Here is a 115,343-nt window from a genome sequence, read left to right as displayed (position 1 = left end):
GTTGATATTGCTGCTCGAATAAATATTAAAGAGCGATCGCCTTTTGTTTCTAGAGGCGGTGAAAAACTCTCCAAAGCTTTGTCAGTATTTGCCATTCCCGTAGCAGACCGCATTTGTTTAGATGGTGGGATTTCTACTGGTGGTTTTACTGATTGTCTTTTACAAGCTGGAGCAAAACAAGTTTACGGCATTGATGTTGGTTACGGACAAGTTGACTGGCGGTTGCGAAACGATTCGCGGCTGATTTTACGGGAACGCACCAATTTACGGCAACTATGCCCAGATGAGTTATATAGTGAAAGCGACCCGATTCCTGATTTGGCGGTGGTCGATGTATCGTTTATTTCTTTAACAAAAATTCTGCCTGCTTTGTGGCAACTAACTCAAGCTAACCGAGAAGCTGTATTGTTAGTCAAGCCACAGTTTGAAGTCGGCAGATCCCGTGTGGGTAAAAAAGGTGTTGTGCGCGATCCAAACGACCAAGCTGATGCCATTTTTCAGGTGTTGCAAACAGCCCACGAATTAGGATGGAAATACAAAGGCTTAACTTGGTCGCCGATCACTGGCCCTGCTGGGAATATTGAATATCTTTTGTGGTTGGGAATGGAAAGTGAAACGCCACCACCTGATTTAGAAGCAATTAAGCAAATAACGCAATCAGCAACAACTGATTTACGGAAGAATTAAACGTCGTAGATTAGACATTCTACGGATTCAGGATGGCGATCGCAGTAATTTTCCAAAGAGGTTTTCTTTGATTTTGCTTGCTGTTGATCGGATTTTTCAGCTTGTAATTCTTCCACAATGTCCCAGGCTACTGCACAACCAGCAGAATCACTGCCATCTAGCTCACAAGTTGTGCGGGCTTCAGTAATGGCTTGAATAATCGCTTCTTCAAGATTTGTTGCCTCAGCATTAAATGAGTTTAGGGTAGTTGTCATGTTACTTTTACCTTTAATTTACAGAGATAGATATTAACTGTGAGCTTTCAATGACCCAAAAAGCTCACACTCCGGGTGACGCTCCTGCGGACGCTCGTTCCGACGTTCGTTCCTCACTAACGCTGCGCTATCGCTACCGCTTCGCTAACGCCAGTCTCTCTTTGTTGGAGTAGTAAGACCAGCCTGGCTCATATTTCCAGTTTAGATAGGCTTCCCACAATAGGTAGTGGTAAACACCGCCATCTTTTTAGCAAATTTGAGTGGGAATTACCCTCTTGTCATCTTTGATTCAAAAAGCTAGGGGAATTCTGCTAATTGAAGTCACTGTTAGAGATAGTCATGTTCTCAGTCTTGCATCCCAAATTCGGAATGTCAGTCAATTGTCAGAAGAGTTTGATAGAAGTTGATAAACACTTATAAACGGCAACAAAAGGGAAACAATTTTTATCTATTCTCAATACTTTATGCCTAATTCTTGTCGCAAGCGATACAGAATTGTATTTTGGTCAACTTGAGAGAGAATTTCTTGAATGACGCTGCTAGCGCCCAACTGCCCCCAGGTGCAGCCTTTTTCGAGATACACCTGAGCAGCTTTACCAACGGAGTATGCACCATAACCAGCGATACTAGCTTGAGCGATCGCACTGCCAGCAAAGGCAGTAATATTGCTGGGATTGTCACCACTGGTTATTGCAGCAGTAGTTTTACCCAAACCCAAAAGGAAGCTGCTACCTAATTCTCCCAGTAGCAAGCCACCGGAACTAAATAAAATCGTTTTTAAAATTTTCCCGGCTTCGTAGCTAGTCATTGGCAAACCATACAATCTAGCTAGGGCGCGAATTAAAGCCAAATCCGCAATAGTTCCGCCAAGGATATCCAAAAAGGCGATGGGATTGAGCATTACTGCCAAAGCTTTGTATTTGGTAAATTGCCAAATGATATCTTCAGCTTCTTGTTCGCGTAAGTCGATGGTTTTTTGAGCGATCGCAGTTTCTGCATCCCGTGCTTGGATAAGTGCATTTAAAGCTAAAAGCGATCGCCCTTCCCGATTGAGGATATTTAGAATTGTTTCTTTGAGTTCGTCTACTTCCGGTAGTGGTGTCTCCCATTCATAACTGATACGCCCATCAGGCCATTCAACCCGTACTTCCATTGGCGCTGGTTCCGCCGCCACCATGACAATTTCATCTGGTAGTAAAGGTTTCGCCTGGGGATGTCCGGCACCCAGTTGTTGCAAATTTTGGTAAATTGTTCCCTGGTCTGTATCTGGGTAAAGGTCTATTTTGTTAAATACTAAAATCAGAGGTTTTTGCGCTTTACGCAATTCCAGCAGTGCTTGATACTCAGTACGTGTGATATCACCAGACACGACAAACAAAACCAAATCAGCCTGATGCACGACTTCTCGCGCCATATCTGCCCGTGACTCACCTTCAATTTCATCTAATCCGGGGGTATCAATTAACTCTACTAATACCTTACCACTGGGCTGCCAACGGACGGAACGGGGCCATTGAGTGACACCGTTCAGGGGCCCAGTTTGCAGAATCTTCTCTCCCAGTAAGGCATTTAAAACTGCCGATTTACCACGACTCACCAAACCAAAAGCAGCAATTCTAATGACGTTAGAATCCAACTTGTTGAGTGTGGAGTTCAAAGCTTCTAATTCTGGTTTCAACAAACCTGCCAATTCTGGGTTGGATGAAAGCTGTCCTGACTTACGAAGATATCCATACCAAGCCAGCGCTTGTCTGAGACTGGCGCGGGCACGATTTAAGTGAGTTTCTTGCAGATTTCGCACGAAGTTAGGTTGATTCAAGGTTAGACAAACAACAGGCTACATATCCATTTTGATCTAATTCCAAGACTGTTAGCCTGTTTTGTCTTTCTTAAGCAATTATTTTGATGATTTGCATACCTTTTAATGCAATGCCGATTTAGAACATAGGATCGTGTTCATTATCCCAACACTTGCGATCGCGCCAGCTTCTCCCAGTCTGTTCACATTCAGATGCATTATCTATCCAAGGAATCGATGTAGAGTAGTGCGAGGTTCCAATGGAAGCGGATAAGCTAGCAGTGAATAAAGGTAATAATAAGGATAAAGTTATCAATGTACAAATCGGTAGAACTATTAAATATCCACTGAGCAGTACAATGTTAGTAGGTGTCCAAAAATTTATGCATATTTTATTATTTCTTTTGCAATTTTTTAAACTGGTTTTTGAATCCGAAAAAAGCATGATGCAGCCCTATTAATGTCAAGTTATATAGCAATTCCATTTGATTTTTCACAGCAAAGCTGACTGAGAACTAGCCGAATTAGGTTTTGGCTATCAGTATATTTAGCAAAAATCAAATAGGAATCCTATATGAATACGAATTTTTACGTAAGAATATTATTGAAGCTATACACTTGAATGTCAAAGGTGAAAGTTACGACTTTTTATAAGTTTTAATTTATGGACACTAAAAAGTATTTTTAATGAAAATATGTTGAAGTTTTAGCAATCGTCCTTGCGTGAATCCCAGCGAATTTAACTCATAGCCTTCCACGGCTGATGCTAGATTATTGTATTATTGCGATCGCCTTCTGGGTAAACAGGAAATTTTACTTACCGTCCCAGGCTTTCAGCCTCAAAAGTCTGATTTTGGATTCGCTGCTGAGTGTATACCTAATTTAGTTAGCAAAATTTTGCGTGATGCTGGCAGTATAAAAGTAGCGTTAATTTTTTTATGCCTAGAGACGATAAATCCGAAACCTCAAGCAGGGGTGCATCTGCGAGCGTTGGCTAGGAAGATTTTTTAAGTGAATTAAAAAGTCGAATTTCTAAGGCTCAATTATAGACGGTAGTTGCAATTAATAAAGAATTAATATTGCTCTACTGGCAAATTGGGCGAGATATTCTTAATCGCCAACAGCAGCAAAGTTGGGAAGCAAAAGTTATCAATCATCTGGCGGCTGACTTGCAAAAAGCTTTTCCACGAAACGCTTTTCACGTACTAATCTTATGTACATGAGAGCATTCGCTGAGGCTTACCCAGACGAGCAAATTGTCCAAGAACTTGTTGGACAAATTCCTTGGGGTCATAATGTCCGTATATTGGATACTGTTAAAGATCAAACAGAACGCTTATGGTACATATAACACACTATCCAACATGGCTGGAATTGCAATGTTTTAGTTCACCAGATTGAAAGTAAGCTTTTAATCTATAGCCTTCTGTCGCTGATGGTGTAAAAACCACTTATACAACTCTGGATTATTATATGTCTGCGTCCAAGAGTCGTGCTGGGCTTCTGGGTAAACTGTAAATTTTACATAACCGTCGCAGGCTTTGAGTGCAGAAACCATGATTTCAGACTCGCTTAAGGGAACTACATTATCTTTGGCTCCGTGAAATGCCCACACAGGAAGATTTTTTAGATTACGTGCTGCTTGTGGATTACCACCGCCACAAATAGGCGCGATCGCAGCAAATCGTTCTGGCTGTGCTGCTGCTAAATGCCATGTTCCATAACCACCCATGCTTAAGCCAGTCAGGTAAACTCGATCTGGATCAACAGGATAGGATGCAATAACTTGATCCAAAAAGGTGCTTAATCGCTCTACATTCCAATATTCACCGCGCGGACATTGGGGTGAAATGACAATAAAAGGAAAATCCGCCTGTTGTTCTACAATCTTGGGAACGCCGTACTTTTTCACATCATCTAAGTTAGAACCTCTCTGACCCGCACCATGTAAAAATAGGATTGTTGGCAAAAGTAGCTGTTGTGTTTCGTTGCGTAGGCGCAGCCCGTCGTAGACATCGTCTGCGTCTGCATGTACCCCATTGGGCAAGAATAGCAAATAGTTGTAGCTGTCGGTAGAACTAACTTGTCGTTGTAGTGGCGGCATAGCGTTAAAAATTCTGTTAGTTCAACTTTTGCGAACAGCAATAGTATAACTTGGGCGCTGTGTTGCTTCTCGTTGAGTTTTAACTAACCGAAAGTCATTATCTATATATAGATGCTCTAAAAAAGAAGTAGCTAGGTAAACTTTTTCAAATTTTTTAACAGTATTTCTGTCTATATTTTTTAATTTGACTTCTTGCTGTAACTCTATATTTGGCGCTGCTTTCTGAAATTTAGATTCAACTGTTGTTGTAAACCACTCCTCTGCATCGTCAATTGTCAATGGAATTTCTCTATTCTTCAACGCTTGGAATATTCCAACATTTTTAATATCCCATTGCTCATGTCGAACGGAATACTTTTGCAACACCATTAAGTCACAAGCTGGCAGCTTTGACGCAAATTTTTGCCAAAAACCAGACTGATGTCCTGGTGCATAACGGGCAATATTTGCATAGTAACCATCATTATGAAAAATTTGGTAAGACTGCTCGTGTATCCTACCAGGTAAAATATCTTGAAAAGGTATAGTAGACCATATCGGCATCCATACTCCTGGGACGATCGCCACTTGCTCTGCAACTTTGCTAAAAGGGTTACGTCGGCTCAACTCTGCAAAATATGGTGCTAATTCATTTTTATAAAATTCTACTTTAGTCTTTAACGGCTCTAGATCGCGTCCCTTAACAAGTTCTAAAATTTGATTTTTAATTTCTGGCGTACTCCAATATGCCAACTCTTTGGTAGTTGTGACATTTGCCATTACCGTCTATTGTGGGAAAATTCCCAGATTTTGATTGCGTTATTAATACACTAGCTTGCTCAAAGAAGACAGATACGGGGACGCAAAGAAATAACTCTCCCTATCCCTGTGTCCCCGTGTCTCTTTAGTGAAGGGCTACTACCAAATCCGATTTCCATTTTCGTCAACTCGTGCTGCCCGAATTACGTCAGAAATTTCTTCAGCATCTTTGACGTGGTGTAGTGCTTTTTTCTCACCATCGGGTTCATCTACAACAAAATAAGTCGGGACTGTAATTTTGTCGCCTGTAATATCTGGTACATCATCTACAGCTACCTGTTTAGCCTTTTCTTCAACAGATTGAGACTCATCAGCAATTTTATCTCCTGGATTTGCTGTTAAGTTTCTTTCATTGACGTTGGGTTCTTGGCGCAAATGTGTATCCTCAGCCACTGGTTGATTAATTTGGTTTTCTTGATTTTTATCAGTCATGATTTTTCTAGGTATTGAAAATACTAGCTTTACTAAATTACATTTTAAAAAATCGAGGATACAAAGAGTTCTTTCTCTGGAGAGACTTTGAGAAGAACACGTCTTAGGTTAGATATTTACTTTGATGAATTTACTTCTTTAGTTGAAATGGGGTATATTTCCCTCCCAATGCTTCTACAATTGTACGAGTATTGGCTTCCATCATTTTAATGTATGAATCTCCTGGACTTCCCTTAGCGCCAATTGAATCAGAATATAGTTGATTTGGTGCTAATTTAACTCCTGCTTCTTGGGCAACAGTTTTAATTAAAGCCGGGTTAATTGTAGTCTCAGCAAAAATTGCCGAAATTCCTATTTTTTTTATTGACTCTACCAATCGCTGAACTGTTTGAGCGCTTGGTTGTTCTTCGGTACTAATACCAATTAAAGTACCTGCGATCGCAATCCCATAGGCATGTCCATAATATTGGAATGCATCATGGGTTGTTACCAGTTTGCGCTTGTCTGTGGGGATAGTTTCAATCTGTTGATTAATCCAACTATGCAACTGTTTTAATTCATTAGTAAGTTGCAACGCCTTTTGAGTAAATTTTTCTCTATCTTCAGGTGATTGCTTAATCAAACCATCCCGTATTGCATTCGTCATGGCGATCGCATTTTCTGCACTACCCCAAACGTGCGGATCTGGTACAACTTCTCCTTTGCCTTTATCGAGCTGCAAAGATTTCACAACTTCCCCTACAGCTAACTTTTGCGCCTTATCACCAGAAGCATTCATCAATTTAATCAGCCCCGGTTCCAGGTTATAGCCGTTATACAAAATCAAGTCAGCTTCTTCCAAAACCCTGCTGTCTGCTGGTACTGGTTCGTAAACATGGGGATCAGTACCCGGTTTTAGGATTCCACTTAGTTGAATCTCGTCTCCTGCAACCTCTTGTGCTAAATCAGCAATGATAGTACTTGTTGCAACCACTCGCGGCTTGTCTCCCTTAACAGTGTTGGAGTTAGAGTCTTTCTGGGTACAACTGAATAAAGCTAAAGACGCAAGCATTCCCAAACAAAGTCGAAAAAGAATTTTTCCCTTCATTCTGCTGATTATTCCCTCGCCGTCAGGATTACTGGCGTCTATCTCTAGTATTAGTTTCATTTATCTTGGATATTACATCTAATTATAGATTTTTTCATATTTCTCTCATTTTTATAGTAAGCTCAAGAAATAAATATTTAAACCTGATTATGAAAAATGCCTTTTTTCCTGCAAAATTGAGCCTATCCCAGACAAAAATAGAGGAAATGCCTGTAAAAACTCTCAATGCTTTTGACACGAGTTCTAAAGCAGCAATTAGCATTGCCCATTTAGGGGTATACTACCGGACACAAGAAGCCTTAAGGGACGTTAACTGCATCGTCAAACCGGGAAGACTAACGGGTATTTTTGGCCCCAACGGTGCTGGCAAAAGTACGCTGATGAAAGCAATGTTAGGCTTGGTTCCTGTTAGTAGTGGTACGGTGCTATGCGAAGGCAAACTCTTGATGCAACAACTAGAGAAAGTTGCCTATGTACCACAACGTAGCCAAATTGACTGGACTTACCCTGCCACAGTCTGGGATGTAGTAATGATGGGACGGGTAAAGAAAACAGGCTGGTTGCGTAGCTTCTCGACAGTTAGCCGCCAAGTAGCGAAAAATGCCATAGAAAGAGTTGGCATGAGCGAATATTGCGATCGCCCCATTGGACAATTATCAGGAGGACAACAACAACGGGTATTTTTAGCCCGTGCTTTAACACAGCAAGCAGAAATCTTCTGCTTTGATGAACCTCTAGTAGGCATTGATCAAAAAACCCAGGCAGTGATTTTTGAAGTGTTCCATGAACTCGCCGCCGATCACAAAATCGTGCTAGTAGTCAACCACGACTTAGGGGAATCAATCACTCACTTTGATGATTTAATATTACTAAATCGTGAATTAATTGCCACAGGTTCACGCCAACAAGTACTTACACAAGAAAATTTAAATCTTGCTTACGGTGGTAAAGTAATGTACTTTTCAGATGCTGCATAAAATGTCATTGGTAGCGAATAACAAATGAGAAATGACAAAATATGTTACAAGCATTAATTGAACCGTTGCAATACGGTTTTATGCAGCGATCGCTAGTGATTGCGATTTTAGTTGGGATGTTGTGTGCAGTTGTAGGCAGCTACTTAATGGTACAGCGACTCGCCTTGCTGGGTGATGCCATCAGTCACTCAGTTTTACCAGGACTAGCGATCGCTTTTATGGTAGGAGCAAATATATATATTGGGGCATTTATTGCCGGAGTTATCAGTACAATGGCGATCGCCTGGATTAGAGTGCGATCGCCAATTAAAGAAGATGCGGCAATGGGCATAGTTTTTTCAGCATTCTTTGCCCTTGGTATCACCCTAATTACTGTTATTCAAAAAGATAACAAAATTGACCTTAACCACTTTCTTTTCGGTAACATTCTCGGTGTTACTATTGATGAAGTGCGGGATACTGCTATTATTGCCACTATTGTTTTAATAGTTGTTCTTTTATTATATAAAGAGCTTTTATTTTACACATTTGATCCTTTAGGCGCTCAAGCCGCAGGTTTGCCCGTCAATCGGCTAAACTTTGGACTGATGGTGCTAATAGCTTTAACAATAGTCGCCAGCATGAAAGCTGTTGGTGTGATTTTAGTATTATCACTTTTAATTACACCAGGAGCTACCGCCTATTTATTAGTTAAACGCCTTAATCAAGTAATGATTTTGGGTGCGGTAATTGGCGTAATTTCTAGTATTAGCGGCATGTACCTCAGCTATTTTTATAATTTACCCTCTGGGCCTGCGATCGTTTTAGTAGTATCAGGATTCTTTATTTTGGCGTTGTTATTCAGTCCTAAATACGGTATTTTTACCTTGAGTAATAGAAAGCTCACATCATAATCTTTGAATTACGGTGATTTCCCAGCGTATATCTATACTGCTTTAGTTCAGGTATGTTGCCACAGATGGGTGGAGAAAAAACTGAGTCCTTGTCGGATGTGTCTGAGCGAAATTATGACGATTGCGAACGCCTTTCACAAGTCTGGGTATCAGACATTTAAGCTACCGTCGAAGGTATAACATCGGTGATTACACCTTTTTTTGAAAGCGGCTTTGCATGAAATCGACATTTAATTTTAAGATTTCTTAGACTGCCAGTTATTTTTATCGCTTCGGCATCATCTATTACTGTGAACCAACTTTTCTTTTCTAGCTTTGTATTTTTCATGAAGATTATCCGTCAGAGAATCCTGAGATAGTACCATTTTTTTTGGAAATTACGCACAAATTCGCTCCGGCTACTGCCACGCCTCATTTAATCTCAGCACCTTGCTATACTACTGATTCGCTTGCGATCGCAAACTTTCTAAAGCCCCCTGCAAAAACTTACCCCATTCTGCTGCCAAAGGGATTTCTGTAAACGGAACCCGCACTGAATCAGTAGATTCTGAAAATAGAAATTCTAACTCTATAGAACGACCTTTTTCTGGTATATTTTCTAAATCTACTTTTTTGTCATCGACTAAAAGAGATACTTCTTTAACATCGAGCAAAGAGAATGTTTCTAGTTTAATAGGCCCTTTAGGCGTAGGTTTTCCCCAAGTTAAATTGTTGCCTTTTTGACCTAATACTGAATAAATATCGTACTTAGCCCGTTCAAATTGTTCTGCCCAAGCGCGATAAGCTTCAACTTTTTGATATTCCTTCGAGCCTTGCCAAGCCAACCAGAAAAACATGACTAATAACGGCAACCACAAAAGACCACGTTCCATCGTTTAAAAAATTCCTGTTCTGAGTGAAACTTGTAACTAAAAGTGCCAAATCCACCACTAAAGGATGGAGATAAGTTATGGTAGTGAGCAAACTGGCAAAAAGCGGTGATGAGTTAATATGAGAAAGCTTATATTATTGTGCTTGTTTGTCATTGGGCTAGGATCTGCCATATTTGGTTTCCTGAATTTCCAGGGATTGGCAGCTAAAGGAGAGTTTGAGACGATTTTGCTTGATTTTCGGGAAGATATTCCATCACTGGTTGTAGAACAGGATCTGCAAGCGATCGCCAAACAATACAACGTTACACCCCAATTAGACAACAAGTTTTCCAAAAAAGATAATGTTTATATTATCAAGGGCGATCGCCAACGGCTCAAAGAACTGAAAAAATCTCAGTTTGCCCAAGCTACAGAATTCATTGAACCAAACTATATCTACAATAAGATTCCTCAACCCGGTAAAGCAGCTTGGTTGGGAGAATTTTTGAGACCCCAAGAAGATGATGATGAGACAACCCCCTCATTAACTGGCCCCAATGACCAATATTACAGCAAGCAGTGGAACTTGCACAAAATCGGCATTGAAGGCGCATGGAGTCAAACTAAAGGCAGTGGTATCACAGTTGCAGTAATTGACACTGGTATTACCAAGGTGCGTGACTTGTATGAGACAAAATTCGTTAAAGGCTATGATTTCGTTAACGACCGAGAAGAAGCCACAGACGATAATGGTCACGGTACCCATGTTGCCGGAACTATAGCCCAAGCTACAAATAACAAATATGGCGTAGCTGGAATTGCTTACGAAGCCAGTCTGATGCCGCTAAAGGTACTTAGTTCTTTTGGTGGCGGTACTGTTGCCGATATTGCCGAAGCGATTAAATTTGCTGCTGATAAAGGTGCAGATGTAATTAATATGAGCTTAGGCGGTAGCGGTGAAAGCAAGTTGATGAAAGAAGCGATCGACTATGCTCATAGAAAAGGCGTAGTTATCATTGCCGCAGCCGGGAATGATAACGCCAATGGGGCAGGCTATCCAGCCCGCTATCCTTACGTCATCGGCGTTTCCGCAACTGGCCCAGATGGTGAAAGAGCGCCCTACTCTAACTTTGGTGCTGGGGTAGATATCTCTGCTCCTGGTGGTAGTGAAGCTGGTAAGATTCTCCAAGAAACTATCGACGAAAAGGGCGAAGGGGTATTTCTGGGCTTCCAGGGTACAAGTATGGCTGCTCCCCACGTTGCTGGTGTTGCGGCATTAATCAAAGCTGCTGGCATCAAAGAACCAGATGAAGTCTTAAAAGTCCTCAAACAGTCAGCGCGAGTTATCCAGGATGATGGTTTAAACTATTATGGCGCTGGACAACTCAATGCAGAAGCAGCAGTCAAACTAGCCTTTAGCGGACAAATCAGTTTTCCAGATTTCTTTCGCTGGTTACGAGATAACGGCTATCTTAACCCCGGCTTCTGGATTGATGGTGGTGCAGTAGCACTCTTACCCAAGGTTTTAATGGTAGTTGGCTCCTATCTACTGGCTTGGTTTTTACGGGTTTACTTCCCCTTCACTTGGAGTTGGTCTTTATTTAGTGGACTAATCGCTGGCAGTTCCGGGTTATTCTTCCTCAAAGGAATCTATATTTTTGATCTTCCCCAATGGCCTTTCCGGGTTTTGGGCAGTTCAATTCCTGAACTAGGCAATACTCTCCAGGGAACCCATGCATTGAATCCTTTATTTGCTAGCGTACTGATTCCCATTGTGTTAATGGCATTGCTGCTGGGACATCCTAGTTGGAGATGGTTTGCCATTGGTTCAACTTTAGGTGTAGCAGCGTGCTTGACAGTAAGTGCGTTTTTCGATCCCGCAGTTATGGGTTTGGGAAGTGGTCACTTAGCACGCCTCTTCCTCATTGCCAATGCCCTAATCTGTTATGGACTTGCTCGTTTAGCATTAAAAAACGAAGAAAAAATAGCATAATACCGCAAGGCGGAAGTCAAAAGTCAAAAGTCAAAAGTTTTGTATATCAAAGCTTTTGCTTGTTTCAAATGGTAGCTTGATTTCCGCCGTGCTGTAATAAATGAGCACAAAGCATGAGGTATTGGGCATTGGGAATTGGTCAATACATTAATAGTTTTATTCTTCCCCTACTTCCCCTGCCTCCCCTGCTCCCTCATACCCAACTCCCCACTACCCACTACCCACTTCTCATGAGCATTACACTTACAGGTACAATCGAACGCCGTGATATTGGTACAGGCGCATGGGCGTTAGTTACAGAAGAGGGCGTTACTTACGAAATCCTCAGAGGGGCTGACAAAGACTTGCTCAAAGCCGGACAAAAAGCAAAAGTTAAAGGACAGGTACGTGAAGATATCATGACAACTGCCATGATTGGCCCTGTCCTAGAGGTTAAATCTTTTGAGGTAATTTAGTTTTGACTAGCTGGGGAATTTAGAACCTCTTGAAGACGACTTCTAAACTCCCCTTTGGGATGACCTCCTTTTACTTCACCCACAATCTGAAATTCCCCTTCTGGAGAATTGCAGATGATGTAAGTAGGCCACCCCATTTCTGATTTATCAGGATACTGAGTTAATAAAATCTTGCGATACTTGCGGTAAGCGGCTGTATCCTGCATTTTTACATCGATAAATTCTAAACCCAGTTCTTCAGCCACCTTTTTGTCATAAAAAGACATTTTGTGGCAGATGCCGCACTCTTCTGAAGAGAACTTAATTACAGCTAAACTCATGGGTTGGGGACTCTTTGATTTTAGACAAAGTTTTTTAGCATAATGCTATGAAATATTACCATATAGCTGGTCATTCTTGGCAAATTAATAGTGAAACCCTGAACCAGTAACTTTTTCTCCTTCCCTGCTTCTAGTAGGGAGAGCAATTTTTTGGGAGTAAGGGTCAAAATGTAGAAAAAGAATTAAGAATATGATTAAATATCATAGCAATCATTTTGATATGGCATCTTTAGCTCATAATAAAAAGAAAGCAATTCAGGAATGGTGCGATCGCAATACTCAAGGTCTACCAACAGTAGCAACAAGTAGAATAATGCACTACAGTTATGTAGGCGGTGTCTAACAACAAGCCGCTACGCATCTAAGCCAAAAAAAACCCCCAGTGGGTGTTAGCCAACCAGGGGAGTTAGTTATCAGGGTGCATCTACCAATTAAATGTTCTCAGGTTGAACACCATACTCCGGATAAATTTGTACAAAGGTTAGTTATTAATTAAAATAAAAAAACCCCAGTTGGTGTTAACCTAACTAGGGAGTGAGTTATCAGGGTGCATCTACCATTAATCTTTTCTAGGGGCAGCCAGTATCTTCCGGAGAAAATAGTCAAAATCGGGGTTGATAGCAATGTCTACGACGGGCTACGCCTACACAACTAGAAAAAACCCCCAGTGGGTGTTAGCCAACTAGGGGAGTGAGTTATCAGGGTGCATCTACCAATAATCTTTTCTACAGTAAATGGGTCGCTACCGGATAAATTAGCAGAGGTTGAATTTGTTACTGTTTGTTTATCAAATAAAAACCTCAGAGGGGTTAGTTATCAGGACTAATTTGCCAATTGAATAATGGGTGTACCAGCCCCTACGGTGAAGTCAAAAGTTAAAAGTCAAAAGTCAAAAATCAAGCATGATTGTTGCTTTAAGGCTTACGCACAAGAAATCGCCCAAACCCCTGACAAAGTTTGCTCTTAGCATAGCGATCGCAACGCAGGAGTGCATAGGATAGGAACTACTCAAAGGGTTCCCCGACTTTTAAAGCTTGCTAGCAAGAATGTCTTGGAACAGGAGAAGCAACTGGCGTAAGCTCATTTAAATATAGGTTTCAGGCTTTTAGTGCGTAAGTTTTGTGCTTACTTCCTTCATAAAAAAACCCCCCAGTGGGCGTTAGCCAACCAGGGGAGCTAGTTATCAGGGTGCATCTACCAATTAAATGTTCTAGGTTTAACCACCATGTTCCGGATAAATTTCTGAGAAAATTGATTTTTCTGTTGTTTCAAAAAAACAAGAGTGGATATTAACTAAATTAAGGGAGTTCTAGATCAAGGGACATCCCATCTACTAATCAAGTATTCTAGGGTTAAGCACTATTTTCTGGTAAAGAATATCTGCGTCGGAAGTTGCTGTTGTTTGCCAAAATAAAAAAAAACCCCCAGTGGGTTTTAGCCAGCTAGGGGAGTTGAAGATCAAGGTGCATCTACCAATTAAATGTTCTAGTCGCAAGTAATCCGATCCGGATAAAGTTGTAAAGGCAGAAAAAGCAAAACAACTAGAATTCAGAAACATTCAGGGGTGGGATGCATCTAAGTTATCAGAGGGAGCGAAAAATCGACTTGAAACTTTCGCGTTTCAAACCAGATTTAGGAGGCAAACAGGAGAAACTGTGACCCAGGAATTCCACATTTCGGTAACTCCTGTAGGGCGAAATGACTACTTGGTGCGGACGGAACAAGTCGCGCCTGGAGTACCATTGGCAGAAGAATTGGTGACTTGGCCTGTAGCTGATTGGTTAACAACTGCTGGGCATTTGATGAATGATCCGTTGAAGTCGGTGTTGCAAGGAGATCCATTCGCCTCTGGTGGTCACGAAAGCGATATCGCCAGAAACTCTGTTAATTTAGTGGTTTTAGGTCAACAATTTTATAACGCCCTATTTCAAGGTACTCTCAGGGATAGTTGGATTACTGCCCAAGGTATTGCCCAGAACCATCAACAAGTACTTCGCTTACGGTTGGGACTAAAAGACACTAGATTAGCTCGTCTGCCTTGGGAAGTGATGCACGCTGGCGATCGCCCTCTGGCTACCGGGCCTTATGTCGCTTTTTCTCGCTTCCAAAGTGGAATTTTGGGAGTTTCGCCTTTGCGATCCCTGCGGGGGGCTACGCCTACGCAAAATATGCCCACACCACTACAACAAGGTGGTGTAAGAGTATTGATGGTAATTGCTTCCCCCTCAGATCAAGTCCGCCTTGACCTACAGACACAGGAAGCTATCAAACTGCAAGCGGAACTTCACCGTATACCACGAATTGCTGAAAATAGCAATCATTTCCCAGAAATTGAACTCACTGTATTAGACCAACCAGGGCGGGAAGAACTGACGCAAGCTCTAGAACAAGGCAGATATCATGTTCTCCACTACTCAGGTCATAGTAACTTAGGTGCCAATGGCGGAGAAATTTATCTTGCTAGTCGCAGAACTGGCTTAACAGAAATATTAACTGGGGACGATTTGGCTGGTTTGCTCGTCAACAATAATATCCAAATGGCAGTGTTTAACTCCTGCTTGGGGGCGTACACAGCTGCATCTGATCCCTCTGGAGATACTGGCGAACGAAATCTGGCAGAAAGTCTGGTGAAGCGCGGAATTAGAAGCGTTTTGGCAATGTCAGAACGGATTCCTGATGAAGTGGCGTTGACGCTCACCCAATTGTTTTACCGCAACTTGAGTCAGGGATATCCAGTAGATTTGTGCGTCAGCCGGGTACGCCAAGGATTAATTTCTGCTTATGGTTCTCACCAGATGTATTGGGCATTACCGATTTTATATCTCCAGCCAGAATTTGACGGTTTTCTGAGCCAGGAAACTGAGTTATCGGATGCAAAACCCAATCAGTATAATTCGCCTTTAGGGGCAACTTCTACGATGTACTCTGCTATGGCAGACGATAGCGAGATGCCTTTAGGGATGGAAGATATGATTCCTTCTGGTTTGGCGCGTGATTCTGGGTTGGACTGGCTAGGTGAAGATACTTGGGGCGATCTTGTTGATGAAATTGAGTATGATGATCCAAGCTATGCAGAAGATTGTGCTATAGTTTCGGATTTATTTCGTCAGCTAGATAACCAAACAGCTCCAACTGAACTGGATCAACAAATTTCAGAAAATAGTCTTCAACAAAGCCACTCAGAAGAAATGACTTCTTCGCAAGAAGAAGCAGATTTGTGGGGTGAAGCCCCAACACCGCCGCCTCCAACTCCTGGAAACTTGGAAGGAAATTGGCAAAATTCTGCTGATTTTTTGCGTAGGCGTAGCCAGCCGCAGGTATCGCAACCAGCCCTACCAGCATCTCGTACCCGTCGCCGCCAGTTGTGGCCGATTGTGGGTATTGTGGGGATCAGTGCGTTAGTAGCTGCGATCGCTTTAAATTGGTGGTGGCATCGATCCCAGCAGCCAATTCTGCCTAGCATACCAGTAATTCCTACCCAGTCTTTACCTATTCAAAAGCAGCAAAATATCGACTTACAGACAGCAGAGACTGGAATTGTCACCGCCACGGCAACAGAAAAGTTGAGCCAAGGCGACTTGCAAAGTGGGTTATTGGCTGTAGAAGAACTACTCAATCGAGGCGCACTGACTGCGGCTGAAACTGCCCTGAAACTGATTTCAAGTAAACAAGCTGACGATCCATCAGTGAACTTTTACAAGGGACGGTTAGCTTGGCAGTCTATCCAAGTCGGAAACAATAACTATAGCGTCGATGATGCCCGCCGTTACTGGGAAATTGCTGCAAAAGCTAACCCAGAATCGCTTTTGTATAATAACGCTTTGGGATTTGCTTACTACACTGAAGGCGATCTAAATCGAGGTAATGATTCTTGGTTTAAAGCTTTGAATTTAGCTCTTAAAGAGCAGAATACAGACTCAACATCTACAAAGACAGCAGTACCTCAAGATGCTTTAACTTCCTATGCTGGTTTAGCTCTTGGACTGTATAAATCTGCACTGAGTCAATCTAATGGTAAGCAGACACAATATCTGAAAGAAGCGATCAAGTTACGACAATTAGTAATCAAGTCTGATCCAGTAAGTTTTCAGGTAGATAAATTAGCTAAAAATTGGCTGTGGACAGAGAAGGCGATCGCAGATTGGCGATCGCTCCTTCAGGAAAAAGGTGAAGAGCAGTAAGATGTAATTCGTCGCAAGCAAGTGAAAAGGGCGGTTAGAAACCGCGTCTACACAGGCAAAACCCACGGAGGTGGGTTTCAAACCCTCAATTTTTCCTTAGTCCGCACAGGCGGACTTCATTTGTATAGGCAGGAATTCCATTCGCCGAGGCTTTTATTTGTTGCCTTGAAACTGCTTAATAATATTGCTAATTAAAGGCAACTGTTCCAGTACCATTTTTGTTAAATCTACAAAAGATTTCTCCGAAAGGCGGTCATCTTGACGGAGTTGGAGAACGCCGATTAAGACAATAAATATTGCTGTACCAATAATTGCTAAAGCTAAATAATGAAATGGTAGGGAACCACCAAAAAATGCAATTAAACAAAATACAACTACAAAAACAAATAAATAGAACATTCCGTTTCTAAACGCAAATGGAAGTGTAATCTGCACTTCTGGTTTAGAATTCTCTTCTTGTTTAGATGGTTCTGTCATAAAATTATTTTCTTGCTTTGATGGCTGAATTACATTAACTGTTCCGACATTCCCCCCAATTGTTACTGAGGGATTAGGGAGAAAATCACCACTCTTCTGCTGTTGTGCTTTCAGTAACTCCCTTCTATCCATCACATCATCAATTAAGCCTAAAACATCAACCATTTGATAGCTTTTTTGACATTGAATGCGTTCTTGCTTATCGGCTACAAACTGTCGCAATATCTCAAAAAAGTAAAAGTGTGGCTCTTGGCTATCTTTGCAAGTGACACAATTACAGGGAATTAACTTGTTGTACTTCAGTCGCTTGTACAAATCATGAATTTTATCGAGTTCATGTGTAACTATGGTCATCAAATCTCTTTTGTGACGACCTGAGACTCGAATCTTAATCTCCCGCTTGCCGTAATATTCAATCACCTCTGCCTTCGTCTGGTCTTTGCTGAGAACAACACCGCTTTTCCAGACACATTTTTGTTCATTTATTAACTCATGGATGGCAACGATGAATTGGGTGATGATCCCCTTGGGCATGAACTCGTAAGTGTAACGCAGAATCAGGTTGTTGGTTTCATCCCAGTTATAGGGGGGTTGATTAGCAGATAATAGTTGTGGGGCAATATACTTTCCTTGGCTTCTAGGAATTTCGTAGCACAGCTTGAAGTTGATCATCAGGCGCAATAGTTCATCATGCATCGTGGCGTATTTGTCTTCACACCAGATGCTTGCCAAGTCAGACTGGGTGAAACTGCCCAGTTTGTGAATCACCTTTTCATTATCCAGCACTTTGTAGACTGCATCAGTTCCCCACTTGGGTTTGAGAATGATAGTCTTGTTTAAAAGTGGGTCTTCCTGGAAGTGCAAGCATACTCCCAAATCATGCAGATAGCCACTCAACTGCAACTTATCATTTCTTTGGGTGAACCCATTTTGTTCGCAGATGCTCAGGTATTCATCCAAGCCGATATAATTACGTGCGTCACTTTCCAAAGCTTCCCGGACTCTCACCCAGGTTTTTGGGAGGGGACTGCCTATATGGGGCAGGTTTTTAACGTGATGCTTTATTTGTTCTAAAACTTTTTCCAAACCTCTGTTGTCAGCAAGATTTGTTGGTAAAGTCTCCTTTAAATTAGTAAACTGCCCCCGTAACTGGAGTTCATTAATCTCCCGGCGGCGGTTTTGCTTCTCGTTTTTAACGATTAGTAGCGGACTGTTATCGCTCAACAGTTCTACAACATTCAGCCAATAATCAAAATCCGTGTCTTCTTTGCGGGTATCTGCCACTAAGAGATAGAGAGAACGTTTGGTGAGGAAAAACTGGTGAGTTGCATGGTAAATCTCTTGTCCCCCAAAGTCCCAAATGTTAACTCGAAATTCTCGTCCATTTTCTATTAGAAAACCCCACTGAATAACCTCAATTCCCTTTGTTGAGTCTTCCTCTCGGAGTTGATAATTTTGATCTTCAATTTTTTTCGCCAGTGTTGTCTTCCCTGCTCCTCCTTCGCCAACAATTAGTAACTTGGCTTCACACAGATAATCTGTGCCTTCTGCTTCCAGTTGCCGGAAATAATTCTTAATCGCCTGAAGACCTTGTGCAACAACTTCTGGTGGTGGTTTTTCGATGGAGTTGCCCCTTAAATTCAGGGAGGTAAGTTGTTGCAGGCGGGTAAACGTTTCTGGCAGTATGGTTAATTGATTATGGCTTAAATCCAGGAAAGTGAGTTGTTGCAGACGGGCGAGTGCTTCTGGGAGCGTCGTTAATTGGTTTTCGTTTAAACCTAGATAAATAAGTTGTGGCAGGTTAGTGATCGCTTTTGGGAGTGTCTTTAGTTGGTTGCCGCTTAAATTTAGGATGGTTAATTGTTGGAGGCAGGTAAGTGCTTCCGGGAGCGTCGTTAATTGGTTGCCACTTAAATTCAGGGAGGTGAGTTGTTGGAGGCAGGCAAGTGCTTCTGGCAGTGTCGTTAATTGGTTGCCGCTTAAATTTAGGAAGATAAGTTGTTGTAGACGGGCAAGTGCTTCTGGCAATGTCGTTAATTGGTTGCCGCTTAAATTCAAAACCTCCAACCATTCTAGTTCAAACACCTCAGCAGGAATATCTATTAATTTTTCTTTATTATCAGTACTCCAAGGATTGCTTAAATCTAATTCTTTAAGCTGTTTCTCTTTCGCTTCTCGGATTTTTTTAAGAAAACGTTGAGGCGTATTTGTCATACTGAGGTTCATCTGTCAACGAAAGTTATATCTAATGCCCCTGATTTGCTGGACAATTTCGCAAATATTAATATTTTGCCTTAATGCCAACAACCGCCATAGGTTAGAAACATAGGGCTGTATAGCAAAAGTCCTTTTAAGAGAACTAAATTCTTTCCAAACTTAGGTTTTAGTCCACTTGAGTGGCTTTGGCTATTGGTTTCTAGAACTTCAGTTTCAGGCGATCGCGGCTACTAATTAAAAATGCTGCAAGATATCAAAGCAATCGGGTGCATCCCATTTTTTATTTTTCGATGATATAAAAATAAAACTGTCATTGCGAGGAGGAACGACGAAGCAATCGCATGGACTCGTTTTTAGCTCAATACCTTGCGATTGCTTCGCTTCGCTCGCAATGACAGAATCCGTAAAAAAGTGGGATGCTCCCAAAGCAATCTACTATCCTATGTAACACTACATAAGTGCTAAGAATTTTTACTGTATCTAAAAATAATTTATCATCACCAATAGCTTAGATTGGCTTGTAAACGAGTCTTTAATACTCGTGAATGAGTCTTTGATACTCGCCGACGAGTCTTTAATACTCGTGAATGAGTCTTTGATACTCGCCGACGAGTCTTTGATACTCGTGAATGAGTCTTTGATACTCGTGGACGAGTCTTTGATACTCGTGAATGAGTCTTTGATACTCGTGGACGAGTCTTTAATACTCGTGAATGAGTCTTTGATACTCGTGGACGAGTCTTTAATACTCTTTTACTTTTTTAGCCGTTTTTTACGCTACTTCTCCAGCTTGAAAAATCTGTTCAGCAGTTAAATTCAACTCTGGAAACGCTAGCGACTGAATGCGATCGCTTCCCCTAAATTGTCTAACTTGATACTCACCTTCAATTAGTTGGTAAATCGAGATAGTTGGTTGTTTAGGATTACCAATAAACCGCCTACTACCTAAACCTAGATAGTCTACAATCCAATATTCAGGTATTCCGACCTCCTCGTATTTACCTGCTTTGGTAAAATAGTCGTCTCGCCAGTTGGTACTTACCACCTCAATTACTAAAGGAATTGATGCCGCTTGGCTTACAGTAGATTCTTTTTTCCACAGAGGTTCATTTACTAAATTAGAGTTATTCAACAACAGTACATCTGGTGAGTAAGCTGCTTCGCTCTGAGTCGGTTTAATGAATGCTGTTTTTGGGATGAAATAAGGTAGCTTTAAACGTTTGTATTCTGTAACTATTTCCCCAACTAAAAATCCAACAATTTGTTCATGTTCACCTGTAGGAGGAGCCATTTCAACAATTACTCCGTCATGCAGTTCATAACGTCGTTGTGAGTTTTCTGGATACCAAGTAATAAATTCATCAAATGTTACTAGTTTGCGTAAGGTTTGAGTCATGCTTTCCTCTTGCTTTATGTCAAATTTGATCCCTCTCCAAACTTCTCCCCGACACGGGGAGAGGCTTAATCAGCGAACTGAGGTTAAACTTTCGTCGCAGCCGCAGCAGGTAAACTCACTTTCAATCGCTTAAACATCGCTTCTCTTGCTTGTGCAGCGAGGCTATCGTCAAAAGGTTTTAAGCTAATTTCCTGCTGATACTTTAGCCGCAGTGCTGTTTGAATTAACCAGTCGGCGACAAAGGGATTTTTCGGTAATAAAGGGCCGTGAGAATAAGTAGCGATCGCATTCTGATAAAATGCTCCTTCTGTCCCATCTTCTCCATTATTTCCCAAACCGTACACCACGCGCCCCAATGCTTCCACTTTTCCCAGTTTTGTACGTCCGCCGTGATTTTCAAAGCCTACCAAATATGGTGTGCTACCGGTCATCTCTTTTAAATCTTGCGCTAGCCGTGAAGCTGTCACTTCGATTACCAAGTTACCAATACAACGCTTAGTATTTTCACCAGGATGCACGGAAACTAAATCGAGTATTCCCAAACCATCAATCCGTTGTCCTAAGCCTGGTTCATAATAATGTCCCAGTAATTGGGGTGAACCACAAGTAAATACTCCTGGTGTTCCATTTTCGATTTTCTCGCGCATCGCGTCAGCTTTTGCACCTTGCAAATCACGCATGACAATTTCTTGCTGACGATCTTGTGCGCCACCACCAACGATGACATCTACAGTTTTTATATCTGCGGCTGTGGCATTTTGATCTAGGGGTAATACTTTAACATCATATCCCCGCCACTCGGCGCGACGTTCTATAGTAATTACATTACCGCGATCGCCATAGGTACTCATCAGCGTCGGGTACAACCAACCAATTGTTAATTCCAAATTTTGATAACTCACATTCATAATTCGTAATTCGTAATTCGTAATTCGTAATTCGTAATTGGATTAGGTGTTGGGAACTAGGTAATGAGAAAAATTTCTCTCATTCCCCACTCCCTACTCCCCAATTTAAAGAATTTTCCGCCCAGTCAGAACTTCTCGCACTTCTAGCATGGCTGAGTAGGTGGGCAGAATGTGCAGAGTTTCATTCTCTGGTGTATGCTCTAATGCAGTTGCGATCGCTTGTCGCAAATCTTCTTCGACAATTAAATTTAAGTTACTCTCAGGGGACTTTTGGCTGTAACGTAGACGTAGTGCCATATCATAAACGCGATCGCCACTCACTACTAAAGTCCCGCCGCGTTCGACTAATTTCTCGGTATCCACGTCCCAAATCCAGGATACATCAGTGCCATCGGGTGTGCGATCGTTCAAGACTAGCAGTGTGGTTTTATCTGTGCTTTGAGTAACTACGCGAATAGTTTCATTCGTTCCTACAGGATTTTTTGATAACAATATCCGTACCCGTTTACCGTTAATTACTAAATCTTCCGCACGACCAAATGCAGCTTGAAAGGTATTAATAGTATCTCTGATTGTTACTTCATCAACTCCCAACTCAATAGCGGCAGTAACAGCAGCTAAGGTATTATATTTGTTGTACAAACCAACTAGAATTTGCGACCATTCACTACTTTCTAAAGTCGGTTTACTTTTACTAAAACCACACTTGGGACAAGTAAAATCTCCCAAATGAGACAAATAAACACCTTTGTAATCTAGAGAATGTCCACATTTGGGACAATAAATAGAATCAACGGCGTGAGGAATTGCTTCTAAATAATGTTCTGGCTCATTCAAGCCAAAAAATAACACCCGTTGGGGTAACTGCTGACCAAGGTTAGATAATGTTGGGTCATCAGCATTGGGAATTACCACTGTTTCTGCTGGTAGCGTAGAAATAACTTTTGTCCAACGTTTACTAATTGTGTCTACTTCGCCGTACCTATCAAGTTGGTCGCGGAACAAGTTTAAACAGAGAATAATTCGCGGCTGGAGTGGCGTTAATACTCTTGGGACAATATTTTCATCAACTTCCAAAATGGCATAATCAGTATTTAGCGTACCTAGTAAGTTGGTGCTTTCTAACAGCGCCGTCATCAAACCATTTTCCAGATTTGCACCTGTAGAATTATGAGTAACGCGGTAGCCTTTGCGTTCTAGTATTGTGCATAAAAGCAGGGCTGTAGTGGTTTTGCCGTTAGTCCCAGCAATTAAAATCACTCCGTTTTTAACTTGCTGACTCAATAATTGTAAAAGTCGGGGTTCAATGCGACGAGCAATTGAGCCTGGTAATACACTAGCAGCACCTAGACGGAGCGATCGTATTATAAACGTTACACTCTTTGCCACTGACACCGCAAAACCCAATCGCAGCCTATCTATGAATTGTATTTTCTTTCCCACATCGGTATCCTAGTCTTCTGGCAGTTGCTAATTGAAAATATTTAACTGCAAATTTAATATGCGTGAGTTTAACGAATCCTAGCTGAAAAAGCCAGCCTTAAAATCAAGTTGCAAGGAATCAGGCAGGAGGCAGGGGAGAGCTAGAGTCAAGTTCATCCATTTGGGAACTCCGTTCATCCTCCTCGGAACTGGATTCATCCGCCTCAGAACTCCGTTTATCTCCATCATCCACTTACGAGAGATAATCTCAGTAGACGTTATCTTAAAAAAGTAGTGCGCGGGCGTAATTACATATCCAGCCCAGTTTGCCGAATTCAGCACAAACTCACGACAAGTAGTAGCTTGCAAGGTTTCTTTTGATGAATAGCACAAAGTTTCTTTTTTTACATAAACAAATTACTGGCTGGCAAAGGTGGGTATCCAAATGCCTGGTGTTGCTTGCAAGTCTTTTCATTATAAGTATGCAACCTGCACATGCTGGTCTTAATAATGATTTATATGATGGCAACATCTTTGTCGTTTATGCTGGCAATGGTTCATTGGTTCCTCCCAGACAGACACTTGCACAAGCTTTAGCGGAACATAAACCCATATTTTTGGCCTTTTATTTGGATGACAGCAGCGATTCCAAAAGATATGCCATTTCCATTTCACGAGTACAGGAATTCTATGGTCGGGTAGCAGAAATTATGCCGATTAGTGTAGATGCTATCCCGCTTAAACAGACCTACGACCCTACAGAAGCAGGATATTACTATTCTGGGGCTGTTCCTCAAGTTGTGGTGTTTAATAAATCAGGTGAAGTCGTTTTAAATAAAAAAGGTCAAGTACCTTTTGAAGAGATAGACGATGAATTTCGTAAAATCTTTGATTTATTACCACGTACTGAAACAGCACAGCTAAAACGGCGAGCCTTTAATGAGTTTAGTAGTGAGTTAGCTAAGTAACTTATGGGGTAGACCAAATAGGTCTGCCCTAATTTTTAGTGATATCTGTTACTACATTGCCGCCGATGTCAAAGCATAATATTGAAATATCTGTGTTAACAGATTAAAAAGTTCATTCATAGTCTATAGTCCATAACAAATGACTAATGACAAATGACAAATGACTAACTAGAGTGTATTCTAATGTCAAAGGTTTACACGACTCAGGAGCTAATTCAAATTTTGGCAGCCGAACGCCAAGCCTGCCTCAAAGGAAAACGCCTAAAATTAGAAATACCAGTCTCTGGTAATCCTGTAATTGACCAGTTTCTCATGACTGATGGGCTGCAAAAGTTCACTGCTTATCAAGATTTTAAAGCTGCAATTCATGAATATCAAAGAGAAAATCAAGTTTCAGGTATTATTTGGCGGGAGGTAACAGTCAAAGGTAAAAACTTAAACTATCCTGAAGTAGACAGTGAGTTAATAGCCCTCGCAAGTGACTTAGAGATATTAAAAACTGCTAAAAATTCTATTGTAGAATTTTGGTATGAAGTCTCTATAGGAATGGATTTATACTTGAGTTTCAATAATAATAAACAGTACCAAAAAATTGTCACATCTGATGTAGAAAGAATTGTTCAAATAACAGAATGGGCAAGCTTATGCAAGTGGGAAAATTCTAGTTTTTTGGAAATGATTTTACAGCTAGGATGGGGTAAACCAGAAGAAGCTTGTTATAAACGAGGAAGACCGCAATCGGGTAGTGAATATATTCATGCAGTCAATCCTGGTAATCGACCTATTGGTTGAGTGAAGAGGTAGGGGGCAGGGAGCAAGGGGGATAATTCGGCGATTCAACCCCATCTATTATGTTAGCTTACCGTAGGGTACAAGAACCACGCTTATGAAATGGGGGATTCCAACTCATGTTCTCCCCTTCATTCCACAGCAGGGAGCAGGGGGAAATGATCCCTGCTCCCTGCTCCCTTGCCTGTTTCAAGGTTGATTCTGTCCAATGAGATTGACGATCGCACTAGCTAAATCTGCTGGATCGACGGGTTTAGGTAAGTGTTTTTGAAATCCTGCTGCCATTGCTTGGTTGTAATTAATTTCTCCAGCATAAGCTGTCAATGCGATCGCGGGAATTTGCCCGTTTTTATCTGGCGGTAATTTTCTCACCTCGCGCAGTAGCATATAGCCATCCATTACAGGCATTCCAATATCGCTTAACAAAATATCTGGCTTTGATTGGGCTAGTATTTCCAGCGCTTCACTTGCTGATTCAGCTAATGTTACAGTTGCGCCATATTGTTCTAGCGCAAAGCTAAAAAACTCTCGCACATCTGCTTGATCGTCCACAAGCAAGATTTGGACTCCAGCAAGTAATGTGTCGTCAGTACTAAGTTCTGGTTGAGAAGCCTCATCACTGCTGACTCGTAACTCTGAGTTTTTGAGCAAAGGTAGTCTGACTGTAAAGGTAGCTCCTTGTCCTTCTCCTAAACTCTCTGCCTGAACTGTACCACCGTGAAGTTCTACCAAATGACGCACAATTGCTAGTCCCAATCCCAGTCCGCCAAATATCCTGGTTGTCTTGGCATCTGCTTGTCGAAAGTAATCAAATACGTAAGGCAAAAATTCCAGCATGATTCCCTTACCTGTATCAATCACCTGAATTTGAGCTTCTGATCCAACTTGTTCTAGACGTACTTCTACTTGTCCTTCTGTGGGTGTGAATTTAACAGCATTAGAGAGGAGATTCCACATTACTTGTTGCAAGCGATCGCCATCACCCAAAACTTTGCCGATATCAGGACTTAGCACCGTTTTTATTTCAATTGATTTGGCTTCGGCTGCTAAACGCACCGTTTCTAGTGCAGCTGCGATCGCTGCTTTTAAATCCACTGCGTAGAGATTTAACCTGACTTTACCTTGTAATATCCGCGAAACATCAAGTAAATCTCCAATCAGTTGAGTTTGTAACTTGGCATTACGCTCGATTGTTTCCAATGCCCGGATTCTTGTGGCTTCGTCAAACTTGCGGGTTCTAAGTAACTTCGCCCATCCTAAAATCGGATTTAGAGGAGTTCTAAGTTCATGGGAAAGGACGGCAAGAAATTCATCTTTAATTCGGTTGGCTGTCTCGGCTTGGGCCCTTGCAGTTTTTTCGGCTTCGTAAAGTTGAGCGCGGGCGATCGCTTGGCCACACTGCTGTCCCAGTGTCAACATAAATCCCCGGTCTTCTTCATTAAATATTTGTCCAGTGTTAAAGCTAAATCCCAAAGCCCCAATTACTTTACCTTCTGCTACCAAGGGAATAGAAGCCCAGGCATTATTCGGTATAACAGTCACAATATATGCTAGGTCGGGATATCTAGCAATCATGGCTGCTAAATTTTCTAAAAAAACCGGCTGCCCAGTTCTGACTGTTTCTGCTATTTGGTTAGATGCTGTGATGGGAAAAGTCTCCCAAGTATTTATAAGTGTTTGCGGATAGCCAATTGCTTGCACAATTTTTAGGGTAGTACCTCCCTCAGTAAGTAAGACAACGGAACCACCAGTAGCTTCCAAGGCGGCAATGCCTTGGTTCACCACTACATTGGCTACCTGTTGGGGAGTTAAGGCTTCCGAGAAAGCAGCAGTTATTTTTTGCAAAAGTATGGTGCGATTGATAGACCGTTCAGTTTCCTGGTATAGTCTTGCGTTGTCGATCGCTATTGCTGCCCGACGAGCAATATCCTCTGCTAAAGCCAAGTCTGTCTTTTGATAGTGCCGACCTGACTCGGCTGTAAAAAAAGAGATTGCTCCAAATAATTGCCCACGGGAACGAACTGGAATTACCATTAAAGAACGAATACCCAGGCTTCGCAGCAATTGCAGATGTTCCTCATTTTGAGCCATCTGGACAAAATTGTAGTCAGATAATTGGGGATAAAAGATAGAAATTCCTAATGCTAGCTGTTCCACAAGCTGTTTTGTTTTGGTTTTGGGTGGATAACGCCGTCGGATTTCGTCTAAAATGCTTTGCTTTGTCGGATCGGCAATTGCGATCGCAATTTGTTTACTTGACCAATCTTTCTGGAAAACATCTACAATACACCAGTCAGCTAGGGTAGGAACTGCTAAATTCGCCACACTTTCTAAGGCGACTTCATAATCTAATGAGGCAGCGAGTAAGGTGCTGGCTTCGACTAAAAAGTTTTGTGTGGCTTCAACTCGTTGGCGTTCGCGCAGCGCAGCTTGCTGTTCGTGCAGGGCGGCAAGCCGTTCGCTAATATCTTCAATAATGCCTAATGCATACTTTGGTTGTCCGTTAGCATCCCAAACTGCTGATGAAGTTAAATTTACCCAAACAATGGAACCATCTTTGCGGATGTAGCGCTTTTCTAGAGAATAACCACTAATTTCTTTTGCTAAAACTTGCCGAGCATTTTCCCAATCAATTCCTAAATCGTCAGGGTGGGTAATTTCCTGAAAGTTCATTTGAATTAACTCTTCATGGCTGTATCCAGTAATTTCACATAGGGCAGGATTAACTTGAAGAAATCGTCCATCCAACCCTACTAAAGTGATGCCAACAGCTGCCTGGTTGAACATTGCCCGGAACCTTTCTTCGCTTTCTCGTAAGGCAACTTCTGTTTGCTTTGCTGCTGTCACATCTGCCAAAATAATTCCAATCCCTACCGTTTCTCCCATTGCGTTGTTGACCGGGTAATAGTTGCCCAGCCAGTAGCCGTAACGTTCTGGTTGTTCCCTTGTATTACCACTGATTTCTACATTCAGCAGGGGTTCTCCAGTATTCAATACGTGCTGTAACTGTAGCTCCAACTCAGCCGCCATCGCTGGCAATACTTCCCCAAATTTGCGTCCTAGATGTTCTTCGATGGTCAAACCGTTAATGTCAGCGAAAACTTGATTAATTCGGATATATCGCAGTTCCCGATCAAAAAAGCACACGGCAACGGGAGCAGCTGCTAAGAGCGCATCTAGAAGAGATAGAGATTCGGCGTAATGGACTAAAGCCTGGTGCATATCTCGATAAAGTCGGGCATTTTCCATTGCTAAGGCAGCACGATGGGTAATATCTGTTGCTAAAGTGAGGTCAGTGCGATCGTAGCGACGGTCTGATTGGGTACTGACAAAGCTAATAGTCCCAAGAACTTGCCCTTGTGCAATTAACGGCACAATCATTACAGACTTCATCCCCAATTGCCGAACAAGTTCTAAGTGTTCTTCATTCTGAGTACTTGCTACTAATAGCGAGTCAGATATCTCTGAGATTAATTCACTTTGCCCAGTTTGCAGTACTCTAGTAATTGCACTTGCACCCTTATAATCTGTGGCATACTCCTGAAGTTTACGCGCTAACTCCGCTTTGGATGGGTCTGCATGGGCAATGGGTAGGCGGCGAATGGAACCATCTTCATTTAAAATATCAACGCTGCACCAATCAGCTAACTGGGGAACTGAGATTTTGGCAATCTGTTCTAAGGTTTCTTCGTAATCTAGCGAAGTAGAGAGTAAACTACTAATTTGGCCGATATGGCGAAGTCTTTCTTCAGCCTGCTTGCGCTCTGTAATATCAAGAACAAAAAAAGCTCCTCGATCTACAGTCCCTTCAAAGTGGCTACCACCCGCCAAAATTGGGAAGCGCGAACCGTCTTTACGAATATATTCTTTTTCAAAAGGGGTGCAAAAGGAATTGTCTTGAAATTGAGTTAGTGCTTGCTTATCAAGTGGCAGGTATTCTGTAGGAGTTAGGTTTTGCCAACGAACTTCTCCAGCAAGTAATTCTTCACGGGTATAACCCACCATACTTAGCAAGGCATCGTTAGCATCTGTAATCCTGCCGTCTCTGTGCCAGAAGCCAATACCAATCATATTAGACTCAACCACACTGCGAAACTTTGCTTCGCTTTCTTGCAGTGCTTGCTCAGTTTGTTTCAGTTGAGTAATATCAATTGAACTAATGCCTACTCCTAATAACTGCCCATCCGGCACACACACCGGATAATAGCTGACAAGACCATAACGATATATTCCAGCAGGATAAGTTTCACCGCTCACTTCTTGATTGAGTAAGGGCTGTCTGGTTTGCATGACTTGCTCAAAAACAGGCTCAATTTGCGCCGCCCATTCCGGCAGTACTTCCCTAAAGGTGCGACCAATATGTTCACTTTGCGGTACACCGTTGACAGCTGCTAACGCTTCATTAACATGAATATAGCGAAGTTCAGTATCGAGAAAAGCCAGCGCTACTGGTGAACTAGTAACCCAAGCATTGAGTAACGCCAGAGATTCGTCTTTTTGCTGAATCGCTTGCTGAAGTTCTTGGTGTAACGTGGCTTTTTCTAATTCTGCCTGCTTGCGCTCAGTAATATTTACACCTACACAGATAATACCTTGAATGCTATTGTCTACATCCCTTAGCGGTTCAATCAGCAAATCGTAGTAACGGTTTTCTCCACCAATTGTCAGACAAACCTCTTCACGGTTTGAAACACCAGTTTCTAGTACCTTCTGCTTAATTGCCGTCAATTGCTCTGCTACTAAGGTTGGAAATAATTCATAGTCAGACTTACCCAGCGCTTCTTCAGCAGTGTGTAGATCTTGAGGATTATGAATCCACTGATATTGCAAATCGCGATCCTGCTGAAATACCACAATATCTGAACTACTTAACGCTAATCGAAATCGCTCCTCACAAACTCTAAGCTTTTGGAGATTTCCATCAGCCCGGCTTTTAGCAGTTTTTAATCCCTCGCATAAGATACTAAAGAGCAATCCTTGTAATGCAAACAATCCAATTCGCAGAAAGTTGGATAAGTCAAAACTGAGATCATTAGCCAGGGGGAGAAAAAAGTAACTGCTCAGTAACGCAGACAAGGAAGTTGCTAACAGCCCTGATTTCAAACCACCATACCAAGCACTCACCATTACAGCGCTAAAAAACAGCAAGAAAGGAGTTCCACTCATGCTTAACCAGGGGTCTAGCATCAACATCAGCACTAATGTAAGTGCGACAATTAATACAACAATGCCATAACGCAGTAACTGGGAATAACAAATATGGGGCATGAAAATGTTTTGGAATAACCAATACTTATTGCAAAGGCTCTATACACCCTAAGCTAGTTTGCAATTTATAGTAATTTATCTACAGATAGATTTTTATTTATTTAAAAAACTTCTTTTGTAAGAGGTTAATAACCCAGTAATATAGTAGCCAAAGACAATAATAGTGAAATTAAAGAATCTGCTTTTGACCAAAAGTTTATAGTTGTGTTCAATAATTTTATTTAAAAGGCTTACTATTAAACAATGTATTTTAGGTATTGTTGTATTTATAAGTATTATTTTAGGACAAATTTCAATACTGTTCAGTTAAGCTTTTTTCTCTTCCCCTGCCTGCCTTAACAGATAAATTTCCTTAACTGATACCAATTCACTAAAATAATAAAACAGATATAAATCCTGAAAGCTTTGCTATATGTTAAGTTTTTTAATGCGTTAGCGAAGCAGTAGCGTTCGCGCAGCGTCTCGTAGAGAGGAACGAGCGTCCGTAGGAGCGTCATTGCCAATTGGGATGAACTGTATTAGGGCAAATTCAAGAAGATGAGAATAAGGCAAGAAGGCAGGTTTGCCTTTTAACAAGCTGATGACATAAAATTGGGAATAACATTAATATCGTTTAGCAAATGCATATTGTTTACATAATATTTTATAGCAACGGACAAAGAGCTGAGGATGACAATAAAATCACAAATTACGTTGTTGAACGCGCGTTTACTGCCAGCTGTTCTAACAGCTTTTTTGACTGCTATATATAAGATTAATACCTCTGCAACTAGAAGCGATCGCACCTCAAAGTTAAACTAGAAAAATCAGTGTGTAGCTTGGCATCGTAAGCATCGCTCTTATTTTTACATACCCTGATTAAATACAGTATTCCGACACTTAGGATTGGTAGCATCAGGGAATCAAAGCTGAACATAAGCGTTAAAGATAACAGGTTTTAATTTAGCTGAAAGTACAAGCTAGATGCGATTAATGTATCAACTGAGTTGCTATCAAGTGGTCGAGAGAAAATATATCCTTGTGCATGCTTACATTTTTTATTTTGAAGCTGTGTTAATTGCTCTCTTGTTTCTATACCCTCGGCTATTACATCTATGTTAAGACTTTCTGCTAGAGAAATAATCGCTTGAACAATGTCCAACTTTCTTCCATTAGCACCAATGTTGATAACAAATGAACGATCAATCTTTAATGCACTAAAGGGGAAATGGTGCAGATAACTCAAGGATGAATAACCTGTGCCAAAATCATCTAGATGTAACTGAATATCCATCTGTTGTAATTCCAAAAGCATAGCAGTAGCTGAATCAGAATTTTCCATCAGTACGCTTTCAGTAATCTCCAACTTTAAACTGCTGCCTTCTAGGCCAGAGTCTAGCAGAATTTGGCGAATTTCCTCAATCAAATTGGGGTGGCAAAACTGTTTACTGGAAATATTTACACTGATGGTTAAGATTGGGTTAGTAGGAAATTTCAATTGCCAAGCCTGCATCTGACGACAAGCTTCGCGTAACACCCAATAACCAATCGGCACAATCAGCCCAGTTTCTTCTGCTAAGGGAATAAATCTTTCTGGAGAAATAATTCCATGTTCACGATGTTGCCAGCGCACAAGAGCCTCAAAGCCAATAATCTTATAAGTTTCTAACGAGACAATTGGCTGATAGTAAACCTGAAATTCCTGGCGTTCAATTGCCCGTCGTAGATCCATTTCTAACTGTAATAACTGGGCAGCTTGACTGTACATACTAAAATCAAATATTTCATAGCGTGCTTTTCCTTGTGCTTTAGCACGGTACATTGCAATGTCAGCGTCACGGATGAGTTCTTCTGGCAAATTATAAGTGTTAGTGCTTAAAGCGATACCAATACTTACAGTAGTAATTACTTCATTTTCAGCAAGATTGAAAGCTTTTGTCAAAGCTACATTTATTCTAGTCGCTACATTTTTTACATCATTTAAATCTTTGATATCATCTAATAGGATTGTGAACTCATCTCCTCCTAAGCGGGCAACTGTATCTCCTACACGGACACACATTTGTAATCTGCGTGCCAGCGCAGTTAGCAATTGATCCCCAATCATGTGACCAAGACTATCGTTGATAACTTTAAAGCGATCCACATCTAAGAACAGGACAGCGAATCTGTAGTCTGAATGACGCTTTGTTCGCACCAGCGCCTGCTCCAACCTTTCGACAAATAAAGCACGGTTTGGCAGTCCAGTTAGTGAATCGTGAAAAACATCATAAATTAATTGCGCTTCGGTTTGTTTTTGCTCCGTAATATTCAACACCGTACCAATGAAGCGAATCGGTTTTCCGTTTTCATCAAAGTAGGCTTGCCCTTTTGCCCTCAGCCAGCGTTCAACTTTATCCTGAATGCCGATCGTTCGATACTCAGTATCATAAGAGCCACCTGATGCGGGATTAAGCGCCTCTTGAATAATTTGCTGAAGACGATCGCAATCATCCGGATGTAAACCCTCAAAAAATGCCTCTATACTACTCTCGGCATCAGGCGGTAGCCCAAACATGGCTTTGCAGCCGATATCCCATTTCAATTCTCCTGTAACCAGATTCCAATCCCAAGTTCCCAATTGAGCAGAGGCGATCGCCATCCGCAAGCGGTCTTCATTCTCCCGCAGGGCTATCTCAGACTGTTTGCGATCGCTAATATCTTTGAACAGGATGGCCACTTTGCGTCTCTCTGGCTGCTCAATGCGAAATGCATAAACATCAAACCAACGATTGAGCGCCTCAGAGCCATTTTCAAAGCGAATGGGTTCACCCGTTAGAGCCACTTTGCCATAAGTCTTGAACCAAAATTCTTCCATATTGGGAATGAGTTGGCGTAACGTTTTACCCTCTGCCTGTTGGAGTCCGGTTTGTTGCTCAAATGCAGGGTTGATTTCTAAGAAGCGATAATCAATCGGCGTATTGTTTGCATCAAACAACATTTCAATAACGCAAAAGCCGTCTTCCATCGTTTCAAACAGCATGCGATAGCGTTCTTCAGATCGCCGCAGGGCTTCTTCTGCCTGTTTGCGATCGGTAATATCAATAACTGAGCCGATGTAGCCTTTATACTGCCCATCTGCCTCAAACCAGGGACTTGCTGCATCAATTGCCCAACTATATTCCTCATCGTGACGGCGTAAACGGTATTCTGCTCGAAAGGCTTTGTGATGGATATTAGCGCTTATAAATGTTTCTCGAGCAAATGCAAAATCCTCTGGATGCACGGCATTGAGCCAACCAAACCCCAACCCTGTTGCTTCGGTTTGCCCTGTGAATTCATACCAACTTTGGCTGAGATAGGTACAGTATCCGGTGGCATCCGTCACCCGAACCATTACAGGTGCATTGTCTGCCATTGTGCGAAATCGTTCTTCACTCTGGCGCAGGGCTTCATCAACCTGAATCTGCTCGGTAATCTCTTGACAAACGGTATTGATGCCAATTATCTGCTCGCCATCCTTTAACGGCAAAAAGCTCTCCAGCCAGACACGCTCTACTCCCGGTTGTGCCGGAGTTTTTCCCCGAATTTCGACATTTAGTAATGGTTCTCCCGTTTCTAAGATAGGACGCAGTAATTCTTCAGCAGTATCCGCGATGTTAGGCAGTAACTCTCGAATTGTTCGCCCAATGTGTTCCTCTACGGAAAATCCATTGATCTCTGCTAATCGCTGGTTAATCCTCACAAAGCGTAGGTTGGTATCGAGAACACTCAACCCGATTGGAACAGACTGGTAGATGCTTTCAATCTCAGCCAGTTGCCGTTGCAGCGTTGCCCTGCTTTCCTGTAACTCTGCTTCTGCCTGCTTGCGATGCGTCATATTTTGGGTGAGTACCATGCCTGCAAAAATCTCACCCTGCTCACTGCGTACAGGCAAAGTATGTACTTCATAAACCTGATTAGAGTAAAGCACTTCCTGGACTGAAATTTGCCCTATTAAGGCTGCACGATACATCGGTTCAATTTGTTCACAGGTTTCTGGAGGTAGGACTTCCCAAATAGTTTGCCCCACCAGTGCCGCTCCATCTAATCCCAATTGTTTGATTTCGCTACCTTCTATAAGCAAAAAGCGCAATTCATGGTCAAACAGGTGAACTGCGCCATTAGGGATGTGTTGTGTTAGCGTTCGATACAAGGCTTCCCGTTCTGCCAAGACTGCATTTGCCTGTTCTAACTGGGCAGTCCGTTCGGCAACGCGCTGTTCTAGTTCCTGGTTGGCGCGTTGTAGCGCGGCTTCGACCTCTTTTTGCTGGGTCATCTCACGGGCAACGCAGTATATCACTCCCCGGGCAATCTGCGGTGATGCTGTCCATCCCAGCCATCGGTAGCGGCCATCCTTCGTCCGGTAACGGTTCTCGAAATTGAGTGTTGGTATCCCGGTCTTCACCTTCTCCATTTCTGCTAACGTGGCGAAGTGGTCGTCTGGATGCACGAAGTCTAAAAAAGGACTGGCTAATAATTCTGCTTCTGAGTAGCCAAGGGTTTGGGTAAATGCAGGATTAATCCGCTTAAAGTAGCCATCCAGACCAACGACCGACAGCAGATCAAGCGATCGCTCAAAGAAAAAGGCTTCTTCGGATAAAACCAATCCATTCACGGGTGAGGCAACAGGATCTTTAGAGGTCATAACAGAATTACGGAGCAAATAAAACGGAATTATCGCAAAGCAAACGAGATAAGTTGGGGTAAATTAATACTCAAGCGCTAACACTACTTAAGAATTTGCACATCAGGATAGTTAATAATTTTTCTATCCGCAGTTAACAAAGAACAATCAGTTGGTCAGACGGGTGGTTATGGAAATCGCTTAACTGAGTTGCATCAACTACCATTGGCAAAAATAAATTTAACAAAATGTAGGGGTTTAAGTCCCCGGCTTCTATCAAGCCGCAAGTGTTGTGGCGGGGTCTAAATCCCCGTTACAACATATAATTACTCTCTTCGTAGCGGGGCGAAGCCCATTGCGTTAGCGAGTCTTCGAGCGTCATTGCGAATTGCGAATTGGTTTAATAGTTGTACACCAGAATAAGCTAAAGCAAGTTCTAGGCATTTATCAACAGCCCAAAGTATAATTATTCTCTTTTATCTACTTATTCAGTAATAAAGAATCTTAATTTGTGAGATGTGCGTAACTTGCTGTCGTAGGCATCGCTCTTATTTTGACCTACCTATCTGAAATGTGATGAATCTATGCTTTAGAAGGATATCCAGTTAATCATCCCTAGCTAAAATTTGAGAAGAAGAGTACTTTTCTCCAAAGCCAAGCATGACAGAAGGAAAGACGCGGCGTAATTTCCTAATTACTAGTATTGCTGTAACTGGAGGTATTGTGGCAACTAATGCTTTTGGGCAAAATACTACCAACACGGCAATATCGCCAGCAACTATGCCAGAACGGTTGCTGGGACGCACAGAAGTAAAACTCCCGATCTTTGGGTTAGGCGGAGCAGGACAAACGCCGCTATCCTGGGAAGGAAAAGAGGGTGATGCTACAGCAATTATTCAAAGAGCGCTGGAACTTGGCATTCGCTACTTTGATACAGCTGCTAGTTATGGCCCGAGTGAAGATTATTTAGGCAAAGTGCTACCATCCCATCGCTCAAAGGTATTTCTAGCAAGCAAGACCGATCAAAGAGATCGGGATGGTGCATGGCGAGAATTGGAGCGATCGCTTAAACGTCTCAATACAGATTATCTCGATTTGTGGCAGTTGCATCGGGTCTCTTTTTCTGAAGAACTCGACACCATCTTTAGTCTATCAGGCGCAATTAAAGCTTTAGAAGAAGCCATAGAACAAAAATTGGTGCGCTTTGCAGGTATTACCGGGCATCACGACCCTCAAGTGATTGCCGAAGGTTTGCGTCGCTATCCTTTCCACACTACACTGATTCCTGTGAATGCCGCCGACAAACACCACCCACATCCATTTATTCCAGTGGTTCTACCAGTTGCTCAAGAAAAAAATGTTGGTGTGATTGCGATGAAAGTCCCTGCTTATGGTCGGCTATTTAAACCGGGTGGGTTGACAGGTATAGAGCAAGCTTTAGGTTACACAATGTCTCAGCCTGGAGTACATTGTTGTGTAATTGCCGCAGAAACTATTTCACAATTAGAGAATAATGTCAAGATAGCGCAGGCTTTTGTGCCTCTTAAAAAGGAAGAATTAACAGCGATCGCACTGGCGGCTGCTAATATCTGGGAAGATAGTACATTCTTTCGTGCTTGGACTTAGCCCAGCCTTGCCTAAGTTCCTAGCAAATGGGACTCAAACAAACTTTGCGCTCCTCTGCGCGACGGCAGTCGCTACAACAAAGGGAACCCCCGCAACACGCTGCCTCCCATTTGCGTTTAAATTTCAACCCTCAATTCGCCACGATTTTACCTAAAGCTGTACTTAGCCCAACCTTGTACATATTATAGAGGGTATTCTTACTAATCACGCTGGTAATATTGTGCCGCTTGCGACATATTAAACTGTAATAGCTTTTCCTCTTCCAACTTGTATCCAAAACTCGGTTTAAGAGGCGAAATATTCAAATTGCGAATAATTTCTGCCGCCACAGCCTTTGCTAGTAACGGTGGTACAGAGTTTCCAACCTGCCGAAATCCGTGCCATTTGGTTACATGAAATCTAAACCAATCTGGGTAAGAATGCAATCGCGCCGCTTCCCTAACTGTAATACAGCGCGGCGTAATTGGATGAATCGGTCTAGGAGATGTAAAAGAACCTCTATACTTGTCTGTTCCTGCTCTTAAAGTATTACAGACACCAGCAGGATGTAGCTTATAAAAACGACTAATTTTTTCTCTCTCGCCTTGTTGAGTATCCTGAAAACGTTGAATAGTTTCCGCAGAATGTTTTGTCCTTAAACTTGAATAAAGTATTCGCAAATCATATTCTCGTTTATAAGAATAATCATCATCTAAACATTTGATACCGCGAAGTACAAGAGCATAGTTACTAGGCTTTTCGTATTCTGCTAAAACCCAATCTCTTGTTAATAATTCTGAATATTTTTCTATTTCAGGCAAATCTCCAATTGCATCCAATACTGTAGGACTCAATGGAATATCAGATATTTTTTTAGAAGTTAAATTATTTGGTAATGCTTGTTTAGTAATCGGCTGAGGGTATTTTGGTAACTCTACATCTTCTCTTGCACCTATGAGAAATAATCTCTCACGGAACTGTGGTACTCCGTAATGTGCAGCGTTGAGAACTTGATAGTTTTCTTCTACTTTATAGCCGTGAATTCTAAACTCGTTAATTAAGGATTGGAGAATTTGTTTATGTTCGCCAACTGTAATCCCCCGAACATTTTCCATTACAAATAACTTTGGTTTTAGCTCAAAAACCAGCCGATGAAAGTGAAACACTAAAGAGTTTCGAGGATCATCAATAGCCCGTTTCCCAATTAGAGAAAACCCTTGACATGGTGAGCCACAAATTACCACATCAATTTCGCGATCGCCTATCTCAGACCGACTCCTAATTTCGTCCCCGGTTGTATCCACAACACTTTTACATAACACTCTCGCATAAGGGAAGTTAAACTCATGTGTTGCACAGTGGATCGGGTCAATTTCCACAGAGGCTAGCACATCAAAGCCAGCTTGTTCAAAGCCAAGAGTCATACCTCCCGCACCGGCGAATAAGTCAACAGCGATCGCTCTTTGTTTTTTCATCTCATAAGCCATGACACCTCTAAAGAGATTGGGATTGGGTATCACGTATTAAATATACAAAATTTTCCCTACTCCCCACTTTGTACAGACGCGATTAATTGCGTCTCTCCCTACTTCCCAGCCCCCGCCACCATTTGCAAAATTTCTTGAGCAACGCGATCGCAAACCCCAACTTCTCCTAAATTCTGCCGCATTTCTTGATAATCCGCCAAAGTTTGCGCTCTGCGACTAGGATTGAGTAGTAGTTCCATCGCTGCTTGGATAACATTCTCTGGTGTGGCTTGCTCTTGTAAAAATTCTGGCACAATCGGCTTCATTACCACTAAATTAGGTGGTGATGCAAAGGTTACAGAACCTTTGAGGATTTTACGAGCTATCCAAGCAGTCAGGGAACTTAAACGGTAAACTACAACTTGCGGCACATTTAACAGAGCAAGTTCTAGGTTGACAGTACCAGATTTACTAATGGCTAAATCAGCAGCAGCAAAAACTTCCATTTGTTGACCTGATATAATTGTCGCCCGTAAACCGTAACGCTCAATAGCCTGCTCAATTGGCTGTCTATAAACTTCCAGCGACAGAGGAATCCAAAAATGAACTTCAGGTAATTTCGCTTGAATAGTTTGGGCAGCTTGAAAAATTACTGGTAAAAGATATTTTAGTTCTTGGCGGCGAGAGGCGGGGAGAAGTGCGATCGCAATTTGTTCTGGTGCAATTCCCAATGTTGCACGGGCTGCTTCCCTACTAGGAGCGTCTTGGATTCGGTCAACCAAAGGATGCCCTACCCAAGTAACTTCTGCCCCTTTCTCACGAAAGTAACGGGCTTCTTGTGGAAAAATTGCCAACAGCTTATCTGTAAAACCAACAATCCGGTTAGTTCTACGCAAACTTATTGACCAAGCCCACTCTTGGGGAGCAATGTAATATACCACAGGCACATCTGGTAATTGCTGTTTCATATAAGTCCCAATTTCCAGATTGGGAGTCATATAATCGATCAGCACCACCAAGTCTGGTGGATTTTGTTTTAAGAAAGCGATCGCCTGACGCTGCACCTGGAGAGTTGGTAAAAGATAAGGCAAACCTTCTAAAATACCCATTGAGCCAATACTACTGGTATTTCCCAACAGAATTGCCCCAGCCTCCACCATTTTTTCGCCACCCAACGCCACAATCTCTAATTCCAACCCAATCGCCACAGCTTGACGCTTCAGCGCTGTAATTAGTAGTGATCCTTGTAAATCACCAGATACTTCGCCAGTGCTGATAAATATCCGCATTTGATAATTGGTAATTAGTAAAAATTAAGAGTTAGGAACTATAAGTTAGGAGTTACAAATTTGAGTCATCAACTCATAACTCCTAACTCCTAACTTATAATTCACGATTCATCACTCACGCCTTTTCTTCCTCTACCGGGAATTAAACCACGCCTTCCAGGCATCTGAGAAAGTAGCAGAAAACGTCGCAGATGCTGCAAATGTTCGCTATTCCCTAACAATTCCAACTCTTCTAAAGCATCCTTAAAGGGCAAATTAGAGCGGTAGAGAATGCGGAACGCTTTTTTGAGCATTTGTAAATCTGTAGAGTCCATACCAGACCGTTTAAGTCCGACAAGGTTGAGGGTTCGTACCCGCGCCGGATTTCCCTCCACCAGCATATATGGGGCAACATCCCGGTCAATCCGTGCCATGCCTCCCACCATTGCCTGTCTACCAATATGCACAAATTGATGGACACCTAAAACCCCACTCAGCCTAGCGCGTGACTCTATATGGACATGACCTGCCAACGCCACAGAGTTAGCAATCACCACCTGGTCTTCAATCACGCAGTTATGAGCCACATGGGCATAAGCCATCAGTAAGTTACCATCACCAATCACTGTTGCTTCACCAGCACCAGTAGCGCGGTTAATGGTAACGTACTCACGAATCAAGTTGTTATCACCAATTTTGACCCAGGTTGGTTCTCCCACAAACTTAAGATCCTGGGGTTCCATACCGATGGCTGCACCTGTAAAAATCTGATTTTGCGCCCCAATTTCACAAGGCCCCTCTAACACGGCATGAGCACCGATTATTGTTTCAGGGCCCACTTTTACATGCGCTCCAATCACAGCATAGGCACCGACTTGCACTGTATGGTGGAGTTCCGATTTCGGATGAATTACAGCAGTTGGATGAATTAGCGTTTTCAAGGGTGAATCTCCAGAACTGTCTTGATAAGCCAGCGCCGGGTGGGGTTTTTAAAGCAGTGCGTTACCCTGGTTAAGAGAGTTATACTGACTGCCATCCCATTTGAGGCGACTGGCATTGTTGAGCGTTAAGTATTTCAGTGAACGAAAGTGTCGGGCAAAGCAAGTTAAGTGTGTTCGTGAGTGCGTCTCGTAAAGAGGGCGTCGAAAATCAATAAATTATTCAGATGCTGTTGTGGATTTTTTTTAACTGCGATCCTTTTTCAGGATTCAGTAAAGGCATTTCACGGCTATGCCAATACCACGAAAGCAAACTTTTAATTAACTAGAGAAAACATTAATTCCCCTTCACAGGCAAGTTGACCGTCAACTTCGGCACGACCTTGCATCTTACCGAAACGACGTTGTTTTACCCATAACAGTTCCACTGTCATTACTAGTTGATCCCCCGGTACAACCTGGCGGCGAAAACGAACTTTATCGATCCCAGCGAAGACAAACAGTGCGTCTTCTACCGGAGACATTTGAGTAAGAACAATGCCCCCAACTTGTGCCATTGCTTCGACAATTAGCACCCCTGGCATCAGTGGACGTCCTGGGAAATGTCCTGGAAAATGGGGTTCGTTGATAGTAACATTTTTAACTCCAACAGCTTTTTTACCTGGAACGTAGTCAATTATTTTGTCTACAAGTAAAAATGGGTAGCGGTGGGGTAGCAATTTCTGAATTTCTTCAGATGTAAAGGTTGTTTTAATCTCAGATATGATTGTAGTCTCATTTATAGCTTCTGATTCGGTAGATGTAGGTGTAATGGTATTCACTTCAGTAAGGATTGACATTGGCCGTATAGTTGATTTTTCATCTGAAAGTTGAGTAGACAAGCGTATGTCGAAAGCCTTAATAATCTTAAATTTTAAACTTTAGATTAAATCTAAAATCTAAAATCCAAAATCTAAAATTCTCTGAGCCAGTTGAATGTGTAAATTGTGGCTGGCTTTATACGCTAAGAAATGAGCAATAGGAAAAATTCCTAGTAAACTTAAATCTCCTACTAAATCCAAGATTTTATGACGGACTGGCTCATTTGCAAATCTTAATGGTGGATTTAACCACCCTTCTGGCCCACAAACGAGTGCATTATCCAAACTGCCACCTTTAATTAACCCTGTTTTTTGTAAGTGTTCAATTTGATGCAGTAACCCAAAAGTCCGGGCGGGAGCAATTTCTGTAGCAAAGCTAACAGAAGCTTTTTCTAGTTCAGTAGTTAGTGACCAACTGTACCATTGATTACCAATGGCGGGCAGATCAAAATCAATACCGTAACTAAAGCGGGTTTCTGGTGCTGGGATGGCACATACAAAGGCATCGCCTTGATAAACCCATATTGGTTCTGTAATAGCCTTGGGAACTTGGTTGTTGGGCTGTGATACTAAGCCAACTTGGGCAATATTAGCTGTCCATACACTTGCTGAACCATCTAAAAGTGGAACTTCTGGGCCATCAATTTCAATCCGGACATTATCCACACCCATACCCGAAAGCGCAGCCAACAAATGTTCTACCGTGCGGACGGCTACCTCACCCTTGCCCAACTGAGTTGAGAGAACAGTATGACTAACTGCTGCAACTTGGGCTGGAATGATCGGCAAGTCCGGTAAATCTACCCGCACAAAGTAGCGTCCACTTCCCGCCTCAGCTGGTAGTATCCGCACTTGGGTACTAATACCGCTATGCAATCCCACGCCTATTTGGGTAATTTCCCCGCCTAGAGTGTGCTGTTGCATAGCCGAAAAGTCAGTATATTTCTTTTAGTATTGTTCATCGTCTGTTTTGGTAAAATCCCTGATATTTCCCAGAAAATGTGATTAATTCCTTTATCGGAATAGTATTGAGGTAAATGTAAAAATTAGCAAGCTAATCCAAAAAAGTTAATTGTCATTTGTCATTTGTCCTTTGTGATTCACCAACGATCATTGTACAGACGCGATTAATCGCGTCTGTACTGACCAATGACAAATTAAAATCTTTCGCCAATACCAAAATTAATTCGGCTATCACCATCATCGTTGATACCGTAGTCAATCCGAATTGGCCCTAGTGGAGATTGGACGCGAACGCCAAGACCATAACCAAAGCCACTACCATTTTTATTCAAAACTTCAGCCGCCCTAGTACTAGTTCCTAGATCGCTACCGAGATCAAAAAATAGTGCGCCACTGACTACTGAAAAAACTGGAAACCGATACTCTACTGATGCTTGCACATAAGAGCGTCCACTACCTAATGCTCCTTCTTCATAACCCCGAACAGAGTTGCTACCCCCAAGGGTAAAAGCTTCGTAGGGAGGTAAGTCACCAACGATGGTTCCTGCTTGCAGGTTAAATGCTAAAGTTTGTGCGCCTTTGGAGAGATTAATCAGCTTGATGGGTAAATATTGGCTGTAGCTTCCCCGAAATCTGGTGAGTAAGACGTTGCCTAGCCCGATGGGAACTGATTGATCGACTCCGAAGCGGAGATAAGAACCCTTAGTAGGTTGCAATGGGTTATTACGGAGATCGCGCTGTGCCCCCAGTTGCAACAGTAGTAAATCGTCTTGACCGCCGCTAGATAAGGTTAGTGGAATTTCGTCACTGATGCGGTTGCCGTTATTCTCATCAAATACAGCTCCTGTTTTTCTGAGATTGCCATCAGCATCACGCGCAGAAACCCGTTGATACTGTAAACCTGCTGAGGCAGTCCATACAGAACTTTTGTAAGGATTGGCAGAAAGAGGACGGGTAAAGGTAACACCACCACCTAGACGGAGAATCCGGGGGCGATCCTGAGCATCTGTATTAGTAGGATTACCTGGGTCAAACGTCCTAATATCTTGATCTTGACCATCAAATATCAACGAAATGGAACTGCGACGAAAAATATTGGTTGTGTAGGAAGTCCGGTAAGGATCTCCGGCAATCCAGGGGTCTGTAAACCGCAAGTCAAATAGCAGTTCCCGTTCTCCCACCTGTACTTCTGCTCCCAGTTTTTGGTTTCTACCGTTCAGGTTTTGCTGTTGATAGCTAACTGTTCCAAAAAGTCCGCTAGCAGAACTAATACCTGCCCCAGCCGCAATAGAACCACTGCTGCGTTCAGCTACATTCACTACTACATCCACCTTGCTAGGGTCAGTACCAGGGTCAAGGGAGACATTCACATCTTCAAACAGTCCTAGCCCATACACGCGCTGTAGGTCTTTTTGTACTGTGTTGCGATTGAATACTTGTCCTGGCTTCAACTCCAATTCTCGTGTAATGATGTAATCCTGTGTCCGCCCCCGAATTGGTTGCCCTTTCTCGTTTGTCTCTTGACCTTCTTTATTGCGGAACCGGACTCTAATATTTTCTACTACACCTTCTGCTATTTGCAAGGTAACAACTCCGTTTTCAGAGACTTGTGGCGCTCCAATCACGTTAGCTAGTACGTAACCTTGGTCTTGATACCGCTTGTTTAACTGCTTGATTCCTTCTTGCAAGTCACGCAAGTTAAGGATTTTGCCATACTGCTCCCGAAAGACTTCATCCACAGTATTCGCGGGGAGTACAGAAGCAACACCAGTGCCAGGATTGGCTTGCACTTCTACTTTGGTTAGGACGGGGTTAGGCTGTACTACAAAGCTCACCCGCACTCCCAAGGGGGTGTCTTCTGGCGATGCTTGCACGTTGGAGAAAAAACCAGTACCAAAGATGGCGTTAATATCTTCTTGCAATTGGCTGCGGGTTGTCGTTCGTCCTGGTTGGGTACGAATTACTCTATAAACTTGGTCTTCCAGTCCTGCTGGTAGTTGCCCAGTCTGTGCTCTAACTACTACTTCCGACACCAGTACGCGAGGGTCATTAGCTTCTGGAGCTGTGTTAGGTTGAGTATTTCCCGGAGTTATCGGCGGGTTAACATTCTGCGGACTGGGAGTTGCATCTGGGTTTGGGGCAGGTGTATTGGGTTGAATATTTCCCGGAGTTGTCGGCGGGTTAACATTCTGTGGACTAGGAATAGTGCCTGGGTTTGGAGCAGGTGTTCTTTGTTGACTACCTGGGAACGGAAGATCAGGAGTGGCAGATGGTTCTGGAGTTGTGGGTAATAAAGGTTGTGTTGTCGGTGGGTTTACATTTTCTGGGACTGGAGTAGTCTCAGGAGTTGGGGAAGGCGTTGGTTGTTGAATTTCTGGCGGTGGAATGTCCGGAGCAGGAGATGGCTGTTGAGTAGAGTTAGGATCTATTGGAGGGGTTTGTGCAGTTTTTGGCGTTGTGGAGGTTGGCACGATTACCCCTGAAGTTGCGTAGACGTGGCCCACCGCAAGCATCGTTTCTGGATTGACAGGGTAAACTGCGACAATGTGGGATTTATCCGCCTTCATAACCTTGGCGGAGTTAGGTCGAGATTTGAAACTTTTACTATCAACCTGATCTGTATTCTTTTCTGACTGCTGATTTGTTTCTAATGTCAAAACTTTTGTTGTCTGTTTTGAACTGTTGGCGGTTTCTGCATTTGCACTCAATGATGAACCGCCCAAAGGGGCTGCAATTGCTACTGCTGCCAGCAACATGGGAGATAAACGCATTTTACTTATAATTCCTCTTCACGACCACACACACAAAAAGTCATTAGTCATTAGTCATTAGTCATCGGTCATTGGTCAGTAGAGATGCGATTAATCGCGTCTGTACAATGATCGTTGGTGAATAACAAAGGACAACTGACAATTTAGACTTTGGACAATCCACACGAGTTTAATTGATTTTTACCCACTTAATTATTACTCTCTACTGCTTTTAGCACTCTTTGTAAAACCTCCTGGTAGGCATCCTCTACATTTCCTAAGTCCCGGCGAAAGCGGTCTTTGTCCATTACCCGGCGGTTTGTGTCCTGTTCTGCGGTATCCCATAAACGGCAGGTATCAGGGCTAATTTCGTCTGCCAAGAGCAACTGCTGGTGTGAGTCCAAACCGAACTCTAGTTTGAAGTCTACTAGGGTAATGCCGCATCGTTGCCAAAAGTTCTTGAGAAATTCATTGATTTGCAATGCTAGATGTGTAATTGCATCTACTTGTTCCGCAGTAGCTAGTTCTAACAGGTACAGGCGATCGCGTGTCAGCAAAGGATCTCCTAACTGATCGTTTTTGTAATAAAACTCTACCATTGGCTGTTTTAGAATTGTACCCACTGGTAAGCCTGTTTGCTGAGACAAACTGCCAGCAGCAATATTTCTGATAACTACTTCTAAGGGTAAAATTTTTACTGCCTTCACCCGCATCTGATTTGGGGTAGGGTTGTCGATAAAGTGAGTTTTTATACCTTTTGCCTCCAACTGTTTAAAAAGCTGGCTGGAAATGCTACAGTTAATTTTTCCCTTCTCTTGAATACTGCCACGTTTTTGGGCGTTAAACGCCGTGGCGTCGTCCTTAAAATCGGCCAACAAGACTTCCGGATCGTCCGTTGTGTAGAGGATTTTGGCTTTGCCTTCGTATAACTTGGAATTAACAGACATGGTGGCAGATAAAGTTCTAGGCGATGGACAAAAGTTGTCCTTTGAGGCTTCACCATTTTATCTTTAGTTATTAACTATTAGCCATTGGTAATTATTTAAGAGGGTAGGGGCACACGGTTAATTGTGCAGAGGTACATGGCAGGAACCCGTAAGGGACTTTCAATTAAAAAATAATCAATCGCTGTGTAGGAAAGGGAGCAGGCAGGGGGAAAAAATTATCATCATAAATTGGGTAATTTATTCTCTGGAAGTCCGTAACATCAAGAAGAAGACAGATGGCCATAGAGAAAATTTTCCCATTCTGCTCTGCTTAACCTTTATATCAGTTCTCCAAAAGGAGGCAACAAAGATAAATCACGAAAGTCTTACTGCATCTAAGTTTCTTAATTGCGTACAGCCCTGCGGGCATGAAAACAGCAAAGCGGGGCGTTAGTAAGAGTGCGAATTGCGTTAGTAAAGCGGGGCGTTCGCTTTTAGCGTCTCCAAGAGTTGCCCATTGCGAATTGCTATTACCTGTTTTTGATCACGCCCCAGCAGGAAGTTGCTAAAAATTCACAGATGAATCTCTAACTTTTAACAGACGATAATTTGCATTAAGCCATAGTATGTTTGCCTAAGTACTTTTACCCTACGAAAATCTGTCACTATTTTTGCAATAATGATAACTCATATATTATAATACTGGTATTTTTTAATATACTATGACTCAGGGTTTAAACTGAAGTTAATTACAGCTAGAAATTCATAAATTAAGATGAGATAAATTGACAACTGGGAGGTAAGTCAAATATTCTCTTTAGTCACTTTAGTAGAAAATTTTTTTGTAACTTTTACTGTAAAAGTATTTCAAGCTTTGTTTTCTAGTCTCAAAATCTAAATCAACCAATTTCCGCATCGTTAATTGGAAAAGGAGTTCGATGGTTCGATTTACCACAGTCTAACGACAGTAAAGATGGCGGTAGCTAATGATTAAGCTTTAGAGATTCAAACACAAGGGGAGTTAAATAAATTGGAGAACAAAATAGTGAACAAAGATGATTTTCTTTACCCTCGCGGCCGCTACTATGGCCAGGTAAAGCCAGAAAACTTGGTTTTTAATGCAAATCTACAAGAATTTGCCCAACGAGTAAGCTACATTTGCAACTTAGAAACAAATGGAAAACTGCCTCCAGGTCAAGCTTACGAACAAATAAAGGATCTATGGAAACAGTTGAAACGCTCAAAAAAAGAGCTAAGAATTGGCGAAGATCCGTTTCAGAATGACCAGGGGGAGGCTGAAGATTGAAGGGGACAAGGGGACAAAAGTTTAGAACTTCCAACAAGTCTTTCCCTTTGTCCCCAAGTCCTCTTTCCCATGCCCAATGCCCGATGCCCAATGCCCAATGCCCAATGACTATTTAGTAAGCATTGTCCAAATACCATCCCAGGATTCTGGGGGTGGCGTTTGTTGGTAAGTACGCGCACGTTCTAGGTGGATATCAACAGCTTGGTCTTGGGGTTGGATGAATTTGGCGGCTTCAAAACAGGCGATCGCTTGTGAGAAGTTACGCGATAAATAAGCCGAGCGTCCAGTATGATATTGGAATAAAAACTCTTGAGTGTTGGCGTCTAGAGGGATGGTGCGATCGCCAATTAACTCGTAGATATTAACCGCCTGGTGTTTCCCTTTAACTCGAATTTTATCTAACTGGCGTACCCAAATGCGATCGCTGCAAAGCTGATAAGTAAATTCGCTTAAAATTATATCACAACCATAATCCTTAGTTACCGCTTCTAAACGCGAACTCAAATTTACGCCATCTCCAATTACGGTATAATCCATCCGTTTACGGGAACCAATATTACCCGAAACCACATCCCCAGAACTAATCCCAATGCCAATATGGATTTGTGGCTGCGCCTGGATAATTCGTCGCTGGTTAAATTCCTCTAACCGTTGTCGCATATCTAATGCTGACTGCACAGCCCTCCAAGCATGATTTTCTGTAAGTGGTAACGGCGCACCAAATACCGCCATTAAGGCATCACCAATAAATTTATCGAGAGTGCCTTCATGATTGAAAACCGCCTCTACCATTGTTTCAAAATACTGATTGAGCAGCAATACCACTTCAGCTGCACCAAGATTTTCTGTAAGTGTGGTGTAGCCTCGGATATCAGAAAACAAGATAGTTACTTCCTTGCGCTCACCCACCATTAAAGCATCTTCTCCCAAAGCCATAACTTGTTCGGCTACATGGGGTGTTAGGTAGCGGGACATAGTAGTTTTCATCCGTTTTTCCTGGCTGATGTCTTCCAACACTACCAAACCACCCCGGACACCGCCTTCGGGGTTAGTTAAGGGATTAACAGTGAGATTTGTGCTGCGTTCTAATTTTTGTACTTCATCAGCAGTGAGAAACTCAGATTGGGAAGTCAGGGGTAGATTCCAGGGAATAAACACATCGGGGTTAGTGCGATCGCGGACTGCTAAAATTGAATCCTGAGTCCTAAATTTTGATTCTTGAGTCTCACTTTTAACTTCTAACCCTTCGGCAGGCTCAGGGCAACGCTCTTCACTATTAACTTGAAAAATTCCCACTATCAAACTTTGCTCTGGCACATAATGTTTAGCTCCAGTTTTTAAACTATCTTCTAGTCGCATCTGGAGATTTTCAATTGGTACAACTTCCCAAACTAGGCGACCAATCAAACTTTGTTCCCATGAAAGTTTGTTGTTCTTACTATTAGCATCTTTTATAGGACAGCCTAGCAACTCTAGCGCTGCATCATTTATCGTAACGATGCGTCCTGCCATATCGGTAGAAATCACTGCATCTGATAAACTTTGTAAAATATCTTTTTGATACTGTTTTTCTAACAGCACATTTTCAAATAGGCGAGCATTTTCTAAGGCAACTCCTGCCTGAATGTTAAAAGCCCGCATAAATTCTTCATCAGAAGCAGTAAAACTGCTTTGTTGCTTATTAATTAATTGTGTAACTCCAATTAATTCATTTGCCGAATTAAATACTGGCAAACATAGGATATTGCGAGTTACATAGCCAGTTTTTCTATCTGTAGTCGGGTCAAAGCGAGGATCTTTATAAGCATCGGAAATATTTAAGGCTTCCCCAGTAGAGGCCACATAACCAGCAATGCCACGGTTAGCGGGAATGCGGATTTCTATCAAGTTTGTGCCATCTGCTGCTGCAACTTTCGTCCAGAGTTCGCTCAACTCTTTACGATATAAAAACAGTGTGCTGCGGTCTGCTTGCATTAAAATTCGAGCTTGCTCCATGACTATCTGCAAAGTCGCTTCTAAATCCAAACTTTGCCCCAGTGTCTGAGTTGCCCGTAACAAAGCCGTTGCGCCTCTTTGATTACGAGCGGCTACATAAAAAGATTGGCAGCTTTCCAGAATAATACCAATAGAAGCGGCGAAGTCTCGAAACCGTTCTTCATCATCATGATTAAACGGAATATTCCCGGTTTTATTAGCCAGTTGCACTACTGCTACAGTCTGGTTTTTGCTACTGATAACAGGCATACATAAAATATTATGAATTTTGTAGCCCATTTGTTTTTCAAGTTCTGGGCTAAATAAGGGATGAGTAGAAGTTTCAGATATATTTAGATATTCACCTGTACTGGCAACATGACCGGGGATACCCACCGTGATGGGAGTCCGAATTTCTAAGAATTTTTGGGTATTATCTTGAGGAACTTTTGACCACAGTTGACCTTTGTCATAGTCAACTAAAAAAATAGCTGTGTGTTCTGCTTGCAGGATTTGACCAATTTTGAGTGTGATAGCTTCTAGTACCTTCTCCAACATAGTTTCTAGAGCTTCATTATTGATCAGTTCAATAGCTCTCAGAAATTGCTGGAACTCAGCAGTTATGAAGTCGAGTAAGCAAACAAATTCATTAACAGATAAGTCTTTGACACGACGCAATAGGGCGTGAGTACGATTAACTTGAGTCAGTTCAGTTAATGTAGCCAAGACGCTGCCAGAGTTGGGGAGTGTCACGTCGCTTTGCTCCGAATTCAAAAGTCAAAAGTCAAAAGTCAAAAGTCAATAATAGTTCTTCTTCTTCTGCTCCCCCTGCCTCCTCTGTCCCCCTACTCCCTACTCCCTGATTTTGCCAACTTTTCAGAAAATAATACCTTTTGATAGTAATCTAATAGCTGTCTGGTAGCAGATGGCCAACCCCAACTTTCTGCTTCCTGGCGAGCATTTTGACGGATGATATCTCGTTGTTGTTTTTGTTCTAACAGGCGAACAGTAGCAGCGATGGCTCCTTGAACATCTGCTGCTGGCTCAAATAGATATCCATTTACCCCATCTGTGACAATATCAGGAATCCCTCCGGAACGGGCTGCTACCACGGGACAGCCGGCAGCCATCGCTTCTAGTAATACTAAACCTAGTGTTTCTGTACGAGAAGGAAAGATAAAGGCATCAGCACTCGCAAAGGCAGAACCTAATTCTTGCCCCATGAGATACCCAACAAAATAAGTGTTTGTGCCAGCAAAGTGTTTTTGCAATGCTTCACGGTGCGGGCCATCCCCAACCAATGCTAACCGCGCTTCGGGAATTGCTTCTAAAATTGGTTTGATGCGCTCAATTTCTTTTTCAGCAGAAAGCCGCCCCACATAAAGTAGCAATGGACTTTCTGGATGATTTTGTGATAGGCGCGATCGCATCTCTACACTAGCTAAATCGGGATGAAATAGTTCCGTATCCACCCCACGCTGCCATAAATCTACACGTTCAATACCATGTGCCGTCAGTTCCTCCACCATTGCTGTGGAAGTACACAGATTTAAAGCTGCTTGATTATGAGCGCCTTTGAGCAGTTCCCAAAGAAAACCCTCCAGCATCCCTAAGCCGTAATGTTGGAGATATTGGGGTAAATGCGTGTGATAAGACGCTACTAAGGGTATTTTGAGGATTTTGCTATAAAATATCCCAGACAAACCTAAAACTGCTGGATTCACAACATGAATAATATCTGGCTTAAACTCTTCCAAAGCGTACCCAATGGCTGGGCGGGGAAGTGCCATTTTCAATTCTGGATACAATGGCAGAGGAAAGCCAGTAACGCCGTAAACTTTAGCGCCTTTGTGTTCTGTGATGCCTCCATCAGGGGCAATTACCAGCACTTGATTACCACTGCGCTGTAGATGGTCAACAGTATGGCGCAGACGCGTTACAATGCCGTCAACCTTGGGTAAAAAGGTTTCGGTGAATAGGGCAATTCTCATATAAAACTATTCAGTCCAGGCAGATAATCTCAGCTTAGAGTGCATTTTGCTATTAAACCAGAGTAAACTGTCTCGCGTGCTGTAATCAATTCTGCACAGTCAAAATAACTGTGGTAAACGCAAATTTAGTAATAGCTGGACGATACGCCTGATAAATAATAACTAATTGGTCGTCATATTGTGCTAAGACATGACGACCACTGTTAAACCCACGATTTACTGGGATTTATCCTAATTTCTGTGCCAAGAGACTTTGGGCAGAATTTGTTTGTGATCAACTCGCGTCTGATACTTGATGGCAAAGTTTAACAGAGAATCGAGTAAAGAATCAGAAAGCAAGTGAGGCTGTAAACCTAAATCGAGCAATTTAGTGTTTTTAGCGTTGAAGTAATGTTCTTCTTTCTCAACTCTGGGATTATCTAGGTGATTGATTTCTACATTCAATCCCATAGCGTTACCAGCTTTTTTCACCATCACTGCCAAGTCGCCGACGCTGAATTGTTCGGTAAATTGGTTAAATACGCGGAATTCACCAGCCTCGGCAGGGTTAGCGATCGCTAATTCTACACATCTGACTGTATCCCGAATATCCAAAAATCCGCGAGTTTGTCCACCTTTACCGTAGACAGTTAACGGATGTCCAATAGCTGCTTGAATACAAAAGCGGTTTAGTGCAGTACCAAACACACCATCGTAATCCAGCCGATTAATCAATAATTCGTCCATCCCCGTTTCTTCGGTTAAGACGCCATAAACTACACCCTGATTTAAATCAGTTGCCCGCAATCCCCAAATCCGGCAAGCAAAGTGGATGTTATGACTATCATGAACTTTGCTTAAATGGTACATAGAACCGGGCTGCTTGGGATAAGGTAGGGTATCCTTGCGTCCATTGTGTTCAATGGTGATATACCCTTCTTCGATGTCGATGTTGGGTGTACCATATTCGCCCATCGTCCCCAACTTCACCAAATGACAGTCGGGGAAATCTTCCCGCATGGCGTACAACAAGTTCAACGTACCAACTACATTATTGACCTGGGTAACAACTGCATGTTCTCGGTCAATCATGGAAAATGGGGCCGAACGCTGTTCACCAAAATGCACCAGAGCATTTGGCTGAAATTGCTGTAATGTTTTATGGAGAAATTCGTAATTTGTAATATCGCCGATGAACAAATCGATAGATTTACCTGTCAAATCTTGCCAGCGCTGGAGACGTTGTTGAATTAGTGCGATCGGAGTGAGAGTTTCGACACCAAGTTCATTATCCCAATGCCGCCGCACCAAACTATCTAAAATTCCAACTTCATAACCTCGATTGGAAAGGTAAAGAGCAGTTGCCCAACCGCAATATCCATCACCACCAATAACCAGGACTTTCATCTTCACCAGTTTTTACTCGCTGATAGCTAAATCTATCAGGTTTCTGTCCCCTCTCAATCATCATTCTGAGAGAGATGTGGATTTTGGGAGCAAAGAACAGGGAAAAATGGTGGAAAATCAACGGAATTATTCTAACTTTTGTACAGACGCGATTAATCGCGTCTCTACTCCTCACTCAGGACTTCGGAATGCTATACTGCTGGGCAATGTAATAAAATAAACGATAATAATTTTGAAAATCTTGGCTTTTGCTTTGTCCCTGTAAACAGTATTTCACTTGACTCTGAGTTAGTGTCAGTGTCATCGAACCTATTTGTTGAGAAACTTCTACAATCAGCACCCCAGAGACTCCTTGGGCTGTCTGAAAGTTGGATTTTATCTTTTTCACCGACTCTCGATCATTTGGTAACTGCTGACTTGCCCACCCCCGAATTTCCACTGAGTTATCCTGGGGTGAAATAAACGCAATTCCATCATCATTTGCTGGCGCTGTTAAAGAATTCCAGTTACTCGGATATGGAAATTCAAAGCCATAACGAGAGTTTTTATAAGTTTTCCAAGCGATCGCTCCAGCGTTAAAATCATTTGCAGTACAACCCCACAAAATTATTAACAGGGCAATAACTCCGCTAAGGCTGGCGACAAACCGATAAATTCTTCGCCCCAAACTACAGATTTTATTAGCAGTAGCCATTTACATTACACAATTTTGGCAAAGTCACTGATTTTATAAGAAGTGCCAGAAACTCAGATCAATACCTTCGCCAATTTACTAGCTATTATCAAATCCGTAAACTGCTGAAGAAACTGCACCAAAAGAGCGCTGGTTAAAAATTCAATAATATTCAGGATATTTACCATTCTCTTTTGAATTCTCAGTAGAGAAACTTATAAAGAGTGCTTTATCACACAATTTATGTACAGTGCATCTCAGACAGCCGAGCTAACTTTGGAGCTTTTTCACTTCCAAACCAACACATCTTTGCAATTTCCAGCAAATCTTTCTGTAATTTCCATCGGTAAGCCAAACGAGCAAAAATCACCAGATATTGATATTTCTGGCTTACCAGATTCAGATGTGGCATCTCGCATCCACGCGCAAATTTGGATAAATGGGGATGAATACCATATCACCGATTTGGGCAGTTCTAATGGCACATACATTAATGGTGCGAAACTTCAACCTCAAGTTTTTTTCCCACTGCATCCAGGAGATAGAATTTCCCTTGGGCAGGGAGACAAAATAACTTTCATGTTTAGGGTGCAGCAGCACTCTGCATCTGCCACAACAAATCCTTTGCCAAACTCCGCACCTACAAAAATTTCAGCGCCTACCATCGGTAAAGAAGAGGAACAAGTAATCCTTGCCAGTAAGCTCATTGGCTTAGGACTAATCCTCGCAGGCGTTACATTTTTAAGTACAAGTATTTATGTGAGCATCTACTTACGCAGCACACCTGGTATTTTGCTGTGTATGGGAGGTGTAGTAGCTCTAAATTGGACTGGGCGCGATAATCGGAAACTAGGATGGGTGCTGATTGGCATAGGAATTGCTCTATTCATCGCTAGTGGTGTTGTAATGGGTTCTGTGTCCCTTTTCTCTTTGCTGGTGTCATTTGCTGGCATCTCTTGTGGATATCAGTTGTTTGCAACCGGAAAGGTGTTCAACTTTAATCCGCTTACGCTCCAAATAGTTAAAAAATCAACCAATTCAGGCAATCATTAAATTAGCGATCGCTAATTTCCATTCAGCCTTTAGGTTTTGAATGCCTAAGTCCTGATTAATTCTCAGAGGTTTGTAATCAGCTATTTATCACTCAATAAACAGCATCTCAACCTCAAGTGTAAACAAATGTAACAATATTGGCGTCAAAACGTTTTACTGTCTTGACAACCAATAGAAGAACCGATAACTTGATATACATACCCGGGTAAGACCGTTAAAGAGTTATATGCAAACGCAAACTAAGCAAAAGGTTACTTTGTATTTATCGCCAGAGTTGCACAAAAAATTGAAGATTCGTTCAGCAGTCGATTCCGAACCAATGTCAGAGCTTGCAGAACGCGCCCTCGTTTTTTACCTATCTAATTCAGAATTGGTTGACGAGGTAGAAGATTCTTCTTATGGGCGGACTCATAGAGTTTATTCATGCCCAACTTGTGATAGCTCATTAGTATTACGTGATGGGGAACTGGTTGCTTTAGGCAATCAACCAGGAGTAGTTGGTCAATCACATCTTTCCATTGATGAAATGGAAGAAGATGAAACCAATCCCAAGGGTGAGGAAGAGTTAGTTCCTTGCTAGATAAATAGGAATCATGAATAGTAAATAATTCATAATTTCGGTTGTCTTTACCAGAAGCAATGTCTCTACTGTCTCTATAAGGTCTCAAGTAGGTCGATGTATGAAAGAAGAGCTCAATATCCTAATTCAAGCTCAATACCCTTTAATCTACCTTGTGACCTCCGAGGAAGAGCGGGCCGAGCAAGCAGTTTCCACAATCGCCCAGTCGTTAAAGCCTCAACGTCGAGTATTTGTTTGGACAGTAACACACGGCATTGTGGAGTATGGTCAACCTCGGAATGTCACTCAACATAATACGGTGTCTCCAGAGGCGGCGATTGAGTGGATAATTCGCCAGAAAGAACCTAGTATATTTATTCTTAAAGATTTACATCCTTTTATTGATGCGCCTGCAACAAACAGATCGTTACGTGATGCGATCGCTAGCTTTAAAGGTACGCATAAAAACATCATTTTGATGTCACCGATGCAACAAGTACCTATAGAGTTAGAAAAAGAAGTTGTTGTTATAGATTTTACACTGCCAGATATGGCAGAATTGAATAAAGTACTAAGTCAGCACGTAGATCAAAATCGTGGTCGGCGCTTGACAACAGAAGCCAGAGAAAAGCTTCTTAGAGCAGCTTTAGGTCTAACTAAAGATGAAGCTGAGAAAGTCTACCGAAAGGCGCAGGTAACTACAGGGCGTTTGACGGAAGATGAAGTAGACATAGTTTTATCTGAGAAAAAGCAACTAATTCGGCGCAATGGAATCTTAGAATACATTGAAGAAGATGAAACCATTGATGCTGTAGGTGGCTTAGAAGAGTTAAAAAGATGGCTCAAGCAACGTTCTAACGCTTTTACAGAAAGAGCGAGAGAATATGGTTTGCCTCAACCAAAAGGGATGTTAATTCTCGGAGTTCCAGGTTGTGGTAAGTCATTAATTGCCAAAACTACTTCCAGGCTGTGGGGTTTACCACTGTTGCGGTTGGATATGGGGCGAGTCTACGACGGCTCAATGGTGGGACGAAGTGAAGCAAACTTGCGAAACGCCCTGAAAACAGCAGAATCTATTTCCCCAGCGATTTTGTTTATCGATGAATTGGATAAATCCTTTGCTGGTAGTGGAGGTTCCTCCGATTCCGATGGGGGGACTTCAAGTAGAATCTTCGGCTCCTTCCTTACATGGATGCAAGATAAGAAATCACCAGTGTTCGTGATGGCAACCGCCAATAGAGTAGAACGCTTACCTGGCGAGTTTCTGAGGAAAGGACGCTTTGATGAAATTTTCTTTGTGGATCTGCCAACACCAGAAGAACGGCAAGATATTTTCAATATCCACCTAACTAAGCGCCGTGAAGACATCTCTCGATTCGATCTTGAGCAACTAGCTAAGATGTCTGATGGCTTTTCTGGGGCAGAAGTTGAGCAAGCGATCGTTGCGGCAATGTATGAAGCTTTTGCCCAAGATCGGGAGTTCACCCAACTAGATATTATTGCTGCACTGAAGGCAACATTGCCGCTGTCTCGAACGATGCAAGAACAAGTAACGGCTCTGAGAGATTGGGCCAGACAGCGCGCACGCCCCGCAGCGTCCTCCGTAGCTGAATATCAGCGAATGGAGTTTTAAAAGCTTTCCTCTGCCATCCCAGGGGGAAAGGCTAGCTCCCAATGCTAGCAGTTTAAAAAAAAGCCGCATCCTGCTAACGCGGCTTCGCCCAAAACAAACCGTTGTCGTTTTTCTCAATCTTCTCATTGGAGGAAACCCAAATGTCTCACTTTAGCACCCTGCGTACCAAAATCACCGATGCCGAAATCCTCAAGGCTTCCTTGCGCGACCTTGGTATCAGCGTAAAGACTGAAGCTGATGTCCGTGGTTACAATGGTCAGCGTGTACGTTCTGACATCGTTGCCGTATTGGAAGGCGAATATGACCTCGGCTGGTCTCGCAATAGCGATGGTTCTTTTGACCTAATCGCTGACCTGTGGGGCGTTGCTAAGAAGCACAACCAAACCGAGTTGATCAACTCCATCAACCAAAAGTATGCCGTTAACAAAACTTTGGCTGAAGTAAAACAGCGCGGTCTGCAAAACGCCAATGTGAAGTTGGTATTGCAATAACAATTTCTCTGCGCGTTCCCAAAGCTGCACGGGTTAACCATATAAATAGCGGTTAGCCCGCTTTTTTATCGGGACTGAGATTTATTTCTCAGTCCCGATTTTTATCTAAATTTTAAATTCTTAGCTCTAAGATTCAAGGATAGCAAAATGGCGCAACTTCAACTAACACATATTAAAAATAAACTTAATGAAAAATTAATAAGCTTAATTGATATGTCAGATTACATTAAAAAAAATGAAGAGGAAAGAAAAAAAGCTTGTTTATCAAGAAGTTATGCTGCTTACAGCTTAGTAAGTCTTGCCTCTGCTTCTGAAGAAGAAGCTGCACAAGCAATTGTTGATGGTTTCAACGATAATGGAATTGATGCAATTTATTATGAAGAACACAAAAATACTCTTTGGTTGGTTCAATCCAAATGGATTGAGTCAGGGAATGGAGAACCTAAGACAGGTGAAGTGGAGAAGTTTATACGAGGAGTAAAAAATATTATTGAGTTTAAATTTGCTAAATTTAATCAGAAGGTTAAAGACAAGCAAATAGAAATAGAAAAAAATCTCAATAATTATGATGTAAAAATAAAAATATGTCTTGCTTATACTGGTTCAAAACTAGGACAGAATAATTGGGATTTATTATCAGAATTTATAGCTCAAGAGAATCAAGCAGGGGAACTATTTTTCTTAGAAATATTTTCTTTAGTAGAAGCTCACGGTGCTTTATCAAAAAGTCTTAATAAGTTTATTAACCATGAACTAAGATTAACAAATTGGGGTTTGAATGAAGAACCATACAAAACATGGTATGGACAAATTGATGCTGAACAATTAGCAGAATTGTGGATTGAAAACAGGGAAAATTTATTTTCTAAAAATATCCGAAGTTTTGTTGGTTTAACAGATGTAAATGATGGTATTCAAGATACTCTTTTACATTCTCCAGAAACATTTTTATATTTAAACAATGGAGTTACTGTTTTATGTAGTAAAATTCAAAAGACTGTTAAGGGCGGTTATTCTGATAAATCTGTCGGAGATTTTTATTGTGAAGGAATATCTATTATTAATGGCGCTCAAACAGTAGGAACTATGGGAACCGCTTATCAAACAAATTCAGAAGAAGTTAAGAAGGCAAAAGTTTTTATAAAGTTAATTTCGTTAGAAAACTGTCCTCCAGACTTTGCTTTAAAGGTTACTAAATCTACAAATACTCAAAATAAAGTTGAAAATCGCGATTTTATTTCATTAGATACTTTACATATTAATTTACAAAAAGAATTTGCATATGAAGGAATTCATTATCATTATAAAAGAGATGAACACGAGTACGCCTCGGACGATAAAAACTGTACTTTAGATGAAGCTACTATAGCACTAGCCTGCGGTTTAAAAGACATACGTTACGCACATATCGCTAAAGATAAAATTGGTAAGTTATGGGATGACGTTAATAAACCTCCTTATACAGATATTTTTAATTCAAGTATTTCAGTAGATAAAATTTGGAAAATGATTAAAATAAGTCGGCTGGTAGATAATGAACTTTCAGAAAAGAGTTCAATAAACGAGGATTTCAGAGCAACTTGTATTTTTGGAAATCGATTCATTCTTCATATGGTATATCAATATATAGGTGAAAAAAATTTATTTTTATCTCAGGCTAACTTTGAGGAATACTTTAAAGATGAATTACCGTTAATTATAGATAAAGTTATTGAAAAAACCCTAGAAGCAGTTTATGCTGAATATCCAGGTAAAATAATTTACCAAGTATTTAGAAATTTAGATAAACATAGAGTATTAAAAGAGAAAGTTTTAGAAATTTTTCCAGCCAATATTTGAAACAATCTGAGTTCCACCGATTTAATTAGATCCTATTGCAAATACTTCTTAGTATATAAACTTTTTTCGCAGTTCCTCTGATATCGCTTCCCAGTGATCGCGTTTTATCCATCTGCAAGTGAGAATAGAGAGAAGTATTTGCAAGAGCTATGAGTACCCAAATCATTATTACCCTACCAGACGATATTTACCAACGTGCAGAACGCTTCGCACGATTGGCAAATTGTGATGTCGCCAGCATTTTAGTAGATACCATTCAACTTTCAATTCCCCGCCTGTCAGTGGGGACATTAGCGATCTTGAGCCTGTCTTTGTCCTTTCTGATAAACAAATCCTGGTGCTGACAGAACTGCAAATGGAACCAGAACAGGATACCCGGTTAAGCGAAATGCTCGATCGCCAACAATCAGGTACTCTTAATGAAGGCGATCGCTCAGAGTTACAAACCCTGATGCAGGTGTATCAAGAAGGACTTTTAAGAAAAGCCACTGCGTTAAGCGAAGCTGTCAAACGTGGGTTGATTGAACCCTTAAGCTAGTGAGCCAGATTCCTGAACAAGTCCGGGCGCAGATACGCATACAGGCAAATCATCAGGTGGTTTAACCAACAGCGAACTCGGTAAATTGCCGTTTAAAGGGGGAATGAAAAGCCAAAACGATGTCTTTTTCGGGTATACCTTGACTAATAAGTTCATTGGCAATACCTCCTTCTGTACCATCGTGTTGAATCCAAATTTTTTCGTTTTTAATATCTAAATGCAAAACACAGCCATATACGCGGCGCTTATTTGACCACCCTGCATGAACAACTTGGTAGCGATCGCGTTCTTTATCAAAAATAACTTCTGCTTCTACTTCTTCGTTACTGGCTTTGATTTCGCTATAAGCTAACAGCAGTACTTGAATAATTTGACGGTACTGTTCTACTTTTGCCATTTTACGATCGCCTCCTCTTCTGGATCGAAAACAATCAGCCGAACTTGGTAACGTTGGATTAATAAGCCTGGCAGTAAAACTAGCTTACTCCCTACTAAACCTGGCTGAAATCCAAAACCAAACCAGGTAACAACGGTTCACCTCTTGGTGTCTTAGGATTATCTAATACCTCAACCGCAATATTAGGACGATAAATAAAAACTCGGCGTTGTTTTCTATCAATTAACCAACCAAGTTGCGTGCCATTATCAATACATTCTTGCATCTTGTCTTGCAAAATTCGCAAATTATCGCTTTCAGAACGCAATTCAATCACAAACTCAGGACAAATCGGTGCAAATTTTTTTCGCAGTTCCATTGGTATCGCCTCCCAGCGATCGCGTTTTATCCATGCTGCATCTGGCGATCGCACCGCACCATTAGGCAAAGTAAAACTACCACTGGAACCAAACCCTACACCTGTACCATCTTGCTTTGTCCACACCCACAACTGTCCAACTAAATTAAAATTGCGTTCATCAGTTTCGGAACCAGTAGGGGGCATAATCACTAATTCTCCTACAGCATTGCGTTCGATGCGAAAGTCGCGGTTTAGCTGACAAAATTCGTAAAACTGGTCTTCGGTTAGTGCGATCGCAGGTTGCAATTGCAAAACCATTGGTATAATTTCTGTGGCTACAGGTAAGTTGGTGGTCATAATTGCTTTGTGGCTACTTCACCTGCTTTAACTATAATCTTTTCACAATCTACGGTGGAATGAGGGTTAACTCATGAAGATTGGAATTATTGGCAGTGGAAACATGGGGCGCTCTCTAGGTATTCTCTGGGCAGAGCAGGGGCATGAAGTATTTTTTGGCTCTCGTGATGCCGAAAAAGGAAAAGCAACGGCAGAGTTGGCAGAACGCGGAACGCAAGGTGGTACAAACGATGAGGCGGCGGCGTTTGCTGATGTAATTTTGTGGACAGCACGCAACATTATGCCAAAAGAGTTGCTTTCTCATCCTGAAGTTCTCGACAGTAAAATTATGATTGATTGCAATAATCAGGATATTCCGGAAGGATTTGCTTATCCACCAATAGTAGAATCTCTAGCCGAAAAGCTTGCTAAAGATGTACCTCAAGCGCGGGTGGTAAAAGCTTTTAATACGATGGCGCAGGAAGTCTTTGAATTAGCACCCGAACCACTAAAGGATTATGGAGTTTCTGTTTTTGTTGCAGGAGATGATGAGCAAGCCAGAAAAATAGTGATGGGGCTTGCTGAAGAAATAGGATTTTTAGCAGTAGATTCTGGTATTTTACGTAATGCTCGATTGGTAGAAGGCTTGGGAGATTTTATTCGCCTGATCATGATTGGTCAAAAACAGGGCGTTTATGCAACTATCTCTGTCAATGTCTTACCTACAGCATCAGGACAACGCTTAGGTGGACGACAAGCTTCGAGTTTGAATTAAACGTAAGTAATCTCATTGATTGAAGATATCATTGCAATCAACTTGCTTAATTCACCGCATCTCAGTACAGTAAAATCACAAGCAGTTTCAAGGTCATAAAAATGACGACTGAAAAAAGGATTGCTGTGGTAACAGGCAGCAATCGAGGTCTAGGATATGCTATTTCCCGTCAATTATCCAAAATTGGCAACCGCGTAATTCTGACGAGTCGTAATGAAACAGATGGTCTTGCTGCTAAAGGGCAGCTTACCAATGAAGGGTTTGATGTTGACTATCACACCCTGGATGTCACAAATGATGGAAGTGTGCAAGACTTTACCGAGTGGCTGCGTGAAACTTACGGCAAAGTAGATATTCTGGTCAATAATGCAGGCGTAAATCCCACAACTAAGCCGGAGGAGTCCAGCTTACTAACTGTGCAACTGGAAACGATGCGATCTACCTTTGAAACCAATGTTCTAGCGGTACTCAGAATTTCTCAAGCATTAATTCCGTTGATGAAGCTGCAAAATTACGGTCGCATTGTCAATCTGACTTTTCACGGGAAGTCCTCAAGCCTTGAAAAAGCGTGGCTTTTTCCACAGCCTAATTATCAATAGCTCTGAATTAATGAAAATAGCTAACGGAAAAATCAGAGTTTAGGAAACCGCTAAAATAAGCTTTTCCACATGCCGTGAAAAGTCAGCATTGTCAATATCTCAACGGAAATGGCATCTCTAACATCAATTCCCACTGACTATTACCCTTTAGCGCCATCCTATCGACTCTCGAAGGTGGGAGTAAATGGACTAACTGTGCTTCTTGCTAAGGAACTCCAAGGTACTAATATTCTTGTAAATGCCTATTCTCCAGGTTGGATGAAGACAGATATGGGGGGAGATAATGCCCCATTTACGGCAGAAGAAGGAGCCGAAACTGCTGTATATTTAGCAACACTTCCCGATGGGGGAGCGCAAGGACTTTTGTTTGCAGAGATGCGAAAGTTTGGTAGCCCTATTCAATTACAATGGTAGGTTAATATGGGAAATTCCACAGGTTTACCGCTTATTTACGCAGATAAGCCGATTGAATTAGCACCTGCTAAAGTTATTGCCTCGTTCCCAGTTAATACTTTTTTGGAAAATCTAGCGATCGCACCAGATGGCACAATCTTTGTAACCAATCATGAGGTTGGCAAGATTGTTCGCATTACCCCAGATGGCAATCAGCAAATTCATGCCACTGTTGAAGGCAAAGTAAGTGGTCTTGCTTTCACTACCAACGGCAATCTGGTGGCAACAGGCTGGAATGCTAATTCTATACCCGTGGTTTCTCTAGTTCAAAGTGATGGCACGGTGGAAACATTGCTAACACTGCCAGATGCAATATTTCTCAATGGCATCACTCCACTTTCCGACACTCAGTATTTAACAGCAGATTCCTATCGTGGTGCAATCTGGCTAATTGATATTGCTCAACCCAGTGGATCAATTTGGCTAGAACATCCAATGCTGGCTCGTAGTAATTCGGAGAGCGTGTTTCCGGCTGCTAATGGCTTGAAGCGTTTTGGTGATTTCCTCTACGTTTCAAATACGGAAAAAATGTTGCTGTTGCGGATTCCCATTGATAGCACTAATAAACCAGGTGAGCCGGAAATTTTTGTTGAGCAGACCAATATTGATGACTTTGCCTTTGATGTGGAAGGAAACCTTTATGGAGCAACGCACATTTACAACAGTGTGGTACGAATTGCGCCCGATCGCACTACTACTATCATTGCTCAAGCCGAGTCAGGTGTAATTGGTAGCACAGCCGTGGCTTTTGGTCAACATGATGGCGATGTCTACGACGGGCTACGCCTACGCACTGCGATTTACGTTGTAACTAATGGTGGAATGTTTTTACCTCCACCTACTGGTGTCGTTCCTGCTAATGTTGTTCGGCTTGAAGTTGGAAAAACTGGGTATTCCTTAATTTGAGAATGACTCAACCATGCTACGGTTGTAAAAACTTACAACTATTAACTTGATGGTGACATAACTAATGGAGAGGGAACAGGACGAGCAATTTGTAACCGTGGTCATTACACAACTTGTCAAACCAGGATGCGAAAAGGCTTATGAAGTTTGGTTAAAAGATATTACCAGTGTTGCCAGAACCTATCTAGGGCATTTGGGAACAAATGTGATTCGTCCCCAGCTTGGCGTGCGAAATGAATATGTAATCATTTTTCGGTTTGACAATTATGAAAATTTGAAAGTGTGGATGACATCGCGCGATCGCGAATATTGGCTCAATCAAGCCCAATCTTTGGTTGAATCTGACCCTTATGTTCAACAAATCTGTGGATTAGAAGCTTGGTTTTCTATTCCCGGCCAACCACTAAAAACCCCACCGCGCTATAAAACAGCCTTGTTGACTTGGGCTGCTGTATTTATATTGATTAATCTTTTGAGTACATTTCTAGTACCTCTACTTCGCGGTTTACCACATTTGATTATTTCGCTGATCGTTACCATTCTTATGGTTGTACTGTTGACCTACGTTGTCATGCCCAGAGTCAGCCGTTTGTTTCGTTGGTGGTTATATACTAAATAAGAAAATTATCCTTTCAATAAATAATATAAAAAGTTTAGGGGTGGTTTCATAACCACCCCTTTATTCCTTTAATATTTAGAATTTACTTGCAGTCCCCTTAATGGGAAGTTAATTTACTCAGAAATATTAATCGAACTTTCAACTTGAGAAGTAGCTAATGTTGGTGCAGAGAAAATCCGCGAGTACAGACTTGATGGTTGCTGATGAGCAACGACTGGTAGAACTTCACGAGCATGGGCGGCTAATTCCATTGCTTTTACATCATAAGTCTGCGTTGCTAACTTGGGATAGAAACCGATACCGATGATTGGCAGTAACAAACAAGCAGTAATAAATATTTCGCGGGGTTTGACATCAGATATTACAGCATCCAAGTGCAACTCTTGACTTTGCTCACCGTAAAACACTTGACGCAACATCGATAGTAAATAAATTGGTGTCAAAATCACGCCAACTGCTGACAGCAGCACGACTACGATTTTGAAGCTGGAACTGTAAACATCACTGGTGGCAATACCGAGAAATACCATCAACTCACCCACAAAACCACTCATTCCGGGTAAGGCGAGAGAAGCCATTGAACCTATGGTAAACAGAGCGAAGGTTTTGGGCATTACCTTAGCCATACCACCCATTTTATCCATCATCAAGGTGTGGGTGCGATCGTAAGTCACGCCAGACAGGAAGAACAAGCTAGCAGCAATCAAGCCGTGGGAGACCATCTGTAGCACTGCACCACTGATACCTAGTTCTGTGTAAGAGGCAATCCCAATCAACACAAACCCCATGTGGGCAATTGAAGAGTAAGCCAAGCGGCGTTTGAGATTGGTTTGAGCAAAGGCACAGCAAGCACCGTAGACAATGTTCACTACACCCAAAATTGCTAACACTGGGGCAAAAGTAACATGGGCATTGGGCAACATTTCCACATTGAAGCGGATCAGAGCATAACCACCCATTTTTAACAACACACCAGCCAAAATCATTGAACCGGGTGCTGATGCTTCACCGTGGGCATCAGGTAGCCAAGTGTGTAAGGGAAAAATCGGTAACTTTACACCAAAAGCTATTAAGAAACCTGCATAAACCAACAATTCCAAGGTTTTGGGGTATTCTTTCATTCCCAGAATTGCCATGTCGAAGGTGACGGTATCTCCAGAGAAGACAAGTGCAAAACCGGCAATCAAGATAAATATTGATGCGGCGGCGGTGTAAAGAATGAATTTGGTAGCTGCATAACGGCGGTTTTGTCCTCCCCAGATAGAAATCAGCAGGTAAACTGGCACTAACTCGATTTCCCACATTAGGAAGAACAGCAGCAAATCTTGGGCGACAAATACGCCAAGCTGGGCGCTGTACATCGTTAACATTAAACCATAAAATAATCGCGGCTTGGTGGTAACTTTCCAAGCCGCGAATATTGCGAGGGTATTTATTAAGCCTGTTAGAAGCAGCAAGGGCATCGATAAACCATCAACCCCCACAGCCCAATGCAAACCTAACTGCGGTATCCAAGGATAGTTTTCTACAAGTTGTAGTGTTGAACTTTGGAAGTCGTACTTGTACCAAAAGGCATAAATCATCAGTGCAAAGTCGGCGATCGCAACTCCCAGACCATACCACCGCACAGTTCTACCTTCTTTGTCTGGGATTAAGGGGATGGCTAAGGCAGCCACCAAGGGTAAGAGGATTATGGCTGTTAGCCAGGGAAATTCAATAGCATTCATCACTTCTGACAATCAATTTGCCTTATCTCTTTGGTTTTCATTATATTAAGGAATCTATACTTTTGTAAATATTCTTTAAATGTAGAATATTAAATTTTTGGCATAGATAGGAATATATACTCATCAAATGTCAAATTATCAGGATAAATAAGAATAAATACTTATCGTATTTTGACGCTTCCATTGTAAATGTAAACTTTTGCAACGTCAATAAAAAACGGCAGCTAAAGCCACCGTTACAATATCGTCATATTTTCTAGCCCAATTGTCAGGGCTATTTAGTCTACGCTTCTAAGTTGAGTCATAGACTAAACCCCCAGCCCCTTCCCTATAAGTAAGGTCAAAAGTACTTGGGGCTGACCATTAAACAATCCGGTTGACAATTGTCCACACTTCCCCATCAGAGCGGACATAAGGAACGGAGATTGTCTTGAACCCAGTAATGAAGGGCTTGTAATAAATCCGCCAATACATTGGACTTAGTTCATTAGCACAACGTTTAAGGAGACGGACTTCTGTCGCCAATTCACTTGCTAGTTGATTAATGCGTTGAGCATGAAACTGAGCCACTTCTTTGGCTTCTTCTAACTCTTGCTGTTGGATAAGTTCTTTTGATGCAACTTGCGATCGCACTAGCTTACCTTGTTTTTGTTTGATTTGGGCTTCCAAGGCTGCGATCGCTGCATCTATGCCTTGGAGTTCAACTGATAATTGGGCATTTTCCCTGGCTTGACGGCGATACGCTTCCACCATTGCCTGGGGTGAATCATTTTCAGCAGAGATTACATTATTAACAGTGAGTGCAGCGCGTTCTTCTAGGAGAATCTGAATTTGAGATTTAAGCGCCGCCATTTCAGCCTGAATTTGCTCCATAAATCGAGTTTTAAGTGCTGAGTAAAATAGTCATCGGATTTTTTAAAAGCTTTTTGCGCCTTGGGTATCGAGAGAAAGCGATCGCACCTCGGCTGTAATTCCTTCTTCTTGCCAAGCAGCTAACATCGCCGCCTCCACAGCCTCTGAGTGTAATTTATCTGTCAAAGATAACAGTGTCGGCCCCGCACCACTAATCACCATACCATAAGCACCAGCACTAACGGCTGCGATGTTGAGAGCATCATAACCAGGAATCAAAGCTTTACGATAGGGCTGATGCAATCTATCTTGTAAAGCTGTCTTTAACCATTGTCCGTTACCAGTTTCCAAACCGCGTAACAATAACCCCAAATGTGCTGTATTAAAAATCGCATCGGCGCGACTCACTTCAGTTGGAAGAACGCCCCGCGCCTCTGAAGTGGAAAGTTCAAAATTAGGAATAGCTATAACTGGTACAATATCTTGATGCCAAGGAACATCACAAATTTCCCAAGCTGCGCCACTTGTAGCAGCCAGACGACATCCTCCCAACAAAGCTGGAACTACATTATCAGGATGTCCCTCCATTGCGATCGCTAATTCCATCACCTGCGACTGAGACAGAGTTGCACCCTCAAGTTGATTCGCAGCAACCAACCCACCAACAATTGCTGTTGCCGAACTACCCAAACCTCTCGCCAACGGTACACCTAACTTAATCTCTATTTTTACAGTTGGCGGCGTTTGCTCTATATATTGATAGAACTTGACAAAGGCTTGGTAAAGGAGATTGCTTTCATCACTTTGGACTCGTTCAGCTTCTGTACCAGTGACATGAATACTTAGCCCACCTTCTTGGCGAGTGAACTTGAACTCGTTGTACAGCTTTAATGCTGCACCTATGCAATCAAAACCAGGCCCCAAATTCGCAGTTGTGGCGGGAACAATAACAGTGATAGCAGAAACAACAGACATTGGCAAAACTCACTAATCATCAACCAGCATCCCATGTAAGGGGTTGATTTGTTTATTAGTGATGCTAATTATCTGTTGTAGTTTTTCCATACTAACTACCGTACATCTCATGACGCTACCGAACGGGCTGGTCGTTTGTGGAGTCCCTCAGTAACAATGAGCATAACTCAAATGAGTTAAAACTAAAGTATCTAACTTTTAAAGACCACATTAATCTGTTATGGCTTTTTACGTATTGATTCTAAAAGAAAAGGAGGATGAGACCGGCGTTACTTACCGCTTTGGCCCACATGAAGATCGTCTCGGCTCTTTATGGATAGATAAATTAAGTGGAGAAATTAAGGAACTTCAAGAAACCCCAGAGCAAAACTCGCAAGCATTTTTCCAACGAGCAGCAGTAAAGGTTTGGCAAAATTGGAAAAAAGGAGCTTTTCCAGAAAAAACATCTTGGGCATCCTGAGAATGATTTGGAATTGATAGCCTACCCATAGTGAGCGGCTATCAATGCTCTATTATTGCTCAGAAATATACTTAGCTTTGGCTGCTTTCAACAAGTCTATTAGTCAAAAACCTTACTTCAAAGTTCCCAAAACGGGCGCTAGCTCAACCTCGGAAATTTGCGGAACCAAGAAACCCTTTGCATAAATCTGGGGATTTGTTTGCGAGACTATGGCATAAGACTGGCGAAGATTAGCATTGATTGCAACAGTCTTCACATCGTACATCTGCATCGCCATTTTGGGATAGAAACCAATACCAATAATCATCAACAGAAAACAGGCAGCGATAAACACCTCACGCGGCCTAGCATCGTCGTAGACTGCTTCTTCTGGTACTACGCAGTCTGTACCAAAACAAACTGTTCCCTCATCTTCTTGGTTTTCTAAGCTTGCATTATTAATGTTGCATAGCAGTGCTGCATCTTTACCATAAAATACCTCTCGCAGCATGGAAAGTAGATAGATCGGTGTGAGGATAACTCCAACTGCGGCGAGAAAAACTGTGACGGTGCAGAAAGTTGAACTGTAAACATCACTGCTTGTCATCCCAACAAATACCGAGAGTTCGCCAGCAAAGCCACTCATACCGGGAAGTGCTAGAGATGCCATTGCTCCGATTGTAAATAGGGCAAAGACTTTGGGCATAGCTTGACCAATACCACCCATATCTTTCATTACCATTGTGTGGGTGCGATCGTAAGTAACACCTGCTAAAAAGAACAGCACCGATGCAATCAAACCATGCGAAATCATCTGCAACATCGCGCCGTTGATTCCCAAATCAGTGAAGGAGGCAATCCCAAGCAGCACAAACCCCATGTGAGAAATCGATGAATAAGCCAAACGCCGCTTCATATTCGTCTGAGCAAAGGAGTTCAATGCACCATAGATAATGTTGACAACACCAAGAATGGCTAGAACCGGCGCAAAGTAAATGTGTGCATCGGGAAGCAACTCAAGATTCAGGCGAATCAGTCCGTATCCGCCCATCTTCAGCAACACACCAGCTAATATCATCGATACAGGAGATGATGCTTCGCCGTGAGCATCAGGCAACCAGGTATGCATTGGGAAAACAGCAAGTTTTACACCAAATGCAACCAATAACCCTGCATAAAGTAGCAGTTGTAATCCAAGAGGATATTCCTTATTAGCCAGGGCGGTTATATCAAATGTCATATCACCGCCGCCGTATAGCCCCATTGCCAAGGCTGCCACTAAAATAAATATAGAAGCTGCTGCGGTATACAACAAAAATTTGGTAGCCGCATAGCGTCGCCTTTGCCCACCCCAAATGCAGACTAGTAGGTAAACGGGAATTAACTCTACTTCCCACATAATGAAAAATAGCAGCAAGTCTTTGGCAACGAACACTCCTACCTGTGCCGAATACAGCACCAACATCAAAAAATAGAAGAGGCGCGGACGATGATTAACTTGCCAGGCTGAAAAAATCGAGAGTGTGGTGACAAATCCCGCTAGAAGCACAAGTGGCGCTGAAAGTCCATCGACTGATACCGCCCAGTTAAGACCCAACTGAGGCATCCACGCATAACTTTCCACCATCTGAAAACTAGCATTGCTAGCATCGTAATGCTTCCAAAAGGCGTAGCACATCAATGCAAAATCTACGATACCTACACCCAGTGCATACCACCGCACGCGCTTGCCATCTTTATCAGGTAGCACAGGAATAAGCAGGGAAGCAACTAGTGGCAGCAAAACAATCGCGGTAAGCCAAGGAAATTGATCCGCTATCATGTATATGAGGAAAAATACTTATTTGTTCGTCAATTATGTCATTTTACTAAACTGTGTAACAATTTCTTCATAAATCTTTGTACAGGTGATCTTTTTGACCGAAAAATAAGTATTAATACGTGTATTTACGGTACTAATCCAGCCCGCAAAGCACGGACGGCAGCCTGTGTCCGGTCAGCAACACAGAGTTTATTGAGAATACCTCGAACATGAGTTTTTACAGTACCGACTGTCAAATAGAGCCTTTTAGCAATTTCTGCATTGTCACACCCGGCGACAATTAACTCTAAAACATCCATCTCCCTATGAGTTAAAGGATAGGTGACTATACTTTTCTCAACATCTGGGTCAATACCTTCAATCAAGACTCTTTTTCCAGATGCACCTCTGCTACCATCTGGGAAATCTTGACGTATTTGTTGTAGTACAAGGTCTGCGATCGCTGGATCGATCCATGAGCTACCTGCATGGGTCGTTCGCACAGCCTCAACTAGTCTTTCAGTTTCGATATCCTTCATGCAATAAGAATCTGCACCTGCTGCAAATGCTGCTAAAACTGCCTGTTCGCTGTTCTGCATGGTTAAAATTAGCAGTTTTGTAGTATAATCTTCATTCTCTGCTTGATATTGCCTAAATGTGCGTGTTAGCTCAATACCATCCATGTCAGGCAAACCGATGTCAATAGTAGCAACATCCGGCTTAAGACTTTTCAGAAGCTTGATGCCTTCGGCTGCATTGGCTGCTTCACCAACAATGTTAAACTCTGACTGGGTTTGTAAGGCAGCCCGTAAGCCAATTCTCGTCAGGTTGTGATCTTCAATCACGAGGATATTGATTTCACTCATAGTTACTTAACTTTACTGTTATCTATCTCAAGTACAGATTAAAATAATCTCGTTCTTCTATCTGGGATCTTATACAAAAAGCAATGTAGTTGGTATTGTTCCCTTAACTTCATCTACCATTAGACATAAATAACCTTATCTCGTAAGTTTTTCTAAAGCAAGAGTTTCGGTATGACAATACTAAATTAATTAAAAAACATTTTTATACATTAATCTCAGGATAGATATTTCATGGTAACAATTTCTCATTGAAAATCTGGCAGCAAGTAAGAGTGGATAACTATTAAATAATTGTCCTTGGAGTGGCTACGATGCTTCAAATAAAAGAGGCTAACCTACCTTACTTTAAAATTCAGACACAGATATTGCTTGGATAATCAGACGGCTAGATATTTGTTTAGACAATAGTATGCTAATACATTTATTAAATAAACCCTCAGTGTAATCACTTAAAAAGGTTAGATTTTAATTTAGGAAACTTTAAACGAAAAGATGAATCCTTAATAATCTTAGTGCTGGTGAAGTAAGCTATTACTAGATTTGCGAGGGATAGCCAAGCACTTCTTTTTTATTTAGCCATGTCTTTAACTAAAACTGTCAAAAAAGATAAAATTCTCGTTGTCGATGATATTTTTGACAATTTACTGGTCTTAGAAGCTGTCCTAGAAGATGAGGGCTATGAAATTAGCTTAGTCGAAGATAGCAAAATTGCTCTGGCTATGGTTGAGGAGTCGCCGCCAGACTTAATTCTCTTAGATGTGATGATGCCAGAGATAGATGGCTATGAATTTACTCGACGCATCCGGCAGAATCCGGCGTTGCCATTTATCCCCATTTTGCTGCTCACGGCTCACTATGCATCTAGTGTTGTGGAAGGACTTGATGCTGGTGCAGATGACTTTATTCGTAAACCATTCGATCCTGATGAATTACATGCACGAGTGCGATCGCTCCTGCGCCTTAAGCATAGTATCGACGAACGAGATCAGATGGCTAACCTGCGGGCAGATTTTGTCTCCCGTTTTACTCACGACTTACGCATCCCACTAGTAGCCTCTAACCGCGTATTAAAATTGTTGCTGGAAGGCAGGTTTTGTAATGTTTCGCCACAATTGCAAGAAATAATTAATACCATGATTGGCAGTAATCAAGACTTGCTGGAAATGGTAAATACCTTACTAGAAGTTTATCGTCATGAAGCGGGTTGTAAAACCTTAAAAATTTCTCCCTACAATATTCAGGAATTAGTTGGTGAAGTTTCGCAAGAATTAACTCCTTTAGCTGAAGAAAAAGGATTAACTGTAAATATTGATCTAGATAAAACCGCAAGCACCGTCATGGGCGATCGCGTTGAACTGCGGCGAGTTTTAACAAATATTATTGGCAATGCCATTAAATTTACAGACAAAGGTTTTGTAGATATTCGCTGCTATCCTACTCCAGTAGCTGTGACTATTGATATCCAAGATACGGGCCCGGGAATTTCTAAACAAGACCAAGCAATATTATTCGAGCGGTTTCGCCAAGGAAAACACCAACGTTCTGGTAGCGGTTTAGGACTGTATTTATCTCGCTGCATTATTGAAGCACATCAAGGCACAATCGATGTGACATCTGAACCAGGCAAGGGTAGTACATTCACTATCCGTTTACCTGTAGCAGACGAAAACTAAAAGTAGGAATTTCTCAGAAAACGCAATCTGGGCTAAATTTCTCCCTTGTTAAACTAAATTTAGCGCCATCTGTGTTTTAATATTCTTTTTTGAAGTTAATTAATGCAATGCACATTTATGTGCCCTTAGATAACAAATAGGTTTTTTGCAAGCAAAAATAGTGTTCACAGACAAAATCCGTAAACACTAAAATAGAAAACTAAGATATGGGAGGAAGCAGACAAAAATAAATATTTTTACCAAGCAATTTTTGGAACAATATCAGGACGGTATTGGCAAAAGCCTGAAACCCAAGGCAAAACATAGATTGGAAAAAGAAAGAAGGCTTAGTAAATAATTATTTTACTTACACCTTCTTCCTAAATAAAGTTTAGTCTAAAGTCTTTTTAACTTCATCTTTGATATTCTCAGCACTATGGCGGACTTGAGCTTCAGCTTGTTTAGCTTTGCCTTCAGCCTTATCTTTAGGATCGCCGGTTACTTCACCAACCACCTCTTGGACTTTACCTTCGACATTTTTAGCAAAAGCTTTTGCTCTATCTTCGATACTCATATTCTTTCTTCCTAAGTATGTCAATTGTTGACTAGTTGTTTATTGCTCGCTTGAAAAGCGCTGCAATGTTTATAGATTACTTTTAGACAAGTTTTAATTCTTCTATCTGACGATGTTTTTATGAAGAATATTCGTATCCGTTGTACATAACTATTTAAAGGTTAAATTCATCTTGAGAATTCAACTAATATCCAAAAGAGAGAAAGCTATCATTATATTGTTATATCTTAAGATAAGATAATTTATAACTTCAGGTAGATATTAATGCAGAGAAAACGCAACTGGGCTTATTACAACTGGATATAATAAATATATCAACAGGGTGTGGAGGCTTTCAGGTTGGTGGTAGATAGTGCAATATTAGTGAGTCCGTATATTCAATTCCGGGTAAATGAGATGCTTTAAAATACTTTCGTCTTTAATCACTAAATGAGGTTAGTTAAATGTTTGAACTTACGGATGAACTTTAATATATTTTGGCTTGGTTAAATATTAATAAAAAAAGAGTTTGAATAAAAAGAATAATGAATTACTTATTTATAATTTGGGTGCTTATAGTCTCTTTAGTAGCTCCTAGTGTGGCGATCGCAGACGACAAGCCGCTTCATCAGCCCTATACTTTAATATCTGGAGTTGGGACAATCCACTATCCAGTTTCCACTTCTAATCCCCAAGCGCAAGAGTTTTTCGATCAGGGATTAAATTTGATTTACGCTTTCAATCATGATGAAGCGGTGCGTTCTTTTCAATACGCTGCCAAACTCGATCCACATTTGGCGATCGCATATTGGGGTATTGCTCTAGCTCTAGGCCCTAATATTAACTTAGCAATCGACCCCAACCGAGAATTAGCTGCTTACCAAGCGGTACAGCAAGCTTTAGCACTTTCCACCCAAGCATCTGCCCAAGAACGAGACTACATTACCGCCTTAGCAAAACGTTACTCCCAAGATCCTGATGCAGATTTGTTTCAACTAGCGCTTTACTACGCAAAAGCAATGGCAACCCTAGTCAAGCGTTATCCAGATGATTTGGATGCGGCGACACTTTATGCTGAAAGCTTGATGGATCTGCATCCTTGGCAGCACTGGACTAAAGATGGCAAGCCACAGCCAGATACAGAAGAAATTGTGACTATTTTAGAATCAGTTCTCAAACGTGATCCGAATCATACCGGAGCTAATCATTACTATATTCATGCAGTGGAAGCCTCACCTACTCCAGAACGGGCCCTTGTGAGTGCCAAAATACTAGCAACCCTAGCACCAACGGCGGGACACTTGGTACACATGCCAAGTCATATTTATTTTCGTGTAGGAGATTATGAAGGGGCAATGCAGGCAAATGAGCAGGCGATCGCTCAAGATGATATTTACATCAAAAAGTATCAAGTCCAAGGCACTTACGCCATGATGTACTACAACCACAACATACATTTTCTCATGGTGGCTAGTAGCATGGCAGGAAGATATAAAGATGCTCTCCAAGCCGCAGAGACGTTAGTCGCCAATGCTACTGCAATTGACCCCTATGCACCAATGCTTGAGGGATTTCTGGGCAGCAAGATGCTAATTCAGGCACGCTTTAGTGATTGGGATGCCATCTTAAAAACTCTTGCCCCCGATGCTAAATTGCCTACTACCACAGCACTTTGGCATTTTGCTCGCGGTATGGCAAGCGCAGCCACAGGCAAACTTGAAGATGCAACAAGTGAAAGTCGGGCATTACTGGCTGCCAAACAGAGAATTTCCACCGAAGCAACCATTGGCTTCAGTCCCGCTAGTCGCATTTTAGACATTGCCTCAAAAGTTCTAGACGCCAAAATTGCTAGAGAAAAGCATGATTATGAATCTGCTATCAAATTATTAGAAAAAGCAGTGGCAGTAGAAGATACCCTTGATTACGTGGAACCACCAGACTGGTACTTGCCGACACGGGAATCTTTAGGCAGTGTGCTTTTGGCTAAAAGTGACTATGCACAGGCTGAAAAAGTCTTTCGTGCTGATCTAGAAAAGTATCCCCATAATGGGCGTTCTCTATTTGGCTTGCAGGCAAGTTTACAGGCACTGGGCAAAGATAAGGCCGCTCAACTTGTCAAAGCCGACTTGGAAACAGCTTGGAAAGGTGATGATAAGCAACTTGACATAGCGAACATGTATTGAAGGAACGCCAAAAAATAAATTATCCAATTTTTGGAATCAAAACCACTTTTTCTCCCCCTGTTCCCTGCTCCCGTGCCCTAAAAGCGACGCACCAGAAAGCAGTTAGATAATTTTTATAACTCAAATTAGGATTGCTATACCCTTTATTTGTTGCCTGACTTTGCCTTTCATATTAAAATTTGGGAGTAATACTTTTGGTTAATACAGTCAAACGTTCAATTCGGATATTAAAGATGCGCCCCTGCATGTCTGATTTCCTTGATCACCCTACAGGATTTATCTTCTTCCATTTCCAACCCTTTTCTGCGGTGGGCTGTACTTATGGTAGGTGGGGGCAGGCGATCGCACCAACGCGATCGCATCACTAGTTAATTATCTGTTAACGATCTACTGGATGCAGAGAGTTGGCTCGTATGTCATCCTAGATTAGGAGAGTTAATTTGGTGATGTCTTTGGTTTTAGTATTGAAAGGCTTTTTCCTTTTAGTATTTACAGACTACTCAGAGAAATTAAAATCTCTACACAGTGATGATTTTGGAGAGAATCGATGTCAATTTATGTAGGTAACCTCTCTTATGATGTTACACAAGAAGATTTAAGTGGTATTTTTGCAGAATATGGTACTGTAAAACGGGTTCAAGTGCCTACTGACCGTGAAACAGGTCGTCCACGCGGCTTTGCTTTTGTGGAAATGGGAACCGAAGCTGAAGAAGCAGCTGCTATTGAAGCTCTTGATGGTGCTGAGTGGATGGGTCGTGACCTGAAAGTGAACAAGGCTAAACCCAAAGAAGATAGGGGTGACAGAGGTTCCTTTGGTGGTGGTAGAGGAGGATACGGCGGTGGTGGCGGCGGTGGACGCAATCGCTACTAAGGTTGGAAACAAAAAAAATTTACCTAGAGTCTTAAGGTCAGACAAGGTGTCTGTCTTTTTTTTGTAATCTTAGTGCTTCCATAGCCATTGATGAAGTCAACTTAGTTAGGAGAGATAATGACCCAAGTAATTGTAGGTGACAATGAACACATTGAATCAGCCTTACGGCGATTTAAGCGAGAAGTTTCTAAGGCTGGAATTTTTCCAGACATGAGAAAGCATCGCCATTTTGAAACGCCCTTAGAAAAACGCAAGCGCAAAGAAGTTGCCAAGCACAGACAAAGTAAGAGAAGCTTTCGTAACTAAGGGCTGACATACAGCAGAGTTCAGGAGTCAGAATCCAGGAGTCAGAATCCAGAAGTAAAACAGGCTTTATACCTTGCTTTGAGACGCGAGCTTGTGTACTTCATCCTCCTTGAAAAATGCTGTAAATATAAACGAAAACCCTCATAGGTTTTATGAGGGTTTTCCTTTTGGCTATTTTAAAATCAGGAAACCTAAAGAAACGCTAAAATCAAGTCAGCCTTTGTATTGTAGCGGTTGTGTCTCACATCACTCAGAGGGCGGTTCACTGTATAAATCCTGATTGTCAACGTCCTTATCCTCAGCCTTGGGGAAACAAATTTTGCAACAGTTGTGGCGCACCGCTAGAACTGTTAGACCGCTATGTTCCACTTCAGCCTTTGGGGTCGGGAGGATTTGCTCAAATTTACACGGTTTGGGATGAAAAAACTCAAACAGAGAAAGTGCTGAAGGTGTTGGTAGAAGATTCACCAAAGGCACTGGAGTTATTTACCCAAGAAGCGGCAGTTTTATCTAGTTTGCATCATCCAGGTGTCCCCAGAGTCGATGCCCAAGGGTATTTTCAGGTACAACTGTTTAACCCCAAACCGCACCAACTACCTTGTCTGGTAATGGAAAAAATTAATGGGCGGACTTTAGAAGAGATATTAAAAAAGTTTCCCCAAGGGTGTCCAGAAGATTTGGTTTTAAACTGGTTTGCCCAAGCTGTAGAGATTTTACAAGAATTACACAAACGTCAGATTCTTCACCGGGATATCAAACCTTCTAATTTAATGCTGGGTACTTCTTCGCCATCTTTAACCCCGTCTCAAGGGCAAACAGGGGGCGATCGCTTAGTATTAATTGATTTTGGCGGGGCAAAACAATTTAGCCCCTCTAAGCTGCGTTCTCAGTCCAGTTCCACCCGATTATTTTCTTCTGGGTACAGTCCACCAGAACAAGTGACTGGCGGGATTGTTGGGCCAAGTGCCGATTTTTATGCCCTTGGTCGAACGATGATTGAACTATTAACAGGTAAGTACCCGCTAGAATTGGAAGATCAACAAACGGGTAAATTGCGCTGGCGAAGTACGGTAAATGTCAACCCCCAATTGGCAGATTTGCTGGATGAGATGGTGCAAGAAGATGTGCGATCGCGTCCAGCAAATGCAACTATAATTCAAAAACGTTTGGCGAAGATTTCTCAACCATTACCGCCGCTAGGATTATTTGCTCAACTACGAGACAAGGGGAAACTTGTCTCAACGCAAGTCTCCCAAAGATTTACACAGCTAATACAAGCTATTGAACAAGTTTTAGCTAACTTTAGCCAAGCTGTAACTAAAAGCGTTATTTTTATCGCTCAGACAATTATCAAAATTTTCCTAGCTTGTTTGGCGACGATTTGGGCAATGCTCCTAGCTTATGTTGGCGCTTGTTTTGGTGCGATCGCTGGTTTTATTTTGGCATATCACACCAGCTTGGGTCGTCAGGTTGTGGAATTTATTTGGAGTCAGCAAAACCAATTAGTGCCAAATACTCAACCTGTCCTGGGGGCAGATATTTTGGTATTTGTCGCCGCAGGCTGGGGAACCGCTTGGGGATTGACAGTATCCGGGTGTTTTGGTCAACATCGGCGCTTTTTAGTAGCATCGCTGATGGGCATGATTAGCTATGGCTTCGGCTGGTTGATTTTGCAATTAATCACACCTAAAGATAGCGGCGAGGGCTTAATTGCAGTAATTTTAGTAGGAGTTTGCCTACTTACCCTAAGTTTAGGACTTCGCAGCCATCACATAGTTTACGCTGTGTTCGCTGCCTTTGGTAGTGCGATCGCCTATGCAGTTTTGATTCTTTTGAGGTTAGCGCCTCCGATTTTCCAATTCTCTAGTCAACCAGGCTGGTCAGAGTTACAGTTACCTCTGATTTTTTTTGGTTCTGTGGGTGTCCTTATTAGCTTCTGGTTAGGAGTGAGTTACTACCTAATTGTCCCTGGATTGCGCTTTTTAGGGTGGCGTTAAACCAATTCGCAATTCGCAATTCGCAATTACGTGTTGTAACGGGGATAGAGACAAGCAGCCCAACACTTGCGGCTTGATAGAAGCCGGGGACTTAAACCCCTACATTTTGTTAAGTCAGTGAACAGTTATCAATTTTTAATCTGTTTTTGAGAAATATTCAGGACTTACGCAAAATAACTCTCAAACTCTTATTACTCCGTGTCGCGCTGCTACCCTACGGGAACGCCAAAGGCGAACAAGCCGGGGAACCGCAAGGGCGCACTGGCTTCTCTGTGCCTCTGTGGTAGCCTGCGGCAAGCCGCTTTGCGTCTACGATTTTCCGTTATTTCTGTATAAGTCCTAATATTGTATTGTTATAGAAAATGAATTTTAATAAATTTGGAAGTTGCATTTATGACACGTCTATTTACTAATATAGTGACGACTACTGCTTTAGGATTAGCGATCGCTATAATCACTAATGACATAGCTCATGCTGCTGAGTTTAACTTTAACTGGAAAGGAGACACTGGTTATTCGGCTAAAGGTTCATTTAACTACGATACAACAACTGCTCCAAGCGTCATTTCTGAATCAGGTTCGGGAGCTACGAAAAACTTGCAGTCCCTCTCAATTTCCTTCTTTGATCCATTGAATACTCTCATAAATAGTTTTACTCCAGTGCTTAGTGGTGTATCTAAATACGGCTTTTTAAGATTCAACTTTGATAGCACTAAAGAGCAAATTTTTGGCCCCTTTGATATTGGCAAGGATGATGAGCTTCCCGGCGACACATGGCTTAATAATAATCTCGCACTCATAGACGAAGGTTTTAGCAATGAAGTTTTAGCTAAAGAATTTGGTTTTAACAATAGAAATGCAGTAGGCACAAAGCAAATACTAGATCTAAGTAACAATTCAGTTCAGGTATCCAAAGTTCCAGAAGGAAGCATAATTATAGGTTTATTAGCAGTGTGTAGTTTGGGATTTACCGCTTATAAAAATCTGGACGAAGCTACCCAAGAGTAAACTCAGTATTACTTTACAGTGTTGTAAGAATTACTATTAGGTTGATTGATAGAGTGATTACCGCTTGAAATTCGACCAAATAGAAATTTAGACACTAGAACATTGCGCTCAGAAATCTTACCAACTTGGAGTAAGCAAAAGCTCAATAAAAGGGCTGACATAGGATAAATAAAAAGTAAAAATAAAAAGTTATGGTGGAATGGATATTGAAATTTAGAGGCAAAGGTAAAAAAATATGTTTGGAGGATATATATATAAAGACTTCCTTTCCCGATTTCACATATAAACCAACGGAAAAATGTAGAACTAAAATTATAAAGTTCCCAAATGAGTCGCATTATCACAATAGATGCCACAAATCCACTAAAATAGCGAAGTATACTTGACCGAAAATTAGTCATTCCAGAAACGTATATATAAGTTTCTGTACTCCAAAGTAGGTAGCACAAAATTGTAAAAAAGATAGCAGCCGCTAACAATAACTTACTCCTTTTTACTGCCTCTAATTCTAAATATTCTTTTTGCTGTGCAAGGAAATATCCAATACAAAAGAATGGAAAAGTATATTTAAAGAGAGGTATATTCCCTTTATCTGGGATCATAATAACTACACAGAAGCTTAAAACTATGCCGTATAATCCATCATGCTTAAAGCGTTTGATTAAGGCTATTGTGACAATAGCACCAAATAAGGCCCACAAAAACCACAAATTGCTAATTATATTATTAAGTAAATGTTGAAAGAAATTATTTACTGAATATTCTTTTTTAGCTAAATAAAATGCAGTAGTATAGATAATTGACCAGGAAACTATCGGTATAATAAGATTAAAAAAGCGTTTTTTTGTAATTTCAAAAAATGTAGTTTTCTGAATTGAATAAAAAGATAAAAAGCCACTAATAGCCATAAATAATGGCATATGAAACATGTATATAGCTTTGAAAATTTGGTCTTGAAAAAATTCCTTACCGTTGTATGCTACATATTGAATTGTATGACCATACACTACCAGGAACATTAATATTCCTTTAGTGTAATCAAGAAACTGATTTCTTTGGTTTGTCGATTGCATAAATGTATAAAATAGTTTGATATTTAATATTTTTTTAATACATTTTCAATAGAATATTTAATCTACAAGTCTAAACTTTGATACAAGGATTCGGGTTAAATAGTAGAAATATAGCAGATTGCAGATTCATAAAGTACATTAGCAACAGTCTGTACAGTATTTTAGATGTTTAGGATTAATGAACTCAAGAGCCAGTGTCTTTTTTCTGTTTTACCTATTTACCGAAAAAGAATTATACTAAGTTTTAGGGAATACTACAATCTCTAAGATTACTAAATCTCCTCCTACTTTCCTTGAGGAAGTGCTATTACGGCGATTTAGGATAAAGGTAAAAAGTCGGAGGCGATCGCTATGGTATCAGTCAGCGATGCACAAGCAATTATTTTAAATTTAGTACAACCGTTAGATCATCAACGGGATGCAGAAGTCGTTGATTTATTAGTAGCAGATAGTCGGATTTTGGCATTACCTGTCACCAGTCCGCTAGATTTTCCCCATTGGGATAATTCGGCAATGGATGGCTATGCAGTTCGCTACGAAGATGTACAGTACAGCAGCGAAAACCCAGGCGTTTTAGAAATTGTTGAAGATATTCCGGCTGGGTATCAGCCCAAGTTTACAATTCAACCAGGACAAGCCGCACGGATTTTTACAGGTGCGGTGATCCCAGTAGGTGCAGATACTGTAGTCATGCAAGAAAAGACACGCCGCGAGGAAAACCGTGTATTTATTCTGGATGCGCCAAAACCGCAAGAATTTGTCAGACACAAAGCATCTTTTTATCAATCTGGAACACAATTACTACCAGCAGGAATTAAGTTAAATGCTCCAGAAATTGCCGTATTAGCGGCAGCACAATGTTCGCAATTAAGTGTTTACCGCCGTCCGCGTGTGGCAATTTTTTCGACTGGTGATGAGTTGATGACAGTTGAGCAACCCTTGCAACCAGGGCAAATTGTGGATTCTAATCAGTACGCGCTAGCAGCTTTGGTTAGACAAAGTGGCGCAGAACCAATACTTTTAGGTATAGTCAAAGATGATCCAATTGCTTTGAAGAAAGTTATTGCCCACGCCGTTGCGATCGCTGATATAGTTCTCTCTTCTGGTGGTGTCTCAGTAGGAGATTATGACTATGTTGATAAAATTCTAGAGTCACTAAAAGCAAAAATTCACATTCGCTCTGTGGAAATGAGGCCAGGTAAACCCCTCACCGTCGCCACATTCCCTAGTAGAGACGCGATTAATCGCGTCTCTACCCACTCCCCACTCTACTTTGGTTTACCAGGAAACCCTGCTGCTGTGTTGGTGACATTTTGGCGGTTTGTGCTACCAGCAATCAAGAAACTTTCGGGAATTACTGAAGGTTGGGAACCAGTGTTTTTGAAAGTGCGATCGCATCATGAGTTACGCTCAAATGGCAAGCGCGAAACTTACCTTTGGGGTAAATTGCATTTAATTGATGGAGTTTACGAATTTCATCAAGCTGATGGTAGTCAAAGTTCCGGCAATTTAATTAATTTAGCTCAAACCAATGCTTTAGCTGTTCTCCCGGTGGGTAAAACGTTAATTTACCCACAAGAAGAGGTGCAAGTTTTGCAGCTTAGTAATAATTAAAATACCTGCTCAAAAGCCTCAATCAAACTGTTAACTTCCTCAAGGGTGTTGTAATGCACCATACTCACTCGGACTATTCCACCTTGCGACGCTAAACCCAGGTAATCAATCAGCCGTTTAGCATAAAAGTCTCCGTAGCGAATCCCAATATAATGTTGGTCAATTTTTACCGGAATGCTTGAGCTATTCATTCCATCTACTACAAAAGATATAGTTGGCACACGAAATTTACGGTCAGCCTTTGATTGACCAATCACTCGCACATTAGACTTGCTGTTGAGGTAATTTAAGAGGCGATCGCTAATTTTTTCTTCATGTATACTAATTAAATCAAACGCCTGCACCATTTGATTTCTCAAATCAGATGCAGTTTGCTCACCGTAGTGAAGTTGTGCTAATTCACTTAGATAATCACATAAACCCAACATTCCATAACTTAATTCAAAATTGACATTCCCCAACTGAAATTTATAAGGTATGTCTGTCTGCTCAATAAAATAATGATTAAGACCAGGTAATCTTAATAAATGTTCTTCTTTGCCATAAAGTAAAGCATGATGTGGCCCATAAACTTTATAAAAACTCAAAGTATAGAAATCAACATCCAAATCTTGGACATCAACTAACCTGTGGGGTGCATAAGCTACACCATCCACACAAATCATCGCGTTGCGATCGTGAACAAATGCAGCAATTTCTTTGATAGGATTGATGGTTCCCAGAACATTAGAAGCATGAGTCAAAGCTACTAATTTTGTACGCTGACTCATCAATGGTTCTAAATCTGCTAAATGAAGTTCTAAGGTATCTGGGCGAATTTGCCACACTTTAACCTTCATTCCTTGTTTTTCCAGAGCCACCCAAGCACCAATATTGGCCTCATGGTCACAATTAGTAACAATAATTTCATCACCAGGTGTAAAGGTTTGACCAAGACAAATAGAAAGGACTTTCAACATCATTGTAGTAGATGGGCCCATAACCACTTCTTTATAAGAATTGGCGTTAATGAAAGTAGCCATTCCCCTAGTTGCTAAAGCCAATCGTTCTACTGCAAGTTGAGAAACTGCATAAGAAGCTCCCAACTGAACATCAGAACTCAGAAGGAATTCGCTAATTCTATCTACTACTTTTTTCAGGGTTTGTGACCCGCCAGCATTATCAAAAAAAGTCCATTCACCAGCTAGGGCGGGAAAATATTGCCGAACTTTATCAAGATTCAAATACATAGTATAACTTTTTTAGAGAATGTTCTTTACCCTAGCCTACCTTTTAGCGAGTCGCCTAGAGAGCATCTACACCCTATCTGGTGTTTCAGCTTGTGATGCCAGTCTTATTATTCTGCAAGAATCTCTTTAGAGAGAGGGTATACTTAATAACTCAAAGAGGATCTTAAAAATATATCTTACTTAAAGCAAAGGTTAATGTCTTGATTCTTCACAACTCTCGCCGATTTTATTTGATAAGTTTAAGGTAGAGTCAAAGCAACTATACGACTACTATTTGATTTTTAAAAAGATAGGTAGAATATGTAGCTGCGAGAATACGGTATCAAATCCTTACGAATGGTGCGTTACGGATTCCATTTTAACGCACCCTACAGTACCTAATTTTTTCAAAAATCAAATAGTAATTTTATATTGTTGTTATTTTTAATTCCTTGATTGAAAACACAGGAACGGGCTATGAATACTACGGTAAAATATGACATCGAGCTGATCAAGCAAGAAGCACTACAACTTGTTAAGAAGAGGCTTGTTAACCGTCAGCAATCAATTTATACCCTGTGTAAATATATTCCTCCTTGTGACTGGGTTAATTTTGAACTTGAGTTAGAAAAAAACGAATTTTTACTCAGAGATAGAATTATCGATCTCCTGAACCACGAATCTTGGGAAGACGATTGAGACTGCATTTAGAAGCTGAACCTTATTAGCAGCATCTCAACAAAATTAAAATTGGAAATTCATTTTTCATTGAAAACCCTCGAATTAAGTTAGGGGTTATAAACAAGAGATTATTAGAGGTTATTTATATAAATTAATACGCTTGGTTTAGCGCCAAAAACCTTAAACTGTGTAGGCTGGAGAGCAACTGCGCCCTTGCGGTTTCCTAACTTGTAAGCCCTCTTTTAAGGAAGCTACGATGGCATACACAAGTCTTCTAAAGTTGCCCCACTGGCTTTTGATTCCCCCAACCCCTCGATAAATTGTTGTGTCAGGTAATACCTCATGAGAGAGCCACAGCCTTCCATCTTATAACGATTGATTGGTGGAATCAAGAAAAAATTATACTAAACAAATTTCAGTTACTTAGGATTAGGCAGACAATTCTTCTACCCCTATCCATTCTGTGATAGATTGCCATTGGCTAGCGTAAACAGTAGTATTTCTACGTTTTTCTTGTTGAGGCTTTCTAAGTATTTTCCCGGTGACAGCCTCAGTGAATGAACTGGATTGGTTCAGATTATAAACAGGCATTTCTTGCCAGCAGTGGCGACAAAACCAGTAACTTTCTGCACCGCGTACATGTTCTAAAAGTAGACTTGAGCAGCAAGGGCAGTAATTCATATTTTCTTAAATCCTGTTAATAAAAGTGTTATTGCAAATCGGGGTAGCTACTTGACAAGCCCGTAGGTATTTAAAACCATGTGTTTATATTTTGACTATAATCTTTAAATATGAGGAACTTGTGAGGAAAGTTGAAACATTTAATAATCTCGTATGTTTTATACATATTTCTTAAGTAATAACAAAGCTATAGGACTCATGTTTGATTTTTGAAAAAACTCGCCCTCAACTCGAAAGGGCTGATTCCTTACTCCCTACTTTCGTTCGGTTATGCTCACGGCAAGCCTATTACCTGTCTATAACGCTTGCGCTGTGCTTCTCTTTGCAGAGAGGCTTATCTGCGATACGCTCTGCGAACGCCAACGCGAACGCCCACCACGTAAATAAATTTAAAAATAAAATCGGATTGCTATTTAGCTATAGCACTTTGATGATTTGCTTTTTTAGCAAGAACTGCCTCCTTCAACAAAACAGCCGAAAGCACAATTTTTTTAGCGACGTTAGGAAGCAAGGGTTTAATATTTACACTCATTAATTAATTTCAAAGATTTACCAATAACAAAACTATAAGATCGTTAATTAAAGTAATCTCTTGAGAGAGGTGATCTACCAGAGCAAGCGCATCTAGAGTATAAGAATCCTTTAAGAGCAAGGGTTTTAATATTTGATATCAGAAAGATTATAAAAACTGGCAACTTAACCATGCGATTCAACGATCAGCTGATTAACATACCTAGTTTAAATCATGTTATTAATCGTTCTCCCTTAACGATTAAGCCTGATAGTTTTGTAGTCGAAGCTATCTTCTTGATGAATCAGGAAAGCTGTAGTAATTATGCACCTCAAAGCTTAAATTTTTCATTAGATTCAAACCCCGTCAATCAACCATTAACAGGTTGTGTCTTGGTTGTGGAGGAAGTAAACTTATTAGGTATTTTTACTGAAAAAGATGTAGTTAGACTTATAGCTTCTGGAGTGGACTTATCCACGGTAACGATCGCACAAGTGATGACGCGGCCAGTAGTTACCCTTAGACAATCAGATTCTCAAGATATTTTCGTTGCTTTATCGTTATTACGTCAGCATCAGACTCATTATTTGCCCGTTTTGGATGATCGCGGACAATTGCAAGGAATTATCACCCAGACTAGCTTATTACAAGCCTTTGACCTGGTAAAAATGGTTGGGGTCGTTGAAGGCTTGCAGCAATATCTACAAAAACCCGAAGATGAATCTAGGCAGGTTAATCAGCATACAGAGATAGAGCAAGTCCGTTGCCAAACTCAAAATAATTTAAAACTATGGGTTGAGGCACAATCGGCTGAAATCATGCAAGTTAATCAAGAACTTCAGCTAGCCCTCGAAGAACTTCAAGTTGTAGAAGAAGAACTGCGCGAACAAAATGAAGAGTTGTCCATTGCCCGTGAGCTAGTAGAATTAGAGCGCCAGCGTTACCAAGATTTATTCGAGTTCGCTCCAGATGGTTACTTGGTAACTGATACAACAGGTATTATCCAAGAGGCTAACCAAGCAGCAGCAATCTTGCTGGCTGTCCGCCAAAAATATTTAGTGAACAAACCATTAAGTCTATTTATTGCTTACCAAGATCGCCAGACTTTTAACACTCGACTGAATAATTCGCAGCAGGAACAGGAGTGGGAAGCTTATGTAAAACCACGGGGAGGTAAAGCTTTTCCGGCTAGCATTAGAGTGGCTGCCATGTACAATTTTGAGGGTAAGCAAGTTGGTTGGCGCTGGTTACTCTGCGATATTAGCGAACGCCAACAAGCAAAGGAATCACTGCGCCAAGCAAACGAAGAGTTAGAACAACGAGTGGCAGAACGGACAGCAGAACTTGTAATGTCCAACTTCCTGTTGCAACAAGAAATTACTGAACGCCAACGTACAGAAGTTGCATTACGGCAGAGCGAAAACCTCTATCGCCAACTCGTGGAAAGCCAAATTGACATAATTATCCGCATTGATTTGCACTTTCAGATTACCTTTGCCAATGCCGTTGCTTGTCAAACCTTCGGCTGGAAGGAAGATGAGTTTCGTGGTCAGTCATTTTTCCAGTTTCTTCATCCAGATGACTTGCCTGAAGCGATGGAAGATATAGCAACTTTAGGATCTTCACCCCATCCCTTGACTAATCGTGAGCGGCGTGCATTCACAGTCAATGGTATTCGCTGGTTTCAATGGAATGCGATCGCAATTCGTAATGATAAAGGAGAGGTCGTTGAAATCCAAGGGGTAGGCAGAGATATTACCGAACAGCAAGCGGCGCTATATGAACGCCAACTTGCAGAAGAGTCACTGCGCCAAAGCGATGAGAAATTTCGCACGATTGCCGAAAATGTCCACGCAGTCATTTGGATTGCTAGTGCAGATTCATTCCGAACCTTGTATGTTAGTCCGGCTTATGAAAAAATTTGGGGTCGCTCTTGCCAATATTTATTGGAGCATCCTGAGTCCTGGATAGAAACCGTTCATCCAGACGATCGCGAGCGAACAAGCAAAGCAGCAAAACAACAGCTTAGTGGTGAGTCCGCTTCAATAGAATATCGAATTTTACGACCTGATGGATCAGTGCGCTGGATCTGGGATCGGAGCTTTACTGTCTATAATGACCAAGGAAAAGTTCAGTATTATGGCGGTATTGCCGAAGATATCACCGAAAGAAAACTAGCCGAAGAGTCACTGCAAGAAAGTGAAGCGCGATTGAGTTTAGCTCTGGAAGCTGGCCAAATGGGTATATGGGATCGCGACCTGATCGCCAATACTAGTGTTTGGTCTGCCAATATGGGGCCGCTTTATGGTCTACCGAGCGCTACCTTGTGTCCAACCATAGAAGATTATCTTAATTTAATCCATCCAGAAGACCGCGAATTGGTGGCTGCGAGTATACCTCGCATGATTGAGGAAGGAAGGGCAACTACAGATTATCGAGTTGTCTGGCCCGACGGCAGCCTACACTGGTTAAACTGCAAAGCTCAGGTCTACTATAACGAAATCGGTGAGATGATCAGGATGATCGGCACAAATAAAGATATCACTGAGCGCAAGTTGGCACAACAAAAAATCTTTGAACAAGCCGCTCTACTTGATATCGCCACCGACGCGATATTAGTTCGAGATTTCCAGTTTCAAATTTTATTCTGGAATAAAGGTGCAGAGCGGATGTACGGTTGGCTCTCTTCAGAGGTTATGGGAAAAAACCTCCGGGAGATTCTGTACCCAGCAGCAATTCAGCCGCAACTGCAAGTACCGCTAAAAAGCGTAATTGAGAGTGGCTCGTGGCAAGGTGAGTTACATAAAGTTACAAAATCCGGTAAGGAAATTGTTGTGGAAAGCCGTTGGACATTGATGCGTGATTCTGAGGGAGAACCCAAATCTATCCTTACTGTTGACACTGACATCACCGAAAAGAAACAACTCCAAGAGCAGTTTTTTCGCACCCAGCGATTGGAAAGCCTTGGTACTCTTGCAGGTGGCATTACCCACGACTTGAACAATATATTGACACCAATTTTGGCCGCGGCTCAATTACTACAGGGAACATTTTTACAAGACGAAGATCTGTCTGGACAACTGCTGGCACTTATAGAAACCAACGCCAAACGCGGAGCAGCTTTAGTGAAGCAAATTTTGTCCTTTGCACGAGGATATAAAGGAGAGGCGACAATTATTCAAGTCGAGTCCCTGATTTTAGAAATTGTCCAAATTGTTAAACAGACATTTCCCAAATCTATTGAAATTTACACGGTTATCCCAGAAGATATTTGGGCTGTCACAGGGGAAGCAACACAACTGCATCAAGTGCTGATGAACTTGGTAGTAAATGCCCGCGATGCTTTGCCAGATGGCGGCAATATCAAAATTTCTGCGGAAAATAAGTTTATTGATGAAGCTTATACCAGAATGAATCTCGATGCTAAAGTTGGGCATTATATTGTGATTAGCGTTGCTGATAACGGAATTGGGATACCGCCAGACATATTAGATAGAATTTTTGAGCCGTTTTTCACCACAAAAGATGTCAACGCAGGTACGGGACTCGGACTTTCAACAGTGCTTGGCATTATTAGAAGCCATGATGGTTTTATTAAAGTGTCTACTAGTGTTGGTAGAGGCAGCAAATTTGACCTGTTTTTACCAGCAGTGCAAGCAACTCAAGCCTTCAGCATAGAAGAGATGGATTTGCTCTCAGGAGAGAGAGAACTGATTTTAGTTGTAGATGATGAAGCCCAAATTCGGGAGATTGCCACAATCATCTTAGAAAAGCACAACTACAAGATACTAGCTGCCAGTAATGGTATAGAGGCGATCGCACTCTATGCCCAATACAAGCATCAAATCAATGCCGTATTGATAGATATAATGATGCCGGAGATGGACGGAATCACTGCTATTCGCACCTTACAAAAAATGAACAACCAAGTTCAAATTATTGTCTGTAGCGGACTGAACTCAATGGAATTCTTGGCTCAAGCAGCTGATGTTAGCGTGCAAGCAGTTTTATCAAAACCTTATACGACCAGAGAATTATTGCAAACTTTACACCACCTATTTAGAGGCAGTTAGGAGTTAAGAGTACAGACGCGATTAATCGCGTCTGTTAAGAGTAAATATTGTATTGGGAAGAATTTAATCCCAATGCCCAATGCCCAATTCCCCAATCCCTCACAAGTTCCTCAAATTGCTTTGCTAACTTTAAAGTTGGGGCAATGTCCGGCAATATGGGGTTAATCCGGCTGATGAATATTGTTAGAAAAATTAATGATGAATTAGCGATCGCTGGACAAATTACAGTAGAGCAGCTAAAACAAATTGCTGATGAGGGTTATAAGTCTGTAATCAACCTACGTTTGCCCGACGAAATAGACTTGCTGGCTAATGAACAGGAGAAGACAGAAGTTTTAGGATTGTACTACGTTAACTTCCCAACTAAACCTGAAGACCTGAATCATCAAAGTACGCTTCAGATATATGAAACCATTACTGAACTACCCAAACCGATTCTGATCCATTGTGATAACTCAATTCGTTCAGCCGCGATCGCATTGTTGTATATCTGCATCAAGCAGGGCGTAACATTTGAAAAAGCACTGCAAAAAGTTATTACATTAGGTTTGATATAGCCAGGACTTACGCAAAAATTGCCGAAAAGCTTAATTTATCGAACCGCCAAGACGCCAAGAACGCCTTCGCGCAGCGTCTCGTAGAGAAGAATTCGTAGAGTGTGCGTAAGTCCTAATAGCTATCAACGAAGAGGCAGGGGGCAGGGAGAAAGATGCTGTAATTTACTAGCAATAGAGGGTTTCAGAGTAAATCAATTTATTTATACTTAATGTTAAATATTTATAGGACTTACGCAAAGAATTTATTGGGTTCTCTCCCCTGCCCCCTTTCCTCTTCGTTAACTCCCTCATTCCATAGATTTGAAGCCCTTGCAGTGTTTCATCCCACAGCTAGACGCAGGTGGTTTCTATGTTTATATACTATTAAGCGGGGAATGTACCTCAGAAGACTGGAGATAAAAATGAGGTCGTGACCTAGCTAAAGTTCTGGGATTCGTCATCATGTATGAACTAGTTCAAGCTGTCTTCAACGGTGATGAAAAAACTGCTCTGCATCAGTTGATTTATACGTTGAGTGTTTCAGGGAAGCGTTACTTCCTGAGAAATGAAATTTTACAAGCTTTTGCCGATTACTGTCATCAATCCCAAAAGCCAGCCTATTTTTACTATTCTTCTTCTGTGGGTAAACTGATACAGTACACCCACGAAATAATTCTTGAAGAAGAAAGTACCTGGTTCGTGGTTCGTCCCAGAATTGCTAGTCAAGAAGTTTGGAAACTGACAGCCGATTTTAATAGTTTTGAGCAGATGACGCCGCAAACGCTGCTAGATGTAAGAGATCGCCTAGTCAACCGCTACCAACCTCATATCCTAGAAATTGACCTCCATCCGTTTTACGAAAGTTCCCCCAGAATTGACGATCCCAGAAATATTGGTCAAGGTTTAGCCTTTCTCAACCGTTACCTGTGCAATCAATTGTTGACTGACCCCCAATATTGGGTGGAAATGTTATTTCAAGCATTGCAGGGGTTACAACACGATGGAATTCGGCTGTTGTTGAGCGATCGCATTCCTTCAGGTATTCATTTAGCCAAACAAATTAAGCTAGCTCTGAAATTACTGAATGAGCTTAAGCCTAACGAACCTTATGAAAAATTCCGCTTCGATCTCCAAGAACTCGGCTTTGAGCCGGGTTGGGGTAACACTGCGGCGCGAGTCTCTGAAACACTTGAACTCTTAGACCGACTCATTTACTCCCCAGAACCTGGCATCTTAGAAACATTTGTGGCCCGCGTCCCCGCCATTTTTCGTGTCGTCCTCATTTCCATCCACGGTTGGGTGGGACAGGAAGATGTCTTAGGAATAGATGAAACACTTAGTCAAGTTATCTACGTCCTTGAACAAGCTCGCAGCTTAGAAAATGAACTGCGTGAACAAATCAAACTTGCTGGTCTGGATGTGCTGGGTATGAAACCCCATGTAATTATTCTCACCCGACTAATCCCTAACTGCGAAGGAACATTTTGCAACCTGCGCTTAGAAAAAGTCCAAGATACTGAAAATGCTTGGATATTGCGCGTTCCTTTTGGTGAATTCAATCCGGAAATTACTAACAATTGGATTTCTAAATTTGAGATTTGGCCTTATTTAGAACAATTTGCTCTAGATGCAGAAAAAGAATTGCTAACTCAATTCCAAGGTAAACCTCATCTTCTTATTGGCAACTACAGCGACGGTAACTTAGTGGCTTTTCTTTTATCGCGCCGGATGAAAGTTACCCAGTGCAATATTGCCCATTCCTTAGAAAAACCTAAATATCTATTTAGTAATTTATATTGGCAAGATTTAGAAGATAAATATCACTTCTCGGTACAATTTACCGCAGATTTGATTAGCATGAATGCAGCCGAGTTTATCATCACATCATCCTATCAAGAAATTGTCGGCACACCTGACACCATAGGTCAATACGAGTCGTACAAATACTTTACGATGCCGCATCTGTATCATGTGGTTGATGGCATTGATTTGTTTAGTCCTAAATTCAACTTAGTGCCGCCAGGAGTAGATGAAAAAATTTTCTTTCCCTATAGCCAAAAAGAAGACCGAGATATTAAGCTTGGCAAACAAATTCACGACCTCCTCTTTACCCGCAAAGATCCCCAAATTTTTGGTCATTTAGATAACCTTAACAAGCGACCAATTTTTGCCGTTGCTCCCATCACTTCAATCAGAAATCTCACTGGTTTAGCTGAATGTTTTGGTCAAAGTCAGGCGTTGCAAGAGCGCTGTAACCTAATCCTTTTAAGTAGTAAACTGCATCCAGATGAAACTACAAACCCAGAAGAAGCAGAAGAAATCCAAAAACTTCACAACATTATTGAACAATATCATCTCAATGGCAAAATTCGCTGGGTGGGGATGCGTATCCCTAGCAGCAACATCAGCGAAGCCTACCGAGTAGTTGCAGATTCTCAGGGAATTTATGTCCACTTTGCCCGCTTTGAATCCTTCGGTAGGTCTATTTTGGAAGCAATGATTTCTGGCTTGCCAACTTTTGCTACTCAATTTGGCGGTTCTTTAGAAATTATCGAAAACCAAGAGAATGAATTTAATGTTAATCCTACAGACTTAGAAGGTACAGCAAAGAAACTTTTAGGCTTTGTTGAACAATGCAATACTCAAGATGATTATTGGCAAGAAGTCTCAGAATGGATGAGTCAGCGAATTCATAATAGATACAATTGGCATTTACATAGTAATAAATTACTACAGCTTGCTAAAATTTTTAGTTTTTGGAACTTTGTTGCTCCAGAAAATAACGAAGCCAGAGATCGCTATATGGAAGCCTTATTTCATCTGATTTATAAACCTAGAGCGGAAAAGATTTTGGAGAAACATAAGGGGGGATGAGGGAGTGGGGAGTGAGGGGCAGAGGGGCAGGGGAGCAGGGGAGAGTTAGAACTGGGTTCATCCACCTCTAAACTCCGTTCATCCACCTCTAAACTCCGTTCATCCACCTCTAAACTCCGTTCATCCACCAAATTTCCCAATTCCCCATTCCCCATTCCCTACTCCCTATTTATGGACAAAAAAGGTCATTCTCGCAATTTTATCTACACAGACTGGATTTTAATCGAAACCCAGTTTGACCCTGAGCAATTGCACTCCAAAGAAACTGTCTTTACAATCGGCAATGGATACCTGGGAACAAAAGGCAGTTTTGAGGAAGGTTATCCTCATGCATTGCCTGCTACTTTTATCCACGGTGTCTACGACGATGTGCCGGTGGTGTACACTGAACTGGCAAATTGTCCTGATTGGCTACCTTTGGTAGTAATTGTAAATGGCGAATCTCCTACGGAGACGCTACGCGAACGCTTCCGTCTCGATCAAGGTAAAATATTGCGCTATGATCGCCAGCTTGATTTACGCTACGGACTTCTTAGCCGTTACTTACGTTGGCACTCTCCTAGTGGAAAGACTATAGATATTCACTTTGAACGCTTTGCTAGCTTTGCAGATCAGCATGTGTTAGTGCAACGCTGCCATTTAACACCAGTAGATTTTGATGGGGTAATCGAAGTTCAGGGAAGTATTAACGGCTATCCAGAAAATCAGGGTTTTAATCATTGGGAAGGACTAGATCAGGGCAAGACTGACCAAGGAATCTGGTTGCAATGCCGCACCCGCCACTCCCGAATTGAACTCGGTATGAGCGCAACTATGAGAATCTCAGGTGCTGAAGCATCTTTGCAAGTCAGTACCGCACCTGGTTATCCAACCTTAAGCATGACCTACCAAGCTAAATCAGAACAGACCGTAACGGTAGAAAAAATCGTGACAGTTTTTACCTCCCGGGAGACTGAGACACCAGTTTCAGCAGCTACAGAAAAACTCGCGCACCTGCCAGATTACGCAACACTAGTAAAAGCCAATAAGCAGGCATGGGATGAGACGTGGCAGCAAAGTGACATCCTCATTGAAGGGGATAGTACAGCTGCTTTTGCTGTTCGCTACAATCTATTCCAGCTACTGATTGCTGGATCACACCATGATGACAAGGTAAGCATTCCGGCTAAAACTCTTTCTGGGTTTGGCTATCGCGGTCATATCTTTTGGGATACAGAAATTTTTATGCTGCCCTTTTTTCTGTTTACCCAACCAGCGATCGCCCGAAATTTACTCAGTTACCGTTGGCATACTTTACCAGGAGCTAGACGCAAGGCTGCCCATTACGGCTATAAAGGGGCAATGTATGCTTGGGAAAGTGCTGATACCGGAGATGAAGTAACACCACGTTGGGGACTCAATAATGATTTTTATGGTGAAGATGTGCGGATTTGGTGCCGCGATCGCGAAATTCATATTAATGCAGATATTCCTTACGCCGCTTGGAACTACTGGCAAGTCACTGGTGATGATGAGTGGATGCAACAGCGCGGCGCAGAGATTATTTTGGATGCTGCTATCTTCTGGGGTAGCCGAGTTGAATTCAATTCTGAGCGCCAACAATATGAAATTCGGGGAGTAATCGGAGTAGATGAATATCATGAATTCGTTCACAATAATGCCTTTACAAATCGGATGGCGCAATGGCATTTAGAGAAAGCGATCGCAGTTTATGATTGGTTGGCTCAAAAGTTCCCCGAACGAGCTGCTGAACTAGAAGAGAAACTAAAAGTTACACCACAAGAGCGATCGCACTGGCAAGATATTATCGCCAAAATCTTGTTTCTCCATGACTCATCAACAGAACTAATCGAGCAGTTTGAAGGATTTTTCCAATTAGAAGATATCGACTTAGCAGATTATCAAGGGCGCGATCGCTCCATGCAAGTCATCTTGAGTATTGAGAAAACCAATAAATGTCAAGTAATCAAGCAGCCAGATATCTTGATGCTGCTTTATTTAATGCGGGAATCAGCAGATTTTCCCTACAACAAAAAAGCATTGCAGACAAACTGGAACTACTACGCACCCCGCACAGACATTACTTATGGTTCGTCCCTTGGCCCAGCAGTTCACGCCATTTTAGCTTCCGATTTGGGCAAATCAGCAGAAGCTTACGAAGTGTTTATGCAAGCGTTAATGGTGGATCTTGAAGATAACCGAGGTAACACCAGCGATGGAATTCATGGTGCTACTGCTGGTGGCGTTTGGCAAGCTGTAATTTTTGGATTCGGTGGCATTCAACTCACCGAAAATGGCCCCGTAGCTAACTTCCATCTCCCTGATGGCTGGACACGCCTAAAATTTAAACTGCACTGGCGCGGAAAATGGCACGACTTCGATCTGCATCGAGGATTGGAAGCTGGGGACTGGGGACACAACGACTTGCTCAGTGCATCGCTGGGGACAAGAGGAATAACTAATACCCAATACCCAATCCCCAATACCCAATCCCGGAGCGAAGCAACCCACAACCCCAACATCCAAGGATTCATCTTCGACCTAGATGGAGTGCTAACAGATACAGCAGAACTTCATTATTTAGCTTGGCAAAAGCTAGCAGATGAAGAGGGTATACCCTTTAATCACCAAGCGAACGAAGCGCTGCGGGGTGTATCCCGTCGTGCTTCTCTGATGCATATTATTGGAGATAGACCATATTCGGAAGCACAAATTGAGGAGATGATGGAGCGTAAGAATCGCTACTATGTAGAATCGATCCAAAACATGACACCTAAGGATTTGTTACCAGGTGCGATCGCTCTCTTGGATGAATTGCGGCAAGCTGGGATTAAAATTGCTATTGGTTCAGCTAGCAAAAATGCCCGCACCGTGATTGAGCGATTGGGCATTGCCGATAAAGTAGATGCGATCGCTGACGGTTATAGTGTACAGCAACCCAAGCCAGCACCCGACCTATTTCTGTATGCAGCCAAGCAGCTAGGACTCGAACCAGCCCAATCTGTAGTTGTAGAAGATGCCGCAGCAGGCATTGAGGCGGCTCTAGTCGCTGGTATGTGGGCAATAGGACTCGGGCCAACTGAACGAGTTGGAGCCGCTCATATTGTTTTGCCCAGCTTAGAAGGGGTCACATGGGCAGATTTAAGAACCAAATTAAGCAATATTGCCAAACAAAAGGCTTGCTCTTCCTGATCTTTACCCCTTTTTTAGCTACCGTGTCCCACATTTTTGTCAGAGTGAAACTGTCACACTCACCGATATCCCGCCCAGAACTAAAGTTTAGCGGCTCATAGCCCAAGTCCACTTGAGTAGATTTGAGCCATGAAACTCGGAATTCATTCCGAGGCGGAATAAAAACGTAGTGCAAAATTTATTAATAAAGATATGGCTGCGGTAAGACTTGTGTGTAGGTTTTTAAAGAAATCGTCTGCGGGGGGATCTTATCCAAACCTATTGCGTGCTATACTACCTATTTTTTCGATCATAATATTCAACTAAATTCTAACGACTGGCGCTTTCATTCTCTTTTAATAGTTTTAATAACTGATAACTATAGTTTTAAGAACTGATAACTGTTAACCTCCAAAAGCTAAGATCGTCTAAATAGGGAATCTAAAATAAAACGCAAATTTTAGATATCCAAATTAGGAGTCAGAGCGTGAATTTGGACGGATTAGCTTTACAGATAGAAAATATGCGTAAGCGCGTCGCTTTTTTGCAACGTCAGAGTGAACTGCAAAATACACAGGGAGATATTGAACTGGTTACGGCAGTATTAAAAGAAGTCCACCTAGCTTTGTCAGAACTGCAAATAGCTCATAACGACCTACAGCAACAGAATAAAGAATTATCCAATGCCCAAGAATCCTTGATAGCACAAGGTCAACGCTACCAGGAACTATTTGAGGAAGTACCAGACGCTTATTTTGTAACTGATGCAAAAGGGTTAATTCAGGAAGTTAATTTAGCAGCCACCACTCTGCTCAATATTTCCAAAAGTTTTTTGTTAGGCAAACTCTTGGGAATTTATGTGATTGAGAAAGAAATAATTGCTTTTCATCTGAAACTGCTTCATCTACGCGATCATGCCAAAATCCCAGACTGGAAAATGCAAGAGTGGGAAGTAAATCTGCGACCACATAACAAAACGCCAATTATTGCTGCGGTTAAGGTGGTTGCTATCCGTAATCAACAAGGTAAGTTAGTAGGTTTGCGTTGGATATTGCGGGATATTAGCGAAAACAAACGAACCCAAGCCAAGCTGCAATGGGCAGAACAGGCGATGCGACAAGCACTTGCCAAAGAAAGGGAGTTTAGTGAACTTAAATCCCGCTTGCTCACCATCACCTCCCATGAGTTTCGTACTCCTTTGGCTACTATCCACTCTTCTGCGGAGTTACTAGAATATTATCGCCATCTATGGAGCGACGAGCGACAACAAACCCACCTACGTCGCATTCAAACATCAGTTATGCATCTAACCCAGTTGTTGAATGATGTATTGATGCTGAGTCAGGATGAAACAGGCAAACTAGAGTTTAATCCAACACCCCTAAATTTGGTGGAATTTTGCCGCGATATATTAGAAGAATTAGAACAGAGCGATCGCTCACAACATGCGATCGTTTTTAGCAGTGAGTGCCAATCTACAAGAGCTAACTTAGATGCGAAATTACTGCGGCAAATCTTGACTAATTTATTCTCGAATTGTCTAAAATACTCTCCCATTGGTAGCACAGTTAAGTTTTCTGTCATCACTGCCAACGAGCAAGCTATATTCCAGACTCAAGACTCTGGTATTGGCATTCCTCCAAATGACATTGATTACATCTTTGAACCCTTCCATCGCGCTAGTAATGCAGCTAATATCCCAGGAATGGGATTGGGAATGTCTATCGTCAAGCAGGCTGTAGATTTACATGGCGGCGAAATTCGTGTCGAAAGTGCGATCGGTGTGGGAACTACCTTTACCGTAACTCTGCCATTTTCGAGAAAGTTCAATACATATAGCAATCCCAAATGAGTTATGAAAATCGAGAGGCTCAGATCCTCGACTTTTTTGAGAAGTCGGGGATCTTATTGTTCACGAATGATTTAGGACTGCTATAGCAGCTTGCATAGCTTTCGAGTCAATTTGCACTTTAGAAGGCTTTATAACTAATCAATCACTTTTATTTATCGAATTCAAAATCAAATATAATTGCTTCTATGCTAAAAGGTCTTTAAAGTGGGGTTAGCCGGTCAACAATAGGTTGATTGTAAAGTTTTTCTTAAGAGTAACTTAGGGAAAGCAATTCAAATACTTTGTATATTTAAGTGTGAGTTTATATTACGCCTGTGGTAATCTCTAACAAATCAGAATACGCACTTCTAGCCCTGTTAGAGTTAGCAACCTGCTACCCTAACGGTGAAGCCCTACAAATTCGAGAGATAGCGGCATTACAAGACATCCCGAACCGCTATTTAGAACAACTCTTAGCCACATTAAGGCGTGGAGGTTTAATTAAGAGTATACGCGGAGCCAAAGGTGGCTATGTTCTGGCACGAGATCCCGGAAAGATTACAGTGTTAGATGCTTTTAGCTGCATGGAAGGAGCAGATATCGTGGCTTCCAATCCTGAACCAACTCCCAGCACGGTAGAAGGTGAGCTAATTCAGGAAGTCTGGCAGGAAGCACGTCAGGCTGCTAACTCAGTTTTAGAAAAATATACACTCCAAGACCTTTGCGAACGAAGAGCAATGCGAAAGCAAAAGGAACTCATGTATTACATTTAGTATAAAAGTAACAATCTGTGAGGCTGTTATATGCCTGAAGGAAATTTTCAACAGCCTGTAAATAGTGCCACTACTCTTGTGGAGAGTTATGCAGCAGGAAAGCGAGACTTTAGTAAAGCAGAACTTGGTAATGCTGATTTGCAAGGTATTAACTTGAAAGGTTCTGACCTTAGTTATGCTGACTTGAGTGAAGCTAACCTGAGTGGCGCAAATTTGAGAGGAACCGATCTGAGTTTTGCCGATCTGGGTCAAGCTAATCTGAAGGATGCTAATCTCAAGGGAGCATTGTTGATGTCAACGAATCTTCGCCAAGCCAATCTCAAAGGAGCGAACCTGGAAAAAGCAGACTACGATCGCAGCACCAATTTTCCTCAAGATTTTGACCCAGTAAAAGCGGGTATGCAGATTAAATCTGAAAATTGATTGAAGTTCAATGATGGTACTTGCCTCAAGATAGAAGATATTTTTCCTATAAAAGTTGTATTTTTATGGAAAAGCCTAATCGATGAGGTTGACAATGGAGGCAAAAAGTGAAACCCCCAACCAACGCGCACCACTAATCACTGCTGGAATTTTTCTTGGTGTAGGTATTGGAGGGTTTATTGATGGAATTTTACTGCATCAGATCCTTCAATGGCATCACATGCTTAGTAATATTCGACCTCTGACAAACATAGCGAATATAGATTTGAACACGCTATGGGATGGATTATTTCATACCTTTAATTGGGTATTCACCGTGGTAGGAGTTGTCTTGCTATGGCGTGCCGGAGCGCGTGAAGATGTTCCTTGGTCATCACAGACCTTTATTGGGTCAATATTGATTGGTACTGGGTTGTTTGACTTCGTTGAAGGTTTAATTGACCATCAAATTCTCGGTATCCATCATGTAAAACCAGGGCCAAATGAGTTAGCTTGGGATTTAGGATTTCTTGCATTAGGTGCGCTACTTATTGTCATCGGCTGGATAATGATAAAAAAGACAAGAGTCATTAGTCATTAGTCATGGGGCATTGAGCATTGGGCATAGGGCATTGGTCGATAATCATAGTTCTTCTTCCCCTGCCTCCCCTGCTCCCCCTGCCTCCCCTGCTCCCTCATCCCCTCACTCCCCCCTATGACAGATACTTTTGAAAAAACTAGCTGGAGTTGGCAGCTTTCTCAATTTCAACAACAAGCTGGAGAATGGTGGGAATACCAGTTTTACCGCTTTGAGAGCGCTTTACCTGAATTTCCTACTGGATGGTCAATTAGTCCTTGGCTTGGTGAGTTGCTGAAATTCTTGTTTTGGCTGGTACTAGGTTTATTTGTAGTTTGGGTGGGTTGGCGATTATGGCAAGAATTCAGTTCTTATGTATATTCTTGGCTGAATAGAAGTGGCAATCTCACTGATTTTCGTGGCAAAACTAGCTCTAGTGAGTTATCCATAGACCTTTTGTTGGAGCGATCGCAACAATTTTATCGTCAAGGTAACTACCGTGAGGCTTGCCGTTGTATTTATTTAGCAATGTTGCAGCAGTTGGATAAAAATGCGATCGCACCTCACAAACTCAGCCGCACAGATGGCGAATATCTGCAATTGCTGCGATCGTCTGTGACTCCAATACAGCCTTATGAAACTTTAATTACCACTCATGAACAATTATGTTTTGGTAATGCCGAGATTTTGCCAGACAATTATGAGCAGTGTCGCCAAGCTTATCGGGAAATTTCCCCAGAATGAAGGAAGAAAACGCGGGGATAGAAATAATACATAGCTAATAGCTAAAAAATCAATACTTTTAGTGAAAATTAATCTAAAAGTTAGAAAAAGCGAGAGATACGGACAAAGACTTATCCTCGCTTTTTGTATTCCCTAAGCTGTGAGAGTTGCGTTGGCGTAGCCCGTCGTAGACATCGCTCGATCCACAGCTTCCAAGGCAGTGTTTACTTCTGCCTCTGTGACAATTAGCGGTGGCACAAATCGGACTACTTTTGGCCCGGCAGGTACGAGTAATACACCCTCGTTGATGGCAGCATTAACGACATCTGCTGCGGTTAGTTGAATATTGGCTCGCAACTCCAAACCGTTAATTAAACCCCAACCTCGAACTTCGCTAATGTGCTGAGGATATTTCGCTGCGATCGCTTTCAATCCAGTTCGCAATTGTTCACCCCTATCTTGCACATTCTGCAAAATATTTTCCCGTTCCAATGTCTGGCAAACACTGAGTGCTACACCACACACAAAAGGATTTCCGCCAAAGGTGCTAGCGTGTTCCCCTGGTTGAAAAACATCACAGAATTTCTTGCTCATCATCGCGCCGATGGGAATACCACCACCTAAGCCTTTGGCACTGGTAAAGATATCCGGTTCAACGCCAAGATGTTCGTAAGCCCATAATTTGCCACTGCGTCCCATACCAACTTGCACTTCATCGAAAATCAATAAAATGCCAGTTTCGTCACAAATTTGCCGGAGCTTTTTAAAATAGGCAACATCTCCCGGACGCACACCGCCTTCTCCCTGCAATGGCTCAATCAGAATCGCAGCTACCCGATAATCGCCTTCATCCAACTCGCTAATCGCCACTTCCACAGCGTTAATATCGTTGTAATTTACGTAGTGGAAACCAGGAACCAAGGGATCAAAATATTTTTGATACTTCGGTTGTGCTGTAGCGGTAATCGTTGCCAAAGTCCGTCCGTGGAAACTGGCATTGGCGGTTAAAATAATCGGTTTTTCAATGTCTAATACTGTGTGGGCATATTTCCGCGCCAGTTTAATTGCAGCTTCGTTAGCTTCAGCTCCAGAGTTGCAGAAAAACACGCGATCGGCACAAGAATGTTCAACAAGCCATTTCGCCAATTCACCTTGCTCAGGAATGTAGTACAAATTAGAGACATGGTGCAGCTTCTGGATTTGGCGTGTTACCGCTTCTACCATAACTGGGTGGGCGTGTCCCAAAGTACAAGTGGCAATTCCCGCTACAAAGTCCAGATATTCTCGTCCTTGTGTATCCCAAACCCGACATCCAGCACCCCGTTCTAGGGCTAAGGGAAACCGACCATAGGTAGACATGACAGCTTCATTAAAGCTATTTGCATCAAAGGGACTGGATGCTACAGACCCTGAATCTGGGGGGATGGTGGCTTGTTCAACGAGAGTTTGTAGGCTCACTACCGCTCCTCCTCTTGAGTTTTTCATCATATAGTTATTTACTAGTTTCCTAGAAATCCCTAAAAATTACTTTTTATTTAGCACAACTCGTACTTCTTTTTAGGCTAACGCTTATATGACCTCAAAGACATGGCGGTGCTGAAAAAAATTTTGTAATCAACACTTGAGCAAGAGTATGAGTAACAGGCAAGTTTGCATAAGCGTAGCCCGTCTGTCGAGGGTAGAGTCCAGGATTTTCTTATAGAACACATGAGGAAATTCATCTTGCTGTGTGTGGGAAAACTGCCAGAAAGTTAAGGGAGTTAGAAGTTATAGAGGGGTAATCTATCGATATAAATTAGTTATGATGCTTTAAATATCTGGTTGGAATTATTTTTCAGTGATTTTCAGTTCATCAATATTCCAAAAAGTTGGCCCCAATGCAGAAAACTTGATAGGATTGACACGTTCACGCACCGCCTGAAACGAAATTGGATTCACAAGGCAGAATATTGGCAACTGTTCAGCAACGATTTGCTGAAATCTGCTATAAATGGCCTTGCGCTTGCTCTGGTCTAGTTCTTTAAATCCTGCGCCAAAAAGACTATCGATTTCTCTCTCCCAATCAGAAACTACCCATCCTTTGAGCGGGGGTTTTCCCGGTAAAGCACCTTGGTTAAACTGATGAAATGAGCCTTGACTAGTCCAAAATAAAGATAAAAGATTAGGTTCAACATCTGCACCGGGAACACCAAATGCACCGACATAACAATCCCAATCTCGACGAGAGAGTAGCTTTTGTAATACTACATTAAAATTGACTACCTGCATATCTGCTTTGATACCAATTTGATTGAGGTCTTGTTGGATTTGAACGGCGGCATCGATTCTTAATTGATCTTCTGATTTCACCAAGAGATTGAATTGCACACGATTTTCATCTTTATCTAACAGTTCTTTTTGGAAGTTGTACTTAAACCCAGACTCTAACAACATCTGCCTAGCTTTCTGAGGGTTGTAATCATACACTTTTAACCCTGCTGCTGGGGAAAAGTAATAGGGACTTTGACCAGCAATTGGCGAATGTTGGATTTCGCCTAAACGGCGATAGATATTAGTTTTAATTCGGTTGCGGTCAATGGCATAGGCAACTACTTGCCTAAAAGCTAAGTTATTAAACCACCGAGATTTAATTGGGTCTATAAAAGGCTTACCTTTAGAATTACTAGCTTGGTTGAGATTGAAACCCACAAAGCTAAAACCCGCAGTAGGCCCACCATTATAAATAATAAACTTTCCTCACTTTTCCTCTTTCTTGAGTAACCCAAATACTGCTGGTGTCACATTCAAAGTATCCAGTTTCTCTGAGCGGAATCTGAGTAACTGATTTTCTGTAGAAGCAATAATTTGCCAGACAATACGTTGAATATAAGGCTGTGGTTTTTTTTGAGAATCTTTGCGCCAGTAATAGGGGTTGCGTCGTAAAATTATCCGTTCACCAGGAGTATAGCTTTCAATTTGGTAAGGCCCATTACAGATGATTTTTTGCGGATCAGTATTGGTTCCCCACATTGAGAGAAACTTAGGATTACCATTGACATCACTGGATAATACAGAAGAACGCAAGGCATGATCTGGCAAAATCGCTAGCCTTTCGGCGTATCTTAAAAAAGGGGCAAAAGGTTCTACAAAAGTAAACTCGACTCGCAGATCATCTAGTTTCTGAACTGACGGGAAAGTTTCAGTTTTGCCAATACGGAAAAAATCTCTATATAAAGTGGGAATTTTTTTATTAAGATAAATGTATTGATAAGTAAAGACTACATTATCTGCCGTGAGCGGTTTACCATCTGACCATTTTAATCCTGTTCTTAAGGTAAAAATAATTTGCTTTTTATCAGCAGATATTAACCAAGATTCTGCTAATCCTGCCTCCAACTTACTAGTCATAAAATTCTCATCGATTAATCCCTTGAAATAAAAGAGAAAACACTGTATGGAGAGTCATTTATGGCATAGTTAAAAGTAGTTGGATCACTTAGTGAAACTAAAACTAATTGAGCTACCTGAGATGTTTTGCTTTTCATTTGTGTCGGGTGACAACTTGTGAGCAAAAAACAACAAGATAGTAGCAAACCAACTACTAAATTCAGAGGTCGGACAACAGCAGGAATCATTTCTAATTATCTACCTTGCAGCTACTATCTACACAGTACAGTATGTTGATTTACTGGTATTAGGACAATGATAGTAGACCGAAAAATTTTGCGATCGCCTACGGTAGCCGCTTCAAAGTCGTGACCTGTTATAGCTGGATTTGTAGTTTGAATGTACTAAAAAGTACAAATGCGATAAAGTTAGTACAAAACTAGAAAAAGTAGGCTAAAAGTACTATTTTTACGTCATTCTCAACACTTGAGCAAAAATATCAACGTATCCAAAAGGAGTTAATGGCCGGGGCGATCGCTCTTGGCGGTGTTTTCTTCATTGGCACTTTGTGGTACTCGTTAGTGGAGGGCTGGTCATGGGAAGATGCCGCTTACATGACAGTCATCACTCTTGCAACCGTGGGATACGGAGAGACGCACCCACTAGGTAACCGAGGACGATTGTTTACAATTGCCTTGATTTTATTGGGTGTAGTTAATATCGGTTACATTGTCAACAGATTTACAGAAGCAATCATTCAAGGCTACTTTCAACAAGGAATTCGGCTACAGCAGCAGAGGCGGTTAATGGAATCCCTAACAGAACACTACATTATTTGTGGATTTAGCCGGACTGGTCGTCAAATCGCCAAGGAATTTCGGGCAGAAGGTGTATCTTTTGTAGTGATTGATTCAGATATGGAATCAGTGCAAAGGGCGCAGACAGAAGGTTACACAGCATTCCAAGGCGACGCGACCCTAGACGATACGCTTTTGAAAGTTGGCGTTGAACGGGCGATGTGTATCGTAGCAGCACTCCCTTCAGATGCCGAAAATTTATATATTGTATTGTCAGCAAAAACACTTAATTCGGCAATTCGGGTGATTGCACGGGCAAGTACAGAAGAAGCTTTGCAGAAGTTACGACGCGGTGGTGCAGATGAAGTGATATCCCCCTATATTACTGGTGGGAAGCGGATGGCTGCTGCCGCACTCAGACCCCAAGTATTGGACTTTGTAGACGGGATTTTAACAGGTGCAGACCGCCAATTGTATATGGAAGAATTTTTACTCGACCCGGCTTTTTGTCCCTTTGTAGGTCAAACTTTGCAAAAGGCGAGATTGCGATCGCAATCTGGGGCATTAGTTCTGGCAATTCGCCGCGCTGATGGGACTCTCATTGGTGGCCCTACTGGCGATACGATTTTAATGCCAGGCGATCGGTTAATTGGTATGGGTACAGCAGAGCAATTGCGTAGTCTTAACCAAATTCTTGGCCCAATTGGTTCGCGAAAATTGCGACGACCGAAAAATAGTTGAGGGCAGATATCAGATAATTTCTCTAGACAAAAAGTAATAAAAAAAAGTTTTAAAAAAATAGGTATTGACATGAATACAAATTTAGAGGATTTCTCATATCTATGGAATGGTCAAGAACCTGATTGGGCATTGTTAAAATTCTATGCCTCACCTTCAGAAAAAGAACCAAGATATTTAATTGTCAACACGAAAATCAAACAAGGTTTTCTAACTCATGATGATAGTCTCTATCAGCATCTAAAACAAATTATGCTTGATAAAAAAGTTCGCATTATCTCAAATTTATGAATTTAACCGCTTGTATTTTCCTCAAGCCAAGCGACTGAATCAGATGAAGGTTGTCGTATCCTACCATCTGGCATGATTGCACCTGATTTTATTAATTATTATCTTTTGATACATTACGCTTAACTCAGCCACTGTAAAATATTGGTCTTGCTAACCAATGCCCAATTAATAATCAATTTCTTTCCACCCATGCATAGCTGCTACGCCTTTTGTAACCCATTCAATCACAACTGGGGGAGCTTCTGATATCAAGATGCTAGGATAAACTGCTGCACCCCATTCGGGATGCACTAGCAAACGGCATTTATTTTTAATCACTGGATAGTTGAGCAAAGCCTTGACAACTGCTGTGTCATCATGGGGAATTGCTCCAGGATGAGACAGTAAAGGATAGCCTGTACGAGGGTCGATTAGGTCTGTTAAATAGCCGCGATCACGCAGATTAAATGCCAAATCGCAGCCAAATCTCATAAACTTTTCTCGTAAGCGTTCTTTCTCTGTCTCTACTTCTGCTGTCTTTTCGACTAGTTGATAACGAGATTGCTGTAAGACAATCACTACTCGTAAAAATGGCTGCCGTTTCCAATCTGGTAATATCCGTTCGCAGTTGGCACAGATATATTGACTGGGAGCATGAATTGAAATTTGAACTGCTTGTCCCGTTTCGCCAACTAAATTAATAGGACAGCTTTGCTCCGAAGTGTAAACCTTGGGATAGTTCACTAAATTGATTCGATTTTGGCAAGTTTTTTAATTTAATCTCCGGTATAGATGATAGCTCTTAAAAGTTCATAAAAATCATCAGTTTCCTATAATATGCTACTTTTTTTGGAAGTAATTACTGATAATTTAATAATTTTAATCCTAATTTTATCCTTTATTAACCTGTTCTCATGGGATTTGTTGCGATCGCTATCAGTATTGGCATAGGTGCAGCTTGTGGTAGACAAGCGATGCCTACAGCAGGCTACGCCTACGCTCGTGAAATCTCTTCGATCAAAATCCCCAAAAATGACCTCTACCTCAGACGATTTGCAGCCAAAACCAAAATGGTCTAGCCGTCAGCAAACCTGGATTAAACAGGCGTCTGGTGAAGCAAAGCGTATCGGAGTTTCGCCAAAGGCAAGCAGAAAAAACAAACTTAATTGTGTCTCTTTGGAGATGCTGAAGCTATTCAGTATCAAATAAACATTGCACATTAACTGGTGAGGTTGTCCTTTGTCAATTGTCCTTTGTCCTTGGTAAACACAAATGACTAATGACTAATGACGGTCTACACGGAAAATAGTGCAATATGTAAGCGCGTTAGCATACTTTCCATAGCACCCAATTAATTAAGTTTTAAAGAATTCACCGGCACTTCATCCCAAGAATCCACTGTCCGCAATCGCGCTACCCAACCAGCTTCCTTTTGCGTCTTGGTCAAATTATTCTGAAATGAATCATGACAATCTTTGGCTTGAGATTCGTTACAAGTGGCAATACAGGCATGAATCATCCCAGACGGATCAATTTGCTCATTTACCCAAATAGTCATGGAATTATTTCCTCGAAAACTGTAGCGAAAAAAGCTATTCGTCATTTTAGAATACTATTAAAGCCAATCAATTTTGGATTTTAGATTGCCGATTTTGAACTTTGGCATGAGCGCGGCTTGACTGAGCGATCGCCAAGTGGCCAAGTGTCTTGGTCTAACTATTTTGGATTTACTTTGAATTTTAAATCGTTATCTCCTCTTTCGTAGCGACGGCGGTAGAGTAATTCTAACTGTCCACCATATTCTTGAATCCAGGCAATTTGTCGCTGGTAGAGTCCCCGGAAGGTATTGGCAAATAAAAGTGTAAAGATTGCCACTACCAACCCTGATGCAGTAGATACTAAAGCTTCACTAATTCCAGCTGTTACACCTGTTGTTTTACTACCTCCCACATCTCCGATATTTAGAGAGGCAAAGGAGTTAATTAATCCTAAAACAGTGCCGAGAAGTCCCAACAGGGGCGCAAGACCAATAATTGTCTCAAAAATATTTTGGGAACGCTTGAGTAAGGGGATTTCGGCTTGGGCTTCACTTTCTAATGCCAAACGAAAGTCTTCTGGTGTCGCCTCCTCCAATTCTAAAGCTGCTAAAAAAATCCGAGCAATAGGTAAATCAGTATTTTTCTGCAATTTATCTAAAGCACCAACTACATTATCAAGGCGATAAAGCTGTAGCACCTCTCGCACTACCTTGTTTTGCCGATTATTTATCTTTACCCAAAAGATGATCCGTTCGATAATCAGCGCCACTCCTAATAGAGAGAACGCAAGCAGAGGCCACATGACTATGCCACCTGCTGTAAACAGATTACTAATTTCCATTTATTATTTTTAACTCACCAACAACGCTAGATTAACAGATCGTTGAGATGGAGCAGTTTAAGGCTGCATTGTAGTTACAGCAATTTTTCAGCTATCCTCAGTTTGGCCGATCGCGATCGCGGATTTTTCGCAATTTCCTCTTCTTGGGCAATAATTGGTTTTTTTGTCAAGACTTTTAACAAAGGTGAATTTCTTAAACCATGCTTCACTGGGCGGTCTTCTAAACTGTGAAAACTGATAATTGCAATTCTGCCACCAGGGACAAGGGCATTTGGAGCTTTATCCAAAAAGGTTTCTAGGGATTTTAACTCATCGTTGACGACAATTCGCAGAGCTTGAAAAACACGGGTAGCGGGGTGAATTCTCCCATAACGGTATTTAGGGGGAACTGAAGAAGCGATCGCATCAGCTAATTCTGTAGTCGTGTGCAACGGTCGCCGTTCTACAATACGACGAGCAATGCGCCGCGATAATCTCTCCTCACCGTACTTAAAGAAAATATCAGCTAATGCTGCCTCATCCCAATTATTAATCACATCAGCAGCAGTTAGCGATCGCCCCCGATCCATTCGCATATCCAAATTTGCAGCTTGGCGAAAGCTAAAACCTCGTTCTGCTTGATCTAAATGGTAAGAACTTACCCCCAAATCGGCTAAAATACCATCGAAAGTGTTAGGGGGAAACTCGTAGTCAGCAAAATTGCTATGAATAAATTGTATGCGAGCCTCCTTCGGAGGAGCTTCGCTAACGCTATATTCAGCTAAATTCTTTTGTGCAGCTGCTAAAGCATCTTCATCTTGGTCAACTGCTGTTACCCGCACATCCGCCGCAGCTTCTAAGATTAGGCGACTGTGACCACCACCACCTACCGTTACATCTAAATAATGTCCACCTGGACGCACCGCCAAACCCTCAATTACCTCCCGTCCCAAAACGGGAATGTGAGAAAAAGCCAGTTCTTCTAAATCTAGCGGTGTTTGTAAATCTGATTTCATTTTTAAATTTAATTTTATTTTTGTTTCTATTTGGTAAGACTTACACCAAAAACCTCTTAAACTCTTATTTCTCCGTGTCCTCTGCGTTTTCCGTGGTTCGATTTAAGTCCTGTTTAGTACTTATTCCCAATCACCAACATCAGGATTTTAAATGCAAAAAGATATTAGATGAAAAAAAAACCTGTGCCTAAATCCCTTGCATATCAAGCTTCCCTATAATAATTGAAGAGGTGCAACGAAATGAAACATCAATTACAACACCTTCGCTGCTATCCTCTCTCCAACATAACCCTGTAGAGTCAAAATTATATAGATTGCCCCTACAAACCTCATTTTGGCAGACTAGATAAATCGGCTGTGGTTGGCATCTAGGCGGTTCAATTCAAAATTTTCACGAACGGAGAACACGAAATCTATGACCAGACTAGAAACCCGCACTGAACCAATGGTGCTAAACATGGGGCCACACCACCCCTCAATGCACGGGGTTCTGCGGCTAATCATGACTCTGGATGGCGAGGATGTCGTTGACTGTGAACCAGTTATCGGCTATTTGCACCGAGGAATGGAAAAAATCGCCGAGAACCGTACTAATGTAATGTACGTCCCTTACGTTAGTCGGTGGGACTACGCGGCGGGAATGTTCAACGAAGCCGTTACTGTCAACGCCCCAGAAAAGCTTGCAGGCGTCGCTGTCCCCAAACGCGCTAGCTACATCCGCGTCATCATGCTGGAGTTGAACCGCATCGCTAACCACTTGCTGTGGTTTGGCCCCTTCCTCGCTGACGTAGGCGCACAAACTCCCTTCTTTTACCAGTTCCGAGAACGGGAAATGATTTATGATTTGTGGGAAGCTGCCACAGGTTATCGAATGGTGAATAACAACTACTTCCGCGTTGGTGGAGTAGCAGCCGATTTACCTTACGGTTGGGTAGATAAGTGTCTGGAATTTTGTGACTACTTATTACCCAAAATTGATGAGTACGAACGCTTAGTAACCGATAACCCCATCTTCCGGCGACGTGTTGAGGGTCTTGGTACTATCACTCGTGAAGAAGCAATTAACTGGGGACTTTCTGGCCCCATGTTACGCGCATCTGGCGTGCAATGGGATTTACGGAAAGTTGACCATTACGAATGTTACGACGATTTCGACTGGGATGTGCAGTGGGAAACTGCCGGTGATTGCTTTGCCCGTTACGTGGTGCGGATGCGGGAAATGCGCGAATCTGTGAAGATTATTCGCCAAGCAATTAAAGGACTTCCTGGCGGCCCTTACGAAAATTTGGAAGCCAAGCGTTTAGCCGCAGGTAAAAAATCCGAGTGGGACGCATTTGATTATCAATTCATAGGCAAAAAAGTTTCTCCAACTTTCAAGATGCCCAAGGGTGAAATCTACGCCCGTGTAGAAAGTGGCAAAGGTGAATTGGGAATTTATTTAGTTGGCGATGATAACGTCTTCCCTGCACGTTGGAAGATTCGTGCAGCAGATTTCAACAACCTCCAGATTGTCCCACATTTACTGCGCGGAATGAAGGTTGCAGATATCGTAGTCATTCTCGGTAGTGTTGACATAATCATGGGATCTGTAGATAGGTAGTAAATATCTATCTCAATATTTTTTAGAGCAGTTGTATTATGCAACTGCTCTTTTTTTTATAATTTTTGAAGACGTGATAAATTACCGTCTCTGCAAAGGACTGATTATTGTACAGATGGCGATTTATCGCGTCTCTAATCTGGCTATAAATATTTTTTACTCATATAACATAAATACGAAATATTTATAGAGCCTTAAATAATGCCCCGTATTTTTGACAACATTGATTTACAACTGCTACCAATTTTACGAGAAACTCTCAAAGTATCTTATCGCGCAGACTTTTGCGTTGGCTACTTCAACCTCAGAGGTTGGCGAAGAATTGATGATTTGATTGAACAGTATGTTGGTGGTGAAAATGCTTGTTGTCGTTTGCTAATTGGGATGCAAAGCTTACCCATTGATGAAGTTCATGCAGCATTTAGTCTTGTTAGTGGCGATGGAAGGATTGACAATAGTAGCATTGTGCGGTTTAAAAAACGTATGGCGGCGGAATTTCGCCAGCAGTTGACTATCGGTGCGCCGACTAATCAGGATGAAGCGGGATTGCGGCGGTTAAGTCATCAGCTAAAAAGTCAGAAGGTAATTATTAAACTGTTTCTGCGTCATTCTCTGCACGCTAAGTTATATCTTGTGCATCGTCATGACCTTTTCTCGGACTAATTTATTTAAACGTTTAGAAAGTAGTGGTGTTGCTTTTATCCAATCAATTGAACGCCACATTTTACGGAATTTCATTTATTTATATGCTTTAGAGCAGGGGCTTGATATCCCTATTGGAACTCAAGAAGCTGAATTGTTAGATACAAATAATAATGATGAAGATGCCGATTCTGTGGCAGCAGCTTTGTTTGATACAGAAACCGAAGAAGATGATTTTACTACTTTGCTGCAAGGGGAGAGAGAAAAAGAATTAACTTCTTTTTCTACCGATGATGAAAAGGCATTTAAAACAGAAAAACTTTTTCGTCAAAGAGCAGAATCAATTTATCAAGAATATAAAACTCGCTATCAACGGAGATTTAAGTGGCTGCGGTCTACACTTTTTGTTGATATTAAAAAACTGAAACGGGATTTATTAGAAGATGCCAAAGCATTAATTAATATACTGCAACAGTGTGGTGAGTGGAATCCTCAAAAAGATGAGAAACTTGCTGCTTTAATCAAACTATTAACAGAAATTCACCCCAAAGATAAAGTACTAATTTTCACACAATTTGCTGATACAGTCCGCTACCTTGCAGACAATTTGCGGTTGAGTCAAATTACTCATGTAGCTGGGGTAACAGGTCAATCTAAAGACCCGACAGTAATGACGGGAAGATTTAGCCCTATGAGTAATGGAAAACGTGAGCAAATTTCATCATCAGATGAGTTGCGGATTTTAATCGCTACCGATGTTTTGAGTGAAGGTCATAATTTGCAAGATTGTGCAATTATCGTCAATTGGGATTTACCTTGGGCGATTATTCGCTTAATTCAGCGTGCGGGAAGAGTAGACCGCATTGGCCAAAATGCTGATAAAATTCTTTGTTATTCTTTTTTACCAGCCGAGGGAGTAGAACGGATTATTAATTTGCGGGGACGACTCCGCAAACGACTGCAAGAAAATGCTGAAGTAGTGGGAACCGATGAAGCTTTTTTTGAAGATGATGATGCACGAGTAATTCTCGACCTCTACAACGAGAAATCTGGAGTTTTAGATGGTGAAGAAGATACAGAAGTTGATTTGACATCAGAAGCATTTCAAATTTGGAAAAAAGCCACCGATGGTAATCCGGGTTTGAAAAAGACGATTGAAGAAATGGAAAATGTAGTTTATTCTACCCGCGCCCATACTCCGCAACCTGTGCAACCAAAGGGAGTATTGCTTTATATGAAAACCACAGAAGGGAATGATTCTTTAATTTATGTTGACCGCGATGGAAATAGCGTTACTCAATCACAATTAGCAGTGCTTCAGGTAGCGGCGTGTGAAGAATTTACCCCAGCCATACCAAGAGATAAACAACATCACGAATTAGTAAACAAGGGTGCTGAATTGATTGCTGAAGAAGAGAAAAATGCCGGGGGTCAATTAGGACGACCATCAGGTGCAAGGTTCCGCACTTATGAACGGCTGAAAAGTTATGTTCAAGAAATGAAAGGAACACTATTTGTTAGCGAAGAACTTTTAAAAGCAATTGATGAGATTTATCGTTATCCTTTGCGACAGTCAGCCATTGATACTCTCAACCGCCAACTCAGAAGCGGTATTAATAATCAGCAGTTGGCTGAGTTAGTTGTAGCGTTACGAATGGATGACCGTTTGTGTATTGTCACAGAAGAACTGGAGAAGCGAGAACCTCAAATTATTTGTTCTTTGGGATTATTTTCTAATTCGTAATTTTTAATTAAGGCAATAGACGTGATAAATCTCTATCTTTACAATAATTAGCCCTTTTTAGAGATGGCTATTCATCGCGTCTTTGTTATATTTAAAGATATAATTTAACTATTTTAGGAGTAATTTTTATGGTTATATTATCATCTAATCTTTCTTTAACAGAGTTTCTGCAATTACCAGAAACTAAACCAGCTAGTGAATATATTGATGCAAAAATCTACCAAAAACCAATGCCGCAGGGAAAACATAGCAGAATCCAAACTCGTTTATCAACCGAGATTAATCAGGAAAGCGAACCTGAGCAAAAAGCTTTAGCATTAACTGAATTACGCTGCACATTTGGAGGACGTTCTTTAGTTCCAGATATTGCTGTATTTGAGTGGTCACGGCTGATTGTTGATGAAGATGGGGAAATTGCTAATAAGTTTCAAACTTATCCAGATTGGATAATTGAAATTTTATCACCTGATCAATTTCCTAACCGGGTAATTGATAAAATTCTTTTCTGCATTAATCATGGTACAAAATTAGGTTGGTTTATTGACTCTAACGATAAATCGGTGATGGTATTTCAACCTAATAAATTGCCAGAAGTAAAATATAATAATGATAAATTGACTGTTCTTGATGTATTAACAGATTGGCAAATTACGCCAGCAGATATATTTAGTTGGTTAAAAGTTAAATAATTAAAAGACGCTTATAAACCGCATCTACACAAGCAAGACTTACCACCGTGAGTTTCAAACCCTCAATTTAGCTCGTTCACCTCATCACCTTGTTCCCCAAATTGGGTTAGGTCTGTATTGCACTCAACTCAGAAGCCCTATAGTAGTAGAGTGACATGCTTAAAATGTTGGATTTCAAAAAATTACAAAAACCAAAATTCAATCATTAACAGAATTACTCAATCCAATAAATTAAGCTTGCCAGGCTAGTAGGTTGGGTTGAGGCTTTGCAAAACCCAACAAAGCTTTGATAATGTTAGGTCTACGTTACTCAACCTAACCTACACCTTACGGAAAACACCTAAATTAGAAAGCAAACTGGGGTTTGAGTAAGTTAAAGCTTGTTTTGCTTGCGGAAAACACCAAAATGAGAAAGCAAAAGCTTCTTTTGAGTAAGTCAAAGCTTGTTTTACTTACGGAAAACACCAAAATGAGAAAGCAAAAGCTTCTTTTGAGTAAGTCAGAGCTACTTTTGAGAAAGCATTTCAGTATTTTGAGAAAGTAAACGGGCATTTTTCTAAAGCAATTAGGCATTTTGATAAAGTAATCAGCTACATCCTCACAACATTTCCGATTGTGAATATAACCGTTAAAGAAGCAGCATTAGAAGCTTTCCGTAACTTTGCCCCAATGTTTGGAAACTCAGAATTAGTCTGTCGTTCCCATGCAGAGAGAGGTTCTGACAATTCAGGTCATCACGAAAACCTAACCCCCTAACCCCCTTGCCGACACTCTAAGGGGAAAATTCAAAGTCTTTCTCCTTTTAGGCTACGGTCAGCGTACACATTAAGTCGAATTACCCCCCTTAATCCCCCCTTTCTAAGGGGGGAAAAAGAAATCTAGTTTCCTCCCCTTTATAAGGGGAGGGTTAGGGTGGGGTAAAACCTTGGTTAATCAGCTATTTCAGACTTGTATGTACACCGTAGCCTTAAAGAAAGAAATAAAAGTGAGGTTTTCCAGATAACCTGAAAAGTCAGTGCAGAGGATGGGGACAAGAAATACTAACAATATGACAAATATCTGTAACTATGAATACAAACTGACTTGCTACATTACAGTTTAAAGTATATTTATTGCCTCAAGTTATAAAAAAACTAAACATATTATTTGTAAAATTACAACATTCTTAATTTTAAATTTATAATATTGGATTTTCTCTACTAGAATTAAAAAATGAATTTCTTAATAATTTCTTTTAAATTCACTGAATAAGCTAACTAGTATTGTGTTTCGTTAAAATCGAATTGCTGCTATAAATACAAGAATGTATTTAAACAAGGTCTAATAAATTACTATATAAATCCGACAGCATTTACTTAGTCGTAATTTTAGAACCGTGCAAATTCATCCTCACTCGGAATATAACCATAGCCGCGATCGCCGTGAACAAGGTTTGCAAAATTTGCTCGTTCGCCTTGTTAAAACAATGCAGCGCGATGAGTTAGTTCGGCAAACAACCAATCAACTCAGAGAATCGCTTCAGGTTAATCGGGTGGTATTGTATTATTTTTACAGTCAGTGGCAAGGGCAGGTGACTTTTGAATCTTTGAGTTCTCAAGAATTCTCAATACTTGGTTCCACTGGCCCAGATGATTGTTTTAACAATGAGTATGCTGCTTTATACTTAGCAGGACGTGTAAGAGCGATCGCTGATATTGAATTAGAGCCAATCCAGCCTTGTCACCGAGATTTTCTTCGAAATTTGCAGGTTCGCGCCAACCTAGTTGCACCAATTGTCACACCTAAAGGATTATGGGGATTGCTAGTAGCACATCACTGTCAAGACCCTCATTATTGGTCGCCATCAGATATAGAAATGATGAAAACAGGGGCACAAACTCTAGCAACAGATCATAACATTCTGGAGAGTTAAGTCACTGTGTATTCAAATCGCCTACAGTAAAGTAGTAGAAATCCTCACCGGCACTGATTTTTCTAGTTAAGGAGAAAAAACTGTGAAATTTGGTTACACGGTCATTTGGGTAGACGATGTAGTTAAAACCGTTGAGTTTTACGAAAAAGCCTTTGGTCTAGTTCGTCGCACTCTCGTGGATAAGGGGCAATCTATCTGGGCGGAAATCGAAACCGGAAACACCACACTAGCTTTCTCCTCAAGTAGCGAAGCACAGAAGTTATTTCCTGGTGGCTGCCATCCCAACGATGTTACACAACCACCAGCATTAATCCAAATATCATTTATTACTCCTGATGTTGGCAGCGCTTACATGAGAGCGATCGGAGCAGGTGCAAAAACACTAGATGCCCCTAAAAGCCAGCCTGGGGGACAAACTATTGCTCGTGTCCGCGATCCCAATGGTGTGCTGGTGTCGTTGGTGAGTGCCTAAGTAGCGATCGCCTTGGAAAAGATTAATTGCACTGAGGATTGCGATCGCAAAAGTGAAAATCAACATTTAAAAGACTATTTATAAAATAAATCTTAAATAGGGTGTGTTACGGCTTTAACCTAACGCACCCTTTTCTATAGCCGTGTGTCAGGCGCTTTAATTAACCTGAGTTCGGGTTAAGCAGATTGAGGTAAAAGCCATTCCATCTGAAGGCTGGGTTTCTTAGGTTGATGGCAAT

At 41.6% G+C, this 115,343-nt stretch carries 96 protein-coding genes and 2 pseudogenes (1 of these 98 running past the window's edge); 56 read left to right on the top strand and 42 right to left on the bottom strand.

All coding sequences use genetic code 11. The annotated features are described in order from the left end of the window. Positions 1–687, top strand: partial view of a TlyA family RNA methyltransferase gene (locus RMZ43_RS11255; protein ID WP_322656187.1) — the 3' portion only. It extends 132 nt beyond the left edge of the window; only the last 687 of its 819 coding nucleotides appear in the window; the start codon falls outside the window, past its left edge; the stop codon is at positions 685–687. Here RMZ43_RS11255 and RMZ43_RS11250 read toward each other — a convergent pair. Beyond that, a complete protein-coding gene (locus RMZ43_RS11250; protein ID WP_322646538.1) occupies positions 684–941 on the bottom strand; it encodes a Calvin cycle protein CP12 in 258 nt (85 codons plus the stop codon). The two genes, RMZ43_RS11255 and RMZ43_RS11250, sit on opposite strands and share 4 nt — an antisense overlap. Before the next feature lie 275 nt (positions 942–1,216). On the opposite strand from RMZ43_RS11250, the gene RMZ43_RS11245 reads away from it, so the two are divergent. After that, the gene (locus tag RMZ43_RS11245; protein ID WP_322656186.1) at positions 1,217–1,348 is read left to right on the top strand and encodes a hypothetical protein; all 132 of its coding nucleotides are present in this window, start codon (positions 1,217–1,219) and stop codon (positions 1,346–1,348) included. A 47-nt stretch (positions 1,349–1,395) separates the two neighbouring features. Here RMZ43_RS11245 and RMZ43_RS11240 read toward each other — a convergent pair whose 3' ends face one another. Further along, positions 1,396–2,742, bottom strand: a complete 1,347-nt coding sequence (locus RMZ43_RS11240; RefSeq protein WP_322646536.1) for a GTP-binding protein — start codon at positions 2,740–2,742, stop codon at positions 1,396–1,398. Positions 2,743–2,999: 257 nt separating this feature from the next. Between RMZ43_RS11240 and RMZ43_RS11235 the strand changes: the two genes are divergently transcribed. Together RMZ43_RS11235 and RMZ43_RS11230 are read left to right on the top strand one after the other, a co-directional pair. Next, positions 3,000–3,200, top strand: a complete 201-nt coding sequence (locus RMZ43_RS11235; protein WP_322646535.1) for a hypothetical protein — start codon at positions 3,000–3,002, stop codon at positions 3,198–3,200. Between the two features lie 618 nt (positions 3,201–3,818). Next, a pseudogene (locus RMZ43_RS11230) lies at positions 3,819–4,090 on the top strand (DUF1016 N-terminal domain-containing protein). Positions 4,091–4,150: 60 nt separating this feature from the next. Here RMZ43_RS11230 and RMZ43_RS11225 read toward each other — a convergent pair. The 4 genes from RMZ43_RS11225 to RMZ43_RS11210 all read right to left on the bottom strand — a co-directional run bounded on the left by RMZ43_RS11225 (position 4,151) and on the right by RMZ43_RS11210 (position 7,220). Next, complete coding sequence (locus tag RMZ43_RS11225) at positions 4,151–4,843, bottom strand: prolyl oligopeptidase family serine peptidase (RefSeq protein WP_322656184.1); 693 nt, start codon at positions 4,841–4,843, stop codon at positions 4,151–4,153. A 21-nt stretch (positions 4,844–4,864) separates the two neighbouring features. Then, positions 4,865–5,602 (bottom strand): hypothetical protein, encoded by a 738-nt coding sequence (locus RMZ43_RS11220; RefSeq protein ID WP_322656183.1) that lies wholly within the window; start codon positions 5,600–5,602, stop codon positions 4,865–4,867. A gap of 138 nt (positions 5,603–5,740) precedes the next feature. Further along, entirely contained in the window at positions 5,741–6,073 is a 333-nt protein-coding gene (locus RMZ43_RS11215) for a hypothetical protein (RefSeq protein ID WP_322646530.1), read from the bottom strand. 130 nt (positions 6,074–6,203) lie between these two features. Next, entirely contained in the window at positions 6,204–7,220 is a 1,017-nt protein-coding gene (locus RMZ43_RS11210; protein WP_322656182.1) for a metal ABC transporter substrate-binding protein, read from the bottom strand. 146 nt (positions 7,221–7,366) lie between these two features. On the opposite strand from RMZ43_RS11210, the gene RMZ43_RS11205 reads away from it, so the two are divergent. After that, the gene (locus RMZ43_RS11205; protein WP_322656181.1) at positions 7,367–8,137 is read left to right on the top strand and encodes a metal ABC transporter ATP-binding protein; all 771 of its coding nucleotides are present in this window, start codon (positions 7,367–7,369) and stop codon (positions 8,135–8,137) included. Between the two features lie 41 nt (positions 8,138–8,178). Then, a complete protein-coding gene (locus tag RMZ43_RS11200) occupies positions 8,179–9,030 on the top strand; it encodes a metal ABC transporter permease (protein ID WP_322656180.1) in 852 nt (283 codons plus the stop codon). Between the two features lie 437 nt (positions 9,031–9,467). On the opposite strand, the gene RMZ43_RS11195 is transcribed toward RMZ43_RS11200, so the two are convergent. Further along, complete coding sequence (locus RMZ43_RS11195; RefSeq protein ID WP_322656179.1) at positions 9,468–9,902, bottom strand: hypothetical protein; 435 nt, start codon at positions 9,900–9,902, stop codon at positions 9,468–9,470. Between the two features lie 118 nt (positions 9,903–10,020). Between RMZ43_RS11195 and RMZ43_RS11190 the strand changes: the two genes are divergently transcribed. Next, positions 10,021–11,874 carry a S8 family peptidase gene (locus RMZ43_RS11190; protein ID WP_322656178.1) on the top strand — a complete coding sequence of 618 codons (1,854 nt, stop codon included), beginning with the start codon at positions 10,021–10,023 and terminating at the stop codon, positions 11,872–11,874. A gap of 230 nt (positions 11,875–12,104) precedes the next feature. Then, positions 12,105–12,329, top strand: coding sequence for a hypothetical protein (locus tag RMZ43_RS11185; RefSeq protein ID WP_322656241.1), 225 nt, complete (start codon positions 12,105–12,107; stop codon positions 12,327–12,329). On the opposite strand, the gene RMZ43_RS11180 is transcribed toward RMZ43_RS11185, so the two are convergent. Next, positions 12,326–12,649 carry a thioredoxin family protein gene (locus RMZ43_RS11180; RefSeq protein WP_118170230.1) on the bottom strand — a complete coding sequence of 108 codons (324 nt, stop codon included), beginning with the start codon at positions 12,647–12,649 and terminating at the stop codon, positions 12,326–12,328. The genes RMZ43_RS11185 and RMZ43_RS11180 overlap by 4 nt on opposite strands. A 190-nt stretch (positions 12,650–12,839) precedes the next feature. Between RMZ43_RS11180 and RMZ43_RS11175 the strand changes: the two genes are divergently transcribed. Together RMZ43_RS11175 and hetF are read left to right on the top strand one after the other, a co-directional pair. Then, positions 12,840–12,992: a hypothetical protein gene (locus RMZ43_RS11175; RefSeq protein WP_322656177.1), complete on the top strand. Its 153-nt coding sequence runs from the start codon at positions 12,840–12,842 to the stop codon at positions 12,990–12,992. A gap of 1,312 nt (positions 12,993–14,304) precedes the next feature. Beyond that, positions 14,305–16,830 carry a cell division protein HetF gene (hetF, locus tag RMZ43_RS11170; protein ID WP_322656176.1) on the top strand — a complete coding sequence of 842 codons (2,526 nt, stop codon included), beginning with the start codon at positions 14,305–14,307 and terminating at the stop codon, positions 16,828–16,830. A 153-nt stretch (positions 16,831–16,983) separates the two neighbouring features. Here hetF and RMZ43_RS11165 read toward each other — a convergent pair whose 3' ends face one another. From RMZ43_RS11165 to RMZ43_RS11150, 4 genes are all read right to left on the bottom strand, one after another. Further along, entirely contained in the window at positions 16,984–19,521 is a 2,538-nt protein-coding gene (locus RMZ43_RS11165; RefSeq protein ID WP_322656175.1) for a COR domain-containing protein, read from the bottom strand. A 775-nt stretch (positions 19,522–20,296) separates the two neighbouring features. After that, a complete protein-coding gene (locus tag RMZ43_RS11160) occupies positions 20,297–20,920 on the bottom strand; it encodes a Uma2 family endonuclease (protein ID WP_322656174.1) in 624 nt (207 codons plus the stop codon). An 83-nt stretch (positions 20,921–21,003) separates the two neighbouring features. Then, positions 21,004–21,828 carry a type 1 glutamine amidotransferase gene (locus tag RMZ43_RS11155; RefSeq protein ID WP_416212475.1) on the bottom strand — a complete coding sequence of 275 codons (825 nt, stop codon included), beginning with the start codon at positions 21,826–21,828 and terminating at the stop codon, positions 21,004–21,006. Positions 21,829–21,933: 105 nt separating this feature from the next. Then, entirely contained in the window at positions 21,934–23,271 is a 1,338-nt protein-coding gene (locus RMZ43_RS11150) for a Mur ligase family protein (protein ID WP_322646517.1), read from the bottom strand. Positions 23,272–23,630: 359 nt separating this feature from the next. Here RMZ43_RS11150 and RMZ43_RS11145 point away from each other — a divergent pair, with 359 nt between their 5' ends. Then, the gene (locus RMZ43_RS11145; protein WP_322646516.1) at positions 23,631–24,218 is read left to right on the top strand and encodes a thylakoid membrane photosystem I accumulation factor; all 588 of its coding nucleotides are present in this window, start codon (positions 23,631–23,633) and stop codon (positions 24,216–24,218) included. Positions 24,219–24,401: 183 nt separating this feature from the next. Continuing rightward, positions 24,402–25,010: a hypothetical protein gene (locus tag RMZ43_RS11140; protein WP_322646515.1), complete on the top strand. Its 609-nt coding sequence runs from the start codon at positions 24,402–24,404 to the stop codon at positions 25,008–25,010. A gap of 186 nt (positions 25,011–25,196) precedes the next feature. Here the strand turns inward: RMZ43_RS11140 and RMZ43_RS11135 are convergent, their stop codons facing one another. Both RMZ43_RS11135 and RMZ43_RS11130 read right to left on the bottom strand, forming a co-directional pair. Then, a complete protein-coding gene (locus RMZ43_RS11135; RefSeq protein WP_322656173.1) occupies positions 25,197–30,275 on the bottom strand; it encodes a PAS domain S-box protein in 5,079 nt (1,692 codons plus the stop codon). A gap of 937 nt (positions 30,276–31,212) precedes the next feature. Continuing rightward, positions 31,213–34,920, bottom strand: a complete 3,708-nt coding sequence (locus RMZ43_RS11130; RefSeq protein WP_322656172.1) for an EAL domain-containing protein — start codon at positions 34,918–34,920, stop codon at positions 31,213–31,215. 639 nt (positions 34,921–35,559) lie between these two features. Here RMZ43_RS11130 and RMZ43_RS11125 point away from each other — a divergent pair. After that, positions 35,560–36,525 carry an aldo/keto reductase gene (locus tag RMZ43_RS11125; RefSeq protein WP_322646512.1) on the top strand — a complete coding sequence of 322 codons (966 nt, stop codon included), beginning with the start codon at positions 35,560–35,562 and terminating at the stop codon, positions 36,523–36,525. A 200-nt stretch (positions 36,526–36,725) separates the two neighbouring features. Here the strand turns inward: RMZ43_RS11125 and RMZ43_RS11120 are convergent, their stop codons facing one another. The 7 genes from RMZ43_RS11120 to purC form a co-directional block, all read right to left on the bottom strand. Then, a complete protein-coding gene (locus tag RMZ43_RS11120; protein ID WP_322656171.1) occupies positions 36,726–37,979 on the bottom strand; it encodes a DNA cytosine methyltransferase in 1,254 nt (417 codons plus the stop codon). A gap of 110 nt (positions 37,980–38,089) precedes the next feature. Beyond that, complete coding sequence (lpxB, locus tag RMZ43_RS11115) at positions 38,090–39,259, bottom strand: lipid-A-disaccharide synthase (protein ID WP_322656170.1); 1,170 nt, start codon at positions 39,257–39,259, stop codon at positions 38,090–38,092. A 101-nt stretch (positions 39,260–39,360) separates the two neighbouring features. Then, positions 39,361–40,179, bottom strand: coding sequence for an acyl-ACP--UDP-N-acetylglucosamine O-acyltransferase (lpxA, locus tag RMZ43_RS11110; protein WP_322646509.1), 819 nt, complete (start codon positions 40,177–40,179; stop codon positions 39,361–39,363). Positions 40,180–40,493: 314 nt separating this feature from the next. After that, positions 40,494–41,015, bottom strand: a complete 522-nt coding sequence (fabZ, locus tag RMZ43_RS11105; protein ID WP_322646508.1) for a 3-hydroxyacyl-ACP dehydratase FabZ — start codon at positions 41,013–41,015, stop codon at positions 40,494–40,496. A gap of 99 nt (positions 41,016–41,114) precedes the next feature. Next, positions 41,115–41,960, bottom strand: a complete 846-nt coding sequence (gene lpxC / locus RMZ43_RS11100; RefSeq protein ID WP_322656169.1) for a UDP-3-O-acyl-N-acetylglucosamine deacetylase — start codon at positions 41,958–41,960, stop codon at positions 41,115–41,117. A 233-nt stretch (positions 41,961–42,193) separates the two neighbouring features. Further along, positions 42,194–44,770: a BamA/TamA family outer membrane protein gene (locus tag RMZ43_RS11095; RefSeq protein ID WP_322656168.1), complete on the bottom strand. Its 2,577-nt coding sequence runs from the start codon at positions 44,768–44,770 to the stop codon at positions 42,194–42,196. A 188-nt stretch (positions 44,771–44,958) separates the two neighbouring features. Next, positions 44,959–45,696, bottom strand: coding sequence for a phosphoribosylaminoimidazolesuccinocarboxamide synthase (gene purC / locus RMZ43_RS11090; RefSeq protein WP_322656167.1), 738 nt, complete (start codon positions 45,694–45,696; stop codon positions 44,959–44,961). A gap of 1,009 nt (positions 45,697–46,705) precedes the next feature. On the opposite strand from purC, the gene RMZ43_RS11085 reads away from it, so the two are divergent. Then, positions 46,706–46,981 carry a DUF7219 family protein gene (locus RMZ43_RS11085; RefSeq protein ID WP_322656166.1) on the top strand — a complete coding sequence of 92 codons (276 nt, stop codon included), beginning with the start codon at positions 46,706–46,708 and terminating at the stop codon, positions 46,979–46,981. Positions 46,982–47,089: 108 nt separating this feature from the next. Here RMZ43_RS11085 and RMZ43_RS11080 read toward each other — a convergent pair whose 3' ends face one another. From RMZ43_RS11080 to RMZ43_RS11065, 4 genes are all read right to left on the bottom strand, one after another. Then, positions 47,090–49,708: a GAF domain-containing protein gene (locus RMZ43_RS11080; RefSeq protein WP_322656165.1), complete on the bottom strand. Its 2,619-nt coding sequence runs from the start codon at positions 49,706–49,708 to the stop codon at positions 47,090–47,092. 92 nt (positions 49,709–49,800) lie between these two features. Beyond that, on the bottom strand, positions 49,801–50,946 hold the full coding sequence (locus tag RMZ43_RS11075) for a glycosyltransferase family 4 protein (protein ID WP_322656164.1): 1,146 nt from the start codon (positions 50,944–50,946) through the stop codon (positions 49,801–49,803). Between the two features lie 231 nt (positions 50,947–51,177). Further along, positions 51,178–52,332, bottom strand: a complete 1,155-nt coding sequence (locus tag RMZ43_RS11070) for an NAD-dependent epimerase/dehydratase family protein (RefSeq protein WP_322646796.1) — start codon at positions 52,330–52,332, stop codon at positions 51,178–51,180. Positions 52,333–52,507: 175 nt separating this feature from the next. Continuing rightward, positions 52,508–53,026 (bottom strand): hypothetical protein, encoded by a 519-nt coding sequence (locus RMZ43_RS11065; protein ID WP_322656163.1) that lies wholly within the window; start codon positions 53,024–53,026, stop codon positions 52,508–52,510. 222 nt (positions 53,027–53,248) lie between these two features. On the opposite strand from RMZ43_RS11065, the gene RMZ43_RS11060 reads away from it, so the two are divergent. The 7 genes from RMZ43_RS11060 to RMZ43_RS11030 all read left to right on the top strand — a co-directional run bounded on the left by RMZ43_RS11060 (position 53,249) and on the right by RMZ43_RS11030 (position 59,118). Further along, a complete protein-coding gene (locus tag RMZ43_RS11060) occupies positions 53,249–54,058 on the top strand; it encodes an FHA domain-containing protein (RefSeq protein ID WP_322656162.1) in 810 nt (269 codons plus the stop codon). Between the two features lie 226 nt (positions 54,059–54,284). Next, entirely contained in the window at positions 54,285–54,638 is a 354-nt protein-coding gene (locus RMZ43_RS11055) for a hypothetical protein (RefSeq protein WP_322656161.1), read from the top strand. Between the two features lie 100 nt (positions 54,639–54,738). Next, positions 54,739–56,250: an AAA family ATPase gene (locus RMZ43_RS11050; protein WP_322646499.1), complete on the top strand. Its 1,512-nt coding sequence runs from the start codon at positions 54,739–54,741 to the stop codon at positions 56,248–56,250. Positions 56,251–56,390: 140 nt separating this feature from the next. Then, positions 56,391–56,741: a DUF1257 domain-containing protein gene (locus tag RMZ43_RS11045; protein WP_015136553.1), complete on the top strand. Its 351-nt coding sequence runs from the start codon at positions 56,391–56,393 to the stop codon at positions 56,739–56,741. A 147-nt stretch (positions 56,742–56,888) separates the two neighbouring features. Next, the gene (locus RMZ43_RS11040) at positions 56,889–58,580 is read left to right on the top strand and encodes an AIPR family protein (RefSeq protein ID WP_322656160.1); all 1,692 of its coding nucleotides are present in this window, start codon (positions 56,889–56,891) and stop codon (positions 58,578–58,580) included. A gap of 149 nt (positions 58,581–58,729) precedes the next feature. Further along, complete coding sequence (locus tag RMZ43_RS11035) at positions 58,730–58,924, top strand: hypothetical protein (RefSeq protein WP_322656159.1); 195 nt, start codon at positions 58,730–58,732, stop codon at positions 58,922–58,924. A gap of 11 nt (positions 58,925–58,935) precedes the next feature. Further along, the gene (locus RMZ43_RS11030) at positions 58,936–59,118 is read left to right on the top strand and encodes a hypothetical protein (protein WP_322656158.1); all 183 of its coding nucleotides are present in this window, start codon (positions 58,936–58,938) and stop codon (positions 59,116–59,118) included. 61 nt (positions 59,119–59,179) lie between these two features. On the opposite strand, the gene RMZ43_RS11025 is transcribed toward RMZ43_RS11030, so the two are convergent. After that, the gene (locus RMZ43_RS11025; RefSeq protein ID WP_322656157.1) at positions 59,180–59,515 is read right to left on the bottom strand and encodes a XisI protein; all 336 of its coding nucleotides are present in this window, start codon (positions 59,513–59,515) and stop codon (positions 59,180–59,182) included. Between the two features lie 94 nt (positions 59,516–59,609). After that, complete coding sequence (locus RMZ43_RS11020) at positions 59,610–60,212, bottom strand: Uma2 family endonuclease (protein ID WP_322656156.1); 603 nt, start codon at positions 60,210–60,212, stop codon at positions 59,610–59,612. Between the two features lie 73 nt (positions 60,213–60,285). Here RMZ43_RS11020 and RMZ43_RS11015 point away from each other — a divergent pair, with 73 nt between their 5' ends. From RMZ43_RS11015 to RMZ43_RS10995, 5 genes are all read left to right on the top strand, one after another. Then, positions 60,286–60,966: an NADPH-dependent F420 reductase gene (locus tag RMZ43_RS11015; protein ID WP_322656155.1), complete on the top strand. Its 681-nt coding sequence runs from the start codon at positions 60,286–60,288 to the stop codon at positions 60,964–60,966. Between the two features lie 101 nt (positions 60,967–61,067). Continuing rightward, entirely contained in the window at positions 61,068–61,565 is a 498-nt protein-coding gene (locus tag RMZ43_RS11010) for an SDR family NAD(P)-dependent oxidoreductase (RefSeq protein WP_322656154.1), read from the top strand. A gap of 108 nt (positions 61,566–61,673) precedes the next feature. Next, on the top strand, positions 61,674–61,979 hold the full coding sequence (locus RMZ43_RS11005; protein ID WP_416212474.1) for an SDR family NAD(P)-dependent oxidoreductase: 306 nt from the start codon (positions 61,674–61,676) through the stop codon (positions 61,977–61,979). A gap of 6 nt (positions 61,980–61,985) precedes the next feature. After that, positions 61,986–62,924, top strand: a complete 939-nt coding sequence (locus RMZ43_RS11000) for an SMP-30/gluconolactonase/LRE family protein (protein WP_322656153.1) — start codon at positions 61,986–61,988, stop codon at positions 62,922–62,924. Between the two features lie 64 nt (positions 62,925–62,988). Further along, positions 62,989–63,543 carry an antibiotic biosynthesis monooxygenase gene (locus RMZ43_RS10995; RefSeq protein WP_322656152.1) on the top strand — a complete coding sequence of 185 codons (555 nt, stop codon included), beginning with the start codon at positions 62,989–62,991 and terminating at the stop codon, positions 63,541–63,543. 113 nt (positions 63,544–63,656) lie between these two features. Here the strand turns inward: RMZ43_RS10995 and RMZ43_RS10990 are convergent, their stop codons facing one another. From RMZ43_RS10990 to thrB, 3 genes are all read right to left on the bottom strand, one after another. Then, a complete protein-coding gene (locus tag RMZ43_RS10990; RefSeq protein ID WP_322656151.1) occupies positions 63,657–65,270 on the bottom strand; it encodes an NAD(P)H-quinone oxidoreductase subunit 4 in 1,614 nt (537 codons plus the stop codon). 363 nt (positions 65,271–65,633) lie between these two features. After that, positions 65,634–66,143, bottom strand: a complete 510-nt coding sequence (locus RMZ43_RS10985; protein ID WP_322646491.1) for a hypothetical protein — start codon at positions 66,141–66,143, stop codon at positions 65,634–65,636. A 42-nt stretch (positions 66,144–66,185) separates the two neighbouring features. Next, positions 66,186–67,097 (bottom strand): homoserine kinase, encoded by a 912-nt coding sequence (gene thrB / locus RMZ43_RS10980; protein WP_322656150.1) that lies wholly within the window; start codon positions 67,095–67,097, stop codon positions 66,186–66,188. Between the two features lie 220 nt (positions 67,098–67,317). On the opposite strand from thrB, the gene RMZ43_RS10975 reads away from it, so the two are divergent. Beyond that, entirely contained in the window at positions 67,318–67,557 is a 240-nt protein-coding gene (locus tag RMZ43_RS10975; RefSeq protein ID WP_094342344.1) for a hypothetical protein, read from the top strand. Between the two features lie 112 nt (positions 67,558–67,669). Here RMZ43_RS10975 and RMZ43_RS10970 read toward each other — a convergent pair whose 3' ends face one another. Further along, positions 67,670–69,358 carry an NAD(P)H-quinone oxidoreductase subunit 4 gene (locus RMZ43_RS10970; RefSeq protein WP_322656149.1) on the bottom strand — a complete coding sequence of 563 codons (1,689 nt, stop codon included), beginning with the start codon at positions 69,356–69,358 and terminating at the stop codon, positions 67,670–67,672. Positions 69,359–69,483: 125 nt separating this feature from the next. Next, positions 69,484–70,203, bottom strand: coding sequence for a response regulator transcription factor (locus tag RMZ43_RS10965; RefSeq protein WP_322646487.1), 720 nt, complete (start codon positions 70,201–70,203; stop codon positions 69,484–69,486). Between the two features lie 578 nt (positions 70,204–70,781). Here RMZ43_RS10965 and RMZ43_RS10960 point away from each other — a divergent pair. Then, positions 70,782–71,876, top strand: coding sequence for a hybrid sensor histidine kinase/response regulator (locus RMZ43_RS10960; RefSeq protein ID WP_322646486.1), 1,095 nt, complete (start codon positions 70,782–70,784; stop codon positions 71,874–71,876). 370 nt (positions 71,877–72,246) lie between these two features. Here RMZ43_RS10960 and RMZ43_RS10955 read toward each other — a convergent pair whose 3' ends face one another. Beyond that, complete coding sequence (locus RMZ43_RS10955; RefSeq protein WP_322646485.1) at positions 72,247–72,429, bottom strand: CsbD family protein; 183 nt, start codon at positions 72,427–72,429, stop codon at positions 72,247–72,249. Positions 72,430–72,953: 524 nt separating this feature from the next. Here RMZ43_RS10955 and RMZ43_RS10950 point away from each other — a divergent pair. From RMZ43_RS10950 to RMZ43_RS10920, 7 genes are all read left to right on the top strand, one after another. Continuing rightward, positions 72,954–74,591: a tetratricopeptide repeat protein gene (locus tag RMZ43_RS10950; protein WP_322656148.1), complete on the top strand. Its 1,638-nt coding sequence runs from the start codon at positions 72,954–72,956 to the stop codon at positions 74,589–74,591. A gap of 245 nt (positions 74,592–74,836) precedes the next feature. Next, a complete protein-coding gene (locus RMZ43_RS10945; protein WP_322656147.1) occupies positions 74,837–74,959 on the top strand; it encodes a hypothetical protein in 123 nt (40 codons plus the stop codon). 179 nt (positions 74,960–75,138) lie between these two features. Next, a complete protein-coding gene (locus RMZ43_RS10940) occupies positions 75,139–75,462 on the top strand; it encodes an RNA recognition motif domain-containing protein (RefSeq protein ID WP_109006946.1) in 324 nt (107 codons plus the stop codon). 117 nt (positions 75,463–75,579) lie between these two features. After that, positions 75,580–75,768: a 30S ribosomal protein S21 gene (rpsU, locus tag RMZ43_RS10935; protein ID WP_012407716.1), complete on the top strand. Its 189-nt coding sequence runs from the start codon at positions 75,580–75,582 to the stop codon at positions 75,766–75,768. 236 nt (positions 75,769–76,004) lie between these two features. Beyond that, positions 76,005–77,765 carry a serine/threonine protein kinase gene (locus RMZ43_RS10930; RefSeq protein WP_322656146.1) on the top strand — a complete coding sequence of 587 codons (1,761 nt, stop codon included), beginning with the start codon at positions 76,005–76,007 and terminating at the stop codon, positions 77,763–77,765. A 146-nt stretch (positions 77,766–77,911) separates the two neighbouring features. Continuing rightward, positions 77,912–78,052, top strand: coding sequence for a hypothetical protein (locus RMZ43_RS10925; RefSeq protein ID WP_322656145.1), 141 nt, complete (start codon positions 77,912–77,914; stop codon positions 78,050–78,052). Between the two features lie 106 nt (positions 78,053–78,158). Next, positions 78,159–78,773, top strand: a complete 615-nt coding sequence (locus RMZ43_RS10920; protein ID WP_322656144.1) for a PEP-CTERM sorting domain-containing protein — start codon at positions 78,159–78,161, stop codon at positions 78,771–78,773. An 8-nt stretch (positions 78,774–78,781) separates the two neighbouring features. Here the strand turns inward: RMZ43_RS10920 and RMZ43_RS10915 are convergent, their stop codons facing one another. Further along, the gene (locus RMZ43_RS10915; protein ID WP_322656143.1) at positions 78,782–79,846 is read right to left on the bottom strand and encodes an acyltransferase family protein; all 1,065 of its coding nucleotides are present in this window, start codon (positions 79,844–79,846) and stop codon (positions 78,782–78,784) included. Positions 79,847–80,197: 351 nt separating this feature from the next. Here RMZ43_RS10915 and RMZ43_RS10910 point away from each other — a divergent pair, with 351 nt between their 5' ends. Beyond that, positions 80,198–81,460 carry a molybdopterin molybdotransferase MoeA gene (locus tag RMZ43_RS10910; RefSeq protein ID WP_322656142.1) on the top strand — a complete coding sequence of 421 codons (1,263 nt, stop codon included), beginning with the start codon at positions 80,198–80,200 and terminating at the stop codon, positions 81,458–81,460. On the opposite strand, the gene RMZ43_RS10905 is transcribed toward RMZ43_RS10910, so the two are convergent. Further along, positions 81,457–82,689, bottom strand: coding sequence for a cysteine desulfurase-like protein (locus tag RMZ43_RS10905; RefSeq protein WP_322656141.1), 1,233 nt, complete (start codon positions 82,687–82,689; stop codon positions 81,457–81,459). The two genes, RMZ43_RS10910 and RMZ43_RS10905, sit on opposite strands and share 4 nt — an antisense overlap. A 456-nt stretch (positions 82,690–83,145) precedes the next feature. On the opposite strand from RMZ43_RS10905, the gene RMZ43_RS10900 reads away from it, so the two are divergent. Beyond that, positions 83,146–83,367: a DUF4327 family protein gene (locus RMZ43_RS10900; protein WP_322646477.1), complete on the top strand. Its 222-nt coding sequence runs from the start codon at positions 83,146–83,148 to the stop codon at positions 83,365–83,367. A 411-nt stretch (positions 83,368–83,778) separates the two neighbouring features. Here RMZ43_RS10900 and RMZ43_RS10895 read toward each other — a convergent pair whose 3' ends face one another. Continuing rightward, on the bottom strand, positions 83,779–84,030 hold the full coding sequence (locus RMZ43_RS10895; RefSeq protein ID WP_322646476.1) for a hypothetical protein: 252 nt from the start codon (positions 84,028–84,030) through the stop codon (positions 83,779–83,781). 702 nt (positions 84,031–84,732) lie between these two features. On the opposite strand from RMZ43_RS10895, the gene RMZ43_RS10890 reads away from it, so the two are divergent. From RMZ43_RS10890 to RMZ43_RS10850, 9 genes are all read left to right on the top strand, one after another. Further along, the gene (locus tag RMZ43_RS10890; protein ID WP_322656140.1) at positions 84,733–88,614 is read left to right on the top strand and encodes a PAS domain S-box protein; all 3,882 of its coding nucleotides are present in this window, start codon (positions 84,733–84,735) and stop codon (positions 88,612–88,614) included. 47 nt (positions 88,615–88,661) lie between these two features. Next, entirely contained in the window at positions 88,662–89,171 is a 510-nt protein-coding gene (locus RMZ43_RS10885) for a beta-lactamase hydrolase domain-containing protein (RefSeq protein ID WP_322656139.1), read from the top strand. A 441-nt stretch (positions 89,172–89,612) separates the two neighbouring features. Further along, complete coding sequence (locus RMZ43_RS10880) at positions 89,613–92,024, top strand: sucrose synthase (RefSeq protein WP_322656138.1); 2,412 nt, start codon at positions 89,613–89,615, stop codon at positions 92,022–92,024. Between the two features lie 171 nt (positions 92,025–92,195). Further along, positions 92,196–95,216: a beta-phosphoglucomutase gene (gene pgmB, locus RMZ43_RS10875; protein ID WP_322656137.1), complete on the top strand. Its 3,021-nt coding sequence runs from the start codon at positions 92,196–92,198 to the stop codon at positions 95,214–95,216. A 466-nt stretch (positions 95,217–95,682) separates the two neighbouring features. Next, positions 95,683–97,047: a PAS domain-containing sensor histidine kinase gene (locus RMZ43_RS10870; protein WP_428850719.1), complete on the top strand. Its 1,365-nt coding sequence runs from the start codon at positions 95,683–95,685 to the stop codon at positions 97,045–97,047. 314 nt (positions 97,048–97,361) lie between these two features. Then, positions 97,362–97,799 carry an RrF2 family transcriptional regulator gene (locus RMZ43_RS10865; protein ID WP_322646468.1) on the top strand — a complete coding sequence of 146 codons (438 nt, stop codon included), beginning with the start codon at positions 97,362–97,364 and terminating at the stop codon, positions 97,797–97,799. Positions 97,800–97,829: 30 nt separating this feature from the next. Further along, the gene (locus RMZ43_RS10860; RefSeq protein ID WP_322656135.1) at positions 97,830–98,222 is read left to right on the top strand and encodes a pentapeptide repeat-containing protein; all 393 of its coding nucleotides are present in this window, start codon (positions 97,830–97,832) and stop codon (positions 98,220–98,222) included. Between the two features lie 94 nt (positions 98,223–98,316). Next, positions 98,317–98,802 (top strand): DUF2243 domain-containing protein, encoded by a 486-nt coding sequence (locus tag RMZ43_RS10855; RefSeq protein WP_322646466.1) that lies wholly within the window; start codon positions 98,317–98,319, stop codon positions 98,800–98,802. Positions 98,803–98,916: 114 nt separating this feature from the next. Next, positions 98,917–99,522: a DUF4129 domain-containing protein gene (locus tag RMZ43_RS10850; RefSeq protein ID WP_322656134.1), complete on the top strand. Its 606-nt coding sequence runs from the start codon at positions 98,917–98,919 to the stop codon at positions 99,520–99,522. Positions 99,523–99,654: 132 nt separating this feature from the next. On the opposite strand, the gene RMZ43_RS10845 is transcribed toward RMZ43_RS10850, so the two are convergent. Both RMZ43_RS10845 and RMZ43_RS10840 read right to left on the bottom strand, forming a co-directional pair. Next, positions 99,655–100,959: an aspartate aminotransferase family protein gene (locus RMZ43_RS10845; RefSeq protein WP_322656133.1), complete on the bottom strand. Its 1,305-nt coding sequence runs from the start codon at positions 100,957–100,959 to the stop codon at positions 99,655–99,657. Positions 100,960–101,328: 369 nt separating this feature from the next. Next, positions 101,329–102,888 (bottom strand): annotated as a pseudogene (locus RMZ43_RS10840) (ABC transporter substrate-binding protein). Positions 102,889–103,388: 500 nt separating this feature from the next. On the opposite strand from RMZ43_RS10840, the gene RMZ43_RS10835 reads away from it, so the two are divergent. Together RMZ43_RS10835 and RMZ43_RS10830 are read left to right on the top strand one after the other, a co-directional pair. Beyond that, on the top strand, positions 103,389–104,405 hold the full coding sequence (locus tag RMZ43_RS10835; RefSeq protein WP_322656132.1) for a potassium channel family protein: 1,017 nt from the start codon (positions 103,389–103,391) through the stop codon (positions 104,403–104,405). A gap of 69 nt (positions 104,406–104,474) precedes the next feature. Further along, on the top strand, positions 104,475–104,693 hold the full coding sequence (locus RMZ43_RS10830; protein WP_322646462.1) for a hypothetical protein: 219 nt from the start codon (positions 104,475–104,477) through the stop codon (positions 104,691–104,693). Between the two features lie 165 nt (positions 104,694–104,858). On the opposite strand, the gene RMZ43_RS10825 is transcribed toward RMZ43_RS10830, so the two are convergent. Continuing rightward, on the bottom strand, positions 104,859–105,416 hold the full coding sequence (locus RMZ43_RS10825) for a methylmalonic aciduria and homocystinuria type D protein (RefSeq protein WP_322656131.1): 558 nt from the start codon (positions 105,414–105,416) through the stop codon (positions 104,859–104,861). Between the two features lie 170 nt (positions 105,417–105,586). Here RMZ43_RS10825 and RMZ43_RS10820 point away from each other — a divergent pair, with 170 nt between their 5' ends. After that, positions 105,587–105,751: a hypothetical protein gene (locus RMZ43_RS10820; protein ID WP_322646460.1), complete on the top strand. Its 165-nt coding sequence runs from the start codon at positions 105,587–105,589 to the stop codon at positions 105,749–105,751. A gap of 272 nt (positions 105,752–106,023) precedes the next feature. Here RMZ43_RS10820 and RMZ43_RS10815 read toward each other — a convergent pair whose 3' ends face one another. From RMZ43_RS10815 to rsmH, 3 genes are all read right to left on the bottom strand, one after another. Further along, entirely contained in the window at positions 106,024–106,230 is a 207-nt protein-coding gene (locus RMZ43_RS10815) for a glycogen debranching protein (protein WP_322646459.1), read from the bottom strand. Positions 106,231–106,388: 158 nt separating this feature from the next. Then, on the bottom strand, positions 106,389–107,051 hold the full coding sequence (locus tag RMZ43_RS10810; protein WP_322646458.1) for a MotA/TolQ/ExbB proton channel family protein: 663 nt from the start codon (positions 107,049–107,051) through the stop codon (positions 106,389–106,391). 74 nt (positions 107,052–107,125) lie between these two features. Beyond that, positions 107,126–108,046, bottom strand: a complete 921-nt coding sequence (gene rsmH / locus RMZ43_RS10805; RefSeq protein WP_322646457.1) for a 16S rRNA (cytosine(1402)-N(4))-methyltransferase RsmH — start codon at positions 108,044–108,046, stop codon at positions 107,126–107,128. Between the two features lie 415 nt (positions 108,047–108,461). Between rsmH and RMZ43_RS10800 the strand changes: the two genes are divergently transcribed. From RMZ43_RS10800 to RMZ43_RS10770, 7 genes are all read left to right on the top strand, one after another. Beyond that, on the top strand, positions 108,462–109,646 hold the full coding sequence (locus RMZ43_RS10800) for an NAD(P)H-quinone oxidoreductase subunit H (protein ID WP_322646456.1): 1,185 nt from the start codon (positions 108,462–108,464) through the stop codon (positions 109,644–109,646). Between the two features lie 201 nt (positions 109,647–109,847). Further along, a complete protein-coding gene (locus tag RMZ43_RS10795) occupies positions 109,848–110,309 on the top strand; it encodes a hypothetical protein (protein ID WP_322646455.1) in 462 nt (153 codons plus the stop codon). Next, complete coding sequence (locus tag RMZ43_RS10790; RefSeq protein WP_322656130.1) at positions 110,290–112,032, top strand: C-terminal helicase domain-containing protein; 1,743 nt, start codon at positions 110,290–110,292, stop codon at positions 112,030–112,032. Before RMZ43_RS10795 ends, RMZ43_RS10790 begins: the two co-directional genes overlap by 20 nt. A gap of 128 nt (positions 112,033–112,160) precedes the next feature. Beyond that, entirely contained in the window at positions 112,161–112,721 is a 561-nt protein-coding gene (locus RMZ43_RS10785; protein ID WP_322646453.1) for a Uma2 family endonuclease, read from the top strand. Between the two features lie 615 nt (positions 112,722–113,336). After that, entirely contained in the window at positions 113,337–113,477 is a 141-nt protein-coding gene (locus RMZ43_RS10780; protein ID WP_322646452.1) for a hypothetical protein, read from the top strand. Between the two features lie 619 nt (positions 113,478–114,096). Next, positions 114,097–114,633: a GAF domain-containing protein gene (locus RMZ43_RS10775; protein ID WP_322656129.1), complete on the top strand. Its 537-nt coding sequence runs from the start codon at positions 114,097–114,099 to the stop codon at positions 114,631–114,633. Between the two features lie 82 nt (positions 114,634–114,715). After that, positions 114,716–115,105, top strand: coding sequence for a VOC family protein (locus RMZ43_RS10770; protein ID WP_322656128.1), 390 nt, complete (start codon positions 114,716–114,718; stop codon positions 115,103–115,105). Positions 115,106–115,343 lie beyond the last annotated feature (238 nt).

Origin of the sequence: Nostoc sp. CmiVER01 (assembly GCF_034531135.2) — a bacterium.
GTDB lineage: Bacteria > Cyanobacteriota > Cyanobacteriia > Cyanobacteriales > Nostocaceae > Nostoc.
The sequence above is the reverse complement of the archived record's forward strand: the minus strand, read 5'-3'. Positions and strand labels throughout refer to the sequence as shown.

What these genes read in the sequence shown, in the direction of transcription:
- RMZ43_RS10970 (WP_322656149.1), bottom strand. Translation starts at nt 69,358, where the DNA reads ATGATAGCGGATCAATTTCCTTGGCTTACCGCGATTGTTTTGCTGCCA.
- RMZ43_RS10995 (WP_322656152.1), top strand. Translation starts at nt 62,989, where the DNA reads ATGGAGAGGGAACAGGACGAGCAATTTGTAACCGTGGTCATTACACAA.
- RMZ43_RS11055 (WP_322656161.1), top strand. Translation starts at nt 54,285, where the DNA reads ATGCAAACGCAAACTAAGCAAAAGGTTACTTTGTATTTATCGCCAGAG.
- RMZ43_RS10915 (WP_322656143.1), bottom strand. Translation starts at nt 79,846, where the DNA reads ATGCAATCGACAAACCAAAGAAATCAGTTTCTTGATTACACTAAAGGA.
- RMZ43_RS11140 (WP_322646515.1), top strand. Translation starts at nt 24,402, where the DNA reads ATGTCAAAGGTTTACACGACTCAGGAGCTAATTCAAATTTTGGCAGCC.
- purC (WP_322656167.1), bottom strand. Translation starts at nt 45,696, where the DNA reads ATGTCTGTTAATTCCAAGTTATACGAAGGCAAAGCCAAAATCCTCTAC.
- RMZ43_RS10920 (WP_322656144.1), top strand. Translation starts at nt 78,159, where the DNA reads ATGACACGTCTATTTACTAATATAGTGACGACTACTGCTTTAGGATTA.
- RMZ43_RS11220 (WP_322656183.1), bottom strand. Translation starts at nt 5,602, where the DNA reads ATGGCAAATGTCACAACTACCAAAGAGTTGGCATATTGGAGTACGCCA.
- RMZ43_RS11205 (WP_322656181.1), top strand. Translation starts at nt 7,367, where the DNA reads ATGCCTGTAAAAACTCTCAATGCTTTTGACACGAGTTCTAAAGCAGCA.
- RMZ43_RS10880 (WP_322656138.1), top strand. Translation starts at nt 89,613, where the DNA reads ATGTATGAACTAGTTCAAGCTGTCTTCAACGGTGATGAAAAAACTGCT.
- RMZ43_RS11215 (WP_322646530.1), bottom strand. Translation starts at nt 6,073, where the DNA reads ATGACTGATAAAAATCAAGAAAACCAAATTAATCAACCAGTGGCTGAG.
- rpsU (WP_012407716.1), top strand. Translation starts at nt 75,580, where the DNA reads ATGACCCAAGTAATTGTAGGTGACAATGAACACATTGAATCAGCCTTA.
- RMZ43_RS11160 (WP_322656174.1), bottom strand. Translation starts at nt 20,920, where the DNA reads ATGACTCAAACCTTACGCAAACTAGTAACATTTGATGAATTTATTACT.
- RMZ43_RS10890 (WP_322656140.1), top strand. Translation starts at nt 84,733, where the DNA reads ATGCGATTCAACGATCAGCTGATTAACATACCTAGTTTAAATCATGTT.
- RMZ43_RS11050 (WP_322646499.1), top strand. Translation starts at nt 54,739, where the DNA reads ATGAAAGAAGAGCTCAATATCCTAATTCAAGCTCAATACCCTTTAATC.
- RMZ43_RS10790 (WP_322656130.1), top strand. Translation starts at nt 110,290, where the DNA reads ATGACCTTTTCTCGGACTAATTTATTTAAACGTTTAGAAAGTAGTGGT.
- RMZ43_RS10820 (WP_322646460.1), top strand. Translation starts at nt 105,587, where the DNA reads ATGGGATTTGTTGCGATCGCTATCAGTATTGGCATAGGTGCAGCTTGT.
- RMZ43_RS11235 (WP_322646535.1), top strand. Translation starts at nt 3,000, where the DNA reads ATGGAAGCGGATAAGCTAGCAGTGAATAAAGGTAATAATAAGGATAAA.
- RMZ43_RS10965 (WP_322646487.1), bottom strand. Translation starts at nt 70,203, where the DNA reads ATGAGTGAAATCAATATCCTCGTGATTGAAGATCACAACCTGACGAGA.
- RMZ43_RS11070 (WP_322646796.1), bottom strand. Translation starts at nt 52,332, where the DNA reads ATGAAAGTCCTGGTTATTGGTGGTGATGGATATTGCGGTTGGGCAACT.
- RMZ43_RS11190 (WP_322656178.1), top strand. Translation starts at nt 10,021, where the DNA reads ATGAGAAAGCTTATATTATTGTGCTTGTTTGTCATTGGGCTAGGATCT.
- RMZ43_RS11045 (WP_015136553.1), top strand. Translation starts at nt 56,391, where the DNA reads ATGTCTCACTTTAGCACCCTGCGTACCAAAATCACCGATGCCGAAATC.
- RMZ43_RS11030 (WP_322656158.1), top strand. Translation starts at nt 58,936, where the DNA reads ATGGAACCAGAACAGGATACCCGGTTAAGCGAAATGCTCGATCGCCAA.
- RMZ43_RS10905 (WP_322656141.1), bottom strand. Translation starts at nt 82,689, where the DNA reads ATGTATTTGAATCTTGATAAAGTTCGGCAATATTTTCCCGCCCTAGCT.
- RMZ43_RS10855 (WP_322646466.1), top strand. Translation starts at nt 98,317, where the DNA reads ATGGAGGCAAAAAGTGAAACCCCCAACCAACGCGCACCACTAATCACT.
- RMZ43_RS11200 (WP_322656180.1), top strand. Translation starts at nt 8,179, where the DNA reads ATGTTACAAGCATTAATTGAACCGTTGCAATACGGTTTTATGCAGCGA.
- RMZ43_RS11120 (WP_322656171.1), bottom strand. Translation starts at nt 37,979, where the DNA reads ATGAAAAAACAAAGAGCGATCGCTGTTGACTTATTCGCCGGTGCGGGA.
- RMZ43_RS11165 (WP_322656175.1), bottom strand. Translation starts at nt 19,521, where the DNA reads ATGACAAATACGCCTCAACGTTTTCTTAAAAAAATCCGAGAAGCGAAA.
- RMZ43_RS11130 (WP_322656172.1), bottom strand. Translation starts at nt 34,920, where the DNA reads ATGACCTCTAAAGATCCTGTTGCCTCACCCGTGAATGGATTGGTTTTA.
- RMZ43_RS11180 (WP_118170230.1), bottom strand. Translation starts at nt 12,649, where the DNA reads ATGAGTTTAGCTGTAATTAAGTTCTCTTCAGAAGAGTGCGGCATCTGC.
- RMZ43_RS10895 (WP_322646476.1), bottom strand. Translation starts at nt 84,030, where the DNA reads ATGAATTACTGCCCTTGCTGCTCAAGTCTACTTTTAGAACATGTACGC.
- RMZ43_RS11010 (WP_322656154.1), top strand. Translation starts at nt 61,068, where the DNA reads ATGACGACTGAAAAAAGGATTGCTGTGGTAACAGGCAGCAATCGAGGT.
- RMZ43_RS11135 (WP_322656173.1), bottom strand. Translation starts at nt 30,275, where the DNA reads ATGCCCCATATTTGTTATTCCCAGTTACTGCGTTATGGCATTGTTGTA.
- RMZ43_RS10960 (WP_322646486.1), top strand. Translation starts at nt 70,782, where the DNA reads ATGTCTTTAACTAAAACTGTCAAAAAAGATAAAATTCTCGTTGTCGAT.
- RMZ43_RS11065 (WP_322656163.1), bottom strand. Translation starts at nt 53,026, where the DNA reads ATGGCTACTGCTAATAAAATCTGTAGTTTGGGGCGAAGAATTTATCGG.
- RMZ43_RS11225 (WP_322656184.1), bottom strand. Translation starts at nt 4,843, where the DNA reads ATGCCGCCACTACAACGACAAGTTAGTTCTACCGACAGCTACAACTAT.
- RMZ43_RS11025 (WP_322656157.1), bottom strand. Translation starts at nt 59,515, where the DNA reads ATGGCAAAAGTAGAACAGTACCGTCAAATTATTCAAGTACTGCTGTTA.
- RMZ43_RS11125 (WP_322646512.1), top strand. Translation starts at nt 35,560, where the DNA reads ATGACAGAAGGAAAGACGCGGCGTAATTTCCTAATTACTAGTATTGCT.
- RMZ43_RS10835 (WP_322656132.1), top strand. Translation starts at nt 103,389, where the DNA reads ATGGCCGGGGCGATCGCTCTTGGCGGTGTTTTCTTCATTGGCACTTTG.
- RMZ43_RS11040 (WP_322656160.1), top strand. Translation starts at nt 56,889, where the DNA reads ATGGCGCAACTTCAACTAACACATATTAAAAATAAACTTAATGAAAAA.
- rsmH (WP_322646457.1), bottom strand. Translation starts at nt 108,046, where the DNA reads ATGAAATCAGATTTACAAACACCGCTAGATTTAGAAGAACTGGCTTTT.
- thrB (WP_322656150.1), bottom strand. Translation starts at nt 67,097, where the DNA reads ATGTCTGTTGTTTCTGCTATCACTGTTATTGTTCCCGCCACAACTGCG.
- RMZ43_RS11175 (WP_322656177.1), top strand. Translation starts at nt 12,840, where the DNA reads ATGATTAAATATCATAGCAATCATTTTGATATGGCATCTTTAGCTCAT.
- RMZ43_RS11015 (WP_322656155.1), top strand. Translation starts at nt 60,286, where the DNA reads ATGAAGATTGGAATTATTGGCAGTGGAAACATGGGGCGCTCTCTAGGT.
- RMZ43_RS11185 (WP_322656241.1), top strand. Translation starts at nt 12,105, where the DNA reads ATGAGCATTACACTTACAGGTACAATCGAACGCCGTGATATTGGTACA.
- RMZ43_RS11005 (WP_416212474.1), top strand. Translation starts at nt 61,674, where the DNA reads ATGGCATCTCTAACATCAATTCCCACTGACTATTACCCTTTAGCGCCA.
- RMZ43_RS11250 (WP_322646538.1), bottom strand. Translation starts at nt 941, where the DNA reads ATGACAACTACCCTAAACTCATTTAATGCTGAGGCAACAAATCTTGAA.
- lpxB (WP_322656170.1), bottom strand. Translation starts at nt 39,259, where the DNA reads ATGCGGATATTTATCAGCACTGGCGAAGTATCTGGTGATTTACAAGGA.
- RMZ43_RS10810 (WP_322646458.1), bottom strand. Translation starts at nt 107,051, where the DNA reads ATGGAAATTAGTAATCTGTTTACAGCAGGTGGCATAGTCATGTGGCCT.
- RMZ43_RS11155 (WP_416212475.1), bottom strand. Translation starts at nt 21,828, where the DNA reads ATGAATGTGAGTTATCAAAATTTGGAATTAACAATTGGTTGGTTGTAC.
- RMZ43_RS10955 (WP_322646485.1), bottom strand. Translation starts at nt 72,429, where the DNA reads ATGAGTATCGAAGATAGAGCAAAAGCTTTTGCTAAAAATGTCGAAGGT.
- RMZ43_RS11210 (WP_322656182.1), bottom strand. Translation starts at nt 7,220, where the DNA reads ATGAAACTAATACTAGAGATAGACGCCAGTAATCCTGACGGCGAGGGA.
- RMZ43_RS10860 (WP_322656135.1), top strand. Translation starts at nt 97,830, where the DNA reads ATGCCTGAAGGAAATTTTCAACAGCCTGTAAATAGTGCCACTACTCTT.
- RMZ43_RS10800 (WP_322646456.1), top strand. Translation starts at nt 108,462, where the DNA reads ATGACCAGACTAGAAACCCGCACTGAACCAATGGTGCTAAACATGGGG.
- RMZ43_RS10950 (WP_322656148.1), top strand. Translation starts at nt 72,954, where the DNA reads ATGAATTACTTATTTATAATTTGGGTGCTTATAGTCTCTTTAGTAGCT.
- lpxC (WP_322656169.1), bottom strand. Translation starts at nt 41,960, where the DNA reads ATGCAACAGCACACTCTAGGCGGGGAAATTACCCAAATAGGCGTGGGA.
- fabZ (WP_322646508.1), bottom strand. Translation starts at nt 41,015, where the DNA reads ATGTCAATCCTTACTGAAGTGAATACCATTACACCTACATCTACCGAA.
- RMZ43_RS10795 (WP_322646455.1), top strand. Translation starts at nt 109,848, where the DNA reads ATGCCCCGTATTTTTGACAACATTGATTTACAACTGCTACCAATTTTA.
- RMZ43_RS10815 (WP_322646459.1), bottom strand. Translation starts at nt 106,230, where the DNA reads ATGACTATTTGGGTAAATGAGCAAATTGATCCGTCTGGGATGATTCAT.
- RMZ43_RS10910 (WP_322656142.1), top strand. Translation starts at nt 80,198, where the DNA reads ATGGTATCAGTCAGCGATGCACAAGCAATTATTTTAAATTTAGTACAA.
- RMZ43_RS11000 (WP_322656153.1), top strand. Translation starts at nt 61,986, where the DNA reads ATGGGAAATTCCACAGGTTTACCGCTTATTTACGCAGATAAGCCGATT.
- RMZ43_RS11195 (WP_322656179.1), bottom strand. Translation starts at nt 9,902, where the DNA reads ATGGAACGTGGTCTTTTGTGGTTGCCGTTATTAGTCATGTTTTTCTGG.
- RMZ43_RS10990 (WP_322656151.1), bottom strand. Translation starts at nt 65,270, where the DNA reads ATGAATGCTATTGAATTTCCCTGGCTAACAGCCATAATCCTCTTACCC.
- RMZ43_RS11075 (WP_322656164.1), bottom strand. Translation starts at nt 50,946, where the DNA reads ATGAGAATTGCCCTATTCACCGAAACCTTTTTACCCAAGGTTGACGGC.
- RMZ43_RS11060 (WP_322656162.1), top strand. Translation starts at nt 53,249, where the DNA reads ATGTACAGTGCATCTCAGACAGCCGAGCTAACTTTGGAGCTTTTTCAC.
- RMZ43_RS11145 (WP_322646516.1), top strand. Translation starts at nt 23,631, where the DNA reads ATGAATAGCACAAAGTTTCTTTTTTTACATAAACAAATTACTGGCTGG.
- RMZ43_RS10850 (WP_322656134.1), top strand. Translation starts at nt 98,917, where the DNA reads ATGACAGATACTTTTGAAAAAACTAGCTGGAGTTGGCAGCTTTCTCAA.
- RMZ43_RS11035 (WP_322656159.1), top strand. Translation starts at nt 58,730, where the DNA reads ATGAGTACCCAAATCATTATTACCCTACCAGACGATATTTACCAACGT.
- RMZ43_RS10975 (WP_094342344.1), top strand. Translation starts at nt 67,318, where the DNA reads ATGGCTTTTTACGTATTGATTCTAAAAGAAAAGGAGGATGAGACCGGC.
- RMZ43_RS10985 (WP_322646491.1), bottom strand. Translation starts at nt 66,143, where the DNA reads ATGGAGCAAATTCAGGCTGAAATGGCGGCGCTTAAATCTCAAATTCAG.
- RMZ43_RS11095 (WP_322656168.1), bottom strand. Translation starts at nt 44,770, where the DNA reads ATGCGTTTATCTCCCATGTTGCTGGCAGCAGTAGCAATTGCAGCCCCT.
- RMZ43_RS10900 (WP_322646477.1), top strand. Translation starts at nt 83,146, where the DNA reads ATGAATACTACGGTAAAATATGACATCGAGCTGATCAAGCAAGAAGCA.
- RMZ43_RS11020 (WP_322656156.1), bottom strand. Translation starts at nt 60,212, where the DNA reads ATGACCACCAACTTACCTGTAGCCACAGAAATTATACCAATGGTTTTG.
- RMZ43_RS10940 (WP_109006946.1), top strand. Translation starts at nt 75,139, where the DNA reads ATGTCAATTTATGTAGGTAACCTCTCTTATGATGTTACACAAGAAGAT.
- RMZ43_RS10830 (WP_322646462.1), top strand. Translation starts at nt 104,475, where the DNA reads ATGAATACAAATTTAGAGGATTTCTCATATCTATGGAATGGTCAAGAA.
- RMZ43_RS10945 (WP_322656147.1), top strand. Translation starts at nt 74,837, where the DNA reads ATGTCTGATTTCCTTGATCACCCTACAGGATTTATCTTCTTCCATTTC.
- RMZ43_RS10785 (WP_322646453.1), top strand. Translation starts at nt 112,161, where the DNA reads ATGGTTATATTATCATCTAATCTTTCTTTAACAGAGTTTCTGCAATTA.
- pgmB (WP_322656137.1), top strand. Translation starts at nt 92,196, where the DNA reads ATGGACAAAAAAGGTCATTCTCGCAATTTTATCTACACAGACTGGATT.